The sequence below is a fragment of the Kitasatospora sp. NPDC028055 genome, assembly GCF_040637885.1.
Lineage (GTDB): Bacteria > Actinomycetota > Actinomycetes > Streptomycetales > Streptomycetaceae > Kitasatospora.
On the sequence record NZ_JBEZXE010000009.1, the window covers coordinates 72,772 to 179,968 of the forward strand.

Consider the following 107,197-nt stretch of genomic DNA (forward strand, 5'->3'; position numbering starts at 1 on the left):
CGGGGCCGGTACCTCGCCGGCGGGGGGGGGGGGCACCCGGCACCCCCCGCCCCCGGCGCCCTTCCTACCAGCTGTTCCTACCAGCTGTTCCCACTAGCTGTTCCCACCGGCTGCCTCAGCAGTTGGGGTAGGCGTCCTTGGAACTCCACCAGTCCAGCGAGCCCCAGGTCTGCGGGCCGACAGCGCCGTCGACCTGGAGGTTCGGCATACAGCCCTGGAAGATGCGAACGCGGCGCAGGGTGTCGTCGCCGAAGACCCCGTCGACGGTGGTCTTGCCGAAGACGTCGGGGTTGAGCGAGTAGTTGAGCTCGCACTGGAGCTCCTTGACGGCGTCGCCGGTGGCGCCGTACTTGAGCAGCGGCTCGGCGGTGCTCCAGTCGCCGCAGCGCGTGCCCGCGGCGTTGGCGGTGCCGGCGGTGGCGACCGTGCCCGCGAGCAGTAGGCCGGTGGCGGCCAGCCCGATGATGATCTTGCGCATGGATAACCCTCCCGTTGGCGTGCGCCCGTTCTGGCGGCGCAGCGTGTGCCCCGACCCTAGCCAGGGAGGATGCCCCAACGGGGTATCCAATTGACCGCCGCATCCGTGGGCCACTTGGGCCGGACGGGAGGTCAGGACGGGAGCTCTGCACGGCAGTCGGGGTGGGGGTCAGGGCCGGTAGTCGGCCAGGGTGTGGCGCGGGTGCCAGCCCTGGGCGCGGGCGCGGGTGAGGTCGAGGACGACGCCGCGGGTGAGCAGGTCGACGGTGTACGGGGTGAGGCCGGGCAGCAGGGTGGTGCGGGCGGCGAGGCGGGCCAGCGGCGCGGGGAGGTGGGCGATGCGGGCGGGCAGGTGGTGGGCGGTCAGGACGTGGCGCAGGGCGGCGTCGCGGCGGTAGGGGGCGGGGTCGGCGATGTTGTAGGCACCGGGGGGCCAGGGCGGGGTGCCGGTGAGGCCGAGGGCGGCCAGGCAGGCGTCGGTGAGGTTGGCGACGGCGGTGAGGCTGAGGGTGGTGTCGGGGCCGGGCAGGGGCAGCAGGCCGCGGCGGGCGCGGGCGAGCAGCGGCGGCAGCAGGTGGGGGTCGCCGGAGCCGTAGACGGCGCGGGGGCGCAGGACGACGGCGCCGGCGGCGAGGGCGTGGTGTTCGGCGGCGGCCTTGGTGCGGCCGTAGGCGTTGAGGTGGCCGGCGGCGGTGGGGTGGTCCTCGGTGAGGGCGGTGGCGGTGGTGCGCGGGTCGTAGACGCTGGCGCTGCTGACGTGGACGAGGGGGCGGCCGGCGGCGGCGCGCAGGACGCGGCGGGTGCCGGTGACGTTGACGGCGTGCTGGTGGGCTTCGTCCCGGTGGCCGGGCGGGAGGTCGGCGACGGCGGCGGCGCAGTGGACGACGAGGTCGGCGTCGCCGAGGTCGGGGTCGGCCGCGGTGGCGTCCCAGGGCAGGTGGCGGCCCACGGGGCCGGGGCGGCGGCCGTGGCAGGTGACGTCCAGGCCCAGGTGGGCGGCGGCGCGGGCGAGGTGGGCGCCGCAGAAGCCGGTGGCGCCGGTGATGGCGATGCGCATGGTCAGCGGGTTCCTCGGCGCAGGGTGAGTTCGGCGTAGCCGGGCAGGGCGGCGTGGCGGTCGGCGCGGGAGCGTACGACGCGGGGCTGGTGGGGGGCCAACGCGAGGAGGGTGTCGGCGAGTTGGGCGCGGGCGAGGTGGGCGCCGGGGCAGGCGTGGGGGCCGGTGCCGAAGACGGCCTGGGTGGCGGCGGGGTCGGCGGGCGGGGTGCGGTGGTGGGCGCGGGCGGCGTGGCGGGCGACGAGGATCAGCCGGTCGCCGGTGCGCACGGGGTGGCCGGCCAGGGTCGCGTCGGCGGCGGCGGCCCTGGGCAGCAGCGGGGAGGGGGCGGTCAGGCGCAGGAGTTCGGCGGCGAGGGCGGGTGCGGTGGTGGCGTCGACGGTGGGCCACAGGCGGGCGTCGGCGCACCAGGCGACGGCCCGGGGCAGGGCGGCGACGGTGGTGTTGACGGCGGTGACGGCGAGCACGGCGTGGCGCGGGTCGGGCAGCAGGGCGGTGAGGCGGGCGGCGGCCTCGGCGGCTGTCGGGCCGCTGCGGCGCGGGCGCGGGCCGGGCAGGTGGTCGCGGGCGGCGGCGGCCGCCGTTTCGCGGGCGGCGTGGGCGAGTTGGCGGGGCGGGGTGTCGGTGCCGGTCAGGGCGGCGGCGGTGGTGGCGGCCAACTCGGCGGCGAGGTCGACGAGTTCGAGGTCTCCGGTGGCCAGCGCGGGGATCCGTTCGGCGAGCAGGGCCTGCCAGAACGGGCGCAGCCGGGGCAGGGCGGTGGCGCCGAGGTCGGGGGCGAGGGTGCGGCGGGCGGTGCGGTGGTCGGCTCCGTCCTGGTCGAACAGGGTTGCGGTGCCTGCCAGTTGGCTGGTGGCGGCGCCGGTGGTGCCGGGGGCGGTGCGGTGCAGGGGGATGCGGGTGAGGGCTTCGCGGTAGGCGTCGGGGTGGTGGACGAGCAGGGTGCGGCCCAGGCGCAGGACGGGGCGGTGGCGGGTGGCGCAGAGCAGGGCGAACAGGAGGGGGTGGCTGCGCAGGTAGACGGTGCGGTCGCGGCGGCGGGCCCGGCGGGCGGCGGCGGGCGGGGCGAGGGGGCCGGTCATCGGGTCAACTCCCGTGCGCAGTGGGCGGATGCGGCGGCGCGGTCGGGTTTGCGGGAGCGGCCGGCGAGCGGGACGGTGCCGAACAGGAGGGCGTCGGGGCGGGCGGCGCCCATGCGGGCCAGTGGGGTGGCCAGGCGGGCGCGCAGCTGGTGCGGGTCGGTGCCGGGGGCGGGTTGGACGAGGGCGACAAGGCGTTCGTCGCCGTCGGCGTCGGGGACGCCGACGAGCAGGGCGAGTTCGACGCCGGGGACGTGCAGGGCGGGTTCGTACAGGCCGGGGTAGATGTTGCGGGCGCGGCGCAGGACCATGTCCTTGAGGCGGCCGGCCAGGACGATGCGGCCGTCGGGGGTGAGGGTGGCGCGGTCGCCGGTGCGGATCCAGGGGTCGGGGTCGTGGCCGAGGTAGCGGTGGCGGGCGCCGGGGCCGGTGAGGTGGAGTTCGCCGTCGTCGGCCAGGCGGGTGCGGATGCCGGGCAGGGGGTGGCCGACGAGGTCGCCGTCGTCGGTGTGGGCGCTCTTGTCGCTCTCCTCGACGGCGGCGGCGGGGAAGAGTTCGGTGAGGGCGTAGACGCTGAACGCCCGGTCGGCGCCGGCGTGTTTGGCGCGGCGCAGCAGGGCGGCGTCGGCGGGGGCGGAGCCGGTCCACAGGGTGCCGGTGAGGCGGGCGCCGGCGGCCAGGGCGGTGCGCAGTCGGGGTGGGGTGAGGTAGGTGTGGGCGGGGGTGAGGCGGGTGAGTTGGCGGGCGAGGGCGGCGGGGGTGCGGGCGGGCAGGGCGACGGTGGCGCCGGCGGCGAGGGCGGGGGCGAGGACGAAGAAGGTGCCGCCGAGGACGGTGGTGCCGGGTCGGGGGCGGACGAGGTCGGTGACGGTGTGCAGGGCGGCGGTGAGGCCGGCGTGGGTGTGGACGACGGCGCGGGGGCGGGCGGTGGTGCCGGAGGTGAAGACGATGACGGCGTCGGCGTCGGGGTCGTGGTGGTGGGGCGGTACGGGGGTGGTGGCGGGGCGCAGTCGGGGTGCGCAGCCGGGCAGGCGGGGGCCGAGGGTGGCGACCGGGCCGAGGGTGGTGAGGCGGGGCAGGCGCAGGTCGGCGCGGCGGGCCAGGGGTGCGGCCCAGCCGGCGGCGGCCTGGGCGGTGGCGTCGGCGAGGATGAGGCCGGGCTGGGCGAGGGCGAGGTGGGCGGTGAGGACGTCGGGGCCGGTGGTGGGGTCGAGGACGGCGACGCGCAGGCCGAGGCGGTGGGCGGCGAGCAGGGCGGCGAGGGCGCGGGGGCCGGGGCGCAGGGCGAGGCCGAGGGTGGTGCCGGGGGTGAGGCGGCGGGCGTGCAGGGCGGCGGCGTAGGCGTCGGCGAGGTCGGCGAGGTCGCCGCGGCGGATGCGGGTGCGGGTGGCGCCGGTGCGGGTGTGGTGCAGGACGGCGGGGCGGTCGGGGTGGTGGGTGCGCAGGGCGTGGGTGAGTCGGTCGAGCACGGCGTCGCTCTCCGGGGTGTCAGCGGATGTCGGTGGGGCGGGGGCCGGCGCCGCGTTCGAGGTACCAGCGGGCGGTGCCGAGGACGCCGTAGGCGCGGATGCGGCGGGTGGAGTTCTGCACGACCATGGCGCGGCTGCGGGTGACGGCGGTGGTGTGGCGGCGGACCCGGTTGAGGAAGGCGCGGTCGGTGGGTGAGGGGCGCCGGGGCATGCCGCCGACGGCCTGGTAGAGCTCGGCGGTGATGGCCATATTGTTGCCGGCGTGCATCCGGTAGGGGGTGAGGTAGCCGTGGCGGCGGTGGTGGGCGGGGCGCAGGCGGCCGAAGAGGGCGCCGAGGGCGACCAGGAGGCGGAAGAGGGCGCGTCCGGCGGGTCCGTGTTCGTCGCGGCGGGCGGTGACGCGGCCGCAGACGAGTCCGCGGCCGGTGTGCAGGGCGGTGCGGGCGGCGGCGGTCCAGCCGGGTTCGGGCAGGCAGTCGGCGTCGGTGCGGGCGAGCAGGGTGGCGCCGTGGTCGATGGCGTGGCGGAAGGCGGTGTCGACGGCGCAGCCGACGCCCTTCTCGGGTTCGACCAGGACGTGGACGGGGAAGGGGGCGTGGTCGGCGAAGGCGCGGACGGTGGCGACGGTGGCGTCGGTGGAGCCGTTGTCGGCGACGAGGAGGGTGAAGTCGCGGTCGTACTGGGCGGCGAGGGCGCGCAGGGTGGCGTCGATCCGGGCTTCCTCCTGGTAGGCGGGGATGATCACCCAGAGCGTGTTCACGGGGCCTGCCAGACGATGGTCGTCAGGCTGACGCCGCCGCCCAGGCCGATCATGAGGACCCGCTCCCCCGGCGCCAGTTCGCCGGATATGCGGTCGAGTTGGACGCCGATGGTGGCGCTGGCGATGTTGCCGAGTTCGGGCACGGTGAGGACGAGTTTGTCCGCGGGGGCGCCGGTGAGTTCGACGAAGCGTTCCAGGTAGGGGACGGTGACCTGGTGGACCAGCACCCGGGCGTAGTCGTCCCAGGTGAGGCCGGTGCGTTCGGCGAGGGCGGTCAGGGCGGCGGGGCCGATCTGTTCGAAGATGCCGCGCAACTCCTTGCCGCCGCCGCGGAAGTAGCTGTACTCGTCGCCGCGCGGGTGGCGTGAGCCGCCGCCGGGGATGGCGCCGGCGGGCCAGTGTTCGGAGGCGGTGACGGCGGCGACGTCGAGGATGCCGCCGCGGGCGACGGGCTCGACGACGACGGCGGCGCCGGCGTCGCCGAAGGTGTAGCCGGCGAAGCCCTCGCGCAGGGCGGCGGTGTCGGCGGGGTCGCGGCGCATAGCGCGGCTGGGGGTCTCGCCGGTGACGACCAGGGCGCGGTGGGCGCGGCCGGCCAGGATCATCGCGCGGGCCAGGTCGATGCCGTTGAGGAAGCTGTTGCAGGCGTTGCTGACGTCCAGGGCGTGGGCGCGGGTGCCGAGTTCGGCCTGGACGATGTGGGCGGTGGCGGGTTCGCAGACGTCCCGGGTGGCGGAGGCGAAGAGCAGCAGGTCGACGTCGCCGGGGTGCAGGCCGCGGGCGGCCAGGGCGCGGCGGGCGGCGCCGGTGGCGAGGGTGGAGGCGTACTCGTCGTCGGCGGCGAGGTGGCGGGTGCGGATGCCGGTGGCCTTCTCCAGCATCCGTTCGGGCAGGGCGAGTTGTGCGGTGGCGGTGATCTCGTCCTGGAGCTGCTGGGAGGTGATCCGGCGGGCGGGCAGGTGGGAGCCGACGGCGGTGATGCCGATCCTCGGGGTCGCTGCTGGGTGCATGGCTCCCATGCTGGTGCGCGGGGCGCCGGGCCCACCTGAGTACGGGTACTCAGGTGGGCCCGGGCGGATACCCGTTCGGGGAGTGCGGGCTTGGGCGTGTCTTGTGGATCAGGCCAGGCCCTAGCCGGACGGGAGCCGGGGGGACGGCCTCAGGGGGTGAGGACCCACTTCTGGTTGGCGAGGCCGTTGCAGTCCCAGATGCCCAGCTGGGCGCGGTTGGAGGTGTCGAAGCCGAGTTCGTCCAGGCACTTGCCGGTGAGCACGTTCTTCAACGAGCCGTCGGGCTGCGGGAGCCACTGCTCGCCCGCGGTGCCCACGCAGTCGTAGATCTCGACCTTGGTGCCGTTGGGGCTGTCGGCGCTGCCCCAGACCACGTTCAGGCACATGCCCAGGCCGCGCACGGTGTTGTCGACGCCCAGGGTCCACCACTGGGCGCCGGTGCCGTTGCAGTCGTAGATCTGCACGGGGGTGGCGACGGTGGTCCGGCCGCCGGCGATGTCCATGCACTTGCCGCCGTAGCCGACCAGGCGGCCCTGCTTGCCCTGCATGCCGAGGACGACCGGGCGGACGGTGTCGGTGGCCCAGTTGCCGGGGTTGCAGTAGGCGAAGGAGGTGCCGTTGCCGGTGACGATGGTGCCGTTGACCCAGTAGGTGACCGGCTGGTTGCCGACGAGGTAGAAGCAGACGGCCTGGGCCTGCCAGATGGTGCCGTTGGGCACGTTGGTGCAGCTCGCGGAGGCGACCGGGCCGCCGTGGCCGGTGCTGCACTGGCCCGGGGAGGCGGCGTGGGCGGCGGTGGCGGGCAGGACGGCGACGCCCACCAGGGCGATCAGGCTGGTGAACAGGGCGGCGAGGGTTCGTCGCAGGCGCATTTGTGCGGGTCCCTTCTGGTCGACGGGGCCCAACCGGTGGTGTGGATCGTGTGGTTGGTGCCGCCCAGCGTGGGTGATGAGCCGATGGTGCGTCAACTGTTGTGAATGGCTTGTCCGGAAACCATTCATGTCAGTTCGCATCGGCGGCGCAGGCGGCGGCTGCCGGGACGGCGGGGCGAGGACGAGGGCGGCGGCGGAGCGACGGCGGAGCGAGGGCGGACGGCGGGTTGTCGGGGCCACCGGGCAGACTGGGGGGTGGATCACCCGAACCAACCGAGGACGGACCCATGGCCGACCGGCCCCTGACCCTGATGGCAGTGCACGCCCACCCCGACGACGAGGCCACCGGCACCGGCGGCGTCCTCGCCCGCTACGCCGCCGAGGGCATCCGCACCGTCCTGGTCACCTGCACCGACGGCGCCTGCGGCGACGGCCCCGGCGGCGTCAAGCCCGGCGAGGACGGGCACGACCCGGCGGCGGTCGCGGCCCTGCGCCGCACCGAACTGGAGGCCAGCTGCCGGGTCCTGGGCGTCGACCACCTCGAACTGCTCGAGTACGGCGACTCCGGGATGATGGGCTGGGCCGCCAACGACGCGCCCGGCTCGTTCTGGGGCACCCCGGTCGCCGAGGGCGCCGCCCGGCTGGCCGAACTGCTGCACCGCTACCGGCCGGACGTCGTCGTCACCTACGACGAGAACGGCTTCTACGGCCACCCCGACCACATCCAGGCCCACCGCATCACCATGGCCGCCCTGGAACTGGCCCCCGGCGTGGCGTCCAAGGTGTACTGGACCACCGCGCCGCACTCGGCGATGAAGCGCTTCTTCGCGGCGATGCAGGAGTTCGGCACCGACTGGGACGAGCAGGCGGGCGGGGACGGGGAGGCCGGAAAGGCCGGGGAGGCTGCGGAGGGCTCCGAGCCGGCCGGGCGGGGCCTCGAACCCGAGCTGCCCCCGATCGGGCTGCCCGACGAGGAGGTCACCACCTGGGTGGACACCCACGCCTTTGGCGCCCAGAAGTACGACGCGCTGGCCGCGCACGCCAGCCAGGGCGAGAACATCTTCTTCCTGCGGATGGGCAAGGAGCGCTTCACCGAGCTGATGGGCACCGAGACCTTCGTCCGGGTCCGCGACACCACCGGCGCCGCCCTGCCGGAGCAGGACCTCTTCGCCGGCCTGCGCTGACCCGGCGCCCGCCCCGCACCCGACCCCGCGCGCGAGTGCGCAGGTCAGGCGCGGGGCCGGTGGCGCGCGGGGGCCCTGGTGACCATGAGAATGGTGCGGACAGTCCCCCGTAGGTTGACAGAAGGAACCCCCACATGGATCTCGGCGTGCGCTGGAAGCTGCACGGTGACGGGCGCACGCCCGCACCGGGAGCGGTCGTCCGCCCCGACGAACGGCTCTCCTGGCCCCGCACGGCAGGGCTCGGCGCCCAGCACGTGGTCGCCATGTTCGGGGCGAGCTTCGTCGCCCCGGTGCTGATGGGGCTCGACCCCAACCTGGCGATCATGATGTCCGGCGTCTCGACCGTGATCTTCCTGCTGGCCACCCGCGGCCGGGTGCCCAGCTACCTCGGCTGCTCGCTGTCCTTCGTCGGGGTCGCCGCGGTGATCCGGGCGCAGGGCGGCACCAGTGCGACGGTGACCGGCGCGGTGCTCGTGGTGGGCGTGGTGCTGTTCCTGGTGGGCCTTGCAGTGCAGTACTTCGGGGCGCGGATCATCCACGCGACGATGCCGCCGATCGTCACCGGCGCCGTCGTCATGCTGATCGGCTTCAACCTCGCCCCGGTCACCGCCTCCACCTACTGGCCGCAGGACCAGTGGACGGCGCTGCTGGTGATGCTCTTCACCGGCCTGGCGGTGGTGTGCCTGCGGGGCTTCTGGTCGCGGGTGGCGATCTTCCTGGGGCTGGTCTTCGGGTACGGGATCTCCTGGGTCTTCGACCGGGTCTTCGGGAAGATCCACTCGGTGGGCCCGGGCGGGCAGCCGACCGACCACTGGCGTCTGGACCTCTCCGGCGTCGGCAAGGCGGACTGGATCGGGCTGCCCACCTTCCACGGCCCCTCCTTCCAGTGGTCGGCCGTGCTGGTCGCGCTGCCCGTGGTGATCGCGCTGGTCGCCGAGAACGCCGGACACGTCAAGGCCGTCGGCGAGATGACGGGCGAGAACCTGGACGGCAGGCTGGGCACCGCGATCTCCGCGGACGGCGTCGGCTCCGTACTCTCCACCGCGCTCGGCGGCCCGCCCAACACCACCTACTCCGAGAACATCGGCGTCATGGCCGCCACCCGGGTCTACTCCACCGCCGCCTACTGGGCCGCGGCCGGCTTCGCCCTGCTGTTCGGCGTCTGCCCCAAGTTCGGCGCGGTCGTGGCCGCGATCCCCGGCGGGGTGCTCGGCGGCATCACCGTCATCCTGTACGGCATGATCGGGCTGCTCGGCGCCCAGATCTGGACCAAGTCCGGGGTCGACCTGCGCAACCCGCTGAACCTGGTGCCGGCCGCGGCGGGCATCATCATCGGCATCGGCAACGTGACGTTGAAGTTCACCGACACGTTCAGCCTCAGCGGCATCGCCCTGGGCACCCTGGTCGTCATCACCGGCTACCACGCGCTGCGCGCGCTCGCCCCCGCGCACCTCAAGACCCAGGAACCGCTGCTGGACGAGGGCACCTCCTCGTACGACGCACCGTCGTCCGGGGACTCCGGGAGCACCGGGAGCACGGGAGGCTCCGGACGCTCGGGAGGCTCCGGGAGCGAGGGGCAGCGGCGCGAGCCGTAGGCAGAACTGGCCCGGACATGACCTGACGGTACTTCCGCCGGTCGTTCCGCCTGGCCGGCAGGGCCGTCGGGTGGTCGAATCGCACCCAGCGATCCGACCACCCGACTCCACCCACCGGGAGTGGCATGTCCGTTCTGCCCCACCGCCGCCGGCTCACCGTCGGGGCCCTGGCCCTCGCCGTGTTCGCGATCTCCTGCGGCTCGGCCACCGCCGGCACCACCGCCGCCGCGGGCAAGGTCCTGTGGACCCCGAGCACCAAGGCCGGCCCCTCCTCCTTCCCCGGCGTGCAGTGCGCCGCCCCGAGCACCTTCGGCGTCGTCAAGGACCCCGCCAAGGGCGAGGTGTGGCGGGCCTTCCAGGCCGCGGACCAGGAGCGCTGCGAGACGGTCGGCCCGGACCTCAAGCAGGGCGACACCTTCTACCTGGGCTGGTCGTCCAAGGTGGACATCAAGGACGACCAGAGCCGGTACGTGTTCCAGCTCAAGTGCTCGCCCAGCGAGGGCACGGCGAACCACCCGATCGAGATCGACATCACCAACAGCCGGGTGCGGCTCCAGGAGTGGGACACCGAGCACGTGGCGCACCCGCTGTGGACGGCGCCGGTGAAGAACGGCGAGTGGCACTCCTACGCGCTCAGGATCCACCTGGGCCGCACCGACGGGACGATCGACTTCTGGTTCGACGGCAGGAAGCAGACCTTCACCACCGGTTCGGGCACCTTCAAGGGCACCACCTGGGACGGCGACCGCAACTACCTCAAGTGGGGCTCGTACCACCAGAACCCGGGCGCCGCAACGAACACCTTCACCAGCCCGGTGATGGCCACCACCCTGGACCTGGCCACGGCCGGCTCGTAGCAGCACCCACGGGCCCGGACCGCGACGGCCGCGGTCCGGGCCCGTGCCGTCAGCGGATCCGGGCGACGCGGGCCGCCGCCACGGCCACCAGCAGCCCCAGGCCGACGCAGGCCGCGCAGACCAGGAACATCGTCCGGTACCCGGTGGCCTCGGCGACCAGCCCCAGCGAGCCGCTGCCGGCGGCGAGGCCCACGGTGAAGCAGGCCCCGAAGGTCGACAGCGCCGTGGCGCGCTGGCGTTCGCCGACCGAGCGCACCACGAACAGCCCCAGCACCGGGTAGATCTGCCACATGCCGACCCCGGTGAGCACACCGCCGATCACCCCCGCGCCGAGGCCGTCCGACAGCCCGATGAGCGCGACCCCCAGGGCCTCGACCAGGAACAGGGCGGCGAGCGCCACCGGCCGGGTGGCCTCCCAGCGGATCCAGGTGCTCGCCACCCGCAGCAGCACCACGGTCAGGGAGTACGCGGTGACCACGGCCGCTCCCCCGGCGACCCCGAGGGCGTCGAACTTGGCGACCGCGAAGCCGGAGACGGCCGCGAAGCCGAAGGCGGTGAAGACCAGCGCGATGCTGGGCAGCACGGTGCCCAGCAGGGCCCGGCCCCGCTCGATGCCGGCCCGCTCCGCCGACTTCGCGGGCACGCGCACCTCGGGCACGGACAGGGCGATGGGGATGACGGGCAGGGCGAGCAGCCCGGCGATCACGAACGTGGCCGTGGTGCCCACCAGGTGCTCGACCAGGGTGCCCAGCGGAGCGCCCACGCCGATGGCCACGTAGATGACGGTGCCGCTCAGCCCCAGTGCCCAGCTCTGCCGGTCCTTGGCGACCAGTTGGACCGGCCAGACCCCGGTCGCGGCCAGCATCACGCCCATGCCGATGCCCACCAGCATGCGCAGGCCGACGAGTTGGGCGACCGACCCGGCGAGCGGGTAGCAGACGGTGGCGAGCGTGGTCAGGAGCGCTCCGCCGATGGTCAGGGCCCGGGCGCCGAGGCGGTTCATCAGCGCGCCCGACACCGGGCGGGCCAGCAGCGCGGTCAGCGCGTAACCGCCGACGACGGCGCCGACCTCGGCGGGGCCGCCGTGCAACGGGCCCGTGACGAGGCCGGGCAGGATCGGGATGGTCAGGGCGAACGGCAGGTAGCCGATGCCGCTGCCCAGCGAGATCAGCAGGGCGTGCCGTACGGATCGCTTGTCGGTGGTCTCGGCAGCGGTCTGCTCCAGCTGCTCGGTCTGCACACGCACAGGTTCTCTCCCCCAAGTCACGGCCCCCCCGCACCGCTGCGGTGACGGCCCGGACCGCAGCGGATGCGGTCCGGGCCTACTGTTATCAGACGCCCGCCTTCGACCGATCGGATGGTTCTCACCCCCCGCGCCGTCAGCACACCGTCCGGGATCCCGGCGCCGGGAGTCCGGATACCTACCATGTGCGCCTTGAGCGCCCCGCGAATCGGGGCTTCCGACTCGAGGAACGGCTGGTCAGATGAGAGCAAGGATCCGCGGCCGGCTTCGGCCCTGGGCCGTCGTCGGCGTCGCACTCGCGGTCGTGGCCGGTACGGCCGCCGCCGCGCCCGGGGAGAACCCGCAGGACGACCTCGGCCCCGACATCACGGCGATCATGAACAAGCCCGCCTACCAGCACGCCCAGTGGGGGCTGCTGGAGGTCGACCCCGAGGACGGGCGGGTCCTCCACTCCCGCTACCCCGACCAGTTCTTCATGCCGGGTTCGACCGTCAAGCTGATCACCGTCTCCGGCGCCTGGCACGCCCTGGGCCCCGACCACCGCTTCACCACGCCGGTGCACGCCGTCGGCCGCCTCGACGGCTCGACCCTCACCGGGAACCTGGCGCTCGTCGCCCAGGGCGACCTCACCATGGGCGGCCGCACCAAGCCGGACGGGTCGGTCGACTTCACCCCCATCGACCACACCTACGCCGACGACGTCCCGGGCGCCACCCTCACCCCGGAGGACCCGCTCGCCTGCCTGGACCAGATCGCCCGTCAGGTCCGCGACTCGGGCATCACCACCGTCGACGGCGACGTCGTCATCGACCCGCGGCTGTTCACGCCCCCGGCGCTCAACCCCCAGCCGACCCCCCTCATCATCAACGACAACGTCATCGACCTGCTGACCACGCCCTCCTCCCCCGGGCAGCCCGCCCAGCTGAGCTGGCGCCCGCAGGTCGCGCCCTACCAGGTCACCTCGAACGTCCGCACCGTCGACCCGGGCGGCACCACCGACATCCAGGTCAACGCCTCCCCCGACGGCACGAGCATCACCCTCTCCGGCACCATCGCCGCCGACGCCCCGCCCACCTTGAAGATCTCCCAGGTCCAGGACCCCAACGCGTTCGGGCGCACCGCCCTGATCGAGGCCCTGGGCCGCGCCGGGGTCACCGTCACCGCCCCGCCCACCGGGCCCAACCCGCAGGCCGCGCTGCCCGCCTCGTACAGCGGCGATCCCCAGGTGGCCGCCTTCGTCTCCCCGCCCTACCGCGAGTACGCCAAGCTGATCCTGAACGTCAGCCACAACCTCGGCGCCAACCTGGCCCTGTGCAACATGGCCGTCGGCCGCGGCAGCAGCAACTGCTTCGACGGCTTCCCCGTCGTCCACGACTTCCTCACCGGGACGGCGAAGGTCGACCCGACCCAGTTCCAGCTGGCCGACGGCCGCGGCGACGTCCCCGTCGACCGCGTCACGCCCACCGGGCTCAACCAGCTGCTGGCGTACTGGCTGCACACCCCCGACGCGGACGCCTTCCGCACCTCGCTGCCGATCCTCGGCGTGTCCGGCACCGGCGCGCTCTACTGCAACACCGACGCCTGCCCGGCCAAGGGCAAGGTCTTCGCCAAGCCCGGCACCATCATCGGCTTCGACTGGCTCAACCAGCAGTTCGCCATCAACGCCCAGACCTACGCGGGCTACCTCCAGGCGGACGACGGCCACCTCTACACCTTCTTCGTCGGCGTCAACGGCGCCGCCGTCCCGAACATCCAGGGCTTCTTCGACGTCAACGACGACGTCGACCAGATCGCCGTCATCCTCCAGCAGGAGGCCTGCAGGCAGGCCCGCAACCACCCGCCCCACCCGACCGCCTCCTGAACCCCCTCCCCGCCCGGCCGGGACGGCCGGCCGCCACCGGCCGGGCGGGAGCACGTGGTCGGCCTCGGCCCGCTGAAATCTGGACCGGTGCGGCGAAACGTGGCGGGTCCCACACTCCGCGGCCCCGGAAGTGATGAGGGTCACTCACCGCCCCCGGGCAGGCGGGCGGATCGCGGTCCGGCCCCTGAGGACTGGGCGGGGCGTGGATCGGCACGGGCGAAGGCCCTGTCCGCTTCGGGACCTTGGGCACGAATCCGGCCGACCTTCGGCCCGGTGGTTCACCGTGCGTATCCGGGCAACCGTGGACGGTCGCCCGGCGTGGTCGGGCGAGGGCGCCGTCCGCTGTGGGCGGCGCCGTTCCCTGCCGTCTACCCGGCGCACGGGACGCGTGACGAGCGCGTGGCCGTACGTCCCGGAGGACCCCGAAGCCCATGTCCCAAACGATCGACAACGCCCCGTACACCGCCTTCCACCGCAGGCTGGCCCTGGCCTGTTCCGGCGGGCCGCTGCTCGACGGCTACATCCTGAGCATCGTCGGTGTCGCCCTGATCGGGATGCGCCCCGACCTGGGCCTGTCCACCGCGCAGGTCAGCCTGATCGGCGCCGCCGCCCTGGTGGGCATGTTCGTCGGCGGCGCCGTGTTCGGCGTGCTGACCGACCGGATCGGCCGGGAGGTGATGTACACCGCCGACCTGCTGGTGATGGTCGCCTGCTCGGTGCTCTCGTTCTGGGTCGACTCGGTGTGGGCGATCACCGTGCTGCGCTTCGTGCTCGGCATGGCAGTGGCCGCCGACTACCCGATCGCCACCTCCCTGCTGGCCGAGTGGCTGCCCGCCAAGCACCGCGGGCGGCTGCTCGGCCAGCAGATCGTCGCCTGGTACGCCGGCTCGGTGCTCGCCTACGTGGTGGGCTACCTGTTCCTGGAGCTGGCCGGACCGGGCAGCTGGCGGTGGATGCTGGCCAGCTCCACCGTGCTGTGCGTGGTGTTCCTGGTGATCCGCCGCGGCTCGCCGGAGTCGCCGCGCTGGCTGGCCGCCAACGGGCGGGTCGGCGAGGCGGTGCGCGTGGTCGAGAAGCACCTGGGGGTGCGGGTCGACGGCCGCGAGCTGATGCCCGACCCGGCCGGGCGCGCCCGCGCCGCCGGCGGGCTGCGGCTGCTGATGACCCCGCCCTACCGGCGCCGCACCCTGTTCTGCGGCCTGTTCTTCCTGTGCCAGGTCGGCCCGCTGTTCGCGATGCTCACCTTCGGCCCGCAGATCCTGTCCTCCTTCGGCATGCCCGGCGGCACCGTGATGGAGACCCTGGGCACCGGGCTGATCAGCCTGGTCTTCCTGCTCGGCTGCTACCCGGCGCTGCGCCTGATCGACACCAAGGGCCGGCGCCCCGTCATCGTCTGGTCCTTCGCGCTGATGACCGTGCCGCTGGCGCTGCTGGGCGTGTGGCCCAGCGCCCCGGCGGCCGTGGCGCTGACCGCGCTGTGCGCGTACGCCTTCCTGTGCGGCGGGCCGAACGTGCTCGACTGGACCTACCCCAACGAGCTGTTCCCGACCGAGATCCGGGCCACCGCCGTGGGCATGGCCACCTCGGTCAGCCGGATCGGCGCCGCGGTGGGCACCTACCTGCTGCCGCTGGCGCTGACCGGCCTGGGCACCGGCCCGACCATGCTGATCGCCGCCGGGGTGACCGCGCTGGGCCTGCTGGTGTGCGTGCTGTGGGCGGAGGAGACCCGCGGTACGGCGCTGGGCGCCTCCCCGGCCGCACCGCGGACGGGCCGGGCGCCGGGCGTCCCGGCGCAGCGGGTGGCGCAGACGGTTCGCTGACGGTTCGTCGGCAGGCGGCGCCGTCCGGGGTTCCCCGGGCGGCGCCGCCGTTTCTCCTCCCCAGGGGTCGCCCGCCGTGCCGTCGACGCCGTCGAGGCCATTCAGGCGGTCGAGCGCGGCCCGGAAGACCGATCGGTCGAGGTAGCCCGGGTAGCGGGGGTGGGGCGGGAGGGGGTCGTCGCGTTCGACGCCCGGGGGCAGGCCGCCGGTGGCGGGGGCGAGTTCGCGTTCGTCACGGAGGGCGAGGGCGGCCCAGAACTCGGCGGCCAGCGGCACGGCGGCCACGCCCGGGGGTGGGGGCCAGGGCTCCCCGTTGAAAGTGTCGTCCCGTGCAACTATTGTGTGGACATATAAAGCGCATCAGCAAGCGCCTGTGTCCTGGCGCTGCCGTTCCCACCGGGAGTCCGACATGAGCACCACCCTCTTCACCCCGTACACGCTGCGGGAACTGACCGTTCCCAACCGGGTCTGGATGCCGCCGATGTGCCAGTACAGCGCCGCACCGGCCGGGGAGGCCGCCGGGGTCCCCACGGACTGGCACTACACCCACCAGGCGGCGCGGGCCGCCGGCGGCACCGGGCTGATCATCACGGAGGCCACGGCGGTCAGCCCCGAGGGGCGGATCAGCCCGTACGACCTCGGGCTGTGGAACGACACCCAGGTCGAGGCGTTCCGCCGGATCACCGACTTCCTCAAGGCGCAGGGCACCGTGCCGGCCGTCCAGCTCGGGCACGCCGGGCGCAAGGCCTCCACCGAGCGGACCTGGGTGGACCGCGGGCGCGCCCTGAGCCCCGAGGAGGAGCACGGCTGGACCCCCCTCGCCCCCAGCGCGCTGCCCTTCTCGCCCGAGCACACCACCCCCGAGGAGCTGACGGTCGATCAGATCGGCGGGATCGTACGGCAGTTCGCCGACGCCGCGCGGCGCGCCCTGGCGGCGGGCTTCCAGGTCGTCGAGGTCCACGGCGCCCACGGCTACCTGATCCACCAGTTCCTCTCCCCCGAGAGCAACCGCCGCACCGACGCCTACGGCGGCTCCTTCGAGGGCCGCATCCGCTTCGCACTGGAGGTCGTCGACGCGGTGCGCGAGGTGTGGCCGCAGGAGCTGCCGCTGTTCTTCCGCGTCTCGGCCACCGACTGGCTCACCGAGAACCCGCAGGACGACCGCGAGGGCTGGACCTCGCAGGACACCGTCCGCCTGGCCAAGGAGCTCCAGGCGCACGGCGTGGACCTGCTGGACGTCTCCACCGGCGGCCTGGTGCCCGACGCCGCGATCGAGGCCGCCCCCGGCTACCAGGTGCCCTTCGCCGAGGCGGTGCGCGACCAGGCCGGCCTGCCGGTGGCCGCCGTCGGCCTGATCACCGAGCCCGCCCAGGCCCAGGAGATCCTCGCCGCCGGCCGCGCCGACGCCGTCCTGCTCGGCCGCGAACTGCTGCGCAACCCCTCCTGGGCCCGCCACGCGGCCGGCCAGCTGGGCGGCGAGGTGCACACCCCCGTCCAGTACCACCGCGCCTGACGACGCGACTGCGGCCGCCGCCCCCGAGGTCCAGGGGGCGGCGGCCGCACCACAGTTGACGCTAGGTCAGGAGTTGCCGCGGCCCAGGAAGTGGCCGGCGGTGGTGGCGCTGGTGGAGCGGCGGTCGTGGGAGGCGTCCTCGACGACGTGGATCATGCTGCTGTCCGGGTCCATGCCGCGGTCCTTGGCCCAGCCGCTGACCAGGTGGGTCATCTCGTTGTTGGCGTCCAGGTAGGTGTCGGAGATCTTGGCGTTGGCGACGCTGTTGTTGTGGTCCTTCATCTGGTTGTCCCACTCCCAGGCCCAGGTGTCGACCAGGCGCTGGGCGCTGTCGCCGACCCACGGGATGGGGGTGAGCGGGGCGCCGACCACGTGGTAGGCGACCTTGGCCTTCCAGTCGGCCTGGAGGTTGGCGTCGTCGCGCTGGCCCATGGCGACGTCGGCTCGGATCGCGTCGTAGACGCCCAGGCTGGCGGCGCCCTTGTTCATCACGTCCTGGACGTCGTTCTGCGAGGGGTGGGGCCCGATCGAGGACAGCTCCTGGGCGATCTTCGCGCTCTCGGCCTGGTGCAGGGTGGCGTAGGCGTCGGGGTTGTCGGACAGTCCGCGCATCACCCGCACCAGGCTGTCCTCGCCGACGCCCATGTGCACGGTGCCGTTCGCGTCGGTCCACACCGTGCTGCCGTGGTCCAGGTACTGGGAGTTGCGGCCGTTGAAGATCTCGTGGCTGTCGTTGGTGTAGTCGGCCAGCGCGTTGGCCAGCGGCTGGCGCAGGTTGGCGTTGACCTTGTTGCCGCCCTGGCCCTCGTCCAGGGTGGTGACGGTGTCGTGCATGATCCGGGCCTGCGCCTCGGTGTGGTGCCCGGTGTGCGGGGCGCCGGCCGGCTGGCCGGTGGTGGCGGCCTCCAGCGCCGCGCCCAGGCCGCTCTGCGACAGCGGGTCGGGCGTCTTGAACGGGCCGGCCATCGAACTGACCCAGCCCTCGGGCCACTTGCGGTCCTTGAGCAGGTAGTGCAGGTGCTGGTTGCCGCCGCCGGAGTTCGGGTCCAGGTAGGCGGTGGCGGCGTCCGGCTCGCGGCCCATCACGGCGAGCACGTTGTCCAGCGGGTCGGCGCCCAGCGCGGTGCCGTTGTGGTTGGCCTTGTAGGACCACGCGTCGGGGGTCTTCTTCTCCGCGGCGGTGATGTCGTCGGCCAGGTCGCCGAGCATCCCGGCCGAGTACTTGGCGTCGCCCTTGGCCATCAGCGTGGTGAGGACCTGGTACCCGTACACCGGGTCGGTGTTGGAGCCGTAGTTGTGGTCCCCGTCGCAGCCGACCTTGGCCATGCCCGCGCGCCAGCGCCGGTAGAAGTCGGTGTTGGTGTCCTGGGTGGCGGAGGCCAGCGCGTGGCTGAGGCCGCCCTGGAGGTCGGTGTAGGCGGCCTTGCGGTCGCCGCCGGGGCTGCTCAGCTTCCCGGCGAGCTTGAGCATGCCGTCCGGGCCGAGCCGGTCCAACAGGCCCTGGGAGAAGGCGGGGTGGTCGGCCTTGTCCTTCATCAGGTCCTGCAGCTGGACCAGTTGCTCCGGGGTCAGGTCGTCCAGGTGGGTGGCCAGGTCGGCGGCGCGCTGGGCGTCACCGGCGTCGCCACCGCCCACGGCCTGGCCGTTGAAGGTGGTGTCCAGCGGGTTGCCGGCCTTGGAGGCGCCGCGCAGGGCGGCGGCGATGCGCTGGTCGGCGCGGGTGGCCGCCTGGACGCCGGCCGCGATCGCCTTGGTCCACTTGTCGGCCGCGTCCTGGTAGGACTGCCGGGCCTCCGGGTCGTGGTGCAGGGCCTGACGGGTGGCCGGGTCGAGGGTGCTCTCGTCGAACACGGCGGTGCCGGTGCCGGTCACCTTGAAGCCGTCCTTGACGGCGCCGTCGGCGGCGTCGCGGGTCTGCTTCTGCGCGGCGGCGAAGTCGACGTGCGCCTCGTCGAGCAGCGAGGCCATCGCGTTCGCCTCGGTCTGGGCGTCGACGATCTGGCCCTTGGTGGCCAGCAGCGCCGCGTTGGCCAGGTTCGCGGTGCCGCCCGTCCACCAGGGGCCGCCGCTGCCCGGCAGGCCGGAGCCGCCCGGGGTGAACAGGCCGTTGCCGCCGATGCCGCCGCCGTTGCCGCTTCCGCCCAGGACGTCCTGCTCCATGGTGGTCTGCATGGTGTGGAAGCGGGTGGCCATCGCGCGCCACTGGGTGGCGGCCGCGGTCAGCGCGTCCGGGTTGGCGTTGATGACGTCTTCGTATCCGAGCATGGTCACTGCACCTGGAGGGACTGGGCGATGGACAGGTTGGTACTGCGGTAGTTGGCGCTGGTGCTCTGCATCGCGGCGGCGTTGGCGTTCAGCCGCCCGGTCAGCGCCTTGACCTGCTGGTGCCACTCGTCCAGCGAGTCCTTCAACGCCCCGGCGCTGTCCCAGTTCTTGAGGGCGCCGACCGCCGTCCCGGTGGCGTCGTCGGCGACCGCGCCCGCGCCCGGGCAGTCGTGGGCCAGGTTGGTCAGCGTGGCGTGCGCCTTGTCCAGCGCGGCGTGGTTGACTCCGAACCCGCCCGGTGCCGGTGTGCTCATCCGTCGTTCCCCCATGTGTGGTGACCCGGCGGTGTGGTCACCGGGCGCCGATGATCGTAAGTCCGCGGAGCGCCGGTTTTCGCAAGGGATTCATCAGGGATTCGTCACCGTTCTGTCACCGCCCGGCGCCCGAAGGGCCGTTCGGGTACGGCACACCGGCCGGGCCGGGGCCGGCGGAGCGGCCGGGGGCCGGCCGGGCCGCCCGTACCGTGACGGGCCGAGGGCCCCGCACCCGCCCGGTGCGCGGGGGGGGTGCGGGGCCCTCGGGTGGGCGCCGCGCTCAGGCGAGCAGGTCGGACTGGAGGTCGACCACCTGGCGGAAGGCCGCGGCGGGCACGCCGCGCGGGTTGGTCATGGTGATCACGGCCACCACGTCGGAGGCCGACACGAACGCCAGACGGGTCGTCGGCACGTCCTTGCCCGCGGTCTCCCGGGACTCCTTGCGGGTCACCTCGACACCGTCCGGCAGCTCGCCGTCGGCCGAGGAGGTCGCGGTCCGCGCGTCGGGCGCGGCCTTGAGCTGGATCTCCGAACGCGTCCGGGAGAAGGTGTCCCAGGCCTCGGCGGAGGTGCCGAAGCGCATCAGCCGGATCCGGGTGCTGGTGCCGTCGGAGGCGGTCCACTCCCGGACGGTGGCCGCGCGGCACACGTTCTGCCGCAGCAGGGTGCGCATCCGGGCCGGGTTCTGCAGGTCGCCGAGCAGCGCGTCGCAGGACACCCAGTTGGCCGGGGCCGCCCCCTCGGGGGCCGCCGACGCCGTGCCGGAGGCGCTCGGGCTCGCGGAGGCCGAGGAGGTGCCGGACGGGGCGCCGGACGGCGTGCCGGACGGGGTGCCGGAGGCGCTCGGGCTCGCGGAGGCCGAACCCGTCGGGACCGTCGGGGCCGGGAAGACCGGCGGGTTCACCGAGCCGCCGGCCTCCTTGGGCGCGGGCAGCAGCAGGTACCGCAGGTCCGCCAGGTGCACGGCGGCGCTCTTGTCCTTGCTCTTGTCCTTGAGGTTGGGCGCGGCCTTGCCCGAGGGCAGCGGCGGCAGGGCCAGCGGCGGGAAGGTGTAGCGGCCGTCGCCGGCGGTGGCCAGGCCGGGGATGTCGGTGCGCTCGGGCGCGGTGACGGCCAGCGCGGTGCCGGTGCCGGCCAGGGCGAACACCAGGACGGCGCAGCCCCAGCGCACCGCGGCCTTGCGGCGGCGGGTGCGGTGGGCGGCCTGCTCCTCGGCGGCCCGTGCCGCGAGGGCCTGCTCCTCGGCGGTCGGCGCCGGGGCGGGGGCCGGGTCGGTGTCGAGCGGCGGGGCGAACTCCGGGGCGGACTGCGGCCCGGGCTGCGGGGCGGACTGCGGCCCGGGCTGCGGGGTGGCGGCGTGGTCGTCGGTCATACGGAGGCTCCGGGGCTGGCGAGGCGGTCGAGCTGCATGGTGAAGAGGGCCACGATCCTGTCCTTGGGCAGCGGTGCCACGCCCTCGGCGCTCATGATCACCAGGAGGTCGCCCTCGGCGGCCGAGCACTCCAGGTAGTCGATCGGCGCGGACGGCGGCGCGGGCATCAGGTAGCAGTGCGCCTCGGGGTGGCCGGGGATCTGCGGGCCGGAGCGGAAGATGCCGGTGTCGCCGGTGAACACCGCGGTGTACTCGTTGATCCGTTGCACCTCCTGCTGGTTGAACTGGCGCAGCCGCAGGCCGATCACCAGGTTGCCGTCGTCGTTGCGGTAGGTCCGTACGCCGGTGCCCTTGACGTGCAGGCCCTGCCAGTAGGAGCGGAGCTTGTCGCGCTTGTCCTTGGGGACCTGCTGGAGCTCGGCGTCCATCTCGTCGGTCAGCTGTCCGGCGCCGAGTTCGGTGTCGTTGCCGTAGCCGCCCTCGTCGGGGCCCGGCGCGTAGCCGGCCGGGACGGGCAGCAGCAGGTCGCGCAGCGAGCCGAAGTGGCTGCCGTTGGACTTGGCGCCGAAGGGCGTGGGGGTGGCGGTCGGGGCGGGGGTGCCGGTGGGGCCGGCGGCGGCGACCGGGGCGGGGTCGTCGTACTGGGTCTTGATGATGCCGACGCCGATGACCACGCCGACCAGGGCGGCGGCGACGGTGGCGGCGCCCGCGCGCAGCAGGCGGCGCGGGGCGGGGTTCGGCGCGGGGGCCGACTGGCCTGCGGGCGCGGCCGGTTCGGTGGCCGCGGGGGTCTGCTCGGCCGGGGTGACCGGCGTTGCCGGAGTTGCCGGAGTTGCCGGGGTGTGCGGCTCGGCCGGGGTGGCCGGCACGGCGGCCACGGAGTCGTCGGTCATGCCAGCCGCTCCCACTGCTGCTTGGCGAGGGCCTTGAGGTCCCCGGATTCCACCGGCTTGGGGCTGAACACCTCGACGGTCATCAGCACCGTGCCGCGCTGGGCGGCGGCGTGGCCGTAGTAGTACTGGTCCTTGGTGTCGGACCAGTGCCTGGGTTCGGGGTCCACCCGGTAGCCGCCGTCGGTGTCGTCGGCGAAGGTCTGCCCGTGGAAGGCCGCGGCCTCGTCGATGTGCTCGGGCGTGTACTGGGTGAGCGTGACCCGGTAGCGGATGTCGTCCTTCATCCAGTCCACCTCGGCGGCGCGCCGGAAGCCGGACGTGGCGAGGTCCTTGAAGACGACGGCCGCGTCGCCCTTGCGTTCGGCGAGTTCGCCGATCGACATCCAGCCGGGCTTGTCCGGGTAGTCGCCCCAGGCGGTGCTGCCGTCGGGGGCGCTGATCAGCAGCTTGGTCAGGTCGCCCTCGATGGCGGGCGGCGGGGGCTGGGCGGCGGCGAGGGCGGCGGGGTCGACCGTCTCGGCCGGGTAGGCGGGCAGGGCGACCTGGAGCGGGGGCAGCGGCGTGGGCGGGCGCTGGGCCTGGATCGCGTAGCCGACGCCGCCGCCGGCCAGCACGCCCACGACCAGGGCGCAGACGGACAGCAGCACCGGGCGGGGGCGGCGCGGGGGGCGCGGGGCGGTCTCGGGGCCGGCTGACAGGTAGTCGGCATAGGCGTCCGCCGTAGGGGCGAACTCCTCGACGACCGGCGCCTGGTGCGCCGTTGCCTCGGCCGACCAGGGGGACGGCGCCGGGACGGGGGGCACCGGCGGGACCGGCGCTACGGAGGGTTCGGCCGGCACCGGGGGCACCGGCGGGACCTGGGGCACGGGCGGTACGGGCGGCAGCGGCGGCGTCGGCGGTTCGGCCGACGCGCCCAACGCGCCCGACGCGGACGGGTCGGACGGGTCGTCGGCCGCGGCCGGCGGCTGCTCGGGTTCGGTGGTCACGGAAGCGACTCCAGAGGAGGAGGGGCGGGAGGACGTCGTGGGGCGATCGCGCGGCGCGGGCTCAGCCGCCGGAGGCGAGCCACTCGCGCTGGCGCTTCATCAGGTCGTTCAGCAGCGCCTTGTCCGGCGTGCCCTTGACCTCGACGTCGACGGTGTACTGGACGTCGCCCTGGCTGGAGATGCCGGTCATCGAGCCGGTGTAGGCCTCGTTCTTGGGCTTGCGGCGGAAGCCGTGGGCGTTGGGGTCGCCGTCGATGTCGATCGGTTCCTGCGACTTGACGGTGTAGCCCTGGACGAACCGGCCCGCCAGGTCGGCGGAGCCGAAGTGCAGCAGGGTGACGGTGACTTCGGCCGTGCCGTCGGCGGTGCGGTAGGTGCGGGTGGCGCCGTCCCGGTAGCCGAGGCGGCTGAGGATGGTGTCGATGTCGTCCGGCTTGCCGAACATCTCGGAGACGTCGTCACGGGTCATCGCCATCCCGTCGGCGGGCCCGTAGGACTCGCCGCCGGCCGGGATCGGGAGCAGGAAGTAGCGCAGGTCGCCGTCGTGCTTGCCGCCGCTGACGGTGCCCTTGACGGTGCTGGCCGGGGCGGGCTCGGTCGGGACGGCCGTCGGCACCGGGACGGGTACGGCGGAGGGCGTGGCACTCGCGGCGGCGCTCGGGCCGCCGCTCGCCGGGGCGGTGGCGGTGGCGGTGGCACGCGGTGCGGGTGCGGCGGCCGGGTGGCCGTCCGGCTTGCCGACGGCGACGGTCACCGCGGCGCTGGCCGCCGTGACGGCGAGCAGTCCGGCGGTGGCCAGCGCGACCCCGACGGCGCGCGGCAACCGGCGCGGAGCCGGGGCCGCCTGGGCCGCCGTGGCCGGGTCGGCGGGCTCGGGCTCAGGCGCAGGCGCGGGCTCGGGCGCAGGCGCGGGCTCGGGCACGGCAGCCGCTTCCGGCGCGGCTGCGGGCTCGGGCGCTACGACGGCCGGCTGCGCTACGACGACCGGCGGCGGGTCGGTGAACGCGGCGCTCTCGTTCTCGGGCACGGGCAAAGGACTCCCCCCATGGGAATGATCGGAATGTCGCACGTGGGCCACCGTCGGAATCCGCTCCCCCACGGCTTTCCCGGACCGGCCATCACGCGTCTCAGCAGGGATTATGAGAGTCCGATGACCTTCTCGCCAACAAAATCAATCACCGCACTCCCGTGCAATGCCCGATGAATCGGACACTCCGTGACCCAACCGCAACAGGCGTCCTGCCGGGGTGTCGTGCGTCCGGGTGCCGCGGGCGGCGGTTCCGGCCCGGCCTTGAGTTGGAGTGCGCTCCAAGTCCTACGGTTCCTTCCGTGGTCAGGGCCGGTCGGCCGGGGCCGCGGCACGAGAACGGGTACGAGGAGAGGACAGGCGCCATGGGTGTTGCGGAGCAGGGGGCCGGGCAGCGGCAGGAGCGGTTCGAGCGGGGCATGGAGGTGCTCACCCGGGTCGACGGGGAGGGCGGGCAGCGGGTGGTGGACGCGCTGGCCGACATCAGCCCGGAGCTGGCCCACCAGGTCGTCGCCTGGGGCTTCGGCGACGTCTACAGCCGCCCCGAACTCGCCCCGCGTGACCGGCAGTTGGTGACCCTGGGGATGCTCACCGCGCTCGGCGGCTGCGAGCCGCAGCTGGAGGTCCACATCAACGCCTCGCTCAACGTCGGCCTCACCCCCGTCGAGATCACCGAGGCGCTGCTGCACTCGGCCGTGTACTGCGGGTTCCCCAAGGCGCTGAACGCGACCTTCGTCGCCAAGAAGGTCTTCGGCGAGCGCAGCCTCCTCCCGGTCACGGCGAACTGACGCCGGACCACCGCACCGCCGGGGCGCGGCCGGTGCGATCATGCGGCCATGACGTATTCGGCAGCACGTGAAGCGTTGGAGGGCCTGGCGCTCGGGGACGGCTTCGGCGAGCGGTGGTTCCCGCTCTTCCGCACACCGAAGGTGGCGTTCACACAGATCCGGGCCCGGCAGGTGCCGCCGGAGACCCCGTGGCACTGGACCGACGACACGGCGATGGCGCTGTCGGTGTACGGGATCCTGACCGCGTACGAGGCGGTGCACCAGGAGCGCCTGGCCCAGGCCTTCGGGGCGACGTACCTGGCCGACGCCTACCGCGGTTACGGCAACGGCATGAGCCTGCTGCTGCCCCGGCTGGCCGGGCGGCCGTCGGCGTGGCGCGAGGAGTCGCGCAGGCTGTTCGACGGGCAGGGCAGCCTGGGCAACGGTGCGGCGATGCGGGCGGCGCCGCTGGGCGCCTGGTTCCACGCGGACCTGGACGAGGCCGCGGAACAGGCCGCACTGTCGGCCGAGGTGACGCACGCCCACCCCGAGGGGATCGCCGGCGCGGTGGCCGTGGCGCTGGCGGCCGCGCTGGCCGCGCGCGGACGCGGGGGCGCGGGGGCTCCGGCTCCGGCACCGGCTCAGGCACCGGCCGGGGCCGCCTTCCTCGCGGAGGTGGCCGGGCGCACCCCGGCCGGCCCGGTGCGCGAGGGCCTGGCCCGGGCCGCCGAACTCGCCCCGGACACCGAGCCCTGGCGCGCGGCGGACCTGCTGGGCAACGGGCAGCGGGTGCGGGCCGGCGACACCGTGCCCTTCGCCCTGTGGTCGGCCGCCCACCACCTCGACAGCCTCACCGACGCCCTGTGGACCACCGCCGAGGGCCTGGGCGATGTGGACACCACCTGCGCCATCACCGGCGGCGTGGTCGCCGCCCGCACCGGCCTGGACGGGGAGGCCGCCGGCTGGCTCGCCCGGCGCGAGCCCCTGCCGGAGTGGGTGGCCGGGGCCGAGGACGAGACCCCGGTACTGCGCGCGGGCTGAGCCCCGGGCCGGGCGGGCGGGGGGCCGGGCGCCGGGCCCTCAGGGGCGCCGGGCCGTCAGGGGCGGCGGGCGGCGCCGAAGGTGCGGCGGTAGGCGCCGGGGGTGGTGCCGAGCGCGGCGTGGAAGCGGCGGCGCAGGTTGACGGCGGAGGCCAGGCCGACCCGGGCGGCGACGGCCTCCACCGGCAGGTCGGTGCCTTCCAGCAGGGCGCGGGCGGCGTCGATGCGCCGGGCCAGCAGCCACTGGCCGGGGCTGGTGCCGAGCTGCTCGGCGAAGCGCCGGGCCAGGGTGCGGGCGGAGAGTCCGGCGCGGGCGGCGAGCCCGTCCAGGGTCAGCCGCTCCCCCAGCCGCTGCTCGGCCCACTCCAGCAGCGGGGCCAGCGACTCGTCCGCCCGGGCGGGCGTGGGGGCGGCGGCGTACTGCAGCTGGCTGCCCTCACGGTGCGGGGGCAGCACCATGTGCCGGGCGACCTGGGCAGCGTAGGCGGCACCGTGGTCGCGGCGCAGCAGGTGCAGGCACAGGTCGATACCGGCGCCGGAGCCGGCGCTGGTGGCGACGTCGCCGTGGTCCACGTACAGCACGTCCCGGTCGACCTCCAGGGCCGGGTGCTGGGCGGCGAGTTGGGCGGTGCGGCCCCAGTGGGTGGTGGCGCGGCGCCCGTCCAGCAGTCCGGCCTGGGCCAGGACGAAGGCGCCGGTGCAGATGGAGACGATCCGGGCGCCGCGGGCGTGGGCGGTGCGCAGCGCGTCCAGGACGGCGGGCGGGGCGGGTGCGCCGGGCGGCTGCCAGCCGGGGACGACCACGGTGTCGGCCCGTTCCAGGGCGGTCAGGCCCTCCTCGACCAGCAGCGGGACGCCGAGGGTGGTGGGCAGCGGGCCGGGGTGCTCGGTGCACAGCGTGAGGTCGTAGTACGAGGGCAGCCCGGCGCGTTCGGTGCCGAAGGCCTCGGCGGCGCAGGCGAGTTCGAACGGCGACTGGGGTACGCCGAGCAGGGCCACCACCTGGTGGCGGGGCGGTGTCGTGGCGGCGGCGTCCATGGCAGGAATGTACCTGAGGATGTCTTTCAGGACACTGGGGCGGCTGGGGTCCGGGCGGCCACAGTGGGGGCATGAACGACGACGACGCACTGAACGACGGACTGAAGACGGCCCTGCTCGCGGAGGAGGTGGACCCGGTCGAGGTCGCACCGGGGATCGTGCGGCGCCGGCTGACCGCCACCGGGTACGCCCGCGCCTGGCTGATCGACTTCGCACCGGGCAGCCGGTGGCCGGAGGTCGACGTGCACGACACCGAGGAGCGGTACTACGTGCTCAGCGGCGAGGTGATCGAGGGCGGGGAGCGCCACCCGGCGGGCAGTTACGTGGTGTTCGCGCCGGGCAGCCGGCACCGGCCGCGCACCGAGACCGGGGCGCGGATCCTCGGGATCACCCTGTCCGCCGCCTGACGGGGGCGGGCGCCGGCCGGCCGTGGACGGTCCCGCAGTCCCCGCCGCACTACGCGGCGCTGCCCAGGCTGTGGCGGGCGGCTGCTGGGCGCCGCCCGCCGTCAACTCCCCTGCCGCCGCCCGCACTTGGCCGGACGGCAGCAGGGGTGCTCGGCGGGCGGCTTTCGCGGGTGGGCCTGCGGCCCCGCCGGGGTCAGGCGTGGGTGATCTCGACCGAGTCGATCACCACGGCCTGCGCCGGGCGATCGCCGTCGGTGGGGGCGGCGGCGATCGCGTCCACCACGGCCTTGGAGGCGGCGTCGGCGACCTGGCCGAAGATGGTGTGCTTGCGGTTGAGGTGGGTGGGGGTGCCCACCGTGATGAAGAACTGCGAACCGTTCGTCCCCGGGCCGGAGTTGGCCATCGCCAGCAGGTACGGCCGGGTGAAGAACAGCTCCGGGTGGAACTCGTCCGGGAAGGCGTAGCCGGGCCCGCCGGTGCCGGTGCCGGTCGGGTCGCCGCCCTGGATCATGAAGCCCTTGATCACCCGGTGGAAGGTCGTGCCGTCGTAGTACGGGCCGCTGCCCGGCTCCCCGGTGCGCGGGTCGGTGTACTCCTTGGCGCCCTCGGCGAGTTCGACGAAGTTGCGGACCGTCTTCGGCGCGTGGAACGGGAACAGTTCCAGCCGGATCGGGCCCGCCGTGGTGTGCAGGGTGGCGAACCGGGCGTTGGCCACGGGTGTCTCCATTCTTCGTCGGTCCTGTTCGGTGTTCGGGTGGTGGGCATCCTGGCACATGGGAGGATTCGTGGCCGAACCGGTAGGGGAAGTGGAGGTGGCGCCGTGGTGGTCGGAACGGTGCTGGTCGGGGTGCTGGTGCTGGTGCTCGCCGGGTGCGGGTGCATAGTGTGGGCCGCGCGCGGCGGGCCGGGCTGGGTGCGCGCGGTGGCGGCGGTGACGCTCGGCGCGGGCGACCTGCTGCGCGGCGCGGAGCGGCGCCGGCGGCGGCGCAGGCAGCGGGAGCGGTGGCTCCTGGGCCGGAACAGCAGCGGCGAGGGCGGCGGGGACGGGAGCTGAGGCGTGACGGACGGACAGCAACTGCGACGGACCTTCGAGGTCGGGCTGGCCGAGGCCCTGGCCGGGCACGGGGTGGCGACCTGCCTGGGTCTGGACGAGCCGACCGAGGAGGCGCTGTGGGCGGTGTACGACGCCGCGACCGGCCACCGCACCGGCCCGGGGACGGTCGAGGAGCTGGTGGCGGCAGCCCGCCGGACCTTCGAGGGGCAGCTGGACGGCAGCAACGCGGCGCGCTGGCGCGAGCAGCTCGCGAAGAAGTTCGCCGAATATGGGTACTGAGCCGGAGGCGCCGAGCCGGGGGCACTGAGCCGAAGGCGCTGAGCCGGAGGCACTGAGCGGGGGCCGGACGCGGCGTGTCCCCGGCCGCCGTGGTGGGCACGGCGGCCGGGGACACGAGCGGGCGTCGGCCCTCGGTGTGTCAGCCCTCGGCCTGTCAGCTCTCGGTGCGTCAGCTCTCGGCGGAGCGGCGGCGCGAGAGCGCGACCAGCGCCGCGCCCGCGGCGAGGGCGGCGGCGGCGCCGCCCGCCTCCCAGCCCAGGCCCTCGGTGCCGGTGGCGGCGAGCGAGCCGGTGCCGGCGCCGGTGCCCGTGGTGCCGGTCCCGGTCAGGGCGGCCGGCTGGACGGTCTGCGGCTGCTGGGCGCCCTGGTCCTGCTGCCCGGCGGGCTTGTCGCCCGGCTTCTCGGCGGGCTTGTCGGCGGGCTTGTCGGCGGGCTTGTCCGCCGGCTTGCCGGCGGCGGCCTCGTCCGCGGCGCGGGCCGTGGCCCAGCCCTCGGCGAGGAACTTGGCGATGTCGGCGTCGCTGCCCTCCATCGCCGTGCCGGCCGCCGCGCGCACGGCCGGGCCGCCGGTCTCCATCAGCTGCGAGACCTTGACGCGGTTGTCGGAGGCGCGCAGCTTGGGCAGGTCGCGCAGGAACTGGGCGACGTCGGCCGGGGTGCCGGCGAGCGCCTTCTTGGCGGCGTCGAGGGTGTGCGGGCCGGTGTTCTGGTCGGACAGCGCGACGAAGAGCGCGACGCGGTCGTCCGAGGCCTGGGCGGCGGGGTAGCCCTCCGCGAGCCACTTCGCGACCTCCGCGTCGCTGCCGTCCATCGCCTTGTTGGCGCCCTCGCGCACCTCGCGGCCGCCGGAGGCGAGCAGCTGGGAGACCTTGACCCGGTTGTCGTCGGCGCGCTGCCTGGGCAGCTCGGCCTCCAGGAAGTGCCGCAGCTGGGCGGCGCCGCCCTTGAGGGCCTTCTCCCCCGTCTCGCGCACGCCGCGGCCGGTGTTCGGGTCGGCCAGGATCTTCTGGATCTCGGCGCGGTCGCGCTGCTCCTGCCCCTCGGGGGCCTCGGGGCGGCTGCTGTCGCCCGGGCCGCCGTTGACGCCGTCGTCGCCGGGGGTGACGTCCGGGGTGGAGCCGGAGGCAGTGTCAGGACCGGAGAGCCCGGTCGGCCGGGGGGCGTCGGCGGCGGAGGCCGAGGAGGGGAAGAGGACGGCGGGCGCCAGGACCGCGGCGGCGACGACGGTGGACACCCGGGGCAGCTTCATGCGGGCAGACCTGTTTTTCCTGTCAACGACCCGGCCCTGAAAGGACCGGGCTTGAGGTTAACCATGTGTCCGATGAGTCGCCCCACCGGTGGTCACCTCGTCTCAGCAGCGCTAGACGCTGCCGGGGCGGTTGACTGCGCCCCGCTGCCACGCATCAGCCGCGCGGTGGCGGATGTTGCGGGAGCCGTTGATGTCCGCGTGCATGGTCGTCCCGCAGGCACGGCACGCGAACGTCGCTTGATCCACTCGGTTCTGTCTGTGGGTGTGCCAGCAAACGGAGCACTGACGGGAGGTGTAGGCCGGGTTGACGTGCACGACCGGGACTCCGGCGCGCTGGGCCTTGTACTCCACGAAGGCTCCGAGCTGGGCGAACGCCCAGGAGTGGAGGCGGTACCGCTGGTCGTGCTTGGCCTTGACCCTCTCGCGGATGCCCGTGAGGTCTTCCAGGGCGATCCCGCGAGAGGCGCGTTCAGCGGTGGTGACGATGGTCTTGGAGATGCGGTGGTTGGTGTCGGTGGCGAACCGCTGCTCACGGCGGCGGATCGCCTTCAACCGGCGCTTGGCGTTCTTGGTCTTCTTTGCCTGCAACTTGGCGGTCAGGGCGCGCATGCGCTTGCGGTAGCGCTCCAGACGGCGCCCGGACATGACCGTGCCGTCGGAGGTGGTGGCGATGTTGACGATCCCAAGGTCCACCCCGAGCCAACCGGCCGGTTCGCGGACCGCAGGTTCGGGGATGTCGCAGGTCGCGAACAGGTACCAGGACCCATCGCGAAACACCAGATCGGATTCGCCCTGCCGGTGGTCGGCAATCATCTTGAGCGTGTCCGGAGAGCAGCGGAACCCGATGCCCTTCAACCGCCGGGCCATTGTCCAGATGGACACGGTCTTCGTGTCGGTGTTCCACGTCAGCATCCGGTCATCGAAGGGCTGCGCCGCATCGTCACGGAAGCTGATCGGCTTGGACTCGGCCTTGTTCCGTCGCTTCGACCCTTTCGGCCCCAGGTTCCCGGCCTTGAGGTTCGCCCGCAACGTGGCGTAGGCGTCGCACACCTTCTTCACCGACCTGACAGCGGCCTGCGCTCCCAGGTGGTATTCGTTCTTGACATGTCGGTACACCAGCGGCTGCAAGCCGTTGCGCCGGATCTCCTTCTTCTCGAAAGCGACGCGAGAGATGTGGTTCGCGGCCCGGTTGCACGCGCGTAGCGTCGCGGCAAGCGCGTCGGCCTGATACGGCGACGGCTCCAGCTTCACCCGGGCAACGATCTTCACGCGAAAGAACGTAGTTCCCGCAAAATCGAAAACTCAAATCGGGAGGTCAGAGCACACGGAAGAGAACTCCGCCGCTTCGCGGCTCCGATCCAAGGAGCCGATTCCTCCCGGGGCTGAGGCCCCGGGCCTCCTCGGCAGAATCAGGTGAAGAGATCTTGAACGCCCGACAGCATAGGCCCCTTTTTGCTATTGCCATACCAGGTATTTGCCGCCCCTCCCGGACCGGACCGAACCGTCCCGGCGGACGTCACCGCGGACGTTACGGCGGACGTCACCGCGGACGTCACGGCCTGTCAGCGGCACGCTCTAGGGTGGAGGCGTGAGCTTTCATCTCGTCGTCGGACACGGGCCCGCCGGGGCCGCCACCACCCGCCTGCTGGCCGAACAGGGCCACGAGGTCCGGGTCGTCACCCGTACCGGGCGCCCCGCCGCCCCCGCCGACGGCGTCGAGCACCTCGCCCTGGACGCGAGCGACCCGGCCCGGCTGGCCGAGGCCGCGCGCGGGGCCGTCGCGATCCACGGCTGCGCCGCGCCGCCGCTGCCGCAGTGGGCCGGGCGGTGGCCCGCGCTCGCCTCCGCGCTGTGCGCGGCCGCCGAGGACAGCGGGGCCGTGCTGGTGATGCTCGGCAACCTGTACGGCTACGGCCCGGTGGACCGTCCGATGACCGAGGACCTCCCGCTCGCCGCCACCGGCCCCAAGGGCCGGGTGCGCGCAGCGGCCTGGGAACAGGCCCGGGCCCTGCACGAGGCCGGGCGGATCCGCGCGGTCGAGGTGCGGGCCTGCGACTTCTTCGGCCCCGGCGTCACCGACGGCGGCCACCTCGCCTCCCGCGCCGTGCCCGCCCTGCTCAAGGGCCGCCCGGTCGCCGTCCTCGGCGACCCGGACGCCCCGCACAGCTGGACCTACCTGCCGGACGTGGCCCGCGCCATGGTCGAGGTCGCCGCCGAGGAGAGCGCCTGGGGCCGCCCCTGGCACGTCCCCACCGCCCCCGCCCTGCCGGTGCGCACCATGGTCGAGCGCCTGGCCGCCGAGGCCGGCACCGGCCCCGTCCCGGTGCGCCGCCTCTCCCCCGTCCTGCTCGGCGCGGCCGGCCTGTTCTCCCCGCTGCTGCGCGAACTGCGCGAGACCCGCTACCAGTTCGACCGCCCCTTCGTCATCGACTCCTCCGCGTACGAGGCCGCCTTCACCGTCCGCGCGACCCCGCTGGACGAGCAGGTCGCCGCGACCGTCGCCTGGTGGCGCGAGCGCTCGTAGGCGGGCCCGGGGGCTCAGTGGCCCCTTGAGTCAGTGCCCCTTGAGTCAGTTCCCCTTGAGTCAGTGCCCCGTGAGCTTGTCCGCGCCCCGGTAGCCGGCCGGCACGCCCTCGGCGATGATCGCGTCGGCGACCATGTGGCGGGTGCGCAGCGGCAGGATCTCCCGGTAGGCGGGCGAGTCGTACCAGGCGCGGGCGCTCCCGTAGTCGGGGAACTCGATCAGGATCAGCCCGAGCTGGCCCCAACTGCCCTCCAGTGTCTCGAACTTGCCGCCGTGGACGACGAAGTGCCCGCCGAACTCGTCGAGGGTGGCGTCGATCCGCTCCAGGTACTCCTCGATGTCGGGGCAGCTCTGGACGGAGTGGACCTGGGCGAGGGCGTAGGCGGTCATGTGCTGCTCCCGTGGCGGTGTCAAAGGGGGGTTCGTCGTGCTGACGTCTCCGACGGTAGGGCTCGGCAGGGGCCCGCCGAATCCGTCACGCATCAGTAGGGATGACGTAGCCGGGCGAGGGCGGGGCGGGGGGTGCGCGGGGGTGCGCGGGGGGTCCGAGAAAGCTCGGATACCGGTGGGTGACGGGTTCCTGACAGTCTGGGTGCCGGTCGGCCGGCCGTACCGCCTCTGCCCCGTACCGCCTCTGCCCCCGTACCCCCTCGATCTGGAGATCCCTTGCGCTCGCTCATCCGACGCATCGTCCTCTCGGCCGCGCTCGCCCTGGGCGGCCTGGCACTGGCCCCCGGTGCCGCCTCGGCCGACACCCCCGCGACGGTCCTGTTCAACCAGGCCTCCGAACGCTGTCCCGACGGCGCGGTGTGGGACACCCAGGACATGCACCCCTGCGCGCCCTCGAACAACCCGGGCACGTGGGTGTTCACCCCGGTCCCGGGCTGGACCGGCGTCTACACGATCAACAACGAGGCCGACAGGCGCTCCTGCCTGACCGCCTCCGACAGCCGCCCCAGCGGCTACCAGTGCTACGCGAACCAGACCAGCCAGATGTGGCGGATCACCCCCTACACGGCGCCCGGCCAGAACGCGAAGTACGACATGGTGGGGGTGCGGATCCAGAACGTGTCCAGCTCGCTGTGCCTGGACAACACCGAGAAGAACTTCGGTGGCTGGAAGCTCTACATGTTCGGCTGCAACGACGGCGCCTACCAGCAGTGGAACATCTACCGCAGCAGCTACGAGGCCCTGTTCGGCCCGGTCGGCGCCCACAAGGGCATGACCTGGGCGACCCTGGAGCAGCGCGCCGACAACGTGGTGCACGTCGGCTACGACACGGCCAGCGACCCGTACCAGGGCGACACCCCGGCCGGCAGCCGGCTGCCGGTGCTGTGCCTGCGCAAGGACGGCCGCCCCGCCCCGGCGGGCGTGCCCACCAGCGGCTTCCACAGCTGGGCCGGCGGCGAGGTGAAGGCCACCGCGCCGGTGCCCGGCACCCAGCTGAGCAGCCGGGCCACCGCCGACCAGCTGTGCGCGGCCTCGTTCGGGGCGGGCTTCCGGATGGCGGAGTTCCACGACGCGTCGGGCTGGGGGCTGTGGGCCAACGGCACCCTGCCGACGCAGACCAGGTTCTGGACCGCGATCGACGACCAACCGGCCAACCCGTGGAGCTGACCGCCTCGGCGGCGCGTCACGGGTGATCGGGGGCGGGGGCGGGTGCCGAGCAGTGGCACCCGCCCCCGAATTTTTCGGTCACCCTCGGCCTGCTCCCGGCCATTCGTTCGTACGTCCACCGGCAACGGGGGCCCGTTTCCCTAGCCTTCGGTCCGTGGCCAAACGACGCGACATCGAGCGGGAAGTGCTGGGCACCATCGGCGAACTGGCGGCCTCCCGGCTGCCCACGGCCGAGCTGTTCGGGGAGCTGCACGCCCTGCTCCGGGGCCCGCTCGGTTTCGACGGCGGGTGCTGGCACGGCACCGACCCGGTCACCGGGTTCCCCACCTCCACCGTCGCCTCCGGCCTCGACCCCGCCGGCTTCGAACAGGCCGTCCGCCTGGAGCTACAGGGCGAGGACGCCACCACCTTCGAGGCCATCCGCGCCGCCGGGCAGCGGGTGCAGAGCGTCGGCCGCGCCACCGACGGCCACCCCGAACGCAGCGTCCGCTACCGGGAGTTGCTCCAACCCTGCGGCTACGGCGACGAACTGCGGATCAACTTCGACCTCGGCGGCGGCCGCTGGGGCAGCGCCGCGTTCATGCGCGAGAACGGCCGCGACCCCTACGACCTGCCCGAGCTGCGTCTGGCCGCCCGCATCGCCACCCCGGTCGGCGCCGCCCTGCGCGCCGCCCACCGCGCCTCGCTGCGGCCCACCCGCACCGCCCCGCCCGCCCCCACCCCGGCCGTCGCCGTCCTGGACGCCCACGGGCGGCTGCGCTCCGCCGACGCGGCGGCCCGCGACCTCATCTCCCGGATGGCCGAACCCGGCGGCCTCGTCCCGGGCGTGCCCAGCGGCTTCCTCACCGTGGCCCGCCAGGCCGCCCGCACCGGCCGCCCGGCCGAGGTCCGGGTGTGCACCCCGGACGGCCAGTGGCTCGCCCTGCACGCCACCGCCCTCGACGGCCCCTCCGACGGCGTCGCCGTCATCGCCACCCCCGTCTCCCCCGTCCAGCACCTGCCGCTGGCCGTCCTCGCCCACGGCCTGTCCCCGCGCGAACAGCAGGTCGCCCTCCACGCCGTGCGCGGCACCAGCACCAAGGACATCGCCGCCCTCCTGCACCTGACCGTCCCCACCGTCCAGCAGCACGTGGGCGCCATCCTCGACAAGACCGGCACCCGCACCCGCCGCGAACTCGTCACCCTCCTGATGGCCGGCCACCTCCCCACCCTCGGCCTGCCACCGGCGTGACGGGGTGCGGTCCGTACGCCCTGACGGTTCGGGTAGCATCCGCCCAGCTCGAACACATGATCATGCGAACGGGGTGGGACGAATGCCGCAGGAAGACGGCAACGGCAGGACGACGAAGCGGCGCCGGCAGGCCCTCGCCGTCGCGGCGGGGGCGTGCGTCCTCGGCGCGGCCGGCCTCGGCGGGGCCCTGCTGCTCACCGGCTCGCACGGCACCACCGCCCCGGCGGCGCAGGACGCGGCGGCCACGTCGAGCCCCTCCCCCGCGGCCTCGCCGTCCGCCACGCCGTCGGCCTCCCCCTCGACCCCGGCCGAGGCGCCGACGACTCCCCCGGCACCGGTGGAGACCGGAACGCCCACGGTCGTCCCCGCAGCCGACCAGGCCGAGGACGGGGCCGAGGCCACGCCCGAGCCCGCCGCCACCAAGCCGGCCCCGGCCCACCCCCGCACCACCCAGGCCCCGGCCGCCCCGGCTCCGGCGAAGAAGCAGCCCGCAGCCGAGCAGCCACCCGCCCCCGAGCACACCGTCCCGCCCAGGCCGGTGCCCGAGGCCCCGGCCCCGGTGCGCACCGACACCCCCTGCCCGCCCGGACAGGCCATCACCTACGCCGGCTGCCGCCCACTCGGCCCGGTCATCACCCTGGGCCCCACCACCCCGCACGGCTGACCACCCCGGGGCCGGGCATCAGGGCCGACGGGGGATCACGGCGAGAGCGAGCGCTACACGTCGGGGCCCATCGACCGGTCCATGAACTCGTCGGCGTCGGGGACCTCACCCGCCAGGACGGCGGCGAGGAGCGCAGGACGTGGTGGTAGGGCGGTGACGACGGTGGCCACCCAGCTCCCGAGTGTCGCCGACCCGAGCCACTGGGTCATCGACCGCAAGGCTCCGGCGGCGACCCTCCCCCAGGTCAAGGTGCCCGCGCACGCCGCACCGACCCGGCAGTCGCCGGAGCGGCCGGCCGACGTCTTCGGGGAGGTCCGCGATGTGGCCTACCACGGGCAGCTCTGTGGCACCGACGTGATCGACGCGAACAGCGGTCCCGGCCCCATGACCTTGACGCTGACCCAGACCCGTTCGACGGCGACCCAGTGGACGGCGAGCGCGTCGATCGACGTGTGGAAGATCTCTGCCGGCGTCGGCTTCAACGTGACCGACACCATCACCAACACCGAGTCCGGCTCCTACACGGTTCCGGCCGGGAAGTTCGGCAACCTGCAGGCGTACCAGCTCTTCGACTACTACACCTACAGCATCTACGACACCCAGGTCGGCGCCTACATCGGCGACGGGGAAGTGAAGAAGCCAGTAGGGTTCTGCTACAACAGCTGGACGAACTAGGAGAGTTGAGTACATGCGGCGATCCAGTCGGTTCCTGGGGGCGGCGAGTCTCGTCGCTACAGCCGTCCTCGCGGCTGCGTGTACCGACGACGGGACAGCGCCGGCGCCTCAGCAGGAAAGCGGTCCCTGGTTCCTGGAGGCGACGGCCGCCGCACCGGCGGATGCCGTCGTCCAGCGCAGTATCGACGCTCCGCCCGCCAAGGGCACCGCCAAGATCCTCGGCATCGCCGATGTCTCGGGCACCAGCGTCGTCCTCGCCGTCAGGAACGGCACCTGCCAGGTGGCAGTCCTGCCGGACGGGCTGACCGATCCGACCGCCACCGCTCCCGATTCCGTCGGAGCGCCGCGTCCCACTGCCAGTTCCTTCGCGGACACACACGTGGATTTCCCCGGGAATGTTCTTGCCGGAACATACACCCAGGCGTCCGCTCAGCTGAGCCCCTTCAAATTCACGGCCCTCGGCTGTGGTGAGAAGGCTATGGCGGTCAGGCTGGAAGGGGCCGGAAAATCCGCTGAGGCACGGAAGAAGGCCGGTGACTCGCTCCGTTTGTGGAAGAACGGGGCAGATCTGGTTCTGGCTGTCGGAACCCCTGAGGCAGTTCATCAGGCCCCGACGTCTGGATGATCGTCGCGCGAAGGCGGAGGGTGCACTCCCGTGGGAGTGCACCCTCCGCCTTCGCATCCGCGGGCCCGTCAGTGATCCACAGCAGCGGCTGCGTGCCCGCCCCCTCGTCCCCGACGACGGGACGGCCGGTCGGCAGCGAGGCGGGCGGGGCGACATCGAAAGGCCAGGTCATGCGGTGAACCGTATGGGCGGACGCTGACAGGGGCCGGCCGGTGATGGTCAGTCGGGGCGCTGGCCGTGGAGGAGGAGCGGGAGGGCGTGGCCGGTGAGGGCCTCGGCGGTGCGGGCGGCCTGGGAGGGGGCCATGTGGTTGGGGAGTTCGTGGACGGGGACGAAGCGGGCGCCGAGCAGGCGGCTGCGCTTCTGCGGCGGGACGGTGATCGGGTGTTCGTCGCGCAGGGTGCCGCCGTCGAAGACGACGTTGAAGCGCTCCAGGTAGCGGTCGGAGGGGGTGTAGTCCAACGCCACGGCGTGGGTGAGCCTGAGGATGATGCCGGTCTGGGCCTGCAGGTGGCGGGCGGCGGCGCGGTGCGGGGGCTCGTTCACCTTGCCGGCGCCGCCGGGCAGGATCATTCCGTCCAGGTAGTCCGGGTCGACCAGGAGGACGTCGCCGCGCTGGTTGCGGACGAGAACGAGGCAGCCGAGCCGGCAGATGGGGGGCTTGGCGAGCAGGCGGGGGTCGTGCACGGGGAGTTCACTTCCTGAGAGCGCAGAACAACAGGAGGGCGAAGCAGGCCCACCACAGCAGGCGGGCGAGGAGTTCAGTCGTCATACGTGAGGCGCTCGTAGCGCAGCCCCTTGCGGAGCAGGTCGACAATCCGCAGGAGGTCGAGGGGGCGGGCGGTGAGGTGCAGCAGGTACTCGCAGGTGGAGCGGCCGGTGTCCCAGTCCACCTCCAGGGTCGGCAGGTTGACCCGGCCCAGGGCGAGGACGGTGGTGAGGTCGTCCAGGACGGCGGCGGCCTGCCGGCGCTGCTCGGCCGTGATGCGGGAGAGGGTCACTGCTCCCCCGGACGCTTGTGCACCTCGAACAGGCGCCAGGCCGAGAAGGCCTCGGTGAAGGAGGAGAAGCCACTGCGCTCACCGTCGGGCCTGCACAGCCACGCCCCGGTGCACTCGTTGCGCACCCGGTAGCACCGGGCCTCGGTGTCCCACCGGACACCGTAGCCGTGGAGGCGGGGGGCTTGGTCTTGGGCCATGGCAATGACCTTCCGCAGTCGATGTTTCACGTTCCGTAGGGGAAAGGGTTGCGGAACGGCCCCCTCCTAGGGAAGGATCTGAAGTCGCCAGTTCAGCTTGGTTCAGTTGGGAACGATCATGAACCGCAAGGAACTTGACCCCACGTCATCTCCCTTTGCCCCTCTCGGCATCAGGCTCCGTCGCTACCGCGATGCGGTCGGGATGTCTCAGGCCGAGCTCGGAGCGGCCATCTCCTACTCCGATGCCTACATCTCCAGCATCGAACGCGGCATCCGTCGGCCCAGCCGACGCTTCGTGGAGCTCGTGGACAAGGTCTTCAACACCGGCGGCACGCTCGCCCTGATGCTCGACCAGCTCGAACACAGCATCTTGATAGAGGGATTCCCCGAGTACGCCGAGCGGGAGGCCGAGGCAACGACGATCCGGCTATTTCAGATCGGGGTCGTCTCAGGACTGCTCCAGACCCTGGAGTACGCCACCGCTTATGAGCAAGCCTTCGTCCGACGCGGAACTGTCACCCAGCAGCAGGCCGACGAGCGCCTACGCTTTCTCCTAGCCCGTCAGGAGAAGATCAACCGGCCGTCTCCGCCGTACGTGCATGTCGTGCTCGACGAGTGGAGCCTGCGGCGACCAATCGGCGGGGCCGCCGTGATGGCTGGCCAGTTGGCTCATCTCGAAGAGGCAGCCACGTGGCCGAATATGACGATCCAGGTGGCTCCGATCAGCCTTGGAGAGAACCGGCCGTTCGCGCACCCGGTGACGCTGCTGACGATGCCGAACCGCTCGATGCTCGGCTATTCGGAGAGCCACCAGCGCGGCTACCTGGAGCGCGACGCTGAAACGCTCGCAGGCTGGGCCAGGGAGTACGATCGACTGCAGGCCGAGGCACTGCCACTGGCCCCGTCGCTCGAGCTGATCCGCTTGGTAGGGAAGGAATTTGAAAGTGCATCTTGACCTCTCCGACGCTCGCTGGCGCAAGAGCTCGTACAGCGGCGGCGGCGGCGAATGCATCGAGGTTGCCGACGGGTTCACCGGTGTCACGCCCGTCCGCGACTCCAAGGACCCCCACGGCCCGGCCCTCGTCTTCCCCGCCGCCGCCTGGCAGTCCTTCGTGACCGCCGTCCGCACCGGCGAGTTCGACGCCCGCTGACCCCAGCAGTCAGCCCCGCCGCCCCGGCCCCCGGGGCGGCGGGGCCGTCTCCACTCCTCTGCCAGGTTCAACTCCCCCGGCCACCGCGACTCCAGGGGGTGATCCACGAGTGATCCGGCCGAACCTCCTCCAGCCGAACATCAAGACCGGCCACGACCGGGAAGTCCTCGCCGTCTACCCGTACCGGTCTGCCTGCCCGCGATCGGTCTGGGCGCAGCTGATCGCCGAGGCGCGGTCCGAGGTCTTCCTCGCCGGGTACACCAACTACTTCGTCTGGCTGGAGCAGCCCGAGTTGCTGCAGACCCTCCGCCGCAAGGCCGGGAGCGGGTGCCGGATCCGCTTCCTGCTCGGCGATCCGGATTCCGACACGACCCGCGAGCGTGAGCGGATCGAGGACGTGGCCCTCACCGTCTCGACCCGCATCAGGGTCACGCTGGAGAGCCTGGCCAAGCTCTCCGGCGTCGAGGGGGTCGAGGCCCGTTTCAGCGCCCCGGAGGACGGCCCGAACCATGTCGGCCTCTCCGTCTTCCGCTTCGACGAGCACGCTCTCGTCACCCCTCACCTCGCCCGGACGGTCGGCCACGACTCACCTCTGATGCACCTGCGGCGCAGCGGGGAGAACGGCCTCTTCGACCGCTTCGCCGAGCACATCGAGGAGCTCTGGTCCCGGGGCCGCGACATCCGCACCGCCCCGGTGGACGCATAGGAAGTCGGACCCGCCGACTTCCCACTCCCCCAGGAGGGAACCGCCATGAACCCCAACTCCCCCATCACCTGGCGCAAGAGCTCGCACAGCACCGACGGCGGCCAGTGTGTCGAGGTCGCTCCCGGTTTTCCGAACGTGATGCCCGTCCGCGACTCCAAGGACCCCCACGGCCCAGCGCTCGTCTTCCCCGCCGCCGCCTGGCAGTCCTTCGTGACCGCCGTCCGCACCGGCGAGTTCGACGCCCGCTGACCCCAGCGCCTTTAGCCCCGCCGCCCCGGCCCCCGGGGCGGCGGGGCCATCTCCACTCCTCCGCCTCGGGCGAGGTAGTCGCCTATGAGCGCCTGGCGAACTGGCGGATCGCGAGGTCCGCCGCGGCAAGGAGTTCGTCACGAGGGACGCCGAGGTTGGACTGGACGGACAGGCCGTGCCAGACGGCCTGGACGAGTCCGGTGAGCGCGCTCACCGAGGCGTCGGGGGGTAGTTGCCCCTCTTCTGCCGCCTGCTGAACGCGGGCCAGGAGTGTGCGCTCGTTGTCCTGGTGGAGAGCGGCAATGTACGTGCGGACGTCGATGGTCTCCGCACTGTCGGCCAACACGGCGCTGGTGACGAGGCATCCGGGATGATGATCGGCAGGCTGGGTGAACTCGTAGACCGAGTGAGTCAGGATGTGTTCTACGACCAGGCGGATGTCGCGTTCGCCGGCGGCCTGTCGGTAGATCTCGCGGTAGCGCTCCGCGTAGGTCTTCACCGCCTCTTCGAACAAGCCTGCCTTGCTGCCGAAGGCGGCGTAGAGGCTGGATGTGGAGATCCCGAGCGCGTGGGTGAGGGCCCGCGTCGAGGTGCCCGAGTAGCCGCTTTCCCAGAAGAGGCGTGCTGCGGAGAGGACGGCTTGCTCGCGGTCGAAGGCGCGGGGTCGGCCAGGGTGCAGCGTGGACATGGCTTGCATTATAGAGCACCCGCTCCATAATAGAATTATGGAGCGAACGATTCAGAAAACAGTGGCCGTGTCTCCGGAGAGCTGGGTCACGATCGACGTCTACGGCGATGCGGATGCGCCGGGCCTCGTGATGGTGCCCGGAGTCATGAGCGACGCACACACCTGGCGCCACGTCGCCCGTGAGATCCACGCCTGGCCGTCGGTCACTGTCGTCAACCGGCGCGGACGAGTACCGTCGGGTCCGCTGACCCGCGCCTACACGCTCCAGACGGAGATCGCCGACTTGGTTGCGGTGCTGAACGAGGTCCAGGGCGCGGAAGCACTCTTCGGCTGGAGCTACGGCGGCCTGATCGCCCTGATGGCAGCAGGGGAGCATCCGGTCCGGCAGGTCATCGCGTACGAACCTGTGATTCGCCCTTTCGCACGCGACGCGCTGCCCGCGCTGGCGGTTGCCGCTGATGACCAGGACTGGGATCGCAGCGTCGAGATCGTCAACACGGACATCTCAGGGTTTCGCAACGAGCATGTCGAAGCCCTGCGCGCGGATCGGCAGGGCTGGTCGGTGCTGCGGCGCTTGAGCGAGCCGCTTCATGCGGAGCTGGCCGCACTCAACGCGTCGCCGGCTCCGGAGAAGCTCGCGCTGCGAGCGGAGCGCACCGATCTCGTCATCGGCGAGGCCAACATCGGCTCGAGCCCCTACGGGACGGCATTCGAAAGCATTCGGCGGCGCCTGGATCAGCCCTGCACCTGGGTTCTTCCGGGACAAGGCCATCTCGCTCACATCCACGCGCCCGGAGAACTTGGCAAACTCATCGACAGCCTGGCCGGGTGCTGACGGCGGGACCTGACAGCCGGCGAGCGACCGACTGCAACGAGACGGCAGTGCGTCAGGAGTCCTACACGAAGCCCGTGCCGGCGAGACAGCCGTCGATGACATCCGGGCGGTACTGGATCATCTTGAGTCTTCGCTTCACTGCTCGGGTGATCCGGCTGAGATCGGCGGCAGCGAGGTTGCCTACGTCGCGCTTGACCAGCGACCAGATGCCCTCTTGAGGGTTCAGGTCCGTCCGGCGCATACGTCGGCAACCGGAACACCGTGAGCCAGTCGGTGTTGGCCTCGAAGAACTCCCGCAGCGGCGCCACCAGGTGCATGCGCAGGTTGTCCCAGGGGATGGCGCTCGCGGCGCCGCCAGTTTGGTGAAGGAGTCCGTGCGCGATCCCAGCCCTGCGGGTCGTCCTCCCATAGCCCCGCAACGCTCCTGCCACGAGCGCCAGTTGCCGGTGGTCAGCCGCGCACGTGCAGCCCGAAGCCGGTGCGGCCGGCGGGCTCGAGTCCCTCCTTCAGGTGCAGCGAGGGGATCTCGTAGTCGCCGAGGTTCTGGCGCCGGAACGCGATCGGCTCGGTCGACTCCAGGGTGAGCAGGCGCTGTTCCCAGGCCTTGGCGACGTCCTGGTAGTCCGCGCCGGTCATCCGGTCGGTGCCGTACAGCACGAACGGCGGCAGCACCTCGATGCCCGGGTAGTAGAGGATGCCGTGCTGGATCGGGAACAGCAGGTCGTCGATCGGGCCGTTGATCCCGCGGGCGGCGTAGTGCGACTGCGGGCCGCCGGTGGTCACCGACAGCAGCGCCCTTCGGCCCGCGAGGGTGCCCTCGCCGAAGCGCTCGCCGTACTTGGTGTCGCTGTGTTCGCCGACGCCGTACGCGAAGTGGTACGTGAACACCCGGTCCACCCAGCCCTTGAGGATCGCGGGCATCGTGTACCACCACAGCGGGAACTGGAAGATGATCGTGTCGGCCCACAGCAGCTTCTCCTGCTCGGCGCGGACGTCCGCGGTGAGCGTCCCGGCGTCGAAGGCCCGGCCGGAGTCCAGGGCGACCTTCAGCGGACTCGAGGCCTGGGGGCCGTAGTCCGCGGCGTCCACGACCGCCTTCCAGTTCATCGCGTACAGGTCGCTCACCCGCACCTGGTGCCCGGCGGCCTCCAGGGTGGTCACCGCGAGGTCCTTGAGCGAGCTGTTGAGCGACGTCGGCTCCGGGTGGGCATGGACGATCAGCGTCTTCACGGGGGAACTCCTTCGGATCGGTTGCCTTCGATCCTGGGCGCCGCGGCGCCCGGCGTTCAGGGGCGGCCGTTCCGTCGGACGGGACTTCCTGGTAACGGCAGGACCACCCTCACGGCCCCCGCCACGGGCTCCGCCGAGGCCATACTGAGGGGCATGGACGATCTTGCGGGCTTCCTGCGGACCCGGCGCTCCCGGGTCGACCCGGCCGCCGTCGGCATCCCCACCGACAGCCGCCGCCGGGTCCAAGGGCTGCGCCGCGAAGAGGTCGCGCACCTGTCCGGAGTCAGCGTCGACTACTACGTGCGCCTGGAGCAGGGCCGTTCGACCCAGCCCTCCGAGCAGATCCTCGACGCGCTCGCCCGCGTCCTCGGCCTCGACGAGACCGAACGCGGGCACCTGCACCGGCTCGCCCGGCAGCACCGGCGGCGGGCGAAGGCGCCGGGCGGGCGGGTCCGGCCGGAACTGCTGCGCGTCCTCGACCTGGTCACCGACGCACCCGCGCTGATCGTGAACCACCGCCTGGACGTGCTCGCCGGGAACCGCCTGGCCGGACTCCTCTACGGCCGACCGATTCCGGGCCTGAACACCGCCCGGCACCTCTTCCTCGAGGAGGCCGAGCACGGCCTCTACGCGGACTGGGAGAACTGCACCCTCGACGTGGTCGGGCACCTGCGCCTGGCCGCCGGCAAGTACCCCGAAGACTCCCGCCTGGCCGCGCTCGTCGGCGAGTTGGCGATGGGCAGCGAGCGCTTCCGCCGCCTGTGGGCCCGCGCGGACGTGCGCGCCCGCACCCACGGACGCAAGGCCTACCGGCACCCGCTGGTCGGACCGCTGGAACTGCACCACGAGAACTTCGCGCTACCGGACGAATCAGGCATCGAGCTGCTGGTGCTGTCCGCGGCCCCCGGCAGCCCCGCCGAGGACGGACTGCACCTGCTCGCGCGCCTGGACACCGGCCGCGGTGACGCACACCCCGCCGTGGACGCCGCCCGGCTGCGCGGGTGACCCGACGACGCCGTGGTACCCGCTGAACGGTCCGATGCCCGTGGACGGCGAGGAGTTCTGGCCCCGGGGCGGTGACATCCGCACCGCCCCGGTGCACGCACAGAAAGTCGGACCCGCCGACTTCCCACTCCGCCGCCGCGCCGCTCCGCCCGGCCGGGGGCCGTCGGCAGGTCGGCCGGCTCCGGTCAGGATGCGGCGGGCAGCTGCGCGGCGACCTCGGCCAGGACCCGGGCGGCCGGTTCCGGGGCGGCCAGCCACTTGAGGTGGCTGCCGGGGAGCGTGCGGACGGCGTAGGGGTTCCCGGGGGTCAGGGCGTCGGCCTCGCGGATCATCCGGTCCTGCATGGCGAGCGGGATGCTGGCGTCCTCGGTCAGCCGGACGTACGTCCGGGGGATCCGCCCCCAGGTGTCGGGGCGGGCCCGGTCGTCGGGGGTGCCGGCGTCGAGGTTCTCGTCGGGCTGGAAGGTGTTGAGGAGGACCAGGAACTCCTCGTCCGTCCCGTCGGCGAACAGCGCCGCCTTGAAGGCCGCGAGGGCGTCCGGGTCGGCGGTGCGGAAGTTGGAGCGCAGCAGCCCGAGTTCGGCGGGGTTGCCGACCAGCGCGGAGGCGAGCGCGGCGGGGTCGACCGTGGCCATCTCGGGTTCGGCGTAGTAGGCGCTGACGTCGAGGTCGACGGGGCACCAGGAGGAGACGTAGACGAGGTGGTCGATCAGGTCGGGCCGCTGGTTGGCGGCGACGGTGGCCGTCAGGCCGCCGCGGCTGTGCGAGACGAGGACGACGGGCCCGTTGCGCTTGGCCCGCTCCAGGATCCCGACCAGGTGCGCGGCGTTGTCGGCGAGCGTGACGCCCTTGATCACCCCGGGCGTCGCGGCGAGTTCGGCGAGGTCCTGCGGCGCCTGGTAGGCGCGCGGGTAGGTCGCGGCGAAGCCGTGTCCCGGGAGGTCGACGGCGACCGAGCGGTGCCCGAGGAGGCCGAGTTCGGCCTGGAGCGGGGCGAAGGAGAAGGAGTTGGCGAACGCTCCGTGGACCAGGACGAACGTCGGCTGCATCTGGGCTGGGACTGCCTTTCCGGGCGGCGGCGGTGGTGTCGGCGGCGGGGCGGCGCAGCCACCGGGGTGGTGCACGAACAGCTGCCCGCTGCCGGGGATTTCACCCTACTCGGTGAAGATCATCCGCACTACCCCCGGACCGGCCGGACCGGGTCTAGGACCGGGGCCGGGGCCGACCGGACCGGGGCCGCCCCGCCACCGACCGGCCGTCAGGTCCAGGGCAGGGAGGAGCGGGTGCGCCAGTAGGCCTCGGCGGGTTCGGGCATGGCGGCGAGGGTGGCGAGGTCGTCCGGGGTGGGGGTGAGGTGGGCGGCGGCGAGGTTGGAGGCGAGCTGGGCGGGGGTGGCGGCGCCGGACAGGACGATGTCGGCCCAGGGCTGGGCGGCGGCGGCCGCCAGGGCGAGGGCGTCGGGGGTGGCGGCGGTGCGGGTGGCGAGGGCGCGCAGGGCGGCGGTGTCGTCCCCGGTGGCGTTGCGCCCGGCCAGGCGGCCGTTGGCCATGCCCTCCTTGACCACGACCAGCCAGCCGGCCCAGTGGGCCTCGGCGAGGGCGGGGGCGGCGGAGGTCTCCAGCAGGTTCCAGGTGGCCTGGACGGCACTGAACAGCGGACGGCCGTCGACGGTGACGGCCAGGGCCCGGCGGATGGCCTCGGCCTGGGCGGGGCCGCTGGTGGACAGGCCCACCCGCACGCCCTCGGCGGCGAGGGCGGCCAGGCGCCGGTGCAGGGCGGGGTCGGTGAGGGCGGGGCTGTCGGTGGTGACCGAGTGGACCAGGTAGACGTCCAGGTGGGGGCCGAGCAGGGCGCGGGTCTCGCGGATCTGCCGGTCGTACACCGCCGTCGAGTGCTCCTTGACCTCGTGCGCGGTGACGCCGGTGGTGCGCCAGTCGGCCGTGTAGGTGTAGCCCCACTTGCTGCCGACCGTCACCTCGGCGGCGGCCTCCGGGTGTTCGGTGAGCCACTGGGCGAGGAACTCCTCGGCACGGCCGTAGGAGCGGGCGGTGTCGAAGTAGCGCACCCCGGCGGCGTAGGCGGCGTCGAGGAGGGTGTGGGTGCGCTCGCGCAGGGCCTCGACGGTGCGTTCGGCGGGCAGGTCGGCCGCGCGTCCGAGGGTGATGTAGCCGGGCCGGCCGACCGCCGCGGTGCCCAGGCCGAGCCGGGCCCGGGCCGGGGCACCGGGGACGGAGGCGGGGGCGGTGGCGGCGGGATCGGTCGGCATGCTGGCTCTCCTCGGGTGGCGCGACGGTGCTCACCTGGGACTTTAGACCGTCGGCAGCGGAGCCCGGGCCTGGGCGGACGGGGCCGGGGTGCACGGGGCGGGCTGGGCGGACGGGGCCGGGGCGGGCTGGGCGGCCGACTGGTCCAGGCGCAGCACGAAGTTGACGTAGCCGGGCGGTTTGCCCGGCCAGTGCCGGTCGTTGCTGGTGAGCAGCCGGCTGCGCACGCCGTCGCGTTCGGTGAGCGGTCCGGCGGTGGTGCGCAGGTTGGGTTGCCAGTCGCGGCCGCGCGGGCGGTGTTCCAGGGTGAGGGTCCAGCTCTCGCCGTCCACTTCCAGGACGGCGCCGGGCCGGCCGGGCAGCACCCGGGTGCCGGACGGGCCGCGGACGACCGCCCGTTGGTCGAAGTCGGCGTTGCGGCCGACCACGGTGATGCGCCAAGCGCCGTGGAACCTGAGCACGTTCGCCTCCCGCCCGTCGTGGCGCGCCGTCCGGCGGCGCGCCCCTCGTGGGGGTCAACGGCTGCGGGGTGTGCCGGGGATCAGACGGAGGGTGACCGGGTGGCGGCGGTCACGGGGGCGGGGGCCGCCGGGGCGGGGGCCGCCGGGGCGGGGGCCGTCCGGACCGCCCGGGCCGTCCGGACCGCCCGGGCCGTGCGGGCGGCCCGGGCGGTCCGGGCGGGGACCAGGCGCGGTGGGAGGACGAGCTGGGCGGCGGTGCGGCACGGTGGGGGTGCGGCACAGCGGGGGTCGACGCCGTGCGGTCCCACGGGGGTTCGCCCCTTCCCGGCCGGGGCGCCGGGGCCGGTCGGGCGGTCCGGTGGAGACGCCAAGTGCCGCTGGTACTGGCCGGTGTGATGGTACGTCAGCTCGGGTCGGCGGCGCCTGCGGGTCTGCCCGTCCAGGATGTCAGCCGACGCCACGCGGGTCAACTGGCGTTGACTGCGGGTATCTTCTGATCCATGCCAGCTGATGCCGTTCGGCTATCGTGACCTGGCCGGCCCTGTCCGTCCGCCGAGGTCGCGGCGCGGAGGGCCCGGGCGTGAGGAAGGTGGGGCATGACGGAGTCGACGGGGGACGGCGTTCGGGTGGGACCGGAGGGCGCTCCACCGGAGCCCGCCGGGGACGGCACCGCGAACGCGGACACGGGAGCGGGTACGGGCACGGGCGCCGACGCGGACACGGAGACGGACGCGGGCGCCGACACCGACGCTGGCACCGGCACGGAGGCGGACGGCCCCGCGAGCACGGAGGCCGGCGGGCTGGCGGCCCGGATCGAGGCCCTGTTCCACACGGTGCGCCGCCCCGACCGCGAGCAGTACACCAACGAGGAGGTGGCCCGGGCCTGCCGCGAGGCGACCGGGGAGTCCTTCTCCACCACCTACCTGTGGCAGCTGCGCACCGGGCGCCGGGACAACCCGACCAAGCGCCACTTGGAGGCGCTGGCCCACTTCTTCCAGGTCCCGCCCGCGTACTTCTTCGACGAGCAGCAGGGCGCCGAGATCGCCAAGGAGCTGGCCCTGCTCGGCGCGCTGCGCGACGCGGGGGTGCGCAGCCTGGCGCTGCGGGCGGTGGGCCTGTCGCCGGAGGGCCTGGACACCGTCAGCGAGTTGGTCGACGTGATCGCCCGCCGGGACGCGGCGCGCAAACGCCCCTCGCCCTGAGCGCGGGCCGCGCCACCCCGCGGGGCCTCCGGGCCGCCGGGGTACGGGGCCGCCGGGGTGAGGGGCGGGCGCAGGAGCGTGGGACGCCCGTGCGGAGGCGCCGGGGGAGGAACCGTAGGGGTGGGAGCGGTGAGGGGAGCTCGGGTTGTGGGGTGAGTTGTGGGGCGGCCGGGGCTACCGGTCCTCGCTGCGGCGCTGTCGCCGGATGGCCGAACGGCTGGAGCTGCCGCGCCCGTTCGACCCGGTGGTGCTGCTGGAGCAACTGGCGGTGCGGCGCGGACGGCCGATCGAGCTGCTGCCGGTGCCGGCCCGGCCGCACGCCCCCTGCGGGCTGCTGGTCTCCACCCTGGAGGCGGACTACATCCTGTACGCGGCGGACACCGGTGTGCTGCACCAGCGGCACATCCTGGTGCACGAGATCGCGCACCTGATGCTCGACCACGCCGGCTCCGCGCCGCTGGCCCCGGCCGCCGCGCTGCTGCCCAACCTCTCCCCCGCGCTGGTGCAGCGGGTGCTGGGGCGCACCAGCTACGACGAGCCGCAGGAGCGGGAGGCGGAGCTGCTGGCCTCGCTGATCCTGAGCCGGGCGGAACGGGCCGACGCCGCCGACCAGTCGGGGGCCGGGCGGGCGCCGGCCGGCGGGTCGCTGGACGCGCTGGGCGTCCTGCTGGCCGCCAGGCGGCACGGCGGGCCGAACGACGACGGCCCGAACGACGACGCACCGCAGGACTCCGGGCCGACGGACGAGGGCCCGACGGACGCCGGGCCGCAGGGGCGCCGGCCGTGAGCGAACTCGCCCTCTACCCCGTCGGGTTGTTCTTCGTGCTCAGCTCCGCCCACTTCTCCCGCAGCCGGATCGACTCCCGCGCCGCCGCCCGCTTCACCTGCTACGGCACGGCCCTGCTCGGCACCGCCCTGCTGGTGCTCGCCCCGCCGACCGTACGGGCGGTGCAGGGCACGGGAGTTCCGGCGCTGGCGGTGCTGGTGATCGTGCTGGGCGACGGGCTGCGCGACGGCGCGGCCGCGGCGATGCGGCTGCTCGTACCGGCGCTACGGGCGGCCGACGCCACGGGCAACGGCACCGGCACTGCCGCCGACGCCGCCGGGCCCCTACGGCGGGAGGTGCGGGGTGGACTGGCCCTGCTGGCCGGGGTGCTGGGGCTGCGGGTGGCGCTGATCACCGCCGCCGCGCCGGGCCTGGCGGGCCAGGACCTGAGCGTCGGCCCCGAGCTGTCCGCCCGGCTGGCGCTGGCCGGGTACACCGCCGTGGGCATGCTGCACACCGCGGTGTGCCTGACCGCGCTGCTGCGCGAGCTGGCCCGGCGCGCCCGCGCGGCCGGCCCCGGGCGGCTGGGCACCGGGCTGCGGCTGGTGGCCGGCGGGCTGGTGGCCGGGCTGCTGTGGAACGCCTGGAGCGTGGACGACGTGCTGCGCGCGGCCGTCACCGGCAGCCAGGACGGTCCCGAGGACCTCCTGTGCGCGGCGCTGGGCGGGCTGTGCGCGGCGCTGATCGCGGCCGGCCTGGCCAGCACCCTGTGGCCCGCGGCGACCGGGGCGGTGCGCGGCTGGCTGCGCGCCCACCGCCGCTACCGGGCGCTCACCCCGCTCTGGCGCGACCTGCACACCGTGCTGCCGGAGATCGCCCTCGACCCGGCCCGCCGGCTGCCGCTGCCCCCGCGCGACCCCCGGTTCGCGCTCTACCGGCGGATCATCGAGATCCACGACGCCCGGCTGATCCTGCGCCAGCACCTGGACCCGCGCGCCGCGCAGTGGCTCGACCGCGCCACCCGGCGCTTCCCGCCGCCCGCCGACCACACCGCCGCCACCGCCGAGGCTGCGTCGCTGGCCGCCGCCCTGGAACTGGCCGCGGCCGGCACCCTGCCCGGGCCCGCCGCACCCGCGGCGCCCGCGGCCGACGCCCTGGGCTCCCTGGAGTCCCTGGACACCCTGGACGGGGAGGCCGACCACCTCGCCCACCTGGCCCGGGTCTACGCCACCTGCCCGGCCGTCGCCGAGGTCCGCACCCGCGCCCGCGCCGAACGGGCCCGCGCCGAACGCGCCCGGGCCGCGACGGCCACGCGGTGACGGGCCGGCGGTGACGGCCACGCGGTGACGGACCGGCGGTGACGGGCCGGCGGTGACGGCCCCGCCGTGAGCCGCCGTGAGCCGCCGTGAGCCGCCGTGGGCCGCCGTCAGGCGTCGAGCAGTTCGGTGACCAGTCGCACGGCCTCCGGCACCTCGACGTGGTCGTCCGGGGCGGCGCCGAAGTGCCCGCCGGTCGCGGTCACCACGGCGGTGGCACCCAGGCCCCGGACGAACAGCCCCACGTGCTCGGCGGGGTCGGGCTGGTTCACCGGATCGTCCATGGCCTGCAGAACCCGGAAGCCGCGCGCCGTACGCCGGATCCGCTCCCAGTCGAAGCCGCCCTCGAAGAACCCCGCGAGCAGCTCGTAGCCCACCTCGTGCGCCGAGGCGGCCACCAGCACCACCCCGGCGTACACCCCGTCGGCCTCCGGGTCGTGGCCCTCCAGGAAGCGCAGCACGTTGACCGCGCCGATGCTGTGCCCGACCAACACGGTCGACCCGGCCGGCCCCGCCGCCCGGACCGCCTCGCCGTAGACCGCGCGCCAGGCCTCCCGCTGCGGGGCGGCGGCCTCGGGCAGGCGCGGCACGGTGACCCGGTGCCCGGCGGCCTCCAACCGCTCGGCCAGGTACGGGAACCAGACACTGTCGTCGCTCGCGCCCAGGCCGTGCGACACCACGATCTCGCTCATGTGCGATCCACTCCCCTTGAATCCTTCGGACCCTTCCGGATCCTTCGACCCTCAATCGAAACGCTCCGTCGCGTTTCGATTGAACGGTAGCACGCTGCTACGGTGACGGGGTGCCAACCGCAGAAACCCCCGGCCGTCGCACCGGCGGCCGCATCCGCAGCCAGGACGCCCACGACGCGGTCCTGGCCGCCGCCGTCGAACTCGTCGAGGAACTCGGCTACCAGGCCGTCACCGTCGAACGGGTCGCCGCCCGCGCCGACGTCGCCAAGAGCACCATCTACCGATGGTGGAAGTCCAAGGCGCCACTGGTGCTGGACGCCTACCGCACCGCCGTCGAACAGCGGGTGCCCGAACCCGACACCGGCACCCTGGCCGGCGACCTGACCGCCTTCACCACCGCCCTGTACGGCGTCGCCTCCCACCCCCTGCGGGTGCGCACCCTGCGCGGCCTGATGGCCGAGGCCCAGCTCGACCCCGCCTTCGCCGAAGCCTTCCGCCAGTGGGTGCAGAGTCGCCGCGACGTCGTGCTCACCCTGCTCGCGCGCGGCGTCCAGCGCGGCGAACTCCCGCCCGCCGCCGACCTGGAGGCGGCCACCGACCGGCTCTTCGGCCTCTTCTGGTACCGGCTGATGGTCGGCCACCAGCCACTGGAACCCGCCCAGGCCGCCGACCACGTACGGCAGTTGCTGGACGGCCTACGCGCCGGGCGGGCGGGCTGACCGTACGACACCGCGTCGGCCCGGCCCGTACGTCAGTCCCACCAGAAGCCCCAGTGGGCGGCGTCGACCAGGTCCTCGGCGTAGCCGGCCAGGCCCTCCTCGGCCCCGAGGACGTTGTCCGGGCAGAACGCGGCGTGCTCGGCCGCCACCAGCAGCGCCTCCGCCCGGCTCGTCGGCGGCGCCGCGACGCTCAACTCCACGGAGGCGGCGCCCACTTCGACCAGGCGGGCGCCGAAGCGCTGCTGCCAGCCGTGCAGTACGGCGGCGATCTCACCGCTGTCGCCGTGGCCGTTGGTGCCGTTCCAGCCGCAGGCGGCCAGCGCCTGGGCGCCGCCGTCCGCGCGGACCAGACCGATCCGCAACGAGGGCCGGGCGCGCAGCAGTTGGCGGGCCAGGCGGTCGGCGCACTCCTGCGGGTCGCGCTGCGGCACCAGGGCAGGGGCGGGGCCGGGCCAGGTGTCGCCGTAGGGGGCCAGCGCCTCCAGCAGGTCGGCCCGGTCCTGCGGGTCGCCGCTCGGGCACCACAGCAGCGACTTCTCCCACCACTCGCGCAGCAGGGCCGCCACGTCGTACCGGTCCGCCCGGAACTCCCCCGGCCCGCCCGGCTCCCCCGACCCGCCCGGCTCCCCCGGTTCGCCGGGTTCGAGTCCCAGGTCCCGCGCCTCCAGGTGCGGGACGTCGTTGCCGGGCGCCAGCAGCAGCGGCCACAGCCCCGAGCGCGCGTGCTCCCGGCGCAGCCGCTCCCACGCGCCCTGCGGCGCCGGCCCGTCGCTCACCCACAGCGACGGCACCACCTGACGCCCCGGCAGCAGTGGCGCCGTACGGCCTTCGGCGCTGCGGTCGGGGAAGCGTCGGCGCAGGTCGCGGAGCAGCTGGGAGTCGATCATGCGCCCACCGTAGGGGTACGCACCAACAACGCCCCCGGCAGGCCCGCCCCACCCCGTCGTCCGCCTCGACGCCGCCGGGGTCGTGCAGCTGCCCGTGCAGGACCCCGCTCCTCACGGGATCCTCGTGCAGTCCGGGCGCGCGGGGGCTCGGGGGGCGGTTCTAAGGTGGGAGGAGTGCGGCGGCCGGTCCGTCGTGTCCCGGGGTCTCCGCTGGGTGGCTGGAGGTGGGGCATGGGTGGCGCGTCCGATGGGCGTCGGGTGAGGGTGCTGGCGGCGGCGGTGCTGCTGGCCGCGGGCGCGGCGGTGGTGCCCGGGGCGGGGGTGGCCTCCGCCGCCGGGAGTGCGCCGGTGCGGGCCTGTCCGGTGCGGGCCGGTGCGCCGGGGCCGCCGCCGGGGGCCGTACCAGCCTCGGTGCCGGTGCCGGACGGGGTGGACGTGCCGGGGACGGCGGCGGTGTACGGCGCCCGCTACCCCGGTGAGGTGCACTTCCTGGTCGCGCCCGCGGGCTGGACCTGCGACGCGGTGTTCTTCGCCGGGGACGGCGGCCAGCAGGCCTACGTCCACCCCGGCGCCCCGGCCGCCGACCCGGCCGGCACCCGCTTCGACGCGGTGGTGCAGGCCGTGTTCGTCAGCGGCGGCGCGCAGACCGAGATCGACCTGGCCTGCGGGCTGCTCCCCGCGGCCGGGGCCGCCCCCGCCGCCTGCAACGCCCCGCAGCGCTCGCCCGCGACCCTGGTGCACCCGCTCCCCACCCGGGCCCCGGGCCTGCTGCTGGCGGCCGTCGGCGTCCCGGCGAACGCCACCGAGCCCAACCTTCCGGCCGCCGGCGGGCCGAACCGTACGGTCGCCCTGGTCACCTTCCAGTCGCCCGGCGGGCCCGCCCAGGAGGTCAGCTGCGCCGTCCCGGCGTCCGCCTCGCCCGTCGCGACCTGCCGGGCCGCGCTGGGCCACCTGCTGGCCACCGGGGCCGCCGCCGGGCAGCTCACCCGCGCCGACCTGGCCGCGGCCCTGGCGGACCTGGACGCCTTCGTGGGCGGCTACCTCGCGCCGCAGCCGTAACAGCGGCCGCCGGCCGTCAGCCGGACTGCCCGACGACCAGCCGTACCAGTGCGACCGCGTCCCTGAGGCTGAGGCCGGGGTGGGCGCGGCGCAGTTCCCGTACGGCCTTGACCTCGGCCGTACGGGGGTCGATCCCGGCGTGTGCCAGGACGCTGCGGGCCCAGTCCACCGGGGTCGGGGCGGCGGGCGGGACGAAGTCCTCGACGATCCGCAGGGCCCGGCGCAGGCCCGGCTGTTCGACCTGGTCGGCGGTGTCCAGGGCGGCGTGCAGGGCGGCCCTGAGCGGTTCGAGGCCGGCCGGCTGCGGGGAGCCGGGCAGGGGGACGAGCATGGTGGTACCTCTTTCTTCCTTGCTTCGGGGCCAGGGGGCCAGGGGGTCAGTGGGCGCTCATGGCTCAGTAGGCGCTCTTGGCCAGGCGCTTGCGCTCGCGTTCGGACAGCACGGAGCCGGACTCCTTACGGGCCATCCGGCGCAGCAGGCCGGGGGCCAGCAGGAAGCCCGCGAGGGCCCAGCACAGCAGCACGCCGGTGATCTGCGGGTGCTGCCAACTGCCGGACACCTCAAGGGCCTTGGCGCTGTCGGGCAGCAGGGCGGAGCGCACTCCCTGGGCGATCCAGCGCAGCGGGAAGACCGAGCTGACGGCCTGGAGGGCGGTGGGCAGGTTGCGCAGCGGGGCGAAGGCGCCGGAGATGAACATCAGCCCGAGCATGGGCATCATGTACAGCGCGAGGGCCTCGCGGGCCGGCGGCAGCAGGGCGCCGATCGCGGCGCCCATCGGAACGACGGCGGCGGTGCCCAGCAGCAGGGTGAGGGCCAGGGTGAGCCACTGTCCGGGGGTGGCGGGCAGGTCGGCGTGCAGCAGCAGGGCGCCGCCGGCCAGCAGCAGGAGGATGGAGGCGCCCATGGTCACCAGGACGAAGAGCGCCTTGGCGACCAGGTAGGCGGGCATCGCCCCGGGGACGCCGCGCAGGCGCAGCAGGGTGCCGTCCTCCCGGTCGCCGGAGAGGAACTGGGGGACGGTCATCAGTCCGAACATGAAGACGGTGGAGGCGATGCCGCCGGCCAGGCTGAGCTGGGTCAGGGCGTCGCCGGAGCCGTCGGTGCCACTGGGGCCGTCGGAGCCGGAGCGCCAGTAGGAGACGGCGAGGAAGACCAGCGGGGTGGTCAGGTAGGAGTAGAAGTCCTTGCGGCTGCGCAGGAGTTGGCGCAGTTCGACGGCGCCGCGGCGCAGGCCGAGGACGTAGGGGTTCACGGGCTTCACGGGGTTCACGCGGCCTCCGCCGGGTCGGTCAAGGGGGTGGCGGCGACCATGCCGAGGTAGGTGTCCTCCAGGCTGGGGCGGCGCACCTCCAGGTCGGGGATCGGTCCGCCGAGCCGCTGGTGCAGGTCCCAGACCGTCTGCGAGGGGTCGGCGGTGCGCAGGCTGCGCGGGGTGCCGTCGGGTTCGCTCCAGCGCACCTCGGACTCGGCCCGGGCGGCTTCGGCGAGTTCGGCCAGGGTGCCGCAGGCGGTGAGGCGGCCGGCTTGCAGGATGCCGATGCGGTCGGCCAGTTGCTGGGCCTCGGTGAGGTCGTGGGTGGTGAGCAGGATGGTGGTGGCGCGTTCGTCGCGCAGTTCGCGCAGCAGGGCGTGGAAGTCGCGGCGGGCCTCGGGGTCGAAGCCGGCGGTGGGTTCGTCGAGGAAGAGCAGGTCGGGGCGGCCGACCAGGCCGAGGGCCACGTCGAGGCGGCGGCGCTGTCCGCCGGAGAGGGTGGCCGCGGTGCGGTCGGCCTGGTCGGTGAGGCCGACCCGGGCCAGCAGTTCGGCGGGCTCGTAGGGGTCGGGGTAGTAGCGGGCGAGGTGGCCGAGCAGTTCGCCGACGCGCCAGCGGCCGTGGTCGCGGCTGGACTGCAGGACGATCCCGATCCGGGCGCGCCAGGCGGGGTCGTCGCGGGCCGGGTCCTGTCCGAGGACGGTGACCTCGCCGGCGGAGCGGCGGCGGTAGCCCTCCAGGATCTCGATGGTGGTGCTCTTGCCGGCGCCGTTGGGGCCGAGCAGGGCGAAGAGTTCGGAGCGTTCCACCCTGAGGTCCAGGCCGTCCAGGACGTCCCGGCTGCCGTAGCGCATCCGCAGTCCGGACGTCAGGATCGCCGGTTCTCCCCCGGGCCGTTCGTCTCCGGAGCGCTCGGCCGCGCGCTCCTGCGGCGTCGTCGTCGCGGTCATGTCCTTGTCTCCCCCTTGCACATGCCCGCCACGCTAGTACTTGCCCGGCGGGAAAGTAAATGCCAGGATCTCCGGTGCTGTCAGAAGCCTTCCGGGACCGGGGAGTTGGAGCATCAGGTGAGCGTTCACGACATCGCCCCCGAGGACGCCCTCGCGTCCTTGCGCACCGCGCAGCGGGCCCGGGCGGCGGCCCGGCGGCCCAACCCGCTGCCCGCCTGGTACCCGGCCACGGCCGCGGGCCTGTTCGGGGCGGGCTTCGCCGGGATCGGCCTGTCCGTCCTGCTGCCGGAGCGGCTGTGGATCGTGACGGCGCTGCTGCAACTGGTGGCGGCGCTGCTGCTGGTGGGCCACGTGGTGGTCAGCCACCGGGTCGAGCACCGGCCGGGCATCGTCGCGGCGCTGCCGCGCGGGGCCGCCGGGCTGCGCGCGGCCGCGCTCCAGCTGCTGCCGCTGGCCGCGGCCGGGGCGCTGGCCCTGCCCTTCGGCCTGCCCGGGTTCCTGCTCACCCTCGGCCTGGCCGGGGGCCTGACCCACTTCCTGCTGCTGCGCCGCAGGCGGGCGGCCGGGGCGGGCGCCGAGTGAGCGCCGAGCCGCCGCCGGAACCGGCCTTCGACGAGCTGATCCACCAGCCCACCCGGCTCGCCGTGGTCGCCTTCCTGTCCGGCTGCGCCGAGGCGGAGTTCCGCGCCGTACGGGAGGGCTGCGGGATCTCGGAGTCGGCGCTGAGCAAGGTGGCCGCCACCCTGGAGGCCGCCTCCTACGTCAGGCTGCGCCGCGGCTACGTCGGCAAGCGGCCCCGCACCTGGCTGCGCCTGACCCCCGAGGGCCGCCGCGCCCTGGCCGCCCACCTCGCCGAGTTGCAGCGCATCGCCGCCTCCGCCACCGCCCTCGGCGCCGCCCTGGAGCAGGCGGCGGCCGAGGGATAGCCCGGGCGGGCTTCCCGTCCGCGACTCCAAGGACCCGCAGGGGCCCTCGCTCCTCTTCAGCGCCGACGCCTGGAGCGCCTTCATCGCCGCCGTCCGCGCGGGGGACTTCCCGGCGTAGGAAGTCGGCCGGGCCGACTTCCTGTGCAGAGCCGGCGGATGCCGTGCGGGTGCTGTTCGGCGGCCCGGCCCGGGCGAACCTGGCCGGGCCGCCGTTGCTGTGCGCTCCCCCGGGCGGCGGGGCGGCCGGGGGCTGTCGGCGGGAGGGAATATCGTCCGTCTTCGTCGAGCGTGTCGATCCACGGGCGCGCCGTTCGACCTTGGGTTGGAAGGGGCCGGAAGGCGGCCCCCCGTCGAAGGAGGTCTGTGATGGCGAAGTACATGCTGATCATGCGGGGCACGGACGAGTCCATGGCGAAGATGATGGAGACGCCCTTCGAGGAGATGCTGGAGACCGTGGGGCGCTTCAACGAGGAGCTGATCCGGGCGGGCGTGCTGGTGGCCGCCGAGGGGCTGGACGACCCGTCGCAGGGCGTGGTGGTCGACTACAGCGGGGAGACGCCGGTGGTCACCGACGGCCCGTACGGGGAGACCAAGGAACTGTTCGGCGGCTTCTACCTGATCGACGTGGCCTCCAAGGAGGAGGCCGTGGAGTGGGCCAAGCGGATGCCGGCCCTCCCCGGCTCCAAGTGCGAGGTGCGCCGGGTGCCGAGCATCGAGGAGTTCCCGCAGGACAACGAGTGGATCGTCAAGGAGCGGGCCTGGCGCGAGCGCACCGGCCAGCTCTGATGCCCGCAGCCACCGACGGCCCCGGCAGCCCGCCGGACGCCGAGGCCGCCCGGCGGGCCGTCGAGGCGGTGTGGCGGATCGAGTCCGCCCGGATCGTGGGCGCACTCGCCCGCTACACCGGGGACTTCGCGCTGGCCGAGGACGTCGCCCAGGAGGCACTGGCCGAGGCCCTGGTCTCCTGGGCGCGCGGCGGCGCCCCGGCCAACCCGGTGGGCTGGCTGCTGGCCTGCGCCCGGCGCCGGGCCATCGACGCCTTTCGCCGCGCCTCGGCGCTGGACGAGCGCTACGCCGCGCTGGCCGGCGGCCTGGCCGAGGGCCAGTTCAGCACCGGCTCGGCGACCGGGCCCGAACCGGCGCCGGAGCTGCCGTTCGACCCCGACCGGGTCGACGACGACGTCCTCGCCCTGATGTTCACCGCCTGCCACCCGGTGCTCTCCCCCGAGGCCCGGGTGGCGCTCACCCTGCGGGTGGTGGGCGGCCTGTCCAGCGAGGAGATCGCCCGGGCGTTCCTGGTGCCGGTGCCCACCGTGCAGGCCCGCATCACCCGCGCCAAGAAGACCATCGCCGCCGCGCACGTCCCCTTCGAGCTGCCGCCGCCCCGGGAGCGGCGGGCACGGCTGGGCGCCGTCCTGAGCGTCCTGTACGTGGTCTTCACCGAGGGCTCCACGGCCACCGCCGGCACCGACCTGCTGCGCACCGACCTCGCCTACGAGGCGCTGCGGCTGGCCCGGACGCTGGCCGCCCTGCTGCCCGAGGAGCCCGAGGTGCACGGGCAGCTCGCCCTGTTCGAGCTCACCGCCTCGCGCTTCCCGGCCCGCACCGGCCCGGACGGGGAGGCGGTGCTCCTGGAGGACCAGGACCGGCGCCGCTGGGACCACTCGGCGATCCGCCGCGGCCTGGCGGCCCTGGGCCGGGCCGCCGCCCTGGGCCGGGGCCTGGGCCCGTACGGCCTCCAGGCGGCGATCGCCGCCTGCCACGCGGCGGCGCCGTCGGTGGCCGACACGGACTGGGAACGGATCGTGCTGCTCTACGAGGCGCTCGGCCGGGTGGCGCCGTCCCCGGTGGTCGAACTCAACCGGGCGGTGGCCGTCGCGATGGCCGAGGGGCCGGGACCGGCGCTCGCCCTGGTCGACGACCTGGCCGTCTCCGGACGCCTGGCCGGCTCCCACCTGCTGCCGGGCGTGCGCGGCGAACTGCTGACCCGCCTCGGGCGCACCACCGAGGCCCGGGCGGAGCTGGAACTCGCCGCCCGGCTGTGCCGCAACACCCGCGAGCGGGCGGTGCTGCTGCGCAAGGCGGCCGCGCTCGACTCCGTGGGGTGACCGTACGGCCCCGCGGTGACCGTACGGCCCCGCGTCCGGTTGTCGGACGCGGGGCCGTACGGCTCTGCCGTTGAGCCGTTCAGCACTGCGGCCGGCGGCCGTGGTTGGCCCCGCGCCTGGCCCGGGCCTTCTTCTTGCGGCGGCGCTTCGACGACATGGCGACTCCTCTCGCAACCGGCCCCCTGGGCCCCCGGCCTTCCACCGTTCCACACCCGGCCCGCCCCGGCCCGTCGAAGGGCCCCCGCCGCCCCCTTCGAAGGGCCCCCGTCGCCCCCGGGCCGAACGCTCAGGCCCGGCCCGCCAGGGCGGCGCGCCAGGCGGGGCTGTCCACGTAGTGGTTGTCGAAGCGCTCGGCGGAGGCGGCGATCGCCCCCGGGTCGGCCTCGCCGCGCATGACCGTCCCCAGCAGGCGCAGGTAGTCGAAGCGGTCCATGCCGGGGGCGAACACGAACAGCACGTCGGCCTCGGAGCCCGGGGCGGCGGCGAAGGCGTGCGGGGTGTGCGGGGGCACGGCCAGGAAGTCGCCCGCGTTCAGGACGGTGACCTCCTCCCCGACCAGCACCCGCAGCGAGCCGCTGATCACGAAGAACAGTTCCGTGGCCCGGGTGTGGAAGTGGGCCGGGGCCCCGACCGCGCCCCGGGCGAAGGCGGAGCGGTAGACGGTGAAGCCGCCCTCCCCCGGGGCCGTTTCCGCGAGCAGGGTCATGGTGGCGCTCGGGTCCGCGCAGGTCTCGGCCTCGCCGTGGCGGGCCAGGACCGGGGCGGGGGCGGTGGCGGTGGCGGTGGCGGTGGCGGTGTTCTTCTTCGTCGTCGTCATGTGACCAGGCTAGGAGCGGAAAGACCCACGATCAGGGGGCAATCGAGCACCGTTTCCATGGGTCAATTCCGTTCGCGGGGCCCGTGCCAGACTGACCCGATGACGACCGCCGCACCGAACGACCCGCCGACCGCAGCGCCGACCGACGACGAACTCCTGGACCGCCAGCGCGCCCTGCAGGCCGAGGCCGACGCCGTCCACGCCGACCTGGGCCTGGACGCCCTGCTCGGCGCGCTCGGCACCCCGGTGCGGGTGGGCAGTTCGGCACTGGGCCTGATGGTGCGCCGGGACCTGGACGTCACCGTGGTGTGCCCGCGCCTGGACGCCTCCGTCCACGAGCGGGTGGCCGCCGCCGGGGCGCGTCTGGCACTGCACGAGCGGGTACGGCAGGTGCGCCTGCGCAACGACACCGGCGCCTGGAACGAGGACCCGGCCGCCTACCCCGACGGCCTCTACCTGGGCCTGGACCACCGCTGCCCGGCCGGGTACGACTGGACCCTCGACCTGTGGTTCGTCGACGACCCCGACCGCCAGCCCGACCTCGCCCACCTGCGCGACCTGCCCCCGAGGCTCACCCGGCAGGCCCGCACCGCGATCCTGCGGATCAAGCACGCCTGGGCCGACCGCCCCGAGTACGGGCGCAGCGTGCGCAGTTGGGGGATCTACCGGGCCGTCCTGGACGAGGGGGTGCGCACCCCGGAGGAGTTCGAGCGCCACCGCGCCGGGCTCTCCTGAGGCTCTCCCGAGGATCTCCCGAGCCCGCCGACCGCCGACCGCCGTCCGTCGTCCGTCGGGTCCGCCGACCGCCGGGTCCGTCACTGGCCCACGCGGCCGTCCACGCACTCGCGCAGCAGGTCGGCGTGGCCGCAGTGGCGGGCGTACTCCTCGATGCGGTGCACCTGGAGCTCCCGGACCGAGAGCCGCTGCTTGCCGAGGCGCTCGCCGAGGTCCGGGTGGGCGGCCAACGCGGCGTCCAGGGCGGCCTGTTCGCGTTCCAGGTCGCGCCAGGCGGCCTCGACCAGGGCCGGGTCGGGGAGCGCTCCGTCGAAGTCGGCGTCGCGGGGGCCGTAGAGCTTGGGCTGCGGCTCGTCCTCGCGGATCCAGTTGTGCCAGTGGCGTTCCACCTCGGCCAGGTGGCGCACCAGGCCGAGCAGCGACATGGTCGAGGGCGGCACCGAGCGCCGGGCGAGCTGCTCGGCGTCCAGGCCCTCGCACTTCATCCGCAGGGTGTGGCGGTAGTTGGTCAGGTAGTCCTCGATGGTGGCGGCTTCGCCGTCCGGGGAGGGGCCTTCGCTGTTGCGCGGGTCGTCGGCCGGGTCGGCCCACATGTCGGGGTAGACGGTGGCCTGGGTCCATCGCTCGGGTCGCTCGCTCATCCCCGCATGCTCGCCCACACTCCCGTCGCGTTCAACCCGGTTTCCCTGCGGCCGGATTCGGGACTGCCGGCCGGTTCAGGGACGGCGGGCCGGTTCGGGGGCGGCGGGCCGTCAGTCGCGCCGGCCCGCGCGCGCCGCTTCGCGCAGGAAGCCGAGGAAGCCCGTCACGGCGGGTGGCACCCGGCGGCCCCGGAGGGTGGCGGTGCGCACGTGGCGCACGGGGGTGTCCTGGGGGTGGAGGGGGACCAGGGCGATGTCGGGGCGGGCGGCGCGGGCGGCCAGGGCGGGGATCAGGGTGGGGCCCAACCCCGCGGCGACCAGGCCGAGTTTGGCGGCCCAGGCGCCGACGGCGTACTCGATGCGGGGCTGGAAGCCGCTGCGCAGGCAGGCGGCGAGCAGGGTGGATCCGGGGTCGCGGCGGGCGGCGATCCAGGGTTCGTCGGCGAGTTCGGCCAGTCGCAGGCGGCGCCGGCCGGCGAGCCGGTGGCCGCGCGGGAGGGCGACCAGGACGGGGTCGCGCAGCAGCGGGCGCAGGTCGAACTGGTCGGTGTCGTAGGCGTCCTGGGGGTTCTCGGCGTAGGAGGCGACCACGGCGAGGTCGATGGTGGCGTCGGCGAGGCGCTCCAGCAGGTGGGCGCTGAGGCCTTCGGTGAGGGTGGTCTCGACCTGCGGGTGGGCGGTGCGGAAGGCGGCGAGGGCGGCGGGGAGGAGTTCGGCGTTGGCGCTGTCGAAGGCGCCCACCCGCAGGCGTCCGGCGTCGAGTTCGGTGAGGGCGACGAGGTCGCGGCGGGTGGTGTCGAGGCGTTCCAGCAGGGCCTCGGCGTGCGGGAGCAGGGCGCGGCCGTGTTCGGTCAGCCGGACTCCGCGGGCCAGGCGGTCGAACAGCGGGGCGCCCAACTCGGTTTCCAGGGTGGCGATCTGGCGGGAGACCGCGGACTGGGTGAAGCCCAGGCGCTCGCCGGCGGCGGTGAAGGAGCCCAGGTGCGCGACGGTGCGGAAGACGTCCAGCCAAGCCATGTCCATTGGGCATGGGTACCATGCGAGACATTCGTTTGTCGCCTGGCTCGGGGGTGCCTAGCGTGGGGGCCATGGAAAAGATCGCCTTTCTGGGCCTGGGCCGGATGGGGCTGCCGATGGCCCGTCGCCTGGCCGCCGCCGGCTACCCGTTGACCGTGTGGAACCGCACGCCCGGCCGGGCCGACGGCCTGACCGAGGCTTCGAGCCCGGCCGAGGCCGTGGCCGGGGCCGGCATCGTGGTCACGATGCTCTCCGACCCGCAGGCCGCCGCCGAGGTCGCCGGACGCTTCACCGCCGCGCTGGCCCCCGGCACCCTGTGGATCGACATGTCCTCGATCGGCCCGCGCGCCGTCGCCGGGCTGCGCGGGCGACTGCCGGACGGCGTGGCCCTGGTGGACGCCCCGGTGCTGGGCAGCGTCGGCCCGGCCGCCCGCGGCGAGCTGACCGTCTACGCGGGCGGCGAGGACGCCGACCTGGAGCGCGCCGAGCCCGTGCTGTCCCACCTGGGCCGGGTGCGGCGCTGCGGGGGCCCCGGGGCGGGGGCGGCGTTGAAGGTGGTGGTGATGGGCGCGATCGTCACCTCGGTCGCCGTCCTGGACGAAGTGCTGTCGGTGGCGGGCGAGTTGGGCGTGCCGCGGGAGCAGGCGCTGGAGGTGCTGGCGGGCGGGCCGCTCGCGGGGGTGGTGGCCCGGGCGCGCAGCACGGACTCGGACTTCCCGGTGCGGCTGGCCGCCAAGGACCTCGCCCTGGCGGGCGGCGGCCCGCTGCTGGCGGCGGCCCGTCAGGCGCTGCTGGCGGACCCGTCGATCGCGGACCGGGACCTGTCGGCGGTGGTGCGGGCGCTGCGGGAGGACTGATCCCCCTGGGGTCCGGTCCCCCGGCGGGCCCGGCTCGGAGGAACGTCCAGCCCCGGCCCGCCCCCGGCGCGGGCCACTTGGTGGCCGCCGCCGATGGCCGAGCGCGCGTGCCGTCCGGTGTAGTGGGGGCGTCCGCGCCGACCACCGAGGAAGGGCGCCCCTTGTCCGCTCGCAGCGCCGTGCACGGCGTCGTCCGACTCGCCGGGCCGCGGCTGCCCCTGGTGTCCTTCCTCGCCCGGCTGCCCGCCGCGCTGTGCCCGACCGGGACGCTGCTGATGGTGACCGCGCTGGACGGGGTGGGCCGCGGCGGGGTGGTGGCGGGCCTGCTGTGGGGCGGGCAGGCGATGGGCGGGCCGCTGCTGGGCCGGCTGGCCGACCGGCGCGGCCACCGTCCGGTGATCCTGGCGGCGTCACTGGCCAACGCGCTGCTGACGGCCGCCCTGGTGGTGGCCTCGGTCGCCGGCCTGGCGCCGGCGGTGCAGGCCGGGTGCGCGGCGCTGGCCGGCTTCACCGTGCCGCAGATCGGGCCGCTGTCGCGCACCCGCTGGATCGCGCTGGCGGGCGGGCGCCGGGACGGCCACCAACTGGTCGGCCCGGCACTGGCCTTCGACGCGGTCGTGGACGAGACGAGTTTCGTGGCCGGCCCCGCCCTGGTCGGGGTGCTGGCCTGGGCGGTGCACCCGGCGGCGGGCCTGGTGTGCGCGGCGGCGCTGATGGCGCTGTTCGGCACGGTGTTCGCGCTGCACCCGACGGCTCCGGCGGCGGTGGCGCGCGCGGTGGCGGCGGGGCGGGTGCTCTCCGGGCCGCTGCTGGTGCTGATCGCCGTGACGGTGCTGCAGGGCGTGGTGTTCGGCGCCGCCAACACCGGCGTGCAGTACCTGGCCCGGGGCGACGCGGGCGTCGGCGGCCTGGTCTGGTCGGCGATGGGGGTGAGCAGCGCGGCGGCCGGGGTCGTGCTGGCCTCGTTCGCGGAGCGTTTCGACCTCACCGCGCGGCTGCGCACGGCGGTGGCCGCGCAGGCGGTGCTGCTGCTGGGGCTGCTGCCGGTGGGCGGGGTGGCGGGTGCGGCGGTGGCGGTGGGGGCGGTCGGGTTCGCGGTGGCGCCGGCGCTGATCGCGGTGTTCGGGCTGGTGGAGCGGGTCGCGCCGGCGGGTCGGATGGCGGAGGCGATGACGCTGCTGGGCAGCGGGCTGATCGCGGGGCAGGGCCTGGCGGTGACGGGGGCGGGGCCGCTGGTCGGCGCGTACGGCCACCTGGCGGCGTTCGCGCTGGCCTGTGCGGCCGGGGCGCTGGCCCTGCTGCTGGCGCTGGCGCTGGTGCGGCTGCGGCGCTTCCCGCCGGCCCGTCCGGCACCGGCCCCGCTGGCGGCGGCCGCGGCCTCCTGACACCCGCGGCCTCCTGACGGCCAAGCCTTCGTGACGCCCGCGCCTTCGTGATTCCCGCGCCTTCCTGGCTCCCGGGGCCGTCAACCGCGTGCCTCCTGCGGATCCCCCCGGGGCCGGTCAACCCCCAGCCCCCCGTTCACCCGGTCAGGGGGGCTGGTGTGCGGGCCGGGGGGCGTGGGCCGTAGCGTCGTGGCGGCGGACGGTGACGGCCCGGGGAGGGCGGCAGGAGTGCAGGTCATGAGGGCTGGACGGGCTGGAGCGGCTGGACGGGGCGGAGCGGCCGGACGGGCGGGACGGGGCGCGGTGGCGTTGGCGCTGGCGGCGGTGGTGCTGGCGGCGTCGGCGTGCGGGGCTCCCCCCTCCGGGGCCGGCCCGGACAGCGCCGACCTGGCCGCACGGGCGCCGCGTGCGGACGCGACCGGCGGGGTGGCGCCGGATCCGGACGGCCGTCCGGTGGCGCTGGTCTACCGGGGCCCGGCGGCCTGCGAGGGCTGTCCGGAGGCGGCGCACGACCTGCTGGAGCACGACGGCTACGCGGTGCGCTACATCGGGCCCGAGGAGGAGGTCCGCTTCGGCCCGGACGCGCTGTCCGGCGCGGCGCTGTACGTGCAGCCGGGCGGCACCAACGGGCAGGAGGTGTCCACCGCCTGGCGCCTGTTGCAGCGTGACCCGGGCTTCTCCCCGGAGCTGGTGCGCGCCTACGTGCGCGGCGGCGGGCACTACCTGGGGCTGTGCATGGGCGGCTACCTGGCCGGCCACGACCCCGGCTACGGCCTCCTGCCGGGCGACTCCGGGCAGTACATCGACTCCCGGGGCGCCACCGTCACCGACGAGCAGGACCACCTGGTCGACGTCTCCTGGCGCGGGCAGCCGCGGCGGATGTACTTCCAGGACGGCCCGTACTTCGACGTGGAGGGCCCGGACGCGCGGGTGCTGGCCCGCTACACCAACGACCGGGCCGCGGCCGTGGTCGCCCCGTACGGCTCGGGCCGGGTGGCGGTCACCGGCCCGCACCCGGAGGCCCCGGCCGACTGGTACCGCGACTACGGCCTGCCGGACGAGTCGCCGACCGGCCTGGCCCTGGGCGAGGACCTGGTGCACACCCTGGTGGGCACGGAGCCGAAGTCCTGAACCGGGCCCCGGCCCCCACCCACCCCTGACGTGCCCCCGAGCCGACCCCGACCCCGTCGGCCCAACCCCCGCGCGCACTAGTGCACCGGCCGGCACCCCCGGAGGCCACCGGCCTGGGCCGGGCCCGCCCCAGCGGCCGGGGAACCACCCTCCGCACCGCCCCCGGACCAGCCCCGGACCGACCCCGAAGCACCCCTGGTGCACTAGTGCAGTAGCCCCAAATCACCGCAGAACACGGCTTGTTGAGCACCATGCGTACGGCGTACGGTTGCTGGCATGGAGAACACCGACATCCTCGTCTCCGGCGCCGGCATCGCCGGCCCCGCCCTCGCCCACTGGCTGCGCCGCCACGGCTTCCACCCCACCGTCGTCGAGCGGGCCCCCGCCCCGCGCCCCGGCGGGCAGGCCGTCGACCTGCGCGGCGCCGGACGCACCGTCATCGAGCGGATGGGCCTGATGGGGCGCGCCCGCGCGCTGTGCGTGGAGCAGCGCGGCATCGCCCTGGTCGACACCCGCGGCCGGCACACCGCCCGGATGCCCGTGGAGCTGTTCGGGGGCGAGGGCATCGTCTCCGAGCTGGAGATCCTGCGCGGCGACCTCGCCGAGCTGCTCCGGCAGGCCACCGACGGCGTCGAGTACCTGTACGGCGACACGGTCACCGCCCTGGCCGAGGACGCCGACGGCGTCACCGTCGAGTTCGAGAACTCCCCCGCCCGCCGCTTCCACCTGGTCGTCGGCGCCGACGGGCTGCACTCGGCGGTGCGCCGCCTGGCCTTCGGCGCGGAGCCGGAGCACTACCGCCCGCTCGGCGGGCACCACTGCTGGTTCACCGTCCACGACCCGGCGCTGGCCCGCGAGTTGGACCGCTGGTTCCTGATGTACAACGCCCCCGGCGGGCTGGTCGCCACCGCCCGGCCCGGCCGGCTGCCCGGGGAGGTCAAGGCCTCCCTGGCCTTCCGCTGCGGCCCGCTCGCCCTCGAGCGCGGCGACGACGCCGCCCGGCGCCGCCTGGTCGCCGACCGCTTCGCCGGCGCCGGCTGGCAGGTGGAGCGCCTGGTCGCCGGGATGGCCGCCGCCGACGACTTCGCCTTCGACTCCTTCGGCCAGATCCACCTGGAGCGCTACAGCCGCGGGCGCGTCGCGCTGCTCGGCGACGCCGGCTACAGCCCCAGCCCGCTCACCGGCCTGGGCACCAGCCTCGCCCTGGTCGGCGCCTACCTGCTGGCCGGTGAACTCGCCGCCGCGGCCGGTGACTTCACCGCCGCCTACGCCCGCTACGAGGAGCTGATGCGCCCCTACGTGACCCGCGCCCAGGAGCTGCCGCCCGGCGGCGTCGGCGGCTACGCCCCCGACAGCGCCCTGATGATCCGCCTGCGCGCCGCCTCGATGCGCTGGATGGGCCGCTGGCCGCTGCGCGCCGTCCTGGCCGCCCAGTTCGCCAAGGCCGGCGACATCGCCCTGCCCGACTACCCACTGCCCGACTACCCGCTGCCCGACAACCCGCCGTCCGCCCACCCGGCGCCCGCCCGCACCACCTGAGGTGCACCCCTCGGGGGGCTTGCACCTCACGCGACGTCAGGAGGGATGCTCGTGCCATGCCCTCCTCCGAACAGACCTGGAAGGTCGGCCCGCTCGCCGAGGCGAGCGGACTGACCGTGCGCACCCTCCACCACTGGGACCACCTCGGCCTGCTCTCCCCCTCCCGGCGCACCGCCTCCGGCCACCGCGCCTACACCGAGCGGGACGTCGTGCGGCTCTACCAGATCCTCGCCCTGCGCCGCCTGGGCCTGGGATTGGAGACCATCGCCACCTGCCTGGACGCCGGCGTGGACGCGCGGCGCCTGGTGCGCGAGCACCTGGCCGCCACCGAGGCCTCGCTGGCCGCGCTGCAGGAGCTGCGCGAGCGCCTGGACCACCTGGACGGCGAGCTCGCCGCCGAACGCGAGCCCGGCACCGAGGACCTGCTGCGCCTGGTGCGGGCCACCGGCGCCACCCGGCCCGCCGCCGACGAGGCCCTGCGTCGCCACCTCGACGAGGACCAGCTGCACGCCCTCGCCGACCACGCCGCCGCCCTCGGCCCGTCCGCCCACTACCTGCTGGAGGTCGAGTGGCCCCAGCTCTACCGCCGGGCCGAGGCGCTGCGCGCCGCCGGCACCGATGCGGCCGACCCCCGGGTGCGGCGCATCGCCGCCCGCCTCGACGAGCTCTCCCGCCTGTTCAGCGGCGGCGACACCACGCTGTCCGCCGCCGTGCGCACCGCCTGGCGCAAGGACCCGGCCGCCCTGTCCGGCGACCCCGCCGCCCCGGCCGACGCCTGGGCCGACCTGCGCACCTTCCTGGACCTGGCCCGCGGGACCGCCTCGTGATCCCCCGTCGGGCGCGGCTGCGCATCGCCCTGTCCAGCACCCTGCCCGTCCTGGTGGTGACCGTCCTGGTGCTGTTCCCGCTGTCCGTGGCCGGTCTGCTGCCCTGGTCGGTGCCGCCGGCCGTGCTGCTGGCCCAGGCGGTGCAGGCCTGGCTGGTCCTGCACCGCCTGGGCCGCCCGACGGGCGGGTCCTGAGCGCCGCTCGGGCCGACGGCTACGCGGCGCGCGGCTGGTTGAAGCGCAGCATGTTGCCCGCCGGGTCGCGGAAGGCGCAGTCGCGCACGCCGTAGGGCTGGTCCATCGGTTCCTGGAGGACCTCGGCGCCGGCGGCGCGGATGCGCTCGAAGGTGGCGTCGCAGTCGTCGGTGCGGAAGATGACGCCGCGCAGCAGCCCCTTGGCGAGGAGTTCGGCGGCGGCCCGGCGGTCGTCCTCGGAGGCGTGCGGGTCGGCCAGCGGCGGTTCCAGGACGATCTCCACCCCGGGCTGCTCGGGCGAGCCGACGGTGACCCAGCGCATGCCCTCGAAGCCGACGTCGTTGCGCACTTCGAAGCCGAGGACGTCGCGGTAGAAGGCGAGCGCCTTGTCGTGGTCGTCGACGGCGATGAAGCACTGTGCGAGTTCGATGCTCATGGGCCTCAAGTTACGGGAGCGGGGCCGCCCTTCGCCTCACATGCGGCGCCCTCAGATGCGGCGCCTCAGGTGCGGCGCACCGGGCGGGTGCGGATCTTGGCGATGCAGGCGGGGATCGGCTCGCCGTCGGCGTGGTCGCGGGCGCGGTAGGCGCTGGGGCTCTCGCCGACCAGTTCGGTGAAGCGGCTGCTGAACGAGCCCAGCGAGGTGCAGCCCACCGCCATGCACACGTCGGTGACGCTGAGGTCGCCGCGGCGCAGCAGCGCCTTGGCCCGTTCGATGCGGCGGGTCATGAGGTAGCTGTACGGGGTCTCGCCGTAGGCGGTGCGGAAGCTGCGGGAGAAGTGGCCGGGCGACATCAGCGCGGTGCCGGCCAGGGCGGGCACGTCCAGCGGCTGGTCGTACTCGCGGTCCATCCGGTCGCGGGCCCGGCGCAGCCGGACGAGGTCTTCGAGGGGTACGCGGGTGGGCACAGCAGCCACCGTACCGGGCCGCTCGGACACTCTCCCCCGCCCGGCGGCGGCCCGCTCGCGCCCGCGGGGCCTGGCCGACCACCCTGGAGGGTGGCCTCCGACGACGAACCGCCCGCCCCGCGCGCGCCCGGCGACCGGGCGGTGGCGCTGGGCGTGCTGGCCGCCACCGCGCTGGTGCTGGCCGTCCAGGCGTTCAGCGGCTCCGGGTCGCGTCTGGTGCTGCTGCTGGTGTTCCTGCCGGCGCTGCTGGCGGGTCTGGGCACGGTGGCGCAGACGGTGGCCGCCTCGCTGTGGGTGACGGCGGTGGTGGCGGTCCACTCGGCGCTGTACCCGCCCTCGGACCTGCCGGCCCGGCTGGGCACCCTGCTGGGGGTGGTGGCCGCGGAGGCGGCGGTGATCGGCCTGTGCGCGCGGCGGGTGCGGCACGAGGGCGAGCTGTTCCGGATGCGTCAGAGCGCGGTGGCGCTGCAGCGCCAGCTGCTGCGGCCGCTGCCGGTGCGTACGGCGGAGCTGGAGCTGTACGGGCTGTACCTGCCGGTGGCGCAGGACACCCTGGTGGGCGGGGACCTGTACGACGTGGCGCAGACCCCGTACGGCACCCGGGTGCTGGTGGGTGACGTGCAGGGCAAGGGGCTGCGGGCGATCGGCGCGGGCTTCGCGGTGCTGAGCGCCTTTCGGGAGGCGGCGTTCCGGGAGGCGGAGCTGACGGCGGTCGCGGACGCCCTGGAGGCGGCGGTCGAGCGCCACAACGCCTACGCCGTGCAGAGCGGGGAGCAGGAGCGGTTCGTCACCGCCACGGTGCTGTGCGTGCGCCGTGGCGCGCACGTGCGGGCCGTCGACTGCGGGCACCTGGCGCCGTGTCTGCTGTGGCCGGACGGCCGGGTGGAGGCGGTGGAGCTGCCCGGCGGGGTGCCGCTGGGCCTGGCGGCGCTGGCCGGGCAGCCGCGCGCGGTGGGGCGTTTCGCGCTGCCCGGGGAGGGGGTGCTGGTGCTGCTCACCGACGGCATCACCGAGGCGCGGGACGCCTCGGGGGCGTTCTACCCGGCCGAGCGGGAGCTGGCGGCGCTGGCCGGTGTGCCGGCGGCCGAGCTGCCCGGGGCCCTGGAGCGCGGTGCCCGGCGCTGGAGCGGCGGGCACCGCCGTGACGACGTCACGGTGCTGGCCCTGCGCCGCACCGGCCCCGGTTAGGACCTGCGCGGGCCGCGGGCGAGCAGCGGGGCGGTGCCGTCGTGCGGCAGGACGACGAGGTAGCGCCAGGGGCCGTCCTCGGCCAGGGCCAGCGCGAGGGTCCGCGCGGTGGCGAAGGCCGCGGCGGCGGGGGCGGCGCCCTCGGTCAGTTCGTCGAGGCCCGCGTGCGGCGCCAGGGAGTCCGCGGGGCCGTCGAGCCACGTGGGGACGGGCGCGCCGCGGCGCAGCGCGGCCAGCAGGTCCGTGCGCAGCGGCCCCTCGGCGGCGTCCAGGACCCGTTCGTGCAGGCGTTCCTGGACGCCGGGGCGGGGCGGGGCGGTGGCGGCGAGGTGCTGGCAGCGCGGGCAGAAGCGGGCGCCGATGCGGATGCCGAACAGGTGGCGGTAGCGGGCGATGGTGCGTGGCTGCTCCTGGCACAGCGTCCGGTCGTCGCCGACCGCGGCGTGCTCCGGCTCGTCCGGTTCGCCCCTGACGATGCAGGCCCCGAAGTGGGCGGGCTGCCGGGCGGTGGCGAAGGACCAGCCGGTGTGCGTGTCGGTGTTCATGCGCGGGACCCTCCCACGGCGGCCGGGGCGCGGGCATCCGCTTTTCCTGGTGCCCGGCCCCCGGCCCCCAGCCCCCCTGCCCGCCGGCCCCCGGCCCCCCGGCTGCGGCTGCCGGCAGCGGCGATCTAGGGTGGCGCCATGATCTCCTCTCCGATATCCGGCCCCATATCCGACCCGATATCCGACCCTGCCGAGGCGCTGCGGGTGCTGTTGGAGGGCAATGCCCGTTTCGTCGGGGGCAGCCCCGAGCACCCCAACCAGGACGCCGGGCGGCGGGCCGCGCTGGCGCCGGCGCAGAAGCCCTTCGCGGTGCTGTTCGGCTGTTCGGACTCCCGGCTGGCCGCCGAGATCATCTTCGACCGGGGCCTGGGTGACCTGTTCGTGGTGCGCACCGCCGGTCATGTGACCGGTGCGGAGGCGCTGGGCAGCATCGAGTACGGGGTGGCGGTGCTGGAGTGCCCGCTGGTGGTGGTGCTCGGGCACGACTCCTGCGGCGCGGTGGCGGCGGCGCTGGACTCCCTGGAACAGGGCAGGCTGCCCGGCGGGTTCGTGCGGGACGTGGTGGAGCGGGTGACGCCGAGCGTGCTGTCGGCGAGGGCGGCGGGCATCGAGGACCCGGACGCGATCGTGGACGAGCACATCCGCCAGACGGTGGACCTGCTGCTGGAGCGCTCGCAGCTGCTGGCCGCCAAGGTCGCCGAGGGGCGGGCCGCGGTGGTGGGCCTGTCGTACCGGCTGACCGACGGCCAGGCCCGTACGGTCGCCGTCCGCGGCCTGGGCTGACCGTCCGCGGCCTGGGCTGACCGTCAGCGCGCAGGCGCGGCGGGTACGGAACGCCGTGTCCGATCCCCGCCAGCGCCGGGGCGCGGGCGGGGGCAGAGTCGGTGGCCGGTCGCGGACCGTCCGGTCCGGGCCACCGACTCACCCGAGACGAGGACGGCTCTTCCCGTGCACAAGGTCACCGATCTCAAGGTCCTGTACTTCGGCACCCCCGTGGTGCTGATCGGCTCGCGCAACGAGGACGGCGGCGCCAACCTGGCGCCGATGTCCTCGGCCTGGTGGCTGGGCCAGTCCTGCGTGCTGGGCCTGGGCAACAGCTCCCAGACGTCGATCAACCTGCGGCGCGAGGGCGAGTGCGTGCTCAACCTGCCCTCGGCCGCGCAGGTCGACGCCGTCGACGCGCTGGCGCTGCTGACCGCCAACCCGCGGATCTCCGAGTACCGGCTCGCGCAGGGCTACCGGCACGAGCGGAACAAGTTCGCCGCCGCGGGGCTGACCGAGCTGCCCGGCGAGCTGGTGCGGGCGCCGCGGGCCGCCGAGTGCCCGGTGCAGCTGGAGTGCCGGCTGGAGGAGGCCAGGGCGCTGGCGGGCAACCCGGGGTGCACCGCCTTCGAGGTCTCGGTGGTGCGCGCGCACGTGGACGAGCGGCTGATCGTGCCGGGCAGCGACCACTACGTGGACCCGGTCGGCTGGGACCCGCTGATCATGAAGTTCTGCGAGTTCTTCGGCGAGGGCCGGCGCCTGACGCCCTCGCGGCTGGCGGAGGGCTGGCAGATGCCCGGCCGCCTGCCGGCCGCCGTGTGACGGCGGCTCGACGGCCGCGGTCGAGCGGGGGCGGTTCAGCGGCCGCCGTCGAGCGGGGGCGGCTCGACGGCCGCGGTCGAGCGGCGGCGGCTGCGGCGGGTGAAGAAGCGGCCGATCGCGCCCGCGAACCCGGGGACGTAGAGCATGAGCAGCAGCACGACGGGCACCAGCGCCTGTGTGCCCGCGGTCACCGGCAGGCCCGCGCACGCGAACAGGACGGCGCCCGCCACCGGGAGCAGGAACGCGGCCACGACCAGCGCCCAGGCCGCCTTCTCCCAAGGACGGGGGCGCCGGCCCCCGCTCTTCAGCAGCACGGCGAAGAAGAGCAGGACGGTCGCGCCCCATTCCACCGGTGCGAGCACCACGCCGAGCAGCACGTCCAGGGCCCAGCGGGTCACGCGGTCCTCGCCCCGCAGGAGTCGCACACCCGGGTCGCGGGCAGTTCCAGGAAGCAGTTCGGGCAGATCGCCGGCGGGCGCGGGGCGGTGGCGGTGGCCGCGGCGGCGGTGGCGGCCTTCGCGGTGGCGTTCTTCGCGGTGGCGGCCTTCTTGCGGGTCACCGTGGTGGTCAGGCGCGGGGCCAGGGCGGGGATGCCGCCGTCGGCGGGCAGGTCGGCGCCGAAGTGGCGGTAGCAGGCGAGGCGGGCGGCGGCGGCGTGCTGTTCGCGGTCCATCTCGTCCAGGATGGGCGGCTGCCCGGCGACCTCCAGGACGTCCTGGTAGGCGGCCCCGACCATGCCGTCGGCGGCGTGCACGACCAGGGAGGTCAGCGGCGGGTCGCCGCGCCGGTGGGCCTCGCGCACCACCAGGGCCAGCACCTTGCCGATCCAGTGCCGCTGGTTGACGCTGGTGCGCACCCCGGAGGCCTGCTGGACGGCCTCGGCCAGCTCGGCGTAGGTGATCACCGCGTGGTAGCGGCCTGCCACGTCCACCAGGGCCGGGTAGGCCGCCCTGGTCCACACGATGTGCGCCTGGCTGACGGCGACGGCCGTGCCGTCCGCCTCCCGCCAGTAGCCGCGCTGCTGCTGCGTCATCCCGTCCGCCCCTCGTCCCCTCGCGCCTGTCGGCCCCCGGGAGCGAGGCTACCCCGCTGCGGTGTCCGGTTTCCTGCCGGGGGCGCGGCCGGGGCGCTTGACTTCAAGTGCTGTTGAAGTCGTCCAATGGGTGCCGACCGCAGCCGTACGGGCTTTCGCGGTCGATGCCCCGCCCGTACGGAAACGGACCGGGGCCGGGGCCGCCTTCCTTCGATCGTGCCGTTGGCGGCCCCGGCCCTCGTCACCGTCCCGGCCCTCGTCACCGTCCCGGCCCTCGTCACCGTCCCGGTCCTCGTGCGGCGTCGTGCCCCGCGGGTTCAGCGCTGCGGCCGGAGGCCGTCCAGGGTGAGGTCGAGCAGGCGCTCGGCCTGCTGCCGGTGCTCGGCGCCCGCCGAGGTGAGGGCGATGCCCTCCAGGGCGGCGGCGAGGTCGGTGGGCCGGATGTCGGTGCGGATCACGCCGGCGGCCGCGCAGGCGTCCATGAGCGTGGCGACGGCGTTCCGGATCATCTCCCGGCTGCCGCCGTAGGGGTTGGCCCCGGTGGCGGCGATGGCGCGCAGGGCGTCGATCATGCCGTACTTGGCGGTGACGTAGTCCAGGAACAGGCGGGTCCAGGCGCGCAGGGCCCGCTCGGGCGGGTGCCGCGCGAGCAGGGCGGGGGCGGCCTCGCACAGCTGGACCACCTCGTTGCGGTAGACCGCCTCGATCAGAGCCTCCCGGGTGGGGAAGTTGCGGTACAGGGTGGCGCTGCCCACGCCCGCCTCCTTGGCGATGCGTTCCAGGTGGGCGTCCGGCCCTTGTTCCCCGAACACGCGCGCGGCGGCGGTGAGGATCTTCTCCCGGTTGCGCCGCGCGTCGGCCCGCAGCGGCCGGGGTGCTCCGTCGGTCATCGGTGCTCGCCGTCCTCGTTCCTCGGTGGTCTTCGTCCGTCGGCGGTCTTCCCGCTTGATAAACGGAGGCGTCCCCACTTAGCCTGAGGGAAGCGGGGGCGCCTCCGTTTTCACTGTAGGGCAGTGCGCCCACCGCGTACGGACCGGGGAGAGGGAGAGGCTCATGACGGGCATCCAGGGCAAGGTCATCGCGATCACGGGCGCCAGCAGCGGCATCGGGGAGGCGACCGCGCACCACCTCGCCGAGCGGGGCGCCCGCCTCGTGCTCGGGGCCCGGCGCCGGGAGCGGCTGGAGGCCGTCGTGGCGGCCGTCACCGCCCGGGGCGCCGCCGCCACCGGCGTCGTCGTCGACGTCACGCGCCGCGAGGACCTGCGGCGCCTGACCGACACGGCCCTGGACCGGTACGGCCGGCTCGACGTGCTGGTCTCCAACGCGGGCACGATGGCCGTCTCGCCGTTCGACGAGCTGCGCCAGGACGACTGGGACGCCATGGTCGCCACCCACGTCACCGGCCTGCTCAACGGCATCGGGGCGGCCCTGCCCGTCTTCCGCCGCCAGGGCGGCGGCCAGTTCGTCAACGTCGGCTCCACCGCGGCCCACGTCGTCAGGCCCCCGCAGGGGGTCTACGCGGCCACCAAGGCGGCGGTGAAGGTGCTCACCGAGGGCCTGCGCCAGGAGGCGGGGCCCGACCTGCGCGTCACCCTCGTCTCCCCCGGCTTCACCCACACCGAGGGCGTCGGCAAGGGGGCCGGCCCCGAGGTCGCGGCCGCGCTGGTGCGCCGGCGCGACGAGATCGCCATGCCGCCCTCCGCCGTGGCCTCGGCCATCGGCTACGCCGTCGCGCAGCCGGACGGCGTCGACGTCAGCGAGATCGTCGTACGCCCCACCGCCCAGGACTGAGCCCCGCGCACCCGGGCCCGCACCGGCACCGGCACCGGCACGGGCACGGGCGCACCGGACCGACAGGCGCCGCCTGCACCATGGCCGTGGACACGGCGTTCTTCTCCCGGGTCCGGGCACAGCGCAGGCGGTGCGTCCGCGGGGGGTACGTGGCCGCACCGCCGGTGCGCGGGCCGGTCCGTGCGGGCTACCGCACGGCGGCCCGGCGGCGGCCGCGGGCGGCGCGGCGCCCGGCCGGCGGGGTGGCGTCGGCGTTCCAGGCGGCGACCGGGTTGCCCAGCCAGCGGGTGGCGGCGGGGACGTTCTCCCCGCGCATCACCAGGGAGGCCGGGCCGACCGTGGTGTCGTCGCCGAGCGAGGAGTTGAGCAGCACGATCGAGTGCGGCCCGGTGGTGGAGCCGGCGCCCAGGTGGACGGGGCCCAGCCGCATCACCCGGTCGTGGAACAGGTGGGTCTGCAGCACGGTGCCGCGGTTGACGCTGGCGCCCGCCCCGACGGTGACCAGGTCGCTCTCGGGCAGCCAGTGGGTCTCGCACCACGCCCCGCGTCCGATCCTCGCGCCGAGGCTGCGCAGCCACAGGTTGAGGTAGGGGGTGCCGGTCATGGCGGCGCCGCCGAAGGGCATGGCGAGTTCCTCGACGAAGGTGTCGTAGAGCTCGTTGCGCCACACGAAGGAGGACCACAGCGGGTGCTCGGACACCCGGAAGCGTCCGACCAGCAGCCACTTGGCGAGGGTGGTGACCGCGCACGCGGCCGCGGCGGCGGCCACCAGTACCAGGCCGGCCGCGGCGGCGGCGGTGCCCAGCCCGTAGTCGTCGCGCAGCGCCTGGAGGGCGGCGAAGGCCAGGTCGGCCAGGATCGCGGCGACGACGACCGGCAGCAGGCGGCAGACCTCCACGCCGGCCCGGGCCCACATCAGGCGCCTGGGCGGGTTGTAGGTGCGGTCCTCGCCGCCGGCGGCGGCCACCCGGGGCAGGGCGAAGGCGGGCCGGCCCAGCCAGGAGGAGCCCTCGGGGGCGTGGGCGGGGGTGTCGGAGAGCACGCCGACCAGGGAGTTGTCGGGCAGTGAGCGGCCGGGGCCGACGATGCCGGAGTTGCCGACGAAGGAGCGGCGTCCGACGTGGGAGCGGCCCAGGTGCAGCCAGCCCCCGCGCAGCTCGTAGGGGGCGACGAGGGTGTCGTCGGCGAGGAAGGCGCCGTCGTCGACCCGCATCAGGGCGGGCAGGGCGAGCACGGTGGAGGCCTCCACCCGGCGGCCGATCTTCGCGCCGAGCAGGCGCAGCCACACCGGGGTGAAGAGGCCGGCGTAGAAGGGGAACAGGGTGCGCCGGGCGCCGTCGCCGAGGTGGGAGACCGCCCAGGCGCAGAACGCGACGCCGCCGGTGGCCGGGTGGAAGCCCGGGCGCAGCGGGAGGGAGAGCAGGCGGATCAGGAGGGCTATCAGCGCGGCGTGGCACAGGAGGGTCAGGACGGCCAGTGGGACGGTCAGCGGCAGCAGCTGGAGCAGGGCGGCGGGCAGGGTGCGGTCGTGGTCGACCAGCGGGTAGAGGATGGACAGCGCGGGCAGGGCGGCCAGGACGGGCAGGAGGCCGAAGACGGCGAAGGCGGCGCCGTAGGCGGGCTTCCAGGCGCGCGAGGCCTTGGCGGGGTGGGCCGGCCAGGGGGTGGGGGCCTCGGTGCAGGGGCGGGCCGGGGAGCCGTGCCAGTGCTCGCCGGGCGGGACGGCGGCGGTGACGCAGGAGCCGGGGGCGATCTGGGCGCCGGCGCCGATGCGGGCGCCGGGCATCACGGTGGCGCGGTGGCCGACGGCGGCGCCCTCGCCGATGTCGAGGTGGCCGAGTTGGAGGGTGTCGCCGTCGAGCCACCAGCCGGCGATGTCGGCCTCGGGTTCGAGGCTGGCGCCGTTGCCGATCCGGGCCAGGCCGGTGACCGGGGGCGCGGTGTGCAGCTGGACGTCGCGGCCGACGCGGCAGCCGAGCATCCGGGCGTAGCGCACGGCCCAGGGGGTGCCGGCGAGGTTGCCGGTGCCGAACATGGCGGTGTAGCGCTCGGCGGCCCACAGTCGCAGGTGGACGTGGCCGCCGCGGGGGTGGCTGCCGGGGCGGATGCCGGCGGTGATCAGGCGGGCGCCGGCGGCGGCGAGCAGGGTGCGGCCGGGGGCGGTGAAGAACAGGAGCGCGCCGGCCGCCACGGGCCACCAGGAGCTGTGCGGGGCCCAGGGGATGCCGGGGTCCATGAGGTTGTCGGCGGCGATCAGGACGATGATCCAGCGCAGGCCGGAGAGGCCGAACATGGCGAGGAGCATCAGGGTCTGCCAGAGGGCGGCGCTGCGCGGGGTGGGGCGCACCGGCGTGCTGGGCGGCGGGGTGGTGGTCGCGGCGGCTTCCGGCCCGGCCGCGGCCGCCTGGGCCCGCGGGGCCGGGGCGAGGGAGTCGAGGTAGCCGGCGAGGTCGCCGAGTACCGGGTGGGCGTAGAGGTCGGCGACGGAGACGCCGCTGTGGCGGGTGCGCAGTTCGGAGACCAGGCGGGCGGCGGTGAGGCTGGAGCCGCCGAGGGCGAAGAAGTCGTCGCCGCCGGCGGGGGCCGTGCCGAGCAGGCGCTCCCACTGGCCGGCGAGCCAGCCGGCGGTGCCGTCCAGGGGCTGGGCGGGGCCGCCGTCGCCGCCGCCGGTGGTGCCGGTGGTGGGCAGGGGCCAGGGCAGGGCGTTCCGGTCGACCTTGCCGGAGGTCTTGGTGGGCAGGGAGTCGACCAGGGCCAGGACGGGCACCAGGGGGGCGGGCAGGCGGTCCAGCAGGTGCTGGCGGGCGGTGGCCAGGTCGGGGGTGGTGCCGGGGCGGGCGACCAGGTAGCCGACCAGCAGGTCGGCGCCGGCGGGGGTCTTGCGGACGGCTGCGGCGGCCGCGCGGATGCCGGGCAGGGACTGGAGGGCGGCGTCGATCTCGCCGAGTTCGATGCGGCGGCCGCCGAGTTTGATCTGGTCGTCGGCGCGGCCGAGGAAGACCAGGCCCTCGGGGTCGTTGCGGACCAGGTCGCCGCTGCGGTAGACGCGGGGGGAGGCGATCGCGGGGTGGGGGCTGTACTTCTCGGCGTCCTTGGCGGGGTCGAGGTAGCGGGCGGTGCCGATGCCGCTGATCAGGAGTTCGCCGCTCTCGTACCAGGGCACGGGGTGGCCGTCGGGGTCGACGACGGCGATCTCCCAGCCGTCCAGGGGTGCGCCGATGCGTACCGGCTGGCCGGGGAGCAGGCGGGCGGCGGTGGCGACGACGGTGGTCTCGGTGGGGCCGTAGGTGTTCCAGAACTCGCGGCCGGGCACGGCCAGGCGCTCCACCAGTTCGGCCGGGCAGGCCTCGCCGCCGACGATGATCAGGCGGACCTGGTCCAGGCACTCCTGGGGCCACAGGGCGAGCAGGGTGGGGACGGTGGAGATCGCGGTGATGCGGCGCTGGACGAGCCAGGGGCCGAGGTCGGTGCCGGCCTTGACCAGGGAGCGGGGGGCGGGCACGAGGCAGGCGCCGTGGCGCCAGGCCAGCCACATCTCCTCGCAGGAGGCGTCGAAGGCCACCGACAGGCCCGCGAGGACGCGGTCGCCGGGGCCCAGCGGCTGGTGGCGCAGGAAGATCCGGGCCTCGGCGTCGACGAAGGCGGCGGCGCTGCGGTGGGTGACGGCCACGCCCTTGGGGCGGCCGGTGGTGCCGGAGGTGAAGATGATCCAGGCGTCGTCGGCGGGGGTGGGCCAGGCCGGGCGGCCCGAGGGCCGGGCGGTGGGGCCGGCGAACAGGCGGCGTTGGGCGCCGACGACGGCGCAGACCCGGGCGTCCTGCCAGATCATCTCGGCGCGCTCGTCGGGGTCGTCGGCGTCCACCGGGACGTAGGCGGCGCCGCAGCGCAGCACGGCGAGGATGGCGACGTACAGGTCGGCGGTGCCGGAGGGGATGCGCACGCCCACCCGGTCGCCGGTGCCGATGCCGTGGCCGGCCAGGACGCCGGCGAGGGCGTCGACCTCCTGCATCAGGGTGCTGTAGTCGAGGACGGCGTCGCCGGTGTCCAGGGCGGGCGCGTGCGGGTGCGCGTCGGCCGTGGCGGCGATGACGTCCAGGAGGCTTCGGGGGTGGGCGGGCTGGGCCACCGGCCAGCCCGCCGCCTGCCCGGGGTGGGGGCGGTGCAGCGTGGCGGGGCCGGCCGTGTCGTGCCGTGCGTCCATGGGGTGGTTTTCCTCGGCTCCGTATTCCTGGGAGGGCGCGCATCGCCTGCTACGTGCGGTGACGTCCGGGTCACCCGGTGGGAGGCGCCCACTCACCATGACTCCGCTGGGAGTCGGCTGGATGCAGCACAGGCGCGGTCAAAGGGAATTCTCATCATCGATGCCGTTTCCTCAGGCACCGATACGAATCGAATGTCATTTCGAGGTTTTTCGAGCGTTTTCGATGGTGAAGGCTAGTCGGCGGACACCGGAGGGGCGTGACGACGGAGGGAAGAGTGATGAACACCATGGCGACCGGAACGGTACAGGTAGTGAGGGGTCGACTACCGAATCGGGGGGTTTCGGTCGGATTCTCGACCCGTGCACGTCATTCTCATGTGGGTGCGGGCGGCTGCCGCCGTCCTTTTCCGTGCGGATGTCTCCTGTGAATTCGGTGTGCGCCACAACCGACGGCCGCGGCGCCGGTGGCCGCGGCGCCGGTGGCCGGGACCGGCTCCTGTGGTACGCGGCGTACGGGTCCAACCTGCACGCCGCCCGCTTCTCCTGCTACCTCTGCGGCGGCCGTCCGGACGGCGCGGCGCGCACCTGCCCGGGCTGCCGCGACCGGCGCCCGCCGCGCGCCAGCGCCGCCCTGACCCTGCCCGGCACGGTGTACTTCGCCGGGCACTCGGCCACCTGGAGCGGCGCCACCGCCTTCTACGACCCCGCCGCGCCCGGACGGGTGCCCTGCCGCGCCTACCTCGTCACGGCCGGCCAGTTCGGCGACGTCGCCGCCCAGGAGATACACCGCCGCCCCGGCACCGACCTCGACCTCACCCGGGTCCTGGCCACCGGGCGCGACCGGCTCGGCCCCGGCCGCTACGAGACCCTCCTGCACGTGGGAGCACTTCGGGGGCGCCCGGTGCTCACCCTCACCTCCCCCACCGGCCTGGCCGGCGCCACCTGCGCCGCCCCCTCCCCCGCCTACCTGCGCACCCTGGCCGCCGGCCTCGCCGAATCCCACACCTGGGGCCCCTGGCGCACCGCCGGCTACCTCGCCACCCGCCCCGGCGCCGTCGGCCACTGGCCGGTGCCGGCGGTCGCGGCGCTGCTGGACTGAGCAGGGGCGGCCCTGCTGGACCGAACAGCCGGCCGCGGCCCGCTCAGCCGTCGACGTCCGCGGAGCGGCACGGCTCGGTGACGGCCGGACACAGCAGGGGCGAGTCGTCGTCCGTGTACGGCGGCTCCATCGTCTGCCCTCCGGGCGCCGGGGAGCCGGGGACCTGCGTGGCGAAGCCGTACTGGACGACGGTGACCGCCTTCCCGCCCCCGAGGTCGATCACCCGCTGGTGCAGCGGCCCGAACCGGTGCCGGGCATCGCCCCGCAGCACGACCTGCCTCGTGTCCACGGGGAAGAGCACGAAGAGGGACAGCCGCCGGTGGTCGCCGATCATCCGCGGCCGCTTGCGGGCCGTGAAGGCCCCGGGCGGGCCACCGGTGACAGCGATGCTCAGGAGGCCGTCGACACGGGTGGCCGAGGCCAGGCACAGGCGGGAGTCGTCCTCCAGCCACACCACGTCCGCCCAGTCCTGGGAGCCCTCGCTGCGGTCGAGCACGACCGTGTTCTCCAGCGTCGGGACCGGGCAGTCCGACGTGTCCTCGTGCATCCTGGCCAGCTCGTCCAGGACCCACCGCGCCGCCGCCGGGGCCGACTCCGCCAGCACCACCCGGTGCACCGCCGCAGTAGCCGTGGCCGTCGCCGTTGTCGTCGCTGTTGCCGTTGCTGTTGCCGTTGCCGTGGGTTTCGCCGTGGGTTCTGGCGTGCCGCCGTCCTGCCCCGTACAGGCCGCCGCCCCCAGCGCCAGCACCGCCGTCGCCACCACCGCGCCCGCGCGCCGCACCGTACGCCCCATCACGCCACCCCGTCAGTCGCCCGCCCCCGCGATGTTCGTCCACATCCTGCCCGCCCCGACGGGCCGGGGTGTCCGCGAACGGCAACAGCCGCGTCCCGAAGCGGCACCGCCCCGCCGGGCCGGCCGGGCCGGCCAGGGGTGCAACAGGCTTGTGTTGAACGGGCGTTGGGACCTCAGGCGCCGGGCGGGGTCAGGTGCCGGGCGTCGGGGGGCGGATGCCGAGCCACTGCTCGGCGCCCCAGGCCCGGTAACGCTCCACCTCGGTGAAGCCCAGCCTGGCCGCGAGCCGCATCGAGGCGATGTTGGCGCTCTGGGTGGCCAGCACCACCGGCTCGCCGGGCAGCACGCCGGCGAGCCAGGCCAGGGCCGCCGTGCACGCCTCGGCGGCATAGCCGGACCCCCAGGCCCGGGGCAGGAACAGGTAGCCGAGGTCGAGAGCGCCGGCGGCGGCCGGGCGGCGGTCGCCGCTCGCCCTCCGGAGCAGGACCAGGCCGACCATCGCCCCGTCGAGTTCGGCGACGAAGGTCCCGGGCCGGTCCTCGGGCGCCCCGGGCAGCTCGCGCTCGACCTCCTCGCGCGGCCGGGCCCCGCCGAGGTAGGCGTGCACCTCGGGCGAGGAGAACAGGTCGACGAACGCCGCGCGGTCGCCCTCCCGGCTCCCGCGCAGCACGAGGCGCTCGGTGCGGATCGGCGCGGGCGGCCAGACCGCCGCCCCCAGGTCCAGGTCTTCCATCCGCGCACCCTACAAGGGCCCGCCGCAGGCCAGTTGAGGCAGGCCTACCGTCACCAGCGGCCCCAGGCCACGAAGGCGGCCAGCAGCAGGTAGAGCGCGTCCACCGCCACCAGCGGGTACTCCCGGCGCCGCAGGCGCACCAAGGCCGCGCCGGCCATCATCAGCACCAGGCCGAGCGCGGCCAGCGGCACCAGCACCGGCGCGACGTGCAGCAGCGCGGGCAGCACCAGGCCCAAGGCGGCCAGGACTTCGAGGGCGCCGATCGCCCGCACCCCCGCCGCGCTGAAATCCTCGACCCAGCGGCCGCTGCGCCCGGCGGCGGCGATCCGCTCCTTGGGCACCAGCACCTTGAAGGCGCCGCCGAGCAGGTAGACGGCGGCCAGCAGGGCGGTGACGGTCCACAGGGCAGGGTTCATGGTGTTCGTTCTCCTCGGTACGTTGTCCGCTGCTGCCCTCTGGGACAGGGCGGCCGGGCGGCCTGTGACAGCCGCCCGCGGTGACGCGCGCCACCCCGGGGCCGGGGCGGCGCCGGGACGGGACGGAGTGGCCATGGCAGCAGCGGCGAGCGCGACGGAGGCGGCGGGGTACCGGCCGCTGCTGTTCTCCATCGCCTACGGCATGACGGGTTCGGTGGGCGACGCCGAGGACCTCGTCCAGGACACCTTCCTCAACCTGACCCGCGCCCAGCGGGCGGGCACCACCGTCACCAACCTCAAGGCGTACCTGACCACGTCGGTCACCCGCCTGGGCATCAACCACCTCGGCTCGGCGCGGGTGCGGCGCGAGTCCTACGTCGGCGAGTGGCTGCCCGAGCCGGTCGTCGCCTTCGCCGAGCGCCCCGGCGACGCCCCGGCCGAGCACGCCGAACTGGCCGACTCGCTGTCGATGGCCCTGCTGCTGATGCTGGAGGCCCTCTCCCCCGTGGAGCGGGCGGTGTTCCTGCTGCGCGAGGCCTTCGGCTACGGCTACCCGGAGGTCGCGGAGCTGACCGGCAAGTCGGAGGCGAACTGCCGTCAGATCCTGACCCGGGCCCGCAAGCGCCTGGCCGCGGGCGACGCCCAGGCCCCGGCGCCCACGGCCCGCCGGGCGGAGGGCGACGAACTGGCGCGCCGCTTCTTCGAGGTGGCCGCCGGCGGGGACCTGACCCAACTGCTCGACCTGCTCGCCCCCGACGTGGTCTTCCACGGCGACGGCGGCGGCAAGGCGCAGTCGGTCGGCAGGTCGGTCGCCGGCCAGGAGCGCGTCGCCCAGCTGCTCGCCTTCGGCTTCGGCCGCAGCCGCGAACTCGGCATCACCCTGCACCCGGCGCTGGTCAACGGCCGCCCGGGCGCCGTCTCCTACGACCCCCAGGGGCGCGTGACCTCCGTCCTGGAACTGCACATCGTCGACGGCGCGATCCGGGCGCTGCACTCCGTGTCCAACCCCGACAAGCTCGGCCACCTCGGCGAGGTCTCCGACCTCGGCCTGCGGCGGGCGCGGGAACGCTAGGACGCGACCCGACAACGCCCCAGGCCTACCAATCCCGTTCGGGTGAACCACCGCGCCCCGGCGTAGGGGTGGGGCCGGGCGGGGGTAACCCCGTCACCGGGAGTCGCGAAGGCCCGTACCGGTGCGGGCCTTCGCGGCTGCCTCCCCGGCCCCGCCGTGAGCGCCCGGCGACGACGCACGCGCCAGCGCCGCGCTTCGCAACTGCGAGGGGGTGAGCAACCACATGAACAGCCTCCCGAAGACCTTCTCCCTGCTTCTTCCGACCACTCAACGCAGGGCGGCCCCACCCGGTCACGGCGCCCCGCGAAAACAGTAGCCATGGACATAGTAGCCATGTACAGTATCTGCCATGAGCGAAGCAGCCGAGAACGCCACCGCCGGATTCCTGGTCTGGCGCCTGTCCATGAAGTGGCGGGCCGCCATCGACCGGGCCCTGGCGCCGCTGGGCCTGACCCACGCCCAGTACGCGCTGCTGGGCTCGCTGTACGGCCTGGCGCGCACCGGGCAGCGCCCCAGCCAGCGCCAACTCGCCGACCACACCGGCCTGGAGGCCCTCTACGTCTCCAAACTCGCCCGCGCCCTGGAGGCCGCCGCACTGGTCGAGCGCACCCGGGACCCGAAGGACCCGCGCGCGATGCGGCTCTCGCTCACCGACCAGGGCCGCGAGGCCACCGGGTGCGCGATCACCGTCGTCCAGGGCCTGCTGGAGCAGCTGCTGGAACCGCTCGGCGGCCAACACAGCCCGCGCACCCGGGAGTTCACCCGCGAGCTGACGGCCCTGCTCGACGTACCGCTGGACCCGCGCACCGACGACAACGAGGAGCAGCCCCAGCCATGACCACCGCAACCACCGCAACCACCACCTCAACCGCCACCGTGGCCGCCCCCGCGCTCAACCCCCGCTCCATCGCCCTGGCCCACTACGCCGCCCGCGCCCTCCTGGAGGGCGTCCTGGCCCGCCACGGCGCCACCTTCGAGCAGAGCGTGACGCTGCGCGCCGTCACCGCCGCGGGCGGGTCGGTCGGGGCCGGCGAGCTCGTCGCCGAGGTCACCGGCGCGCTCAAGGCCCCGGAGGCGGCGGTGCGCGCCGTCGTCGGCGAGCTGACGGCGGCCGCCCTGCTGGCCGAGCGTCCGGACGGGAGCCTCGAACTCACCACGGCCGGGCGCGAGTTGTACGAGCGCGCCGGCGCCGAGACGGCCGGGATCTCGGCCCGCCTGTACGCGGGCATCCCGGACGCGGACCTGGCCGCCGCCGGGCGGGCGCTGGCCCTGATCACCGAGCGCGCGAACGCCGAACTGGCCCGCCAGGCCGGGTGAGCAGCGGCCACGCCCACACGCCCGGTCGTCGGTGGGGATGCCCCCGGCCGTCGGCGGGTCAGGGGGTGAGGTCCTGGGGCAGGTTGGCCAGGATCACCGCGACGGCGGCCTCCGTGCCCTCCACCACCCGCACGCTGCGGTCGGGGAACATCAGCTCGTAGCGGCCCCCGCCCAGCGACCTGGTGCGCGGGAAGTCGCCGACGTCGGGGTGCGCGGCCCGGCGGCTGAGGGTGAACCAGCACATCGACTTTCCCGGGGACAGGGCCCGCAGCCGGGGCTGCGCGTGGGCGGCCCGGATCAGGTCCAGGAGCTCGGTGTCCCGGTGGGGCAGGGGGCCGCGCTGCATCATCCGCCACCGCGCGGCCACGGCCTCGGTCTCGCCGCGTTCGTGGGCCTCGGCGAGGTCCCAGGTCTCCAGGAAGGGCCACCGGGCGGTGAGTTCACGCACCCCGCTCCCCCGCACCCAGGCCTGGAACACCGCGGCGACGTCGGCCAGGTCCAGCGCCCGGCCCCTGGCCATGTGGATCCAGCCGAGCCAGCAGTCGACCAGGAAGACCCGCTCCCCGCCGCCCGGGGTGACAACGGTCGCCGAACGCCCGTCGGCCTCGGTCTCGCTCTCGGCTTTCGCGGCCACCTTCCGCCAGCCCGGAGAGGACGTCAACTCGACGGCCAGCTCCAGACCCGCCCGGTCGGCCGCCGCCTGGAGCGCGCCGCGCACCGAGCCGGCCGCCACCACCTCCGGGTAGAGCGCCGCGTACGCGCGCAGCGGGTCGGTGTCGGCCTCAGCGCCGGTGTCAGCGTCGGTGCGGATGTGGGCGTTCTCGGAAGGCAGTTCGGACATGCGGCCGAGTGTGCCACCGCCCGGCCGGTCACCGCAGGTCGATCCTTCGGGGGTTCACGCGGCCTCGAGCGGGCAGCCGTCGCACGTCCTGCGGCAGGGCTCGGCGGCGTGTTCGTCGCAGGCCGGGACACAGGTGGCGCTCGGCGATGCCGGCGAAGGGAACGTCGCGCCGCACGACATAGCCCCGGGGTATGACTCCGGTACCCCACGGGGGCTACGAACGACGCCGGAAGGTTTGCCTCCACGGGTTGATTCGACGCGCAGTCGCGGACCCTAGGTTCGAGCCCATGAAACGCAATCGCCGTATCAGTGCCGTCGCGGCGCTGACGCTCGCCGCCCTCGTCACCGGAACCGGCGCCGGGTTCGCCGCCACGACGACCACACCGACGACCTCACGGTCGGCCACCCCGTCGGCCACGCACGCGTTCAACACCGCACCGGCCACGGCCACCGCGCCCGCGCCGGCCTTCCACGGCACGCTCCCCGCGCCGACCGGCCCCTACGCCGCCGGCGAGGAGGTCATCCACCTCACCGACACGAGCCGTCCCGACCCGTGGGTGCCGTCGTCGGGCCCGCGCCAACTGGCCGTCACGATGGTCTACCCGGCCGTCCCCGGGACCGGGACCCCGGCCCCGTACATGACCCTCGCCGAGGCAGCCGGAGTCCTCGAGCGCCGGAAGCTGCCGGCGAGCTCCGGCGTCACCCCGCAGACCCTTTCCGGCGTCACCACCCACGCCTTCGACGGCGCCCGGCCGCAGGGCGGCAAGCATCCGCTGGTGGTCCTCTCACCCGCCTACGAGGACCCGCGCATGACGCTCACCTCGCTCGCGACCGACCTGGCCAGTCACGGCTACGTCGTCGCGCTGGTCGGCGACACTAACGGGGACAGCGGCGAGACGCTGGCGGACGGCCGGACGCCGCCGTGCGCGATCTGCGACGACCCGGCGCTCGACTTCGACTCCGTCGCCGCCAACCGCGCGCGGGACGCGTCCTTCGTGATCGACCGGTTGACGCACGGCAACACCGCGTGGCGCCTGGCACACCTCATCGACAAGCACGAGATCGGCATGGCCGGACACTCCATCGGCGGAGCGGCGGCCGCCGCCACGATGATCGCCGACCCGCGCGTACGGGCCGGAGTGAACATGGACGGCTCCTTCCACCCGGCCCCGCTGCCCGGCCAGATCGACCGGCCGTTCCTCATGCTGGGTGCGGCCGCCTCCAACGACTCGGCCGGCGGCGAGTGGGAGCAGCCCTGGGCCGCGCTCGGCGGCTACAAGAAGTGGCTGACGTTCACCGGCGCCGACCACTTCAGTTTCAGCGACCTGGACCTGCTCATGGAGGAGGCCGGGTTCCCGACGCCGCCCCTGTCCCCGGAACGCGGGGTGGCGCTCACGCGCCAGTACGTGACGGCGTTCTTCGACCAGGCGCTGAAGGGGATCCACAGTCCGCTGCTGGACGGCCCCTCGCCGGACAATCCGGAAGTGCTCTTCCAGCACTAGCGCGGCTGCTCGTGCAGCGCCGCGGATCGTGGGCGGTTCGCCGCCCGCGGCCCGCGGCGTGGACGGGATCCGGACCTGAGCCGCACAAGGTCCGCGGCCGGCGGCAGCCCCTCAGAGCCGCATGAGCCCGGCGGTGGTCGGCCGGAATCCGCACTGACCGTAGAAGGACTCCAGGTGCGGCTCGTAGTCGACGTGCAGCCACTCGGCACCGCTCGCCTTCGCCTCGTCGGCGGCCGCCCTCACCAGCCGCACCCCGAGCCCCTTCCGGCGCTCATCCGGGTGCACGGTCGTGTCCAGGATGAAGGCGTGCGCGCCGCCGTCGCCGACGACGTTCACGAATCCGACCAGCCGGTCACCTCGACGCGCCGCGATCCAGGTCAGACTGCGGGACAGCATCGGTGCGAAGGAGGTCGGCCGGTGGGCCGGCCACGACGCGCCGAACAACTCGTTGAGCTCGGCATCCGTCAGGTCAGGACACACCACCAACACCTCGTCGCCGGCCTGCGACGCATCACTGATCACCATGCACAGCAGCCTGCCATGCACCCACGGCTGTGATCACCCCCTCCACGAACCTCCGGGGAGCAGCGCTAGTGCAGCGCCGCGCGGGGGCCCACCGCCGGTTCGAGCAGCGACAAAATGCGCTGCTGCGCGTCGAGGCCGGCGCGGATGCCCACCGGCAGCGGCAGGTTCGGGCCGGCGTGCCCGAAGTCGACGTTGCCCAGGACCGGGATGTCACGATCCCCGAGGACGTCGAGGACGATCTCGCGCAGGGTGGGGGAGGTGCCGGGCTCGAGTCCGCCGATCTCGCGTGGAACGCCCACGACCATGCCGGAGATCCGGTCGAGGATGCCGCTGTGCCGCATCACCTGCAGGTAGCTCCACACGTACGATGCCAGGCCGCCCATCTCCTCCCAGAACAGCACCGCGCCGTCGAAGCGTTCGAGCGGCAGCGCGAAGGGCGTCGCCTGCGCCAGCACGATGCGGTTGATCACCCCGCCGATCAGCGGGCCCTCGGCACGACCGGGACGCCAGCACTCCCAGGACGGGCTCGCGGGCAGTGCGCCGATCGCCTCGGTGCCGGTCAGCAGCCTGGTGTAGAGCTCCTCGAGTTGCGTCTGTCGCGCGACGGGCGCGTACGGCCAGTGCCCGCCGAAGCCGGGGACGGCCATGTCGGCGTGGAAGCCGACCAGGCCCGTGCGCGCGTGGAGCACCAGGTGCAGCAGCGAGATGTCGCTGTAGCCGAGGATCGGCTTGGGGTCGGCCCTGATCGCCTCGACGTCGATCAGGTCGAGGTAGCCGAGCGCCGTCTGGCCGCCGTCACTGGCGACGATCGCGCGTACCTCGGGGTCGCGCAGAAGACCGTTGAGCTCCGCGGCGATCTCGGCCGGCGTGGCCGCGCTCCACCAGTGGCGCCGTCCTGCTTCGAGCAGCGGAGCCCGCCGCACGCGGAACCCCATCCGCTCGAACACCTCCACCGTCCGCTCGACGTTGGGCTCGTAAGCGGCCGGCAGCGGGCCGGACAGCGCGGCGATGACGACGAGGTCCCCGGGCGCCAGGGCGCGCGGCCGCAGCAGTGGGGGCGGGGGCGTGGAGGCGGTCATGGCGCCAGTGTCGCCGCTGCCACGGCCCGGGTCACCCGAGTTTCCGCCGCCGACTCGCGGGCCGGGCACGCCCCTAGGGCGTGTCTGACAATTCGCGTCGGATCAGCGCGCGGCGTTGGGGTGCGTGCATCGCAAGGCGGAGGATGGGGGCACCTCCCGGCCGAAGGCTGGGGGAGAGTCCATGCGGAGCATCGGCGACTGACGACAACGCGGCGAGGTGCGCTTGTGCCCTGGGGGTACCTCCCGGCCGAAGGCTGGGGGAGCGTCGCGCGCCCGGCGGGAATTGTCAGACACGTCCTATGGTGGTCGGCATGGCTGACGAGTGCTTCACGCATCCGCGGCTCGCCGCGCTCTACGACGCGCTGGACCCCGACCGCGGCGACCTGGACGCCTACCTGGCGATGGTGGCGGAGTTCGGCGCGCGCCGGGTGCTGGACCTCGGGTGCGGCACCGGGGTGTTCGCGCTGCTGCTGGCCGGGCGCGGGGTCGAGGTGGTCGGGGTGGATCCGGCGGCGGCCTCCGTCGAGGTGGCCCGGGCCAAGCCGGGCGGCGAGCGGGTGCGCTGGATCTGCGGGGACGCGGGTGAACTCCCGCCGCTGCAGGTCGACTTGGTGACGATGACGGCCAACGTCGCCCAGGAGATCACCGACCCGACGGCCTGGCGGACCACCCTGCGGGGCGCCCTGGGGGCGCTGCGCCCGGGCGGGCGGCTGGTGTTCGAGACCCGTGACCCGGCGGCCCGGGCCTGGCAGGAGTGGACCCGCGAGCGCTCCCACCGGGTGACGCCGGTGCCCGGCGCCGGGCCGGTGGAGAGCTGGGTCCAACTGCTCGGGGTTCAGGGGCCGTTGGTGTCGTTCCGCTGGACGTACGTGTTCGGCGCGGACGGGCGGGTGCGGACCTCGGACTCGACGCTGCGCTTTAGGGAGCGGGCCGAGGTCGCGCAGGACCTGGCCGCGGCGGGCTTCGTCCTGGAGGAGGTGCGCGGGGCGCCGGACCGGCCGGGGCGGGAGCTGGTGTTCGTGGCCCGCCGCCCGTGAACCCCGAGGACACGCACCCCGGGACACACAACCCGGGACACCCGGCCCTGCGCCGAGGCCCCCGTGCCGAGGCGCTGCCGCACACGCATGGGCGGCGGTCGCGCTCGGTAACGGGCGGTGGCCGGCGGCCCCTTGGGCGCAGTGCCGCACCCGTGCGGTCGGTGCTTCAATGGAAGGGACGACACGACGATCCCACCGCCGGACGGCCCAACGGCCAGCCCCGGCCCGACGGCACGCGCCGTCGGTGGCCGGGCGGGCGAGCGGGACGACGGGGCGGGCGCCGCAGTGCCGTCCGGCAGGGCCCCCGTCCCCGCGCCCCCGCGTACCCGCCGTTTCCCCCACGGGATTTCGAGAACGGGGACCCTCATGCACCTCGGATTCGACCGCCTGGACTATCCCGGCGACGCGCTCATGCAGTCCATGTTCGATGCGACACCGATGGCCTTCACCGGGATGTTCCTCGCCCCGGCGCCCAGCCAGCCCAACACCAGCTGGATGTCGAAGGTGGCCACGCTGCGCGGCATGGGCTGGGGCCTGGCACCCCTGTACGTCGGGCAGCAGGCGCCCGGCGGCGATGGCTCGCACATCCTGACCGCCGCCCAGGGAACGGCCGACGCCCTCGACGCGAGGGCACTCGCGCAGAGCGCCGGACTGGAGCCCGGTTCCGTCGTCTACCTCGACATCGAGGTCGGCGGGACCCTGACGGCGGCCCATCTGGCCTACGTCAGCGCCTGGGTCGCCCAGATGCAGCTGCCGGCCTTCCGGGCGGGTGTCTACTGCTCGTTCTTCCAGACCGCGCAGCAGGTGGTGACGGCGGTGGGGAACATCCCGATCTGGGCCTTCCGCGTCATCGACAGCGGGCCGACCCAGATCGACCTCTCCTCCGAGACCGCGCCCGACCCGGCCGGTTCCGGCTTCGGGGCGGCGCTGGCCTGGCAGTACCGGCAGAGCAAGAACGGGGCGATCACCCTGAACTGGACGGACTCGGGGGCGCCCAGACAGCTGGTGACGGTGGACATGGACAGCGCGGTCTGCCTGGACCCCTCCAACCCCGTCATGCCGTCGCCGGTGGTGAACTCGGTGAGCCCCGATCCGGCGTCGGTGGGTCAGACCGTGACCTTGACCGGCAGCGAGTTCGACGGCGCCAACGACGTCGCCTTCGCCGGCACCAGCGCGACCAACATCGCGGTCACCTCCGACACCTCGATCGACGCCCAGGTGCCGTTCGGGGTCTCCGGCCAGGTGGACGTGGTGGTGAGCAACCGCTGGGGGAACCAGAGCCCGCCGGCCGCCCTCACCGTGGCCTAGCGGCAGGCGCGGCACGGGAAGTCGGCCGGGCCGACTTCCCGCGCCTGCGTATGCCGGAAGTCGGGCGGGGTGGTTCGTTTCCTGACCGTGCGTCCGGTCGTTGAACGCTGCACCACGTCCCGACGGAGAGCCACCCCATGCCTGTTCGCCCCCGGCGCGCGGCGGCCGCAGCCGCCCTCGCCGCCGCACTGCTCCTGTCGCTGTCGCCGTTCCCGGCCGCCGCCGCCCGCGCGGCGCAGCCGGCGGTGACGTACAGCCTGCGCAACGCCCGTACCGGCACCTGTCTGCACCACGTCCCCGGCACCGCCCAGGTGCGGCTGGAGCCGTGCGAGGCGGCGGCGCCCGGGCAGCGGTGGGAGCTGCGGGCGGTCGGCGCGGCGGTGAACGTGGCGGCGTTCGACCCGGAGCAGGGCGCCTGGGGGTGTGTGGCCATCGGCGACAACTGGAGCATCCGCTACGGGCAGTGCCGTGCGACCGAGTCGGCGTGGAGCGTGGCGGACGGCGGCCGTTGCCGGGTCCGCTCGGAGTCGGACCTCAACGACAACGACCTCTACCTGACGCAGACCCAGGAGGGCGGCCTGGGCGCCCGGCCCGGTGGCGCCGGCCCGGCCGCGGACTGGACGGTGACGGCCGATGCCCCGGCCGGCGCGTGAGCGTGCCCTGCTACCGTGCCCGGATGTCAGCGATCAAGCAGCCGGCGATCCAGCAGCCGGCGATCAGGCAGCCGGTGATCAGGCAGTTCCAGGTGACCTTCGACTGCGCGGAGCCCGGGCGGGTGGCCCGGTTCTGGTGCGAGGTGCTGGGCTACGTCATGTCGGCGCCGGCGGGGTTCACCTCGTGGGAGGAGTACGAGGCCTCCCGGGCGCCCGAGGAGCGGGACTCCTGGTGCGCGTGCACCGATCCCTCGGGGGTGGGTCCGCGGCTGTACTTCCAGCGCGTCCCGGAGGGCAAGGCCGTCAAGAACCGGGTGCACCTGGACGTGCGGGTGGGCACCGGCCTGGTGGGCGAGGAGCGCCTGGCCGTGCTCAAGGCCGAGGCCGCACGGCTGGAGGCGCTGGGCGCCCGGCAGGTGCAGGTGCTGTACGACGGCCACGACTCGTGCATCCCGATGCTGGACGTCGAGGGCAACGAGTTCTGCGTCGACTGAACCCCGACTGAGCCCCGGCGCGGCCGGGCCGGGCGGGGTGGGGTGGCGACGGTGGGCCGACAGCGGGGACAGCGCGCTGCCGGTGGGGTGTGAGCGGCCCGCGGGAACCTCGGGGCCGGGGCGTGACCGACGCGCCCCCCGAGGCCCGCCGCACACCCCAGGGAGCCGTCCGATGCCCAACTCCGCACCCCAGAGCCCGCCGTGGGACGTCCGCCGGCTGCCCCGCGCCGACGGGAGGACCGTCCTGGTCACCGGCGGCAACGCCGGCATCGGGTACTTCGTCGCCGAGCAGCTGGCCGGCACCGGCGCCACCGTCGTCCTGGGCAGCCGTGACCGGGGCAGGGCCCGGGCGGCGATGGCCGCCATCGGCGCGCGCGTGCCCGGTGCCCGGGTGCGGCACCTGCCGCTGGACCTGGCCGACCCGGCCTCCGTCGAGGCGGCCCCCGGCGCGCTCGACGCGCTCGATCTGGAGCGCCCGGGGCGTCTGGACGCGGTCGTCCTGAACGCGGGCATCGCCCTGGACGACCCGCCGCGCCGCACCACGCCGGGCGGCCACGAGCTGATGTTCGCCACCAACCACCTGGGCCACTTCGCGCTCACTGCCCACCTGGCCCCGCTGCTGTCGGCCGCCCCCGGCAGCCGGATCGTCACCACCGGCAGCTTCGCCGCCAAGTCCGAGCGCCTGGACTTCGCCGACCTGCAGAGCGCCCGCGACTACCGGCCCAAGCGCGCCTACGCCCGCTCCAAGCTGGCCCAGATGCTGTTCGCCGTCGAGCTCGGCCGCCGGCTGCGCGCCGCGGGCAGTACGGCGCTGAGCGTCCTGGTCCACCCCGGCGGGGCGCTGGACGCGCTCACCCCCGCGCGCCCGCCGCTGCACGCCCGCAGCACCGGCGAGCACCTGGCCCACCTGCCGCTGGGCCTGGTCGTCCAGGGCAAGGACGCCGCCGCCTGGCCGGCGGTGCGGGCCGTGCTGGACCCGGGGGTGCACGGCGGCCCGGTGCTGTGGAGCCCGCGGGTGTTCGGGCTGCGCGGCGAGCCCCGGCCCGAACCCCTGTGGGAGCAGCTGGCCGACCCGGGGGCGGCGGCCTGGCTGTGGGAGGCCAGCTGCGAACTGACGGGCTGCGAGCCGGTGTTCGCCGCGGGCCCCGGCCGCGCGGGCGGCCCCGTGGGCGGCCCCGTGGGCGGTCGTTGATCGGTTGTCTACCCGGCGCTGTTGTCCTGTCTACGCCCCGCCTGCCCGTCGGCACGCGGTCCACCGAGCGTAGGAGATCCCCGTGTCCCACCCGTCGTCCACCCGCACCCGCCGTCCGGGCGCGGGCGCCCGCCGCCGCACCCGGACGGCGGCCCTGGCGTTCGCCGTCTGCGCGCTGTCCGCGAGCGGTGCCACGCTGGCGGCGGCGCCGGCGAACGCCGCGACCGCGGCCGTGGTCGAACAGATGGTCACGATCCAGGACCACCAGAACCACCACTCGCTGGCCAGCTCCGACGGCGAGGGCTCGCGGATCGTCGCCCGCGGCTACCAGGACGCCTCCACCTCGTTCTGGATATCCAACAAGCCCGGCGACCGGGTCGACTTCGCCCGCAACGTCAACGGCACCGAGCGGGTGCTGGAGATGGACACCCGGGACAACCGCTCCACCCAGTTCGTCCACTGGTGGGCCGGGGCCAACCAGCAGTGGACCCTGGAGTCCGCCGCCGAGGGCGGCACCTACCTGCGCAACGCCCAGAGCGGCGGCTGCCTGACGTACCACGGCCTGGACCGGGAGGTCACCGTCGAGGGCTGCACCGGCAGCGCGTCCCAGCGCTTCGACGTGGTCCCCTCCGGCGGCACCGGCCCGGGCCCGGGCCCCGGCCCGGTCACCTCCGACCAGCAGCGCTTCCTGGACCGGCTGAACGCCCTGCGCGCCCAGTACGGCAAGGCGCCGGTGCGGCTCAACGCGACGCTCTCCCAGGCCGCCCAGTGCAACGCCGACCAGATGGACCAGCGCCGGGTCTCCGGGCACTTCTGCGACTCGGGCCGCATCGCGGCGGGCCTGGGCTACACCGGGCGGGGCTTCGGCGAGATCGCCTTCTACGGGCCGACGAACATCGACGCGGCCGTCGACGGCTGGATCAAGTCCCCCGACCACCTGGGGATCATGGTCGGCGACTACAACGAGGTCGGCCTGGCGCGTACGGGCGCGGCCTCCTGGAACGCCGACTTCAGCACCCGCTGACACCGGCACCCCCCCGTGGACGCCAGCAGGCACCGGCGTCCACGGGCGGCTCAGGAGGCGGACGGCTCGATCTCCCCCGCGAAGACGATGACCTGGTCGATGAGGCTGCGCCGCAGATGGACGACGTCCGTTCCCGCCAGGCGGGGGCCTCCGTCCGGCGTGGTGAAGACCCACCGGTACCGGGCCCACTCGTCGGGCATGTCCACCTCCGAGCAGCGCACCATCGTGCCGGCCCCCGCCGGGTGGCGCCGGATGTCCAGCACGAACCGCTCGACCGCCGCGATCCCCTCGCTGCGGCCCAACGGCCCCCAGAAGACCACGTCCGAGGTCAGGGCCTGGGAGAGCAGGGCGGTCACATAGTTGTCGTCCGAGGCGTTGAACGCGGAGATGAACGTGTCGATCGCGGCGCGTGCGGTCTCTTCCTGCATGCCCCAGTAATACCAGCCACTGCTGCGTGTGCGCTCATCCCGCGAGGCGCCTTGCGATCACGGGTGAACGGTTGCGGTCGCGGCACTACCATGCGCGGGGTGAACCTCTCCCAGTTCGGCGTTCCGCTCAGGCCGATGATCCGCGTCCACGGCGGGTTCGCCAACCGGACGTACCGGCTCGACACCGACCAGGGGTCCTTCGCGGTCAAGGAGTTGAACCTCACCGACCGGCGCCGGCCCTACCGGGTCGAGGAGGTGTTCGGGTTCGAGCGGGCGGCGTTCGCCGCCGGCGTCCCGATGCCGGAGCCGGTCGCGGCCGACGCACGGACGCTCGTGCACCGCTGGGTCGAGGGCGAGAAGGTGCCGGAGGAGCCGGTGCCGGAGGCGTTCGCCTTCGAGATCGGCGGGATCCTCGCGCGCCTGCACGCACTCGACGTCCCGTGGACCCCCGAGCCGGCCGGGGAGGCGACGCCCCGGGACTGGCCCGCCCTCGCCGCGCGGGCGGCGGCGACCGGACAACCGTGGGCCGACGAACTCGCCTCCCGCGTCGAAACGTTCCTGGCGATCGCCGACTTCCTCGACACCTGCGAACGGCCCGGCCCCCTCGTGCTGACCCACCGGGACGTCCAGCCGTGGAACCTGCTCTCCCGCCAAAGCCGCCCGGTGCTGCTCGACTGGGAGCTGTCCGGGCTGCTCGACCTGTCCGGCGAGCTCGGCTCGACCGCGCTGGGCATCACCAAGGGCCCCGGCCTCGACGACATCAGGCCCGCTGTCTTCCGCGCCGTCCTCGACGGCTACGTCGCGGGCGGCGCGGCACTGCCGCCGCCCGGTCCGAGCTGGTTCGCGTACACGATCGACGGCTGGCTGGGGCACACCCGGTGGAACGTCCTGCGCTGCCTGGCCGGTGTCGAGCCGGCCGCCGGCCCCGGCCTCGCGCTGTCGCACGAGTCCGTACGCGGCGGCCTGCGCGGCCTGCCCGAGCTGTTCGGCCGGCTCGACGAGTTGGAGGCGCTGCTCGCGTGACGGCCACCCGCACGCGAGAGCGCTCCGAACAGGGCTTCCTAGTCCTTGATGAGGGCCTCGTACTGGGCGGCCGTGAGGAGGGTGTCCAGTTCGGCGGGCTTGCTCAGGTCGAGCTCGACGAACCACATGGCGTGCGCGTCGGCGTTGACCTCGTCGGGCTCGTCGCTCACGGTCCCGTTGACGGCCGCGACCTTCCCGGAGACCGGGGCGTAGAGCTCGCTGACCGACTTCACCGATTCCAGGGAGCCGAACGGCCGCCCGGCCTCGAACGTGTCGCCCACGTTCGGGAGTTCGACGAAGACGATGTCGCCGAGCTGGCGCTGGGCGTAGTCGGTGATGCCCACCTGGGCCCTGCCGTTGCCGGTGCGCCGCACCCACTCGTGCGTGTTGGTGTACTTGAGGTCTTTCGGGTAAGCCATGGCGTTCTCCGTGGGGACGGCGTCTGACTGACGGAGCGTCAGCCAGACAGGAGCCTGCTACAACTCCTCGCCGTCCGGTACGACCCTCACCCGACCGGGTGAGCGGTCGGGCCGCCGGGGATGAGCCTGAGGAACCCCCCTCCTGCCCGTCTCAGTCGGGGCGCTGGCCGTGGAGGAGGAGCGGCAGGGCGCGGCCGGTGAGGGCTTCGGCGGTGCGGGCGGCCTGGGAGGGGGCCATGTGGTTCTGGAGTTCGTGGACGGGGACGAAGCGGGCGCCGAGCAGGCGGCTGCGCTTCTGCGGCGGGACGGTGATCGGGTGTTCGTCGCGCAGGGTGCCGCCGTCGAAGACGACGTTGAAGCGCTCCAGGTAGCGGTCGGAGGGGGTGTAGTCCAACGCCACGGCGTGGGTCAGGCGCAGGATGATGCCGGTCTGGGCCTGCAGGTGGCGGGCGGCGGCGCGGTGCGGGGGCTCGTTCACCTTGCCGGCACCGCCGGGCAGGATCATGCCGTCCAGGTAGTCCGGATCCACGAGCAGGACGTCGCCGCGCTGGTTGCGCACGAGAACGAGGCAGCCGAGGCGGCAGATGGGGGGCTTGGCGAGCAGGCGGGGGTCGTGCACGGGGAGTTCACTTCCTGAGAGCGCAGAACAACAGGAGGGCGAAGCAGGCCCACCACAGCAGGCGGGCGAGGAGTTCAGTCGTCATACGTGAGGCGCTCGTAGCGCAGCCCCTTGCGGAGCAGGTCCACGATCCGCAGGAGGTCGAGGGGGCGGGCGGTGAGGTGCAGCAGGTACTCGCAGGTGGAGCGGCCGGTGTCCCAGTCCACTTCGAGGGTCGGCACGTTGACCCGGCCCAGGGCGAGGACGGTGGTGAGGTCGTCCAGGACGGCGGCGGCCTGCCGGCGCTGCTCGGCGGTGATGCGGGAGAGGGTCACTGCTCCCCCGGCCGCTTGTGCACCTCGAACAGGCGCCAGGCCGAGAAGGCCTCGGTGAAGGAGGAGAAGCCGCTGCGCTCACCGTTGGGCTTGCACAGCCACGCCCCGGTGCACTCGTTGCGCACCCGGTAGCACCGGGCCTCGGTGTCCCAGCGGACACCGTAGCCGTGGAGGCGGGGGGATTGGTCTTGGGCCATGGGAATGGAACTCTCTGCGATGGGAGTTTCACGTTCTGTTGCACATGGTGGCGCAGCGCCGCCTAGCATCGGAAGCGGCATGCGACTTGCCTGCGGGCATCTTGGAAGTTGAGGGACTGCCATGAACAAGAAGAAGATTGACCCGGAGTCCAGCCCCTGGGCCCCCTTCGGGATCCAGCTCCGCAACTTCCGCGAGGCCAGGGACATGGTGCTGGAGGATCTGGCCCCGCTCCTGGAGTGCTCCCCGTCGCACCTCTCCTACATCGAACTTGCGCACCGGCCCCCGAGTCGCAAGCTCGCGGAACTGGCGGACATCGCGCTCAACACCGGCGGCACCATGCTGCTGATGTGGTATCAGCTGAAAAATGCGGCGATCCTGGAGGGCTTCCCGGAATACGCGCGCTACGAGGCCCTTGCAGAAGAGATCAGGATCGTCGAGGTCAACGTCGTCAACGGGCTCCTGCAAACCCGGGCATACGCAACGGCCATCGAAATGGGCCATGCCAGGCAAACCGGCGGGTGTGAGAATCAGGCCGAGGAGCGTATCGAGTTCAGGCTCAACCGTCAGAAGATCCTGGACCGGCCGAATCCACCTCTACTGCACGTGGTGCTGGACGAGAGCTGCCTGAGGCGGATCGTCGGCGGGCGGGACGTGATGGTTGAACAGCTGCTTCACCTTGAGGAGTTGTCGACTCGCCCCAATATCGTCATCCAGATCACGCCTTACTCCCTGGGCGAACACCGGGTGTTCACACACATGTCGGCCCTCCTTACCATGCCGAACCGCAAGCTTCTCGCTTACGGCGAGATTGAGCAGCGCGGCTACATCGATCGCGATACCAAGTCAACTGCCGCACTGGCCAAGAGCTACGATCGACTCGCGATCGAGGCCCTTGGTCAGGCCGAATCGCGAGCTTTCACCCGTGCGGCAAGGAGGGACTTGGAGTGGATGTCGACCTGACTGGCGCTTCCTGGCGGAAGAGTTCGTACAGCGGCGGGGGCGGCGGGCAGTGCATCGAGGTCGCCGACGGCATCGCCGACGCCATGCCGGTCCGCGACTCCAAGGACCCCTCCGGCCCCGCCCTGGTCTTCGCCGCCACCGCCTGGCAGTCCTTCATCACCGCCGTCCGCACCGGCGAGTTCGACGCCCAGTAGGCCCGATCAGGAGAAAACCGCGATGGACACCACGCAGATCACCACCTGGCGCAAGAGCACGTACAGCGGCGGGCAGAACGGCTGCATCGAGGTCGCCGACGGCTTCGCCGGCGCCATGCCCGTCCGCGACTCCAAGGACCCCTCCGGCCCCGCCCTCGTCTTCCCCGCCACCGCCTGGCAGTCCTTCATCACCGCCGTCCGCACCGGCGAGTTCGACGCCCGCTGACCGCAGCACCCCCGGTAGAGGCACAGGAAGTCGGCCCCGCCGACCTCCTACTCCCCCACCGTCCGCAGTCCGATCGTGACGGCCCGATCACTTGCCGCCCGTCGGCTCCTCCTCCTGACCCGTCAACCGCAGGACGGTTTGACCTCAAGGCCGCTTGAGGTTGAAGAATCCGGGACGTCGAAGTCGATGTCGTCCGAGCAGGAGAGTGATCAGCATGCGGACCGTGCAGGCAGTGCGTTTCGGGGGCCCGGAGGTTCTGGTTCCGAGCGAGGCACCGGAGCCCGTCCCCGGGGCGGGGCAGGTGCTGGTCGACGTCGCCGTCGTGGGCATCACGTTCGTCGAGACGCAGATCCGCCGGGGCGTCGACCAGTGGCACCCCAGGCCCGAACTGCCCTACATACCGGGCGGCATGGTGGCCGGCCGAGTGATCGCCGTCGGGGACGGCGTGGATCCGGGCTGGATCGGCCGCTCCGTGCTGGCCGACGCCGGTTCGACGGGTGCCTTCGCCGAGCGGGTGGCGGCCGACGCGCAGAGCCTGATCCCGGTCCCCGACGGGCTGGGCCTGCGCGAGGCGGCGGCCCTGCACTCCGACGGCAGCACCGCGACGGGCCTGGTCGAGGGGGCCCGGATCGCCCCCGGACAGTGGGTGCTGGTCGAGGCGGCGGCCGGCGGACTCGGCAGCCTGCTGGTGCAGTTGGCGCGATCCGCCGGGGCCAGGGTCATCGGGATCGCCCGCGGGGAGCGCAAGCTCGACCTGGTCCGCGACCTGGGCGCCGAGGCCGCCATCGACTACTCCGCCCCGGACTGGACCGAGCAGGTCCTGCGGGTGACCGGCGGCGCGGGCGTCGACATCGTCTTCGACGGCGTCGGCGGGGAGATCGGCCGCGCCGCCTTCGAGCTGACGGCCCGCCACGGCCGGTTCTCCGTGCACGGCGCCTCCAGCGGCCGGCTCACCGTGATCGAGCCCGAGGAGGCGCAGCGGCGCGGGGTGGAGGTGATCGGGGTGGAGCAGTTGTTCGGGTTCCGGGCGCGGATGCGTCCGTGGGCGGAGCAGGTGATGGCGCAGGCAGTCGCGGGCCGGGTGCGGCCGGTGGTCGGGCAGACGTTCCCGTTGGAGCGGGCGGCCGACGCGCATGCGGCGATCGAGGGGCGGAGTGCGCTGGGCAAGACGCTGCTCCTGGTCTGACCGCGGCCGAGGCAGGGTGGTGAATTCGGCTCTTGGCGTGTGTAGTTGACGGTCTGTCGCCCCTCGTACGGCCGGGGGGCGGCGGTTCCGCGTTCGTGCTGTCCGTGCCGGTCGCTTTCGGCCAATAGTGGTCAGCACCTGGTGCGGTGAGTGACCGTGCCGTTACGGTCGGCCACGAACCAGCCCCCCCCCCGGACCGAGGCGGTACACCATGGCTGTGACCCCCCGTATCGACGTCTCCACCTCCCTGTCCACCACCAGCGGGACGGAGCTCACCCCGGAGGAACTCGCCGAAGTCGCGGCGACGATCGCCTCCGACATCTTCTTCGCCACCGACATCGGCCTGCCGGGCGTGCGCGTGCCCGACGCGACCTGGGAGCTGGCGGGCGGGCGGGCGAGCGGCACCGCGGCCGTCTACTACGGCAGCAGCCGCACCCACCTGGCGAAGCCGTTCCTGTTCGCCGACGGCTTCAACTACGGCCCCAGCGACCTGCCCGCCCTGTTCAACCACTTCAACGCCCCCTACGAGAGCGGGCGTCCCGGTTTCCTCGACCAGCTCCTGGCCCGCGGCCACGACGTCGTCCTGATCGGCTTCGACGAGCGCCACACCCACATCCAGCACAACGCCGAGGTCGTGATCCAGGCGATCCGGCGCGCCCTCGCCGAGCGCTTCGGCCAGGAGCCGCTGACCGTCGGCGGCGTCAGCATGGGCGGCATCATCACCCGCTACGCGCTCGCCAAGCTGGAGAGCGAGAACTTCGACCACGAGACCGCCACCTACCTGTCCTGGGACTCCCCCCACAACGGCGCCTGGATCCCGCTGATCCTCCAGCAGATGGCCTACTTCTTCGAGAAGCTCACACCCCCCGAGCCCGGACAGCCCTCCCAGGCCGACCTGATCCGCAGCCCCGCCGCCCAGCAGCTGCTCTGGGCCTGGGTGCCGGACGCCAAGTACTCGGGCGAGGTCGCCACCGCCAGCGACCTGCGCACCGACTTCGTACGCGAGCTCGCCGACCTCGGCAACTTCCCGCGCCGCCCGCGCCTGCTCGGCGTCGCCAACGGCCGCGGCGACGGCACCGGGCGCCCGCTGCCCGCCGGCGAGATCGCCTTCGACTGGCAGGCCCTGGTCGCCAGCGCCACCGCCCGCTTCCAGCCCGACCGCGGCGCCGGGCAGCGGATCGGCGGCATGCACGTCGGCCTGGAACTGCGCCGCTCCACCACCACCGAGGTCCCGGCCCTGGACGGGGTGCCCGGCGGCACCCTGGACTCCTTCGGCAAGGTCGCCGACGCCATCAAGGCGAAGATCAGCGAGGACCACCGCAGCGGCGCCTTCGTCCCCGCGGTCAGCGCCTCCGCTCTCGTCTACGACCCGATCGCCTGGGACGTCGACCCGAACCTCAACCTCCTCGACCAGGGCCCCGAGCGCTTCCACCTGGACGAGGTCGCCTTCGACACCGAGAACACCGAGCACAGCGCGGTCTCCGGCGTCCTCGCGGAATGGGTCCTCGACCAGCTGTCCTGACGACCCCGATCCCCGTGCCCCGGAACCGGCCGCCTGCGACGGCCGCCCGTGGGCCTCGCAGGCGGCCGGGCCTCGGAGTGGGAAGTCGGCCGGGCCGACTTCCTGCTCCGGCCACCGCTGCTGCGGGGTTCCTCATGCCGGGCGGGCGCCGGTGTGGTGGCGGCGGGTGCGCGGGGCGGTGAGGCGGGCGACGGTGCGGCGGGCGGCCTCGCGCCCGTCGGGGCGGGGCGCCGGCACCCGGGGGCCCGTCAGGTCCCCGGGGGTGAGCGACTTCGCGCCGACCCGGGTCCAGTCGGGGCGGCGGACGACGGCGACGTGCCCCTGCACGTGGGCCGCCTCGTCCTCCTCGTCGTCGTAGGGCGCCACTACGACCCGCAGGTCCTGGTGGTCCAGCCACTCCAGGGCGAGGACCTGGCGCCCCGAGCGGCCCCCGATCAGCGAGCGGACGGTGCCGCTCTCCAGGTGCACCAGCAGCAGCTCCCCCTCGAAGTGGTAGCCGCCGTCGTAGTCCCCGGTCCCCACGGCCAGCAGCGGGCGGGCCGGGTGGAAGGCCATCGCGTGCACGGGCCAGCCCGTGTCGGCCAGCAGACGGCGCCGGGGGCTTGCGCCGACGTCGAAGACGCCGACCCTGCCCTGCTCGTCGTCCCCGTGCGCACCGGCGACGGCGAGCAGGGCGCGCCGCTCGTCCGCGACGGCCAGAACGGGCTCGCCCAGCACGGCGAACGGGCCGTCGGGGCCGTCGGGGGTGTCTCGGGTGTCGGGGCCGGCGGGCGGCGGTGGCGTCATACCGGTGATCCTCGCAGGCGGCCGGACAGTGCCGCACCCCGCCCGAACTGCCCGTACGGGCACGCAGCGCTGCCCCCACGGCCCTTCCGCCGCACCGCACCGCCGGATGACCATGGAAGGCCAGCGGACACCCCGGGGGGACCAACCCATGCGCACACACGACGGCGAGCGGCAGCACGGCAGCCGCGAGGCGGCCGCCGACCGCACCCCCCGTACCGACCGCACCCCCGGCCCGGACCGCTCCCCCGGCCCCGTCCGCCCCGGGCAGGCGCCCGGCGCCCGGCTGCCCGGCGGGCGGCTGCTCGCCCTGCAGGCCGGGGCGGGCAACGCCGCCGTGGCCCGGATGGTGCAGCGCTCCACCGTCGACGGCGTGCCGCGCGGCGCGGGGCACCCGCCGGCCCAGGCCCAGGCCCAGGCGCAGGCGGCCCGCGCCGAGATGGAGGCCCGCCCCGCCACGGCCGGCGTGCTCCAGCGCACCGCCTCCGACGACCTGCCCGAGGCCGACGAGCCGTCACCGGCGGTCCCCGACCTGCCCGCCGCCCTGGTCACCCAGCTGGAACAGGCCAAGGCCGACACCGGGACCGGCGCGAAGGCCGTCCGCCAGGCGGCGCTGGACGCGCTGCTGCGCCACGTCCTGGACCAGCTGCCGCAGGCCGTCGCGGACGAGGGGAACCTCACCCTCGGCTACAAGCACTCCCGCCAGGGCGCGGGCAAGCCCATGGCCCTGACCAGCACCGGCACTTCGGGCGACAAGGTCACCATGTCGCTGTACCGCAACCTCTTCGACGACTACGGCCCCGCCGTCATCTACAGCACGCTGCGCCACGAGCTGATCCACGCCGCCCAGGCCATGCTGATGCCCGACGAGGCTGCCGCCGACGGCACGGACCCGCACATCTACATGGACGTGATCAGCGACATCGGGCAGGCGACCTTCGCCCTGCTCCAGCAGCCGATGCGCGAGATCGAGACCCACGTGTGGGAGCTGGAGCACGCGGGCCGCACCGGGATCGACGGCGGCTACCTCAAGGAGACCGTCGACTACCTCGTGCAGTACGCGGACGAGCTGTCCGCCAACCTCGCCAAGGCGGCCGTCACCGACCGGCACGTCGAGTACTGGAAGGCCTACCTGGAGAACTCGGTGACCGCGCTCGGACGGGCCGCCGCCACGCCCGCCGTCACCGGCCACGCCGACCAGGCCCTCGCCGGGCGCATCACCGGGGCGCAGGCCCGGCTGCGGGGCGCCGTCGACGCCAAGGAGCGGGCCGCCCCGGCGGGCGGGAAGCGGTCGGGGGGCACCGGGCGCGGCTCCACCGGCCGGAGCAAGCGGGGCAAGGGCGAGGAGGACTGACCGCGCGGGGGGTCAGTCACCGGCCGGCAGGGCGCCGGGTCAGTCGCCGGCCGCCGGCGCCTCGCGTCGGCCCCGCCGGCGGCGGGAGCGGCGCACGACGACCCGGCCGAAGCTCTTCCTCCCGATCAGCTCGATCCGCAGCCTGACCGGGGCGTGCGGGTCCGGGTCCTGGTGGCCCTTCACCTTGCAGAACTCCAGGGCCAGGGCGTAGGGGTCGACCACGACGCCCGGGCCGACGACCAGCGTCAGGGTGCCGCCCTGCATGTCGAGGTCGATCTCCAGGGTGTCGTGGGTGAGCACCGCCTGGGTGAAGTCCAGCTTCACGTGGCACCACTGCGCGGCGACCTCCAGGCGGCGCGGCAGCACCCAAGCGCCCACCCGCTCGGTCCTGGTGAAGTGCTGCTCGATCCGCAGGACGTCCCGGACCTGCGCCACCGCCCCGGTGGCCGAGACCGACACCGGCGGCAGGTCGGCGGTCAGCTCGGCCAGTTCGGCGACGGTACGGGCCGACAGCGCGGCCTCCACCCGCTCGTCCAGCTCCTCGGCGCTCAGCCGGCCCTCCCCCGCGGCCGCGCCCAGGACGGCGACCACGCGGTCCCGGTCGGCGTGCGAGGCGCGCAGCGCGGGCACGGCGGCGGCGGGCGGGGCGGCGGCGGGCCGCGGGGCCGGCGAGGTCTCTCCAGGCATGGTTGCGGTTCCCGTCCTGAGCTCGGCAGCAACTTACGCTATATCGCGATACGGTATATCGCGTTGTGCCGTCCCCGCCAGGCCCGGACGCGGAACCGGGCCGCGGGGGCCGGGGGCTGCGGGGTCGGGGGCCGCTGGTCGGGGTGGGTTCAGGAGCCGGCGGACTTGCGGAAGCGCTTGGCCAGGGCCGGGTCCGACTCCCACCACAGGCCGGCGCCGGCGCCCTCCTCCTCGGCGCTCCCGGCGCTCCCGTCGCTCCCGGCGGGTCCGGTGTGCTCGTCGCCCGGTCCGGACGGGAGGAAGGAGTCGCCCACCGCCCGTACCCGGAACAGCAGTCCGGGGACGGCCCACAGCACCGCGGCCGTCAGCGCCATGACCGCGACCACGTAGGTCCAGGGGACCATCGCGAACGGGGCCAGCGCCGGCACCAGGACGGCGAATCCCAGGCCGGTGCCCCGGCCCGCGACCAGGAACTCCCGGTCCTCGCCGACCTGCACGCTCACCGTGTTGGAGCGGGTGAGGTCCCCGGTGGCCAGCCGCACGGCGTGGGTTCCGGCGGGCACCGGGAAGCGGGCGGTGTCGCCCTGTCTGACCGTGCCGACCCGCACCCCGTCGACCACCACGCCGAAGGTGTGCCTCGTCAGGCCGAACACCGGTGATTCGGCGTGCACGACGACGGTACCGGTCATCAGCAGTCCCCCAGGAGCGGTGATCATCAAGCGGAGCGCGCCCATGATAGGGGCCGCCCACAACCCCGCGGTACCTCAGCCCGGACGCCGCACGTCCTCGTAGCAGGGGGCGGTGCGCCCCCAGTCGTGGTAGCCGCGGATCCAGGCGGCGTGGGCGTCGGCGTAGCGGGCCAGTTCGGGTACGCGGCCGCCGAGGTCGCGTTCCAACTGCGGGAGGCAGGCGTGCAGTTGGAGGAAGGTCTCGACGGAGCGGCGGGCGGTGTCGCCGACCTCGCGCAGGGCCTCGGGGCGGGCGCGGCCCTGGTGGTGCATCAGGCTCAGGACGAGGTTGGGGCGCCCGCTCGCCTCGTCGCGTTCCAGGGCGTGGACCTCGTTCATGGCGATGATCGCGTCGCAGGCGGCGATCCGCATGCCCTCCAGGTGGCTGGAGCACCAGGCGGGCAGCGGGACCTCGTAGTGGCCGGTGCGCTCGGCGAGGGCGAGCAGCGGGCGCAGGCCGATCGTGCGGCGGCGGGCGCGCAGGTGGGCGGCGGGGTCGGGCAGGGCGCCGGGGATCCGGTCGGCGATCTTGGTGGGCCAGCCGGCCAGGTAGTCGACCCAGTCGTGGGCGGTGCGCCGGCGCCACTCCTGGGACATGCCGTGGCTCATCCGCTGCCAGCAGTCGGCGAAGGCGGCCACGACGGGGGCGGCCCCGGCGCCCGGGCGCGTCCCGTAGCGCAGGTGGTCCACCAGCTGCTGGCACAGGGCGACGGCGTCCTCGGTGCGGGCGGCGGCGCTGGCGCGGGGGCGGGCGGCGGGCCGGGCGGCGGGGTGGTTGTCGCCGCGGGCGCCGGGCCGGGCGTCGGTGTGGTGGTCGAGGTGGTCGTCGAGGAGGAAGAGCCAGCCGAGCAGGTCGAAGCAGAGGTCGAGGTCGGCGCCGGCGGCGTACGGGAAGCCGTACGCGGCGCTGTCGGCCACCCGCAGGCACTCGTAGCGGCGCAGCGCCTCCTCGTCGCGCAGCAGGCCCGATTCCCGTACCCAGGCCAGGTGGTGGCGGCGGGCCCGGGGCAGGTCGGGGCTGACCCGGCTCTCGAGGGGCACCGTGAACTCGACGTCCTGGGGCATACGCCTTCCGCTCTCCCGACCGGTTCGGGGCCTGACGGCCCGGGTGGGGACCGTCGGCGCCCCCGTGGACGGTCCGGGCCCAGCGTGGTGGACCCGGCGGCGGCTGCGGAAGAGCGCACGGGGGAGCACCCCCGGCGCACGGCGCGGCGGTGGCCGCCGGGTCCGGGCCCGCGCGCGGGCCTGCGTCCGCCCTGCGGGGGGCGGCGGGGCCCGACGGGCGTTCCCCGCCCGTGCGGGCGTTCGGCATTCGGCGGTCGCCGGGCGGCGGGCGGCGGACGCCGGGCGGCGGCCGCCGGACTGGCGGCGGGCGGGCGCGGGCCCGGACGGTCGCGGGCCCGGTCGGCCGGTACAGGAGGTCACCCCCGTCGACCTCCTGTACGGGCGGGCCGGGCCCTCGGGCGGGCCGGTTCGGTCAGTCGGGGAGGTTGCCGTCGCCGCCCATGTTGGCGGTGATGCGGCGCAGCACGTTGATCGTGGTGACGAAGTCGGCCTCGTCGACGCCCTGGTGGGCCTGGAGGTGGACGCGGTGGTTGCGGTCGCGGGCGCGCAGGCGGGCGGCCTCGCCGTCGGGGGTGAGGGACATGGCGCCGGTGGCCGTGTCCTCCAGGAGCCAGCCGCGGGCGGTGAGGTCGTCGAAGACGGTGTCGAAGTCGGTGCCGAGGTCGTCGTAGCGGGCCAGCCGCTGGGTCAGGGTGGTGCGGTTCCAGCGGCCGGGGGCGCCGGCGGCGTGGTTGAGTGTCCACCAGTGCGGCTGGGTGAGGTCCTCGACGGCGAGTTGCTCGCGCAGGGCGCCCACCACCCGGTGGAACACCTCGGCGCTCCAGGCGCCGATGGGCTGGGCGGCCAGGACTTCGTGCGGGTACTCCTTGAGCGTCACGGCGGTGCGCCCCCTTTTTTCGGGTGGGTCGGGTCTTCGGGACGTGATCACCGTAGGAGCTCGAGTCGGCTTGAGGTCAAGCGGGTTCGCGCGGTCGTCCCGGGCCCGCTCCCCCGGGGTCGGTCGGGGGTCGGGGCCGGTCGGGGCCGGTCGGGGGTCAGCTGTTGAGGAAGCGCAGGGCGGCCAGGACGCGGCGGTTGGTGGCGTCGTCGCGGGGCAGGCGCAGTTTGTCGAAGACGGCGTTGGCGTGTTTCTCCACCGCGCTCCTGGAGATGAAGAGTTGCTGGGCGATGGCCGTGTTGGTGCGGCCCTGGGCCATCAGGGTGAGGACGGTGCGTTCGCGGTCGGTGAGGCGCTCGAGGTCGTCGGTGCGGCGGGTGCGGGCGAGCAGGCGGCGTACCACCTCGGGGTCGAGGACGGTGGCGCCGGCGCGGACCTGTTCGAGGGCGGTGAGGAACTCCTCGACGTGGGCGACGCGGTCCTTGAGGAGGTAGCCCACGCCCCGGGTGTCGGCGGCCAGCAGCTGGGCGGCGTAGCGCTGTTCGACGTACTGGGACAGGACGAGGACGCCGACGTGGGGGTGGTGCTCGCGCAGGTGCAGGGCGGCGCGCAGGCCCTCGTCGGTGTGGGTGGGGGGCATGCGGAC

General features: G+C 74.4%; 121 protein-coding genes and 1 pseudogene (1 of these 122 cut by a window edge). 62 read left to right on the forward strand and 60 right to left on the reverse strand.

Going from position 1 to position 107,197, the window contains the following annotated elements:
* Nucleotides 1–115: 115 nt before the first annotated feature.
* The 7 genes from AB0F71_RS13060 to AB0F71_RS13090 form a co-directional block, all read right to left on the reverse strand.
* Complete coding sequence (locus AB0F71_RS13060) at nt 116–478, reverse strand: peptidoglycan-binding domain-containing protein (protein WP_360231998.1); 363 nt, start codon at nt 476–478, stop codon at nt 116–118.
* A 168-nt stretch (nt 479–646) separates the two neighbouring features.
* Nucleotides 647–1,534 carry an NAD(P)-dependent oxidoreductase gene (locus AB0F71_RS13065; protein ID WP_360232001.1) on the reverse strand — a complete coding sequence of 296 codons (888 nt, stop codon included), beginning with the start codon at nt 1,532–1,534 and terminating at the stop codon, nt 647–649.
* Nucleotides 1,535–1,536: 2 nt separating this feature from the next.
* Nucleotides 1,537–2,616 (reverse strand): cytochrome P450, encoded by a 1,080-nt coding sequence (locus AB0F71_RS13070; RefSeq protein ID WP_360232004.1) that lies wholly within the window; start codon nt 2,614–2,616, stop codon nt 1,537–1,539.
* Nucleotides 2,613–4,082: a fatty acid--CoA ligase family protein gene (locus tag AB0F71_RS13075; RefSeq protein ID WP_360232007.1), complete on the reverse strand. Its 1,470-nt coding sequence runs from the start codon at nt 4,080–4,082 to the stop codon at nt 2,613–2,615. Before AB0F71_RS13075 ends, AB0F71_RS13070 begins: the two co-directional genes overlap by 4 nt.
* Nucleotides 4,083–4,101: 19 nt before the next feature.
* Nucleotides 4,102–4,842 (reverse strand): glycosyltransferase family A protein, encoded by a 741-nt coding sequence (locus tag AB0F71_RS13080; protein WP_360232010.1) that lies wholly within the window; start codon nt 4,840–4,842, stop codon nt 4,102–4,104.
* A complete protein-coding gene (locus tag AB0F71_RS13085) occupies nt 4,839–5,852 on the reverse strand; it encodes a ketoacyl-ACP synthase III (protein ID WP_360232013.1) in 1,014 nt (337 codons plus the stop codon). The genes AB0F71_RS13080 and AB0F71_RS13085 overlap by 4 nt, the downstream gene beginning before the upstream one ends.
* A gap of 149 nt (nt 5,853–6,001) precedes the next feature.
* On the reverse strand, nt 6,002–6,724 hold the full coding sequence (locus tag AB0F71_RS13090; protein WP_360232016.1) for an RICIN domain-containing protein: 723 nt from the start codon (nt 6,722–6,724) through the stop codon (nt 6,002–6,004).
* A gap of 287 nt (nt 6,725–7,011) precedes the next feature.
* On the opposite strand from AB0F71_RS13090, the gene AB0F71_RS13095 reads away from it, so the two are divergent.
* From AB0F71_RS13095 to AB0F71_RS13105, 3 genes are all read left to right on the forward strand, one after another.
* Nucleotides 7,012–7,908, forward strand: coding sequence for a PIG-L family deacetylase (locus AB0F71_RS13095; RefSeq protein WP_360232019.1), 897 nt, complete (start codon nt 7,012–7,014; stop codon nt 7,906–7,908).
* Nucleotides 7,909–8,042: 134 nt separating this feature from the next.
* Nucleotides 8,043–9,503 (forward strand): solute carrier family 23 protein, encoded by a 1,461-nt coding sequence (locus AB0F71_RS13100; RefSeq protein ID WP_360232022.1) that lies wholly within the window; start codon nt 8,043–8,045, stop codon nt 9,501–9,503.
* Between the two features lie 125 nt (nt 9,504–9,628).
* Nucleotides 9,629–10,360 (forward strand): heparin lyase I family protein, encoded by a 732-nt coding sequence (locus tag AB0F71_RS13105; protein ID WP_360232025.1) that lies wholly within the window; start codon nt 9,629–9,631, stop codon nt 10,358–10,360.
* Between the two features lie 49 nt (nt 10,361–10,409).
* Here the strand turns inward: AB0F71_RS13105 and AB0F71_RS13110 are convergent, their stop codons facing one another.
* The gene (locus AB0F71_RS13110) at nt 10,410–11,606 is read right to left on the reverse strand and encodes an MFS transporter (protein WP_360232028.1); all 1,197 of its coding nucleotides are present in this window, start codon (nt 11,604–11,606) and stop codon (nt 10,410–10,412) included.
* 238 nt (nt 11,607–11,844) lie between these two features.
* Between AB0F71_RS13110 and dacB the strand changes: the two genes are divergently transcribed.
* From dacB to AB0F71_RS13125, 3 genes are all read left to right on the forward strand, one after another.
* Nucleotides 11,845–13,464, forward strand: a complete 1,620-nt coding sequence (gene dacB, locus AB0F71_RS13115; protein WP_360232031.1) for a D-alanyl-D-alanine carboxypeptidase/D-alanyl-D-alanine-endopeptidase — start codon at nt 11,845–11,847, stop codon at nt 13,462–13,464.
* 431 nt (nt 13,465–13,895) lie between these two features.
* Entirely contained in the window at nt 13,896–15,284 is a 1,389-nt protein-coding gene (locus AB0F71_RS13120; RefSeq protein WP_360232034.1) for an MFS transporter, read from the forward strand.
* 409 nt (nt 15,285–15,693) lie between these two features.
* A complete protein-coding gene (locus AB0F71_RS13125) occupies nt 15,694–16,797 on the forward strand; it encodes an NADH:flavin oxidoreductase/NADH oxidase (RefSeq protein ID WP_360232037.1) in 1,104 nt (367 codons plus the stop codon).
* A 66-nt stretch (nt 16,798–16,863) separates the two neighbouring features.
* Here the strand turns inward: AB0F71_RS13125 and AB0F71_RS13130 are convergent, their stop codons facing one another.
* The 6 genes from AB0F71_RS13130 to AB0F71_RS13155 all read right to left on the reverse strand — a co-directional run bounded on the left by AB0F71_RS13130 (nt 16,864) and on the right by AB0F71_RS13155 (nt 23,654).
* Nucleotides 16,864–19,062 (reverse strand): DUF6571 family protein, encoded by a 2,199-nt coding sequence (locus AB0F71_RS13130; RefSeq protein ID WP_360232040.1) that lies wholly within the window; start codon nt 19,060–19,062, stop codon nt 16,864–16,866.
* Nucleotides 19,063–19,064: 2 nt separating this feature from the next.
* Nucleotides 19,065–19,376, reverse strand: coding sequence for a hypothetical protein (locus AB0F71_RS13135; protein ID WP_360232043.1), 312 nt, complete (start codon nt 19,374–19,376; stop codon nt 19,065–19,067).
* A 280-nt stretch (nt 19,377–19,656) separates the two neighbouring features.
* The gene (locus AB0F71_RS13140; RefSeq protein ID WP_360232046.1) at nt 19,657–20,748 is read right to left on the reverse strand and encodes a hypothetical protein; all 1,092 of its coding nucleotides are present in this window, start codon (nt 20,746–20,748) and stop codon (nt 19,657–19,659) included.
* Nucleotides 20,745–21,641, reverse strand: a complete 897-nt coding sequence (locus AB0F71_RS13145; protein WP_360232049.1) for a hypothetical protein — start codon at nt 21,639–21,641, stop codon at nt 20,745–20,747. The genes AB0F71_RS13140 and AB0F71_RS13145 overlap by 4 nt, the downstream gene beginning before the upstream one ends.
* Nucleotides 21,638–22,627 (reverse strand): hypothetical protein, encoded by a 990-nt coding sequence (locus AB0F71_RS13150; RefSeq protein WP_360232052.1) that lies wholly within the window; start codon nt 22,625–22,627, stop codon nt 21,638–21,640. The genes AB0F71_RS13145 and AB0F71_RS13150 overlap by 4 nt, the downstream gene beginning before the upstream one ends.
* Before the next feature lie 61 nt (nt 22,628–22,688).
* The gene (locus tag AB0F71_RS13155) at nt 22,689–23,654 is read right to left on the reverse strand and encodes a hypothetical protein (RefSeq protein ID WP_360232055.1); all 966 of its coding nucleotides are present in this window, start codon (nt 23,652–23,654) and stop codon (nt 22,689–22,691) included.
* Nucleotides 23,655–24,019: 365 nt separating this feature from the next.
* On the opposite strand from AB0F71_RS13155, the gene AB0F71_RS13160 reads away from it, so the two are divergent.
* Together AB0F71_RS13160 and AB0F71_RS13165 are read left to right on the forward strand one after the other, a co-directional pair.
* Nucleotides 24,020–24,442 (forward strand): carboxymuconolactone decarboxylase family protein, encoded by a 423-nt coding sequence (locus AB0F71_RS13160; RefSeq protein ID WP_360232058.1) that lies wholly within the window; start codon nt 24,020–24,022, stop codon nt 24,440–24,442.
* Between the two features lie 48 nt (nt 24,443–24,490).
* Nucleotides 24,491–25,462 carry an ADP-ribosylglycohydrolase family protein gene (locus AB0F71_RS13165; RefSeq protein ID WP_360232061.1) on the forward strand — a complete coding sequence of 324 codons (972 nt, stop codon included), beginning with the start codon at nt 24,491–24,493 and terminating at the stop codon, nt 25,460–25,462.
* A gap of 56 nt (nt 25,463–25,518) precedes the next feature.
* Here AB0F71_RS13165 and AB0F71_RS13170 read toward each other — a convergent pair whose 3' ends face one another.
* Nucleotides 25,519–26,499, reverse strand: a complete 981-nt coding sequence (locus AB0F71_RS13170; RefSeq protein ID WP_360232064.1) for a helix-turn-helix domain-containing protein — start codon at nt 26,497–26,499, stop codon at nt 25,519–25,521.
* Nucleotides 26,500–26,570: 71 nt separating this feature from the next.
* On the opposite strand from AB0F71_RS13170, the gene AB0F71_RS13175 reads away from it, so the two are divergent.
* Nucleotides 26,571–26,906 carry a cupin domain-containing protein gene (locus AB0F71_RS13175; protein WP_360232071.1) on the forward strand — a complete coding sequence of 112 codons (336 nt, stop codon included), beginning with the start codon at nt 26,571–26,573 and terminating at the stop codon, nt 26,904–26,906.
* 193 nt (nt 26,907–27,099) lie between these two features.
* On the opposite strand, the gene AB0F71_RS13180 is transcribed toward AB0F71_RS13175, so the two are convergent.
* A complete protein-coding gene (locus tag AB0F71_RS13180; protein ID WP_360232380.1) occupies nt 27,100–27,621 on the reverse strand; it encodes a peptidylprolyl isomerase in 522 nt (173 codons plus the stop codon).
* Nucleotides 27,622–27,729: 108 nt separating this feature from the next.
* On the opposite strand from AB0F71_RS13180, the gene AB0F71_RS13185 reads away from it, so the two are divergent.
* Nucleotides 27,730–27,960 carry a hypothetical protein gene (locus AB0F71_RS13185; RefSeq protein ID WP_360232383.1) on the forward strand — a complete coding sequence of 77 codons (231 nt, stop codon included), beginning with the start codon at nt 27,730–27,732 and terminating at the stop codon, nt 27,958–27,960.
* Nucleotides 27,961–27,963: 3 nt separating this feature from the next.
* Complete coding sequence (locus tag AB0F71_RS13190; protein WP_360232074.1) at nt 27,964–28,239, forward strand: hypothetical protein; 276 nt, start codon at nt 27,964–27,966, stop codon at nt 28,237–28,239.
* 169 nt (nt 28,240–28,408) lie between these two features.
* Here the strand turns inward: AB0F71_RS13190 and AB0F71_RS13195 are convergent, their stop codons facing one another.
* The gene (locus AB0F71_RS13195) at nt 28,409–29,488 is read right to left on the reverse strand and encodes an ALF repeat-containing protein (RefSeq protein ID WP_360232077.1); all 1,080 of its coding nucleotides are present in this window, start codon (nt 29,486–29,488) and stop codon (nt 28,409–28,411) included.
* A gap of 111 nt (nt 29,489–29,599) precedes the next feature.
* A complete protein-coding gene (locus AB0F71_RS13200; RefSeq protein WP_360232080.1) occupies nt 29,600–30,757 on the reverse strand; it encodes a transposase in 1,158 nt (385 codons plus the stop codon).
* Between the two features lie 319 nt (nt 30,758–31,076).
* Between AB0F71_RS13200 and AB0F71_RS13205 the strand changes: the two genes are divergently transcribed.
* A complete protein-coding gene (locus AB0F71_RS13205; protein WP_360232083.1) occupies nt 31,077–32,012 on the forward strand; it encodes an NAD-dependent epimerase/dehydratase family protein in 936 nt (311 codons plus the stop codon).
* Between the two features lie 60 nt (nt 32,013–32,072).
* On the opposite strand, the gene AB0F71_RS13210 is transcribed toward AB0F71_RS13205, so the two are convergent.
* On the reverse strand, nt 32,073–32,402 hold the full coding sequence (locus tag AB0F71_RS13210) for a DUF1330 domain-containing protein (RefSeq protein ID WP_360232086.1): 330 nt from the start codon (nt 32,400–32,402) through the stop codon (nt 32,073–32,075).
* Nucleotides 32,403–32,678: 276 nt separating this feature from the next.
* On the opposite strand from AB0F71_RS13210, the gene AB0F71_RS13215 reads away from it, so the two are divergent.
* From AB0F71_RS13215 to AB0F71_RS13235, 5 genes are all read left to right on the forward strand, one after another.
* On the forward strand, nt 32,679–33,629 hold the full coding sequence (locus AB0F71_RS13215) for a hypothetical protein (protein ID WP_360232089.1): 951 nt from the start codon (nt 32,679–32,681) through the stop codon (nt 33,627–33,629).
* Between the two features lie 154 nt (nt 33,630–33,783).
* Nucleotides 33,784–34,860 (forward strand): helix-turn-helix transcriptional regulator, encoded by a 1,077-nt coding sequence (locus AB0F71_RS13220; RefSeq protein ID WP_360232092.1) that lies wholly within the window; start codon nt 33,784–33,786, stop codon nt 34,858–34,860.
* Between the two features lie 82 nt (nt 34,861–34,942).
* A complete protein-coding gene (locus AB0F71_RS13225; RefSeq protein ID WP_360232095.1) occupies nt 34,943–35,524 on the forward strand; it encodes a hypothetical protein in 582 nt (193 codons plus the stop codon).
* Nucleotides 35,525–35,686: 162 nt separating this feature from the next.
* Complete coding sequence (locus AB0F71_RS13230; protein ID WP_360232098.1) at nt 35,687–36,199, forward strand: hypothetical protein; 513 nt, start codon at nt 35,687–35,689, stop codon at nt 36,197–36,199.
* Nucleotides 36,200–36,212: 13 nt separating this feature from the next.
* The gene (locus AB0F71_RS13235) at nt 36,213–36,824 is read left to right on the forward strand and encodes a hypothetical protein (protein ID WP_360232101.1); all 612 of its coding nucleotides are present in this window, start codon (nt 36,213–36,215) and stop codon (nt 36,822–36,824) included.
* A 219-nt stretch (nt 36,825–37,043) separates the two neighbouring features.
* On the opposite strand, the gene AB0F71_RS13240 is transcribed toward AB0F71_RS13235, so the two are convergent.
* The 3 genes from AB0F71_RS13240 to AB0F71_RS13250 all read right to left on the reverse strand — a co-directional run bounded on the left by AB0F71_RS13240 (nt 37,044) and on the right by AB0F71_RS13250 (nt 38,022).
* The gene (locus tag AB0F71_RS13240) at nt 37,044–37,511 is read right to left on the reverse strand and encodes an NUDIX domain-containing protein (RefSeq protein ID WP_360232103.1); all 468 of its coding nucleotides are present in this window, start codon (nt 37,509–37,511) and stop codon (nt 37,044–37,046) included.
* Nucleotides 37,512–37,585: 74 nt separating this feature from the next.
* The gene (locus tag AB0F71_RS13245; protein WP_360232106.1) at nt 37,586–37,825 is read right to left on the reverse strand and encodes a hypothetical protein; all 240 of its coding nucleotides are present in this window, start codon (nt 37,823–37,825) and stop codon (nt 37,586–37,588) included.
* Nucleotides 37,822–38,022, reverse strand: a complete 201-nt coding sequence (locus tag AB0F71_RS13250) for a hypothetical protein (RefSeq protein WP_360232109.1) — start codon at nt 38,020–38,022, stop codon at nt 37,822–37,824. Before AB0F71_RS13250 ends, AB0F71_RS13245 begins: the two co-directional genes overlap by 4 nt.
* A gap of 118 nt (nt 38,023–38,140) precedes the next feature.
* On the opposite strand from AB0F71_RS13250, the gene AB0F71_RS13255 reads away from it, so the two are divergent.
* The 4 genes from AB0F71_RS13255 (at nt 38,141) to AB0F71_RS13270 (ending at nt 40,128) form a co-directional block, all read left to right on the forward strand.
* Nucleotides 38,141–38,977: a helix-turn-helix transcriptional regulator gene (locus AB0F71_RS13255; RefSeq protein WP_360232112.1), complete on the forward strand. Its 837-nt coding sequence runs from the start codon at nt 38,141–38,143 to the stop codon at nt 38,975–38,977.
* Entirely contained in the window at nt 38,961–39,173 is a 213-nt protein-coding gene (locus AB0F71_RS13260; RefSeq protein ID WP_360232115.1) for a DUF397 domain-containing protein, read from the forward strand. Before AB0F71_RS13255 ends, AB0F71_RS13260 begins: the two co-directional genes overlap by 17 nt.
* A 109-nt stretch (nt 39,174–39,282) precedes the next feature.
* On the forward strand, nt 39,283–39,879 hold the full coding sequence (locus AB0F71_RS13265; protein ID WP_360232118.1) for a DUF5919 domain-containing protein: 597 nt from the start codon (nt 39,283–39,285) through the stop codon (nt 39,877–39,879).
* A 45-nt stretch (nt 39,880–39,924) separates the two neighbouring features.
* On the forward strand, nt 39,925–40,128 hold the full coding sequence (locus AB0F71_RS13270; RefSeq protein ID WP_360232121.1) for a DUF397 domain-containing protein: 204 nt from the start codon (nt 39,925–39,927) through the stop codon (nt 40,126–40,128).
* 82 nt (nt 40,129–40,210) lie between these two features.
* Here the strand turns inward: AB0F71_RS13270 and AB0F71_RS13275 are convergent, their stop codons facing one another.
* On the reverse strand, nt 40,211–40,816 hold the full coding sequence (locus tag AB0F71_RS13275; RefSeq protein WP_360232124.1) for a TetR/AcrR family transcriptional regulator: 606 nt from the start codon (nt 40,814–40,816) through the stop codon (nt 40,211–40,213).
* A 37-nt stretch (nt 40,817–40,853) separates the two neighbouring features.
* On the opposite strand from AB0F71_RS13275, the gene AB0F71_RS13280 reads away from it, so the two are divergent.
* The gene (locus tag AB0F71_RS13280) at nt 40,854–41,651 is read left to right on the forward strand and encodes an alpha/beta hydrolase (RefSeq protein WP_360232127.1); all 798 of its coding nucleotides are present in this window, start codon (nt 40,854–40,856) and stop codon (nt 41,649–41,651) included.
* A 61-nt stretch (nt 41,652–41,712) separates the two neighbouring features.
* On the opposite strand, the gene AB0F71_RS13285 is transcribed toward AB0F71_RS13280, so the two are convergent.
* On the reverse strand, nt 41,713–41,892 hold the full coding sequence (locus tag AB0F71_RS13285; protein WP_360232130.1) for a hypothetical protein: 180 nt from the start codon (nt 41,890–41,892) through the stop codon (nt 41,713–41,715).
* Nucleotides 41,893–42,101: 209 nt separating this feature from the next.
* Nucleotides 42,102–42,881, reverse strand: coding sequence for an NAD(P)H-dependent oxidoreductase (locus tag AB0F71_RS13290; RefSeq protein WP_360232133.1), 780 nt, complete (start codon nt 42,879–42,881; stop codon nt 42,102–42,104).
* Between the two features lie 153 nt (nt 42,882–43,034).
* On the opposite strand from AB0F71_RS13290, the gene AB0F71_RS13295 reads away from it, so the two are divergent.
* Nucleotides 43,035–43,886 carry a helix-turn-helix transcriptional regulator gene (locus AB0F71_RS13295; protein WP_360232135.1) on the forward strand — a complete coding sequence of 284 codons (852 nt, stop codon included), beginning with the start codon at nt 43,035–43,037 and terminating at the stop codon, nt 43,884–43,886.
* A 185-nt stretch (nt 43,887–44,071) separates the two neighbouring features.
* Here AB0F71_RS13295 and AB0F71_RS13300 read toward each other — a convergent pair whose 3' ends face one another.
* The 3 genes from AB0F71_RS13300 to AB0F71_RS13310 form a co-directional block, all read right to left on the reverse strand.
* Nucleotides 44,072–44,935: an alpha/beta hydrolase gene (locus AB0F71_RS13300; RefSeq protein WP_360232138.1), complete on the reverse strand. Its 864-nt coding sequence runs from the start codon at nt 44,933–44,935 to the stop codon at nt 44,072–44,074.
* A 209-nt stretch (nt 44,936–45,144) separates the two neighbouring features.
* Nucleotides 45,145–46,152 carry an aldo/keto reductase gene (locus tag AB0F71_RS13305; protein WP_360232141.1) on the reverse strand — a complete coding sequence of 336 codons (1,008 nt, stop codon included), beginning with the start codon at nt 46,150–46,152 and terminating at the stop codon, nt 45,145–45,147.
* A 42-nt stretch (nt 46,153–46,194) separates the two neighbouring features.
* Nucleotides 46,195–46,611: a hypothetical protein gene (locus AB0F71_RS13310; RefSeq protein ID WP_360232144.1), complete on the reverse strand. Its 417-nt coding sequence runs from the start codon at nt 46,609–46,611 to the stop codon at nt 46,195–46,197.
* A 596-nt stretch (nt 46,612–47,207) separates the two neighbouring features.
* On the opposite strand from AB0F71_RS13310, the gene AB0F71_RS13315 reads away from it, so the two are divergent.
* The 3 genes from AB0F71_RS13315 to AB0F71_RS13325 all read left to right on the forward strand — a co-directional run bounded on the left by AB0F71_RS13315 (nt 47,208) and on the right by AB0F71_RS13325 (nt 49,898).
* Complete coding sequence (locus tag AB0F71_RS13315; protein WP_360232147.1) at nt 47,208–47,813, forward strand: helix-turn-helix domain-containing protein; 606 nt, start codon at nt 47,208–47,210, stop codon at nt 47,811–47,813.
* Between the two features lie 145 nt (nt 47,814–47,958).
* Nucleotides 47,959–48,600 (forward strand): ParH-like protein, encoded by a 642-nt coding sequence (locus AB0F71_RS13320; RefSeq protein WP_360232150.1) that lies wholly within the window; start codon nt 47,959–47,961, stop codon nt 48,598–48,600.
* Entirely contained in the window at nt 48,597–49,898 is a 1,302-nt protein-coding gene (locus AB0F71_RS13325) for an MAB_1171c family putative transporter (protein ID WP_360232153.1), read from the forward strand. The genes AB0F71_RS13320 and AB0F71_RS13325 overlap by 4 nt, the downstream gene beginning before the upstream one ends.
* A gap of 107 nt (nt 49,899–50,005) precedes the next feature.
* Here AB0F71_RS13325 and AB0F71_RS13330 read toward each other — a convergent pair whose 3' ends face one another.
* Nucleotides 50,006–50,587 (reverse strand): alpha/beta hydrolase, encoded by a 582-nt coding sequence (locus AB0F71_RS13330; RefSeq protein WP_360232156.1) that lies wholly within the window; start codon nt 50,585–50,587, stop codon nt 50,006–50,008.
* 110 nt (nt 50,588–50,697) lie between these two features.
* On the opposite strand from AB0F71_RS13330, the gene AB0F71_RS13335 reads away from it, so the two are divergent.
* Nucleotides 50,698–51,306, forward strand: a complete 609-nt coding sequence (locus AB0F71_RS13335; RefSeq protein WP_360232159.1) for a TetR/AcrR family transcriptional regulator — start codon at nt 50,698–50,700, stop codon at nt 51,304–51,306.
* 32 nt (nt 51,307–51,338) lie between these two features.
* On the opposite strand, the gene AB0F71_RS13340 is transcribed toward AB0F71_RS13335, so the two are convergent.
* Complete coding sequence (locus AB0F71_RS13340) at nt 51,339–52,193, reverse strand: DUF4253 domain-containing protein (protein WP_360232162.1); 855 nt, start codon at nt 52,191–52,193, stop codon at nt 51,339–51,341.
* Nucleotides 52,194–52,424: 231 nt separating this feature from the next.
* On the opposite strand from AB0F71_RS13340, the gene AB0F71_RS13345 reads away from it, so the two are divergent.
* The gene (locus AB0F71_RS13345) at nt 52,425–53,252 is read left to right on the forward strand and encodes a hypothetical protein (RefSeq protein ID WP_360232165.1); all 828 of its coding nucleotides are present in this window, start codon (nt 52,425–52,427) and stop codon (nt 53,250–53,252) included.
* 16 nt (nt 53,253–53,268) lie between these two features.
* On the opposite strand, the gene AB0F71_RS13350 is transcribed toward AB0F71_RS13345, so the two are convergent.
* From AB0F71_RS13350 to AB0F71_RS13360, 3 genes are all read right to left on the reverse strand, one after another.
* On the reverse strand, nt 53,269–53,583 hold the full coding sequence (locus tag AB0F71_RS13350; protein ID WP_360232168.1) for a hypothetical protein: 315 nt from the start codon (nt 53,581–53,583) through the stop codon (nt 53,269–53,271).
* Between the two features lie 64 nt (nt 53,584–53,647).
* Complete coding sequence (locus AB0F71_RS13355; protein ID WP_360232171.1) at nt 53,648–54,523, reverse strand: ABC transporter permease; 876 nt, start codon at nt 54,521–54,523, stop codon at nt 53,648–53,650.
* Nucleotides 54,520–55,359 (reverse strand): ABC transporter ATP-binding protein, encoded by an 840-nt coding sequence (locus AB0F71_RS13360; RefSeq protein WP_360232386.1) that lies wholly within the window; start codon nt 55,357–55,359, stop codon nt 54,520–54,522. Before AB0F71_RS13360 ends, AB0F71_RS13355 begins: the two co-directional genes overlap by 4 nt.
* Nucleotides 55,360–55,572: 213 nt before the next feature.
* On the opposite strand from AB0F71_RS13360, the gene AB0F71_RS13365 reads away from it, so the two are divergent.
* The 5 genes and pseudogenes from AB0F71_RS13365 to AB0F71_RS13385 all read left to right on the forward strand — a co-directional run bounded on the left by AB0F71_RS13365 (nt 55,573) and on the right by AB0F71_RS13385 (nt 58,489).
* Nucleotides 55,573–56,037, forward strand: coding sequence for a hypothetical protein (locus tag AB0F71_RS13365; RefSeq protein ID WP_360232174.1), 465 nt, complete (start codon nt 55,573–55,575; stop codon nt 56,035–56,037).
* Nucleotides 56,034–56,381, forward strand: coding sequence for a transcriptional regulator (locus tag AB0F71_RS13370; RefSeq protein WP_360232177.1), 348 nt, complete (start codon nt 56,034–56,036; stop codon nt 56,379–56,381). Before AB0F71_RS13365 ends, AB0F71_RS13370 begins: the two co-directional genes overlap by 4 nt.
* A gap of 22 nt (nt 56,382–56,403) precedes the next feature.
* Nucleotides 56,404–56,499 (forward strand): annotated as a pseudogene (locus AB0F71_RS13375) (DUF397 domain-containing protein); the annotation flags it as partial.
* A 248-nt stretch (nt 56,500–56,747) separates the two neighbouring features.
* Nucleotides 56,748–57,167 (forward strand): YciI family protein, encoded by a 420-nt coding sequence (locus AB0F71_RS13380; RefSeq protein WP_360232180.1) that lies wholly within the window; start codon nt 56,748–56,750, stop codon nt 57,165–57,167.
* On the forward strand, nt 57,167–58,489 hold the full coding sequence (locus tag AB0F71_RS13385) for a DUF6596 domain-containing protein (RefSeq protein ID WP_360232183.1): 1,323 nt from the start codon (nt 57,167–57,169) through the stop codon (nt 58,487–58,489). Before AB0F71_RS13380 ends, AB0F71_RS13385 begins: the two co-directional genes overlap by 1 nt.
* Before the next feature lie 286 nt (nt 58,490–58,775).
* Here AB0F71_RS13385 and AB0F71_RS13390 read toward each other — a convergent pair whose 3' ends face one another.
* Nucleotides 58,776–59,306 carry a cupin domain-containing protein gene (locus AB0F71_RS13390; protein WP_360232186.1) on the reverse strand — a complete coding sequence of 177 codons (531 nt, stop codon included), beginning with the start codon at nt 59,304–59,306 and terminating at the stop codon, nt 58,776–58,778.
* A 99-nt stretch (nt 59,307–59,405) separates the two neighbouring features.
* On the opposite strand from AB0F71_RS13390, the gene AB0F71_RS13395 reads away from it, so the two are divergent.
* A complete protein-coding gene (locus AB0F71_RS13395) occupies nt 59,406–60,041 on the forward strand; it encodes a hypothetical protein (protein ID WP_360232188.1) in 636 nt (211 codons plus the stop codon).
* Between the two features lie 80 nt (nt 60,042–60,121).
* On the opposite strand, the gene AB0F71_RS13400 is transcribed toward AB0F71_RS13395, so the two are convergent.
* On the reverse strand, nt 60,122–60,682 hold the full coding sequence (locus AB0F71_RS13400) for a DinB family protein (RefSeq protein WP_360232191.1): 561 nt from the start codon (nt 60,680–60,682) through the stop codon (nt 60,122–60,124).
* Between the two features lie 111 nt (nt 60,683–60,793).
* Complete coding sequence (locus tag AB0F71_RS13405) at nt 60,794–61,705, reverse strand: LysR family transcriptional regulator (protein WP_360232194.1); 912 nt, start codon at nt 61,703–61,705, stop codon at nt 60,794–60,796.
* A gap of 65 nt (nt 61,706–61,770) precedes the next feature.
* Here AB0F71_RS13405 and AB0F71_RS13410 point away from each other — a divergent pair, with 65 nt between their 5' ends.
* From AB0F71_RS13410 to AB0F71_RS13435, 6 genes are all read left to right on the forward strand, one after another.
* A complete protein-coding gene (locus AB0F71_RS13410) occupies nt 61,771–62,556 on the forward strand; it encodes an NAD(P)-dependent oxidoreductase (RefSeq protein ID WP_360232196.1) in 786 nt (261 codons plus the stop codon).
* 161 nt (nt 62,557–62,717) lie between these two features.
* Nucleotides 62,718–63,941: an MFS transporter gene (locus AB0F71_RS13415; protein ID WP_360232199.1), complete on the forward strand. Its 1,224-nt coding sequence runs from the start codon at nt 62,718–62,720 to the stop codon at nt 63,939–63,941.
* 303 nt (nt 63,942–64,244) lie between these two features.
* Nucleotides 64,245–65,072, forward strand: a complete 828-nt coding sequence (locus tag AB0F71_RS13420) for a BPL-N domain-containing protein (RefSeq protein ID WP_360232202.1) — start codon at nt 64,245–64,247, stop codon at nt 65,070–65,072.
* A gap of 276 nt (nt 65,073–65,348) precedes the next feature.
* Nucleotides 65,349–66,611 carry an FAD-dependent monooxygenase gene (locus AB0F71_RS13425; protein WP_360232205.1) on the forward strand — a complete coding sequence of 421 codons (1,263 nt, stop codon included), beginning with the start codon at nt 65,349–65,351 and terminating at the stop codon, nt 66,609–66,611.
* Nucleotides 66,612–66,667: 56 nt separating this feature from the next.
* Nucleotides 66,668–67,438, forward strand: a complete 771-nt coding sequence (locus AB0F71_RS13430; RefSeq protein ID WP_360232208.1) for a MerR family transcriptional regulator — start codon at nt 66,668–66,670, stop codon at nt 67,436–67,438.
* On the forward strand, nt 67,435–67,632 hold the full coding sequence (locus AB0F71_RS13435) for a hypothetical protein (protein WP_360232211.1): 198 nt from the start codon (nt 67,435–67,437) through the stop codon (nt 67,630–67,632). The genes AB0F71_RS13430 and AB0F71_RS13435 overlap by 4 nt, the downstream gene beginning before the upstream one ends.
* Nucleotides 67,633–67,651: 19 nt before the next feature.
* Here the strand turns inward: AB0F71_RS13435 and AB0F71_RS13440 are convergent, their stop codons facing one another.
* Nucleotides 67,652–68,068, reverse strand: a complete 417-nt coding sequence (locus AB0F71_RS13440; RefSeq protein ID WP_350509502.1) for a VOC family protein — start codon at nt 68,066–68,068, stop codon at nt 67,652–67,654.
* 65 nt (nt 68,069–68,133) lie between these two features.
* A complete protein-coding gene (locus AB0F71_RS13445; protein ID WP_360232389.1) occupies nt 68,134–68,484 on the reverse strand; it encodes a helix-turn-helix transcriptional regulator in 351 nt (116 codons plus the stop codon).
* Nucleotides 68,485–68,631: 147 nt separating this feature from the next.
* On the opposite strand from AB0F71_RS13445, the gene AB0F71_RS13450 reads away from it, so the two are divergent.
* Nucleotides 68,632–69,729 (forward strand): PP2C family protein-serine/threonine phosphatase, encoded by a 1,098-nt coding sequence (locus tag AB0F71_RS13450; protein WP_360232215.1) that lies wholly within the window; start codon nt 68,632–68,634, stop codon nt 69,727–69,729.
* Here the strand turns inward: AB0F71_RS13450 and AB0F71_RS13455 are convergent.
* Entirely contained in the window at nt 69,726–70,274 is a 549-nt protein-coding gene (locus tag AB0F71_RS13455; protein WP_360232218.1) for a hypothetical protein, read from the reverse strand. The genes AB0F71_RS13450 and AB0F71_RS13455 overlap by 4 nt on opposite strands.
* A gap of 138 nt (nt 70,275–70,412) precedes the next feature.
* Between AB0F71_RS13455 and AB0F71_RS13460 the strand changes: the two genes are divergently transcribed.
* Together AB0F71_RS13460 and AB0F71_RS13465 are read left to right on the forward strand one after the other, a co-directional pair.
* Nucleotides 70,413–71,057 carry a carbonic anhydrase gene (locus tag AB0F71_RS13460; protein WP_360232221.1) on the forward strand — a complete coding sequence of 215 codons (645 nt, stop codon included), beginning with the start codon at nt 70,413–70,415 and terminating at the stop codon, nt 71,055–71,057.
* Nucleotides 71,058–71,222: 165 nt separating this feature from the next.
* Nucleotides 71,223–71,858 (forward strand): flavin reductase family protein, encoded by a 636-nt coding sequence (locus AB0F71_RS13465; RefSeq protein WP_360232223.1) that lies wholly within the window; start codon nt 71,223–71,225, stop codon nt 71,856–71,858.
* Nucleotides 71,859–71,893: 35 nt separating this feature from the next.
* Here AB0F71_RS13465 and AB0F71_RS13470 read toward each other — a convergent pair whose 3' ends face one another.
* The 3 genes from AB0F71_RS13470 to AB0F71_RS13480 all read right to left on the reverse strand — a co-directional run bounded on the left by AB0F71_RS13470 (nt 71,894) and on the right by AB0F71_RS13480 (nt 73,781).
* Nucleotides 71,894–72,256, reverse strand: coding sequence for a hypothetical protein (locus AB0F71_RS13470; protein ID WP_360232226.1), 363 nt, complete (start codon nt 72,254–72,256; stop codon nt 71,894–71,896).
* The gene (locus AB0F71_RS13475) at nt 72,253–72,891 is read right to left on the reverse strand and encodes a hypothetical protein (RefSeq protein ID WP_360232229.1); all 639 of its coding nucleotides are present in this window, start codon (nt 72,889–72,891) and stop codon (nt 72,253–72,255) included. The genes AB0F71_RS13470 and AB0F71_RS13475 overlap by 4 nt, the downstream gene beginning before the upstream one ends.
* A gap of 317 nt (nt 72,892–73,208) precedes the next feature.
* Entirely contained in the window at nt 73,209–73,781 is a 573-nt protein-coding gene (locus tag AB0F71_RS13480) for a helix-turn-helix domain-containing protein (RefSeq protein WP_360232232.1), read from the reverse strand.
* A gap of 163 nt (nt 73,782–73,944) precedes the next feature.
* On the opposite strand from AB0F71_RS13480, the gene AB0F71_RS13485 reads away from it, so the two are divergent.
* Nucleotides 73,945–74,682, forward strand: a complete 738-nt coding sequence (locus tag AB0F71_RS13485) for an SDR family oxidoreductase (protein WP_360232235.1) — start codon at nt 73,945–73,947, stop codon at nt 74,680–74,682.
* Between the two features lie 187 nt (nt 74,683–74,869).
* Here the strand turns inward: AB0F71_RS13485 and AB0F71_RS13490 are convergent, their stop codons facing one another.
* On the reverse strand, nt 74,870–78,883 hold the full coding sequence (locus tag AB0F71_RS13490) for a Pls/PosA family non-ribosomal peptide synthetase (RefSeq protein ID WP_360232237.1): 4,014 nt from the start codon (nt 78,881–78,883) through the stop codon (nt 74,870–74,872).
* 433 nt (nt 78,884–79,316) lie between these two features.
* Between AB0F71_RS13490 and AB0F71_RS13495 the strand changes: the two genes are divergently transcribed.
* Entirely contained in the window at nt 79,317–79,982 is a 666-nt protein-coding gene (locus AB0F71_RS13495) for a histone deacetylase (protein ID WP_360232240.1), read from the forward strand.
* A gap of 43 nt (nt 79,983–80,025) precedes the next feature.
* Here the strand turns inward: AB0F71_RS13495 and AB0F71_RS13500 are convergent, their stop codons facing one another.
* The 3 genes from AB0F71_RS13500 to AB0F71_RS13510 form a co-directional block, all read right to left on the reverse strand.
* Nucleotides 80,026–80,775: a hypothetical protein gene (locus tag AB0F71_RS13500; RefSeq protein WP_360232243.1), complete on the reverse strand. Its 750-nt coding sequence runs from the start codon at nt 80,773–80,775 to the stop codon at nt 80,026–80,028.
* Between the two features lie 190 nt (nt 80,776–80,965).
* Complete coding sequence (locus tag AB0F71_RS13505) at nt 80,966–81,508, reverse strand: GNAT family N-acetyltransferase (RefSeq protein WP_360232246.1); 543 nt, start codon at nt 81,506–81,508, stop codon at nt 80,966–80,968.
* A 50-nt stretch (nt 81,509–81,558) separates the two neighbouring features.
* A complete protein-coding gene (locus AB0F71_RS13510) occupies nt 81,559–81,924 on the reverse strand; it encodes a DoxX family protein (RefSeq protein ID WP_360232249.1) in 366 nt (121 codons plus the stop codon).
* A gap of 133 nt (nt 81,925–82,057) precedes the next feature.
* Here AB0F71_RS13510 and sigJ point away from each other — a divergent pair, with 133 nt between their 5' ends.
* From sigJ to AB0F71_RS13525, 3 genes are all read left to right on the forward strand, one after another.
* Complete coding sequence (gene sigJ / locus AB0F71_RS13515) at nt 82,058–82,996, forward strand: RNA polymerase sigma factor SigJ (protein WP_360232252.1); 939 nt, start codon at nt 82,058–82,060, stop codon at nt 82,994–82,996.
* 349 nt (nt 82,997–83,345) lie between these two features.
* Nucleotides 83,346–83,834 carry a MarR family winged helix-turn-helix transcriptional regulator gene (locus tag AB0F71_RS13520; protein WP_360232255.1) on the forward strand — a complete coding sequence of 163 codons (489 nt, stop codon included), beginning with the start codon at nt 83,346–83,348 and terminating at the stop codon, nt 83,832–83,834.
* Nucleotides 83,831–84,313, forward strand: a complete 483-nt coding sequence (locus AB0F71_RS13525) for a MarR family transcriptional regulator (RefSeq protein WP_360232258.1) — start codon at nt 83,831–83,833, stop codon at nt 84,311–84,313. The genes AB0F71_RS13520 and AB0F71_RS13525 overlap by 4 nt, the downstream gene beginning before the upstream one ends.
* A 58-nt stretch (nt 84,314–84,371) precedes the next feature.
* Here AB0F71_RS13525 and AB0F71_RS13530 read toward each other — a convergent pair whose 3' ends face one another.
* Nucleotides 84,372–85,154: a DUF6193 family natural product biosynthesis protein gene (locus tag AB0F71_RS13530; RefSeq protein ID WP_360232261.1), complete on the reverse strand. Its 783-nt coding sequence runs from the start codon at nt 85,152–85,154 to the stop codon at nt 84,372–84,374.
* Between the two features lie 287 nt (nt 85,155–85,441).
* Here AB0F71_RS13530 and AB0F71_RS13535 point away from each other — a divergent pair, with 287 nt between their 5' ends.
* Nucleotides 85,442–86,656, forward strand: coding sequence for an alpha/beta hydrolase (locus AB0F71_RS13535; RefSeq protein WP_360232264.1), 1,215 nt, complete (start codon nt 85,442–85,444; stop codon nt 86,654–86,656).
* 111 nt (nt 86,657–86,767) lie between these two features.
* Here AB0F71_RS13535 and AB0F71_RS13540 read toward each other — a convergent pair whose 3' ends face one another.
* Together AB0F71_RS13540 and AB0F71_RS13545 are read right to left on the reverse strand one after the other, a co-directional pair.
* Nucleotides 86,768–87,202 carry a GNAT family N-acetyltransferase gene (locus tag AB0F71_RS13540; protein ID WP_360232266.1) on the reverse strand — a complete coding sequence of 145 codons (435 nt, stop codon included), beginning with the start codon at nt 87,200–87,202 and terminating at the stop codon, nt 86,768–86,770.
* Nucleotides 87,203–87,246: 44 nt separating this feature from the next.
* Nucleotides 87,247–88,260, reverse strand: coding sequence for a S66 peptidase family protein (locus AB0F71_RS13545; protein WP_360232269.1), 1,014 nt, complete (start codon nt 88,258–88,260; stop codon nt 87,247–87,249).
* Nucleotides 88,261–88,571: 311 nt separating this feature from the next.
* Between AB0F71_RS13545 and AB0F71_RS13550 the strand changes: the two genes are divergently transcribed.
* From AB0F71_RS13550 to AB0F71_RS13575, 6 genes are all read left to right on the forward strand, one after another.
* Complete coding sequence (locus AB0F71_RS13550; RefSeq protein WP_360232272.1) at nt 88,572–89,297, forward strand: class I SAM-dependent methyltransferase; 726 nt, start codon at nt 88,572–88,574, stop codon at nt 89,295–89,297.
* Between the two features lie 366 nt (nt 89,298–89,663).
* Nucleotides 89,664–90,605, forward strand: a complete 942-nt coding sequence (locus AB0F71_RS13555; protein ID WP_360232275.1) for a glycoside hydrolase domain-containing protein — start codon at nt 89,664–89,666, stop codon at nt 90,603–90,605.
* A 137-nt stretch (nt 90,606–90,742) separates the two neighbouring features.
* Nucleotides 90,743–91,258, forward strand: coding sequence for a hypothetical protein (locus AB0F71_RS13560; protein WP_360232278.1), 516 nt, complete (start codon nt 90,743–90,745; stop codon nt 91,256–91,258).
* A 23-nt stretch (nt 91,259–91,281) separates the two neighbouring features.
* A complete protein-coding gene (locus AB0F71_RS13565) occupies nt 91,282–91,752 on the forward strand; it encodes a VOC family protein (protein ID WP_360232281.1) in 471 nt (156 codons plus the stop codon).
* 172 nt (nt 91,753–91,924) lie between these two features.
* Entirely contained in the window at nt 91,925–92,944 is a 1,020-nt protein-coding gene (locus tag AB0F71_RS13570; protein WP_360232284.1) for an SDR family NAD(P)-dependent oxidoreductase, read from the forward strand.
* Between the two features lie 82 nt (nt 92,945–93,026).
* On the forward strand, nt 93,027–93,968 hold the full coding sequence (locus AB0F71_RS13575; protein WP_360232287.1) for a CAP domain-containing protein: 942 nt from the start codon (nt 93,027–93,029) through the stop codon (nt 93,966–93,968).
* Between the two features lie 50 nt (nt 93,969–94,018).
* On the opposite strand, the gene AB0F71_RS13580 is transcribed toward AB0F71_RS13575, so the two are convergent.
* A complete protein-coding gene (locus AB0F71_RS13580; protein ID WP_360232290.1) occupies nt 94,019–94,396 on the reverse strand; it encodes a nuclear transport factor 2 family protein in 378 nt (125 codons plus the stop codon).
* Nucleotides 94,397–94,495: 99 nt separating this feature from the next.
* Between AB0F71_RS13580 and AB0F71_RS13585 the strand changes: the two genes are divergently transcribed.
* Nucleotides 94,496–95,419: an aminoglycoside phosphotransferase family protein gene (locus AB0F71_RS13585; RefSeq protein WP_360232293.1), complete on the forward strand. Its 924-nt coding sequence runs from the start codon at nt 94,496–94,498 to the stop codon at nt 95,417–95,419.
* 38 nt (nt 95,420–95,457) lie between these two features.
* On the opposite strand, the gene gcvH is transcribed toward AB0F71_RS13585, so the two are convergent.
* The 4 genes from gcvH to AB0F71_RS13605 form a co-directional block, all read right to left on the reverse strand.
* The gene (gcvH, locus tag AB0F71_RS13590) at nt 95,458–95,838 is read right to left on the reverse strand and encodes a glycine cleavage system protein GcvH (protein ID WP_360232296.1); all 381 of its coding nucleotides are present in this window, start codon (nt 95,836–95,838) and stop codon (nt 95,458–95,460) included.
* A gap of 151 nt (nt 95,839–95,989) precedes the next feature.
* A complete protein-coding gene (locus AB0F71_RS13595) occupies nt 95,990–96,457 on the reverse strand; it encodes an NUDIX domain-containing protein (RefSeq protein ID WP_360232299.1) in 468 nt (155 codons plus the stop codon).
* A gap of 74 nt (nt 96,458–96,531) precedes the next feature.
* Nucleotides 96,532–96,771 carry a hypothetical protein gene (locus tag AB0F71_RS13600; RefSeq protein WP_360232302.1) on the reverse strand — a complete coding sequence of 80 codons (240 nt, stop codon included), beginning with the start codon at nt 96,769–96,771 and terminating at the stop codon, nt 96,532–96,534.
* Nucleotides 96,768–96,968: a hypothetical protein gene (locus AB0F71_RS13605; protein ID WP_360232305.1), complete on the reverse strand. Its 201-nt coding sequence runs from the start codon at nt 96,966–96,968 to the stop codon at nt 96,768–96,770. Before AB0F71_RS13605 ends, AB0F71_RS13600 begins: the two co-directional genes overlap by 4 nt.
* A gap of 121 nt (nt 96,969–97,089) precedes the next feature.
* Here AB0F71_RS13605 and AB0F71_RS13610 point away from each other — a divergent pair, with 121 nt between their 5' ends.
* The 5 genes from AB0F71_RS13610 (at nt 97,090) to AB0F71_RS13630 (ending at nt 101,057) form a co-directional block, all read left to right on the forward strand.
* Nucleotides 97,090–97,929 carry a helix-turn-helix transcriptional regulator gene (locus AB0F71_RS13610; protein ID WP_360232308.1) on the forward strand — a complete coding sequence of 280 codons (840 nt, stop codon included), beginning with the start codon at nt 97,090–97,092 and terminating at the stop codon, nt 97,927–97,929.
* Nucleotides 97,914–98,123, forward strand: a complete 210-nt coding sequence (locus tag AB0F71_RS13615) for a DUF397 domain-containing protein (RefSeq protein ID WP_360232311.1) — start codon at nt 97,914–97,916, stop codon at nt 98,121–98,123. The genes AB0F71_RS13610 and AB0F71_RS13615 overlap by 16 nt, the downstream gene beginning before the upstream one ends.
* Before the next feature lie 22 nt (nt 98,124–98,145).
* Complete coding sequence (locus AB0F71_RS13620) at nt 98,146–98,349, forward strand: DUF397 domain-containing protein (protein WP_360232314.1); 204 nt, start codon at nt 98,146–98,148, stop codon at nt 98,347–98,349.
* A gap of 214 nt (nt 98,350–98,563) precedes the next feature.
* Nucleotides 98,564–99,535, forward strand: a complete 972-nt coding sequence (locus AB0F71_RS13625; protein ID WP_360232317.1) for a zinc-binding dehydrogenase — start codon at nt 98,564–98,566, stop codon at nt 99,533–99,535.
* Between the two features lie 211 nt (nt 99,536–99,746).
* Nucleotides 99,747–101,057, forward strand: coding sequence for a hypothetical protein (locus AB0F71_RS13630; RefSeq protein ID WP_360232320.1), 1,311 nt, complete (start codon nt 99,747–99,749; stop codon nt 101,055–101,057).
* A 132-nt stretch (nt 101,058–101,189) separates the two neighbouring features.
* Here AB0F71_RS13630 and AB0F71_RS13635 read toward each other — a convergent pair whose 3' ends face one another.
* Nucleotides 101,190–101,843: a hypothetical protein gene (locus AB0F71_RS13635; RefSeq protein WP_360232323.1), complete on the reverse strand. Its 654-nt coding sequence runs from the start codon at nt 101,841–101,843 to the stop codon at nt 101,190–101,192.
* Nucleotides 101,844–101,991: 148 nt separating this feature from the next.
* Here AB0F71_RS13635 and AB0F71_RS13640 point away from each other — a divergent pair, with 148 nt between their 5' ends.
* Nucleotides 101,992–103,194 carry a hypothetical protein gene (locus AB0F71_RS13640; RefSeq protein WP_360232326.1) on the forward strand — a complete coding sequence of 401 codons (1,203 nt, stop codon included), beginning with the start codon at nt 101,992–101,994 and terminating at the stop codon, nt 103,192–103,194.
* Nucleotides 103,195–103,233: 39 nt separating this feature from the next.
* Here AB0F71_RS13640 and AB0F71_RS13645 read toward each other — a convergent pair whose 3' ends face one another.
* The 5 genes from AB0F71_RS13645 to AB0F71_RS13665 form a co-directional block, all read right to left on the reverse strand.
* Complete coding sequence (locus AB0F71_RS13645) at nt 103,234–103,881, reverse strand: DUF1707 domain-containing protein (RefSeq protein WP_360232329.1); 648 nt, start codon at nt 103,879–103,881, stop codon at nt 103,234–103,236.
* Between the two features lie 149 nt (nt 103,882–104,030).
* Nucleotides 104,031–104,570: a hypothetical protein gene (locus AB0F71_RS13650; protein WP_360232332.1), complete on the reverse strand. Its 540-nt coding sequence runs from the start codon at nt 104,568–104,570 to the stop codon at nt 104,031–104,033.
* 75 nt (nt 104,571–104,645) lie between these two features.
* Nucleotides 104,646–105,674, reverse strand: coding sequence for a pentalenene synthase (locus tag AB0F71_RS13655; protein WP_360232335.1), 1,029 nt, complete (start codon nt 105,672–105,674; stop codon nt 104,646–104,648).
* A 412-nt stretch (nt 105,675–106,086) separates the two neighbouring features.
* Nucleotides 106,087–106,551: a MarR family transcriptional regulator gene (locus AB0F71_RS13660; RefSeq protein WP_360232338.1), complete on the reverse strand. Its 465-nt coding sequence runs from the start codon at nt 106,549–106,551 to the stop codon at nt 106,087–106,089.
* A 157-nt stretch (nt 106,552–106,708) separates the two neighbouring features.
* Nucleotides 106,709–107,197, reverse strand: the 3' portion of a protein-coding gene (locus AB0F71_RS13665; protein WP_360232340.1) for a response regulator transcription factor. The gene runs 156 nt beyond the window's last position; only the last 489 of its 645 coding nucleotides appear in the window; the start codon falls outside the window, past its right edge; its stop codon occupies nt 106,709–106,711.

Excerpts from the sequence above, each read along its gene's own strand:
- AB0F71_RS13060 (WP_360231998.1), bottom strand. The coding sequence starts at position 478 with ATGCGCAAGATCATCATCGGGCTGGCCGCCACCGGCCTACTGCTCGCG.
- AB0F71_RS13065 (WP_360232001.1), bottom strand. The coding sequence starts at position 1,534 with ATGCGCATCGCCATCACCGGCGCCACCGGCTTCTGCGGCGCCCACCTC.
- AB0F71_RS13070 (WP_360232004.1), bottom strand. The coding sequence starts at position 2,616 with ATGACCGGCCCCCTCGCCCCGCCCGCCGCCGCCCGCCGGGCCCGCCGC.
- AB0F71_RS13085 (WP_360232013.1), bottom strand. The coding sequence starts at position 5,852 with ATGCACCCAGCAGCGACCCCGAGGATCGGCATCACCGCCGTCGGCTCC.
- AB0F71_RS13090 (WP_360232016.1), bottom strand. The coding sequence starts at position 6,724 with ATGCGCCTGCGACGAACCCTCGCCGCCCTGTTCACCAGCCTGATCGCC.
- AB0F71_RS13095 (WP_360232019.1), top strand. The coding sequence starts at position 7,012 with ATGGCCGACCGGCCCCTGACCCTGATGGCAGTGCACGCCCACCCCGAC.
- AB0F71_RS13100 (WP_360232022.1), top strand. The coding sequence starts at position 8,043 with ATGGATCTCGGCGTGCGCTGGAAGCTGCACGGTGACGGGCGCACGCCC.
- AB0F71_RS13105 (WP_360232025.1), top strand. The coding sequence starts at position 9,629 with ATGTCCGTTCTGCCCCACCGCCGCCGGCTCACCGTCGGGGCCCTGGCC.
- dacB (WP_360232031.1), top strand. The coding sequence starts at position 11,845 with ATGAGAGCAAGGATCCGCGGCCGGCTTCGGCCCTGGGCCGTCGTCGGC.
- AB0F71_RS13120 (WP_360232034.1), top strand. The coding sequence starts at position 13,896 with ATGTCCCAAACGATCGACAACGCCCCGTACACCGCCTTCCACCGCAGG.
- AB0F71_RS13125 (WP_360232037.1), top strand. The coding sequence starts at position 15,694 with ATGAGCACCACCCTCTTCACCCCGTACACGCTGCGGGAACTGACCGTT.
- AB0F71_RS13130 (WP_360232040.1), bottom strand. The coding sequence starts at position 19,062 with ATGCTCGGATACGAAGACGTCATCAACGCCAACCCGGACGCGCTGACC.
- AB0F71_RS13135 (WP_360232043.1), bottom strand. The coding sequence starts at position 19,376 with ATGAGCACACCGGCACCGGGCGGGTTCGGAGTCAACCACGCCGCGCTG.
- AB0F71_RS13140 (WP_360232046.1), bottom strand. The coding sequence starts at position 20,748 with ATGACCGACGACCACGCCGCCACCCCGCAGCCCGGGCCGCAGTCCGCC.
- AB0F71_RS13145 (WP_360232049.1), bottom strand. The coding sequence starts at position 21,641 with ATGACCGACGACTCCGTGGCCGCCGTGCCGGCCACCCCGGCCGAGCCG.
- AB0F71_RS13160 (WP_360232058.1), top strand. The coding sequence starts at position 24,020 with ATGGGTGTTGCGGAGCAGGGGGCCGGGCAGCGGCAGGAGCGGTTCGAG.
- AB0F71_RS13165 (WP_360232061.1), top strand. The coding sequence starts at position 24,491 with ATGACGTATTCGGCAGCACGTGAAGCGTTGGAGGGCCTGGCGCTCGGG.
- AB0F71_RS13170 (WP_360232064.1), bottom strand. The coding sequence starts at position 26,499 with ATGGACGCCGCCGCCACGACACCGCCCCGCCACCAGGTGGTGGCCCTG.
- AB0F71_RS13175 (WP_360232071.1), top strand. The coding sequence starts at position 26,571 with ATGAACGACGACGACGCACTGAACGACGGACTGAAGACGGCCCTGCTC.
- AB0F71_RS13195 (WP_360232077.1), bottom strand. The coding sequence starts at position 29,488 with ATGAAGCTGCCCCGGGTGTCCACCGTCGTCGCCGCCGCGGTCCTGGCG.
- AB0F71_RS13210 (WP_360232086.1), bottom strand. The coding sequence starts at position 32,402 with ATGACCGCCTACGCCCTCGCCCAGGTCCACTCCGTCCAGAGCTGCCCC.
- AB0F71_RS13225 (WP_360232095.1), top strand. The coding sequence starts at position 34,943 with ATGCCGCAGGAAGACGGCAACGGCAGGACGACGAAGCGGCGCCGGCAG.
- AB0F71_RS13235 (WP_360232101.1), top strand. The coding sequence starts at position 36,213 with ATGCGGCGATCCAGTCGGTTCCTGGGGGCGGCGAGTCTCGTCGCTACA.
- AB0F71_RS13250 (WP_360232109.1), bottom strand. The coding sequence starts at position 38,022 with ATGGCCCAAGACCAAGCCCCCCGCCTCCACGGCTACGGTGTCCGGTGG.
- AB0F71_RS13255 (WP_360232112.1), top strand. The coding sequence starts at position 38,141 with ATGAACCGCAAGGAACTTGACCCCACGTCATCTCCCTTTGCCCCTCTC.
- AB0F71_RS13270 (WP_360232121.1), top strand. The coding sequence starts at position 39,925 with ATGAACCCCAACTCCCCCATCACCTGGCGCAAGAGCTCGCACAGCACC.
- AB0F71_RS13275 (WP_360232124.1), bottom strand. The coding sequence starts at position 40,816 with ATGTCCACGCTGCACCCTGGCCGACCCCGCGCCTTCGACCGCGAGCAA.
- AB0F71_RS13280 (WP_360232127.1), top strand. The coding sequence starts at position 40,854 with ATGGAGCGAACGATTCAGAAAACAGTGGCCGTGTCTCCGGAGAGCTGG.
- AB0F71_RS13285 (WP_360232130.1), bottom strand. The coding sequence starts at position 41,892 with ATGCGCCGGACGGACCTGAACCCTCAAGAGGGCATCTGGTCGCTGGTC.
- AB0F71_RS13295 (WP_360232135.1), top strand. The coding sequence starts at position 43,035 with ATGGACGATCTTGCGGGCTTCCTGCGGACCCGGCGCTCCCGGGTCGAC.
- AB0F71_RS13300 (WP_360232138.1), bottom strand. The coding sequence starts at position 44,935 with ATGCAGCCGACGTTCGTCCTGGTCCACGGAGCGTTCGCCAACTCCTTC.
- AB0F71_RS13305 (WP_360232141.1), bottom strand. The coding sequence starts at position 46,152 with ATGCCGACCGATCCCGCCGCCACCGCCCCCGCCTCCGTCCCCGGTGCC.
- AB0F71_RS13315 (WP_360232147.1), top strand. The coding sequence starts at position 47,208 with ATGACGGAGTCGACGGGGGACGGCGTTCGGGTGGGACCGGAGGGCGCT.
- AB0F71_RS13330 (WP_360232156.1), bottom strand. The coding sequence starts at position 50,587 with ATGAGCGAGATCGTGGTGTCGCACGGCCTGGGCGCGAGCGACGACAGT.
- AB0F71_RS13340 (WP_360232162.1), bottom strand. The coding sequence starts at position 52,193 with ATGATCGACTCCCAGCTGCTCCGCGACCTGCGCCGACGCTTCCCCGAC.
- AB0F71_RS13345 (WP_360232165.1), top strand. The coding sequence starts at position 52,425 with ATGGGTGGCGCGTCCGATGGGCGTCGGGTGAGGGTGCTGGCGGCGGCG.
- AB0F71_RS13350 (WP_360232168.1), bottom strand. The coding sequence starts at position 53,583 with ATGCTCGTCCCCCTGCCCGGCTCCCCGCAGCCGGCCGGCCTCGAACCG.
- AB0F71_RS13360 (WP_360232386.1), bottom strand. The coding sequence starts at position 55,359 with ATGCGCTACGGCAGCCGGGACGTCCTGGACGGCCTGGACCTCAGGGTG.
- AB0F71_RS13380 (WP_360232180.1), top strand. The coding sequence starts at position 56,748 with ATGGCGAAGTACATGCTGATCATGCGGGGCACGGACGAGTCCATGGCG.
- AB0F71_RS13385 (WP_360232183.1), top strand. The coding sequence starts at position 57,167 with ATGCCCGCAGCCACCGACGGCCCCGGCAGCCCGCCGGACGCCGAGGCC.
- AB0F71_RS13390 (WP_360232186.1), bottom strand. The coding sequence starts at position 59,306 with ATGACGACGACGAAGAAGAACACCGCCACCGCCACCGCCACCGCCACC.
- AB0F71_RS13395 (WP_360232188.1), top strand. The coding sequence starts at position 59,406 with ATGACGACCGCCGCACCGAACGACCCGCCGACCGCAGCGCCGACCGAC.
- AB0F71_RS13400 (WP_360232191.1), bottom strand. The coding sequence starts at position 60,682 with ATGAGCGAGCGACCCGAGCGATGGACCCAGGCCACCGTCTACCCCGAC.
- AB0F71_RS13405 (WP_360232194.1), bottom strand. The coding sequence starts at position 61,705 with ATGGACATGGCTTGGCTGGACGTCTTCCGCACCGTCGCGCACCTGGGC.
- AB0F71_RS13410 (WP_360232196.1), top strand. The coding sequence starts at position 61,771 with ATGGAAAAGATCGCCTTTCTGGGCCTGGGCCGGATGGGGCTGCCGATG.
- AB0F71_RS13425 (WP_360232205.1), top strand. The coding sequence starts at position 65,349 with ATGGAGAACACCGACATCCTCGTCTCCGGCGCCGGCATCGCCGGCCCC.
- AB0F71_RS13430 (WP_360232208.1), top strand. The coding sequence starts at position 66,668 with ATGCCCTCCTCCGAACAGACCTGGAAGGTCGGCCCGCTCGCCGAGGCG.
- AB0F71_RS13440 (WP_350509502.1), bottom strand. The coding sequence starts at position 68,068 with ATGAGCATCGAACTCGCACAGTGCTTCATCGCCGTCGACGACCACGAC.
- AB0F71_RS13445 (WP_360232389.1), bottom strand. The coding sequence starts at position 68,484 with ATGGACCGCGAGTACGACCAGCCGCTGGACGTGCCCGCCCTGGCCGGC.
- AB0F71_RS13455 (WP_360232218.1), bottom strand. The coding sequence starts at position 70,274 with ATGAACACCGACACGCACACCGGCTGGTCCTTCGCCACCGCCCGGCAG.
- AB0F71_RS13460 (WP_360232221.1), top strand. The coding sequence starts at position 70,413 with ATGATCTCCTCTCCGATATCCGGCCCCATATCCGACCCGATATCCGAC.
- AB0F71_RS13475 (WP_360232229.1), bottom strand. The coding sequence starts at position 72,891 with ATGACGCAGCAGCAGCGCGGCTACTGGCGGGAGGCGGACGGCACGGCC.
- AB0F71_RS13480 (WP_360232232.1), bottom strand. The coding sequence starts at position 73,781 with ATGACCGACGGAGCACCCCGGCCGCTGCGGGCCGACGCGCGGCGCAAC.
- AB0F71_RS13485 (WP_360232235.1), top strand. The coding sequence starts at position 73,945 with ATGACGGGCATCCAGGGCAAGGTCATCGCGATCACGGGCGCCAGCAGC.
- AB0F71_RS13490 (WP_360232237.1), bottom strand. The coding sequence starts at position 78,883 with ATGGACGCACGGCACGACACGGCCGGCCCCGCCACGCTGCACCGCCCC.
- AB0F71_RS13500 (WP_360232243.1), bottom strand. The coding sequence starts at position 80,775 with ATGGGGCGTACGGTGCGGCGCGCGGGCGCGGTGGTGGCGACGGCGGTG.
- AB0F71_RS13505 (WP_360232246.1), bottom strand. The coding sequence starts at position 81,508 with ATGGAAGACCTGGACCTGGGGGCGGCGGTCTGGCCGCCCGCGCCGATC.
- AB0F71_RS13510 (WP_360232249.1), bottom strand. The coding sequence starts at position 81,924 with ATGAACCCTGCCCTGTGGACCGTCACCGCCCTGCTGGCCGCCGTCTAC.
- sigJ (WP_360232252.1), top strand. The coding sequence starts at position 82,058 with ATGGCAGCAGCGGCGAGCGCGACGGAGGCGGCGGGGTACCGGCCGCTG.
- AB0F71_RS13520 (WP_360232255.1), top strand. The coding sequence starts at position 83,346 with ATGAGCGAAGCAGCCGAGAACGCCACCGCCGGATTCCTGGTCTGGCGC.
- AB0F71_RS13525 (WP_360232258.1), top strand. The coding sequence starts at position 83,831 with ATGACCACCGCAACCACCGCAACCACCACCTCAACCGCCACCGTGGCC.
- AB0F71_RS13530 (WP_360232261.1), bottom strand. The coding sequence starts at position 85,154 with ATGTCCGAACTGCCTTCCGAGAACGCCCACATCCGCACCGACGCTGAC.
- AB0F71_RS13535 (WP_360232264.1), top strand. The coding sequence starts at position 85,442 with ATGAAACGCAATCGCCGTATCAGTGCCGTCGCGGCGCTGACGCTCGCC.
- AB0F71_RS13545 (WP_360232269.1), bottom strand. The coding sequence starts at position 88,260 with ATGACCGCCTCCACGCCCCCGCCCCCACTGCTGCGGCCGCGCGCCCTG.
- AB0F71_RS13550 (WP_360232272.1), top strand. The coding sequence starts at position 88,572 with ATGGCTGACGAGTGCTTCACGCATCCGCGGCTCGCCGCGCTCTACGAC.
- AB0F71_RS13555 (WP_360232275.1), top strand. The coding sequence starts at position 89,664 with ATGCACCTCGGATTCGACCGCCTGGACTATCCCGGCGACGCGCTCATG.
- AB0F71_RS13560 (WP_360232278.1), top strand. The coding sequence starts at position 90,743 with ATGCCTGTTCGCCCCCGGCGCGCGGCGGCCGCAGCCGCCCTCGCCGCC.
- AB0F71_RS13565 (WP_360232281.1), top strand. The coding sequence starts at position 91,282 with ATGTCAGCGATCAAGCAGCCGGCGATCCAGCAGCCGGCGATCAGGCAG.
- AB0F71_RS13570 (WP_360232284.1), top strand. The coding sequence starts at position 91,925 with ATGCCCAACTCCGCACCCCAGAGCCCGCCGTGGGACGTCCGCCGGCTG.
- AB0F71_RS13580 (WP_360232290.1), bottom strand. The coding sequence starts at position 94,396 with ATGCAGGAAGAGACCGCACGCGCCGCGATCGACACGTTCATCTCCGCG.
- gcvH (WP_360232296.1), bottom strand. The coding sequence starts at position 95,838 with ATGGCTTACCCGAAAGACCTCAAGTACACCAACACGCACGAGTGGGTG.
- AB0F71_RS13605 (WP_360232305.1), bottom strand. The coding sequence starts at position 96,968 with ATGGCCCAAGACCAATCCCCCCGCCTCCACGGCTACGGTGTCCGCTGG.
- AB0F71_RS13610 (WP_360232308.1), top strand. The coding sequence starts at position 97,090 with ATGAACAAGAAGAAGATTGACCCGGAGTCCAGCCCCTGGGCCCCCTTC.
- AB0F71_RS13620 (WP_360232314.1), top strand. The coding sequence starts at position 98,146 with ATGGACACCACGCAGATCACCACCTGGCGCAAGAGCACGTACAGCGGC.
- AB0F71_RS13625 (WP_360232317.1), top strand. The coding sequence starts at position 98,564 with ATGCGGACCGTGCAGGCAGTGCGTTTCGGGGGCCCGGAGGTTCTGGTT.
- AB0F71_RS13630 (WP_360232320.1), top strand. The coding sequence starts at position 99,747 with ATGGCTGTGACCCCCCGTATCGACGTCTCCACCTCCCTGTCCACCACC.
- AB0F71_RS13635 (WP_360232323.1), bottom strand. The coding sequence starts at position 101,843 with ATGACGCCACCGCCGCCCGCCGGCCCCGACACCCGAGACACCCCCGAC.
- AB0F71_RS13640 (WP_360232326.1), top strand. The coding sequence starts at position 101,992 with ATGCGCACACACGACGGCGAGCGGCAGCACGGCAGCCGCGAGGCGGCC.
- AB0F71_RS13645 (WP_360232329.1), bottom strand. The coding sequence starts at position 103,881 with ATGCCTGGAGAGACCTCGCCGGCCCCGCGGCCCGCCGCCGCCCCGCCC.
- AB0F71_RS13650 (WP_360232332.1), bottom strand. The coding sequence starts at position 104,570 with ATGACCGGTACCGTCGTCGTGCACGCCGAATCACCGGTGTTCGGCCTG.
- AB0F71_RS13655 (WP_360232335.1), bottom strand. The coding sequence starts at position 105,674 with ATGCCCCAGGACGTCGAGTTCACGGTGCCCCTCGAGAGCCGGGTCAGC.